This window comes from Acetobacter nitrogenifigens DSM 23921 = NBRC 105050, from assembly GCF_000429165.1.
GTDB classification, from domain to species: domain Bacteria; phylum Pseudomonadota; class Alphaproteobacteria; order Acetobacterales; family Acetobacteraceae; genus Acetobacter; species Acetobacter nitrogenifigens.
Window position 1 is genome coordinate 127,965 of the sequence record NZ_KE386853.1, and the last position, 112,548, is coordinate 240,512.

The 112,548-nt window shown below is 62.2% G+C and carries 93 protein-coding genes and 1 other RNA gene (1 of these 94 cut by a window edge); 47 read left to right on the forward strand and 47 right to left on the reverse strand.

The features are described 5' to 3' along the window. Both G442_RS23645 and G442_RS0119585 read left to right on the forward strand, forming a co-directional pair. On the forward strand, positions 1–525 hold the final stretch of the coding sequence (locus tag G442_RS23645; protein WP_146882333.1) for an autotransporter assembly complex protein TamA. Its footprint begins 1,401 nt before the window's first position; the window shows 525 of its 1,926 coding nt (coding positions 1,402–1,926); the start codon falls outside the window, past its left edge; its stop codon occupies positions 523–525. Beyond that, the gene (locus tag G442_RS0119585; protein WP_051292574.1) at positions 525–4,760 is read left to right on the forward strand and encodes a translocation/assembly module TamB domain-containing protein; all 4,236 of its coding nucleotides are present in this window, start codon (positions 525–527) and stop codon (positions 4,758–4,760) included. Before G442_RS23645 ends, G442_RS0119585 begins: the two co-directional genes overlap by 1 nt. 298 nt (positions 4,761–5,058) lie before the next feature. On the opposite strand, the gene G442_RS0119590 is transcribed toward G442_RS0119585, so the two are convergent. The 5 genes from G442_RS0119590 to gpmI form a co-directional block, all read right to left on the reverse strand. Continuing rightward, the gene (locus G442_RS0119590) at positions 5,059–5,583 is read right to left on the reverse strand and encodes an RNA pyrophosphohydrolase (protein WP_026399292.1); all 525 of its coding nucleotides are present in this window, start codon (positions 5,581–5,583) and stop codon (positions 5,059–5,061) included. 5 nt (positions 5,584–5,588) lie between these two features. Beyond that, positions 5,589–6,908: a divergent polysaccharide deacetylase family protein gene (locus G442_RS0119595; RefSeq protein WP_026399293.1), complete on the reverse strand. Its 1,320-nt coding sequence runs from the start codon at positions 6,906–6,908 to the stop codon at positions 5,589–5,591. Between the two features lie 4 nt (positions 6,909–6,912). Further along, positions 6,913–8,376 carry a S41 family peptidase gene (locus tag G442_RS0119600; RefSeq protein WP_026399294.1) on the reverse strand — a complete coding sequence of 488 codons (1,464 nt, stop codon included), beginning with the start codon at positions 8,374–8,376 and terminating at the stop codon, positions 6,913–6,915. A 224-nt stretch (positions 8,377–8,600) separates the two neighbouring features. Then, positions 8,601–10,058, reverse strand: coding sequence for a murein hydrolase activator EnvC family protein (locus G442_RS0119605; protein ID WP_084440753.1), 1,458 nt, complete (start codon positions 10,056–10,058; stop codon positions 8,601–8,603). Between the two features lie 179 nt (positions 10,059–10,237). Further along, positions 10,238–11,791 carry a 2,3-bisphosphoglycerate-independent phosphoglycerate mutase gene (gene gpmI / locus G442_RS0119610; protein WP_026399296.1) on the reverse strand — a complete coding sequence of 518 codons (1,554 nt, stop codon included), beginning with the start codon at positions 11,789–11,791 and terminating at the stop codon, positions 10,238–10,240. 435 nt (positions 11,792–12,226) lie between these two features. Between gpmI and msrB the strand changes: the two genes are divergently transcribed. Both msrB and upp read left to right on the forward strand, forming a co-directional pair. Then, positions 12,227–12,631, forward strand: coding sequence for a peptide-methionine (R)-S-oxide reductase MsrB (msrB, locus tag G442_RS0119620; protein ID WP_026399298.1), 405 nt, complete (start codon positions 12,227–12,229; stop codon positions 12,629–12,631). Between the two features lie 51 nt (positions 12,632–12,682). Beyond that, positions 12,683–13,330: a uracil phosphoribosyltransferase gene (gene upp, locus G442_RS0119625; protein WP_026399299.1), complete on the forward strand. Its 648-nt coding sequence runs from the start codon at positions 12,683–12,685 to the stop codon at positions 13,328–13,330. Positions 13,331–13,363: 33 nt separating this feature from the next. On the opposite strand, the gene G442_RS24175 is transcribed toward upp, so the two are convergent. The 3 genes from G442_RS24175 to G442_RS0119640 form a co-directional block, all read right to left on the reverse strand. Next, positions 13,364–13,774, reverse strand: coding sequence for a flagellar biosynthesis regulator FlaF (locus G442_RS24175; RefSeq protein ID WP_051292576.1), 411 nt, complete (start codon positions 13,772–13,774; stop codon positions 13,364–13,366). A gap of 223 nt (positions 13,775–13,997) precedes the next feature. Further along, on the reverse strand, positions 13,998–15,029 hold the full coding sequence (locus tag G442_RS0119635) for a flagellin (RefSeq protein WP_026399300.1): 1,032 nt from the start codon (positions 15,027–15,029) through the stop codon (positions 13,998–14,000). 85 nt (positions 15,030–15,114) lie between these two features. Next, complete coding sequence (locus tag G442_RS0119640; RefSeq protein WP_026399301.1) at positions 15,115–15,528, reverse strand: flagellar biosynthesis repressor FlbT; 414 nt, start codon at positions 15,526–15,528, stop codon at positions 15,115–15,117. Positions 15,529–15,699: 171 nt separating this feature from the next. Between G442_RS0119640 and G442_RS0119645 the strand changes: the two genes are divergently transcribed. Continuing rightward, complete coding sequence (locus tag G442_RS0119645; RefSeq protein ID WP_026399302.1) at positions 15,700–15,912, forward strand: dodecin; 213 nt, start codon at positions 15,700–15,702, stop codon at positions 15,910–15,912. Between the two features lie 25 nt (positions 15,913–15,937). Here the strand turns inward: G442_RS0119645 and G442_RS0119650 are convergent, their stop codons facing one another. From G442_RS0119650 to carA, 5 genes are all read right to left on the reverse strand, one after another. Then, positions 15,938–17,134 carry a threonine ammonia-lyase gene (locus G442_RS0119650; RefSeq protein WP_026399303.1) on the reverse strand — a complete coding sequence of 399 codons (1,197 nt, stop codon included), beginning with the start codon at positions 17,132–17,134 and terminating at the stop codon, positions 15,938–15,940. Positions 17,135–17,147: 13 nt separating this feature from the next. After that, positions 17,148–17,621 (reverse strand): transcription elongation factor GreA, encoded by a 474-nt coding sequence (gene greA, locus G442_RS0119655; protein ID WP_026399304.1) that lies wholly within the window; start codon positions 17,619–17,621, stop codon positions 17,148–17,150. Positions 17,622–17,744: 123 nt separating this feature from the next. After that, positions 17,745–20,999 carry a carbamoyl-phosphate synthase large subunit gene (carB, locus tag G442_RS0119660; RefSeq protein WP_026399305.1) on the reverse strand — a complete coding sequence of 1,085 codons (3,255 nt, stop codon included), beginning with the start codon at positions 20,997–20,999 and terminating at the stop codon, positions 17,745–17,747. 5 nt (positions 21,000–21,004) lie between these two features. Continuing rightward, positions 21,005–22,210 (reverse strand): ATP-binding protein, encoded by a 1,206-nt coding sequence (locus G442_RS0119665; protein ID WP_026399306.1) that lies wholly within the window; start codon positions 22,208–22,210, stop codon positions 21,005–21,007. A gap of 21 nt (positions 22,211–22,231) precedes the next feature. Then, on the reverse strand, positions 22,232–23,656 hold the full coding sequence (gene carA / locus G442_RS0119670; protein ID WP_026399307.1) for a glutamine-hydrolyzing carbamoyl-phosphate synthase small subunit: 1,425 nt from the start codon (positions 23,654–23,656) through the stop codon (positions 22,232–22,234). Positions 23,657–23,923: 267 nt separating this feature from the next. Between carA and G442_RS0119680 the strand changes: the two genes are divergently transcribed. The 10 genes from G442_RS0119680 (at position 23,924) to G442_RS0119725 (ending at position 35,706) form a co-directional block, all read left to right on the forward strand. Next, positions 23,924–24,394: a GatB/YqeY domain-containing protein gene (locus tag G442_RS0119680; RefSeq protein WP_026399308.1), complete on the forward strand. Its 471-nt coding sequence runs from the start codon at positions 23,924–23,926 to the stop codon at positions 24,392–24,394. A 118-nt stretch (positions 24,395–24,512) separates the two neighbouring features. After that, complete coding sequence (dnaG, locus tag G442_RS0119685) at positions 24,513–26,411, forward strand: DNA primase (RefSeq protein WP_026399309.1); 1,899 nt, start codon at positions 24,513–24,515, stop codon at positions 26,409–26,411. Between the two features lie 189 nt (positions 26,412–26,600). Beyond that, complete coding sequence (gene rpoD, locus G442_RS0119690) at positions 26,601–28,571, forward strand: RNA polymerase sigma factor RpoD (protein WP_026399310.1); 1,971 nt, start codon at positions 26,601–26,603, stop codon at positions 28,569–28,571. Positions 28,572–28,576: 5 nt separating this feature from the next. After that, entirely contained in the window at positions 28,577–29,134 is a 558-nt protein-coding gene (locus tag G442_RS0119695) for a GNAT family N-acetyltransferase (protein ID WP_035376960.1), read from the forward strand. Between the two features lie 145 nt (positions 29,135–29,279). Next, positions 29,280–30,677, forward strand: a complete 1,398-nt coding sequence (locus tag G442_RS23655) for a DUF2142 domain-containing protein (RefSeq protein WP_246789559.1) — start codon at positions 29,280–29,282, stop codon at positions 30,675–30,677. Between the two features lie 243 nt (positions 30,678–30,920). After that, positions 30,921–31,400: a 30S ribosomal protein S6 gene (gene rpsF / locus G442_RS0119705; RefSeq protein ID WP_026399312.1), complete on the forward strand. Its 480-nt coding sequence runs from the start codon at positions 30,921–30,923 to the stop codon at positions 31,398–31,400. Positions 31,401–31,405: 5 nt separating this feature from the next. Continuing rightward, the gene (gene rpsR, locus G442_RS0119710) at positions 31,406–31,681 is read left to right on the forward strand and encodes a 30S ribosomal protein S18 (protein ID WP_026399313.1); all 276 of its coding nucleotides are present in this window, start codon (positions 31,406–31,408) and stop codon (positions 31,679–31,681) included. Between the two features lie 11 nt (positions 31,682–31,692). After that, the gene (rplI, locus tag G442_RS0119715) at positions 31,693–32,268 is read left to right on the forward strand and encodes a 50S ribosomal protein L9 (protein ID WP_026399314.1); all 576 of its coding nucleotides are present in this window, start codon (positions 31,693–31,695) and stop codon (positions 32,266–32,268) included. Between the two features lie 392 nt (positions 32,269–32,660). Further along, positions 32,661–33,908: a cation:proton antiporter gene (locus G442_RS0119720; RefSeq protein ID WP_026399315.1), complete on the forward strand. Its 1,248-nt coding sequence runs from the start codon at positions 32,661–32,663 to the stop codon at positions 33,906–33,908. Positions 33,909–34,482: 574 nt separating this feature from the next. Further along, the gene (locus G442_RS0119725) at positions 34,483–35,706 is read left to right on the forward strand and encodes an SAM-dependent methyltransferase (RefSeq protein WP_035376961.1); all 1,224 of its coding nucleotides are present in this window, start codon (positions 34,483–34,485) and stop codon (positions 35,704–35,706) included. Between the two features lie 66 nt (positions 35,707–35,772). On the opposite strand, the gene G442_RS0119730 is transcribed toward G442_RS0119725, so the two are convergent. The 4 genes from G442_RS0119730 to G442_RS0119750 form a co-directional block, all read right to left on the reverse strand. Next, entirely contained in the window at positions 35,773–36,459 is a 687-nt protein-coding gene (locus G442_RS0119730) for a YfdX family protein (RefSeq protein ID WP_026399317.1), read from the reverse strand. 432 nt (positions 36,460–36,891) lie between these two features. Next, positions 36,892–38,043 carry a 5-(carboxyamino)imidazole ribonucleotide synthase gene (locus G442_RS0119740; RefSeq protein ID WP_026399318.1) on the reverse strand — a complete coding sequence of 384 codons (1,152 nt, stop codon included), beginning with the start codon at positions 38,041–38,043 and terminating at the stop codon, positions 36,892–36,894. Positions 38,044–38,066: 23 nt separating this feature from the next. After that, positions 38,067–38,618, reverse strand: coding sequence for a 5-(carboxyamino)imidazole ribonucleotide mutase (gene purE, locus G442_RS0119745; RefSeq protein WP_084440754.1), 552 nt, complete (start codon positions 38,616–38,618; stop codon positions 38,067–38,069). A gap of 53 nt (positions 38,619–38,671) precedes the next feature. Then, a complete protein-coding gene (locus tag G442_RS0119750) occupies positions 38,672–38,872 on the reverse strand; it encodes a YdcH family protein (protein WP_026399320.1) in 201 nt (66 codons plus the stop codon). A 270-nt stretch (positions 38,873–39,142) separates the two neighbouring features. Here G442_RS0119750 and G442_RS24760 point away from each other — a divergent pair, with 270 nt between their 5' ends. Beyond that, positions 39,143–39,313 (forward strand): YdcH family protein, encoded by a 171-nt coding sequence (locus tag G442_RS24760; RefSeq protein ID WP_084440755.1) that lies wholly within the window; start codon positions 39,143–39,145, stop codon positions 39,311–39,313. Positions 39,314–39,369: 56 nt separating this feature from the next. Here the strand turns inward: G442_RS24760 and G442_RS0119760 are convergent, their stop codons facing one another. The 4 genes from G442_RS0119760 to G442_RS0119775 all read right to left on the reverse strand — a co-directional run bounded on the left by G442_RS0119760 (position 39,370) and on the right by G442_RS0119775 (position 44,770). Then, on the reverse strand, positions 39,370–39,945 hold the full coding sequence (locus G442_RS0119760) for a DUF1013 domain-containing protein (RefSeq protein ID WP_026399321.1): 576 nt from the start codon (positions 39,943–39,945) through the stop codon (positions 39,370–39,372). Between the two features lie 199 nt (positions 39,946–40,144). Then, positions 40,145–41,167: a ribonucleotide-diphosphate reductase subunit beta gene (locus G442_RS0119765; RefSeq protein WP_026399322.1), complete on the reverse strand. Its 1,023-nt coding sequence runs from the start codon at positions 41,165–41,167 to the stop codon at positions 40,145–40,147. A 208-nt stretch (positions 41,168–41,375) separates the two neighbouring features. Then, complete coding sequence (locus G442_RS0119770; RefSeq protein ID WP_246789560.1) at positions 41,376–43,271, reverse strand: ribonucleoside-diphosphate reductase subunit alpha; 1,896 nt, start codon at positions 43,269–43,271, stop codon at positions 41,376–41,378. A 479-nt stretch (positions 43,272–43,750) separates the two neighbouring features. Beyond that, positions 43,751–44,770 carry a Gfo/Idh/MocA family protein gene (locus G442_RS0119775; RefSeq protein WP_035376993.1) on the reverse strand — a complete coding sequence of 340 codons (1,020 nt, stop codon included), beginning with the start codon at positions 44,768–44,770 and terminating at the stop codon, positions 43,751–43,753. 243 nt (positions 44,771–45,013) lie between these two features. Here G442_RS0119775 and G442_RS0119780 point away from each other — a divergent pair, with 243 nt between their 5' ends. The 3 genes from G442_RS0119780 to secF all read left to right on the forward strand — a co-directional run bounded on the left by G442_RS0119780 (position 45,014) and on the right by secF (position 48,827). Continuing rightward, on the forward strand, positions 45,014–46,168 hold the full coding sequence (locus tag G442_RS0119780) for a PA0069 family radical SAM protein (RefSeq protein ID WP_084440756.1): 1,155 nt from the start codon (positions 45,014–45,016) through the stop codon (positions 46,166–46,168). A 155-nt stretch (positions 46,169–46,323) separates the two neighbouring features. Continuing rightward, a complete protein-coding gene (gene secD, locus G442_RS0119790; protein WP_026399326.1) occupies positions 46,324–47,880 on the forward strand; it encodes a protein translocase subunit SecD in 1,557 nt (518 codons plus the stop codon). A gap of 14 nt (positions 47,881–47,894) precedes the next feature. Beyond that, positions 47,895–48,827: a protein translocase subunit SecF gene (gene secF / locus G442_RS0119795; RefSeq protein WP_026399327.1), complete on the forward strand. Its 933-nt coding sequence runs from the start codon at positions 47,895–47,897 to the stop codon at positions 48,825–48,827. Between the two features lie 441 nt (positions 48,828–49,268). Here secF and G442_RS23660 read toward each other — a convergent pair whose 3' ends face one another. Both G442_RS23660 and mscL read right to left on the reverse strand, forming a co-directional pair. Then, positions 49,269–49,607 (reverse strand): hypothetical protein, encoded by a 339-nt coding sequence (locus G442_RS23660; protein ID WP_051292578.1) that lies wholly within the window; start codon positions 49,605–49,607, stop codon positions 49,269–49,271. A 137-nt stretch (positions 49,608–49,744) separates the two neighbouring features. Continuing rightward, entirely contained in the window at positions 49,745–50,206 is a 462-nt protein-coding gene (gene mscL / locus G442_RS0119805; RefSeq protein WP_026399328.1) for a large-conductance mechanosensitive channel protein MscL, read from the reverse strand. A gap of 328 nt (positions 50,207–50,534) precedes the next feature. On the opposite strand from mscL, the gene rpmE reads away from it, so the two are divergent. Further along, positions 50,535–50,762, forward strand: a complete 228-nt coding sequence (gene rpmE, locus G442_RS0119810) for a 50S ribosomal protein L31 (protein WP_026399329.1) — start codon at positions 50,535–50,537, stop codon at positions 50,760–50,762. A gap of 200 nt (positions 50,763–50,962) precedes the next feature. Here rpmE and G442_RS0119815 read toward each other — a convergent pair whose 3' ends face one another. The 5 genes from G442_RS0119815 to G442_RS26020 all read right to left on the reverse strand — a co-directional run bounded on the left by G442_RS0119815 (position 50,963) and on the right by G442_RS26020 (position 61,071). Continuing rightward, a complete protein-coding gene (locus G442_RS0119815) occupies positions 50,963–52,513 on the reverse strand; it encodes an efflux transporter outer membrane subunit (RefSeq protein WP_026399330.1) in 1,551 nt (516 codons plus the stop codon). A gap of 5 nt (positions 52,514–52,518) precedes the next feature. Then, on the reverse strand, positions 52,519–55,860 hold the full coding sequence (locus G442_RS0119820; RefSeq protein ID WP_026399331.1) for an efflux RND transporter permease subunit: 3,342 nt from the start codon (positions 55,858–55,860) through the stop codon (positions 52,519–52,521). Positions 55,861–55,950: 90 nt separating this feature from the next. After that, positions 55,951–59,151, reverse strand: a complete 3,201-nt coding sequence (locus tag G442_RS23665) for an efflux RND transporter permease subunit (protein WP_051292579.1) — start codon at positions 59,149–59,151, stop codon at positions 55,951–55,953. Positions 59,152–59,160: 9 nt separating this feature from the next. Beyond that, on the reverse strand, positions 59,161–60,414 hold the full coding sequence (locus G442_RS0119835) for an MdtA/MuxA family multidrug efflux RND transporter periplasmic adaptor subunit (RefSeq protein ID WP_026399332.1): 1,254 nt from the start codon (positions 60,412–60,414) through the stop codon (positions 59,161–59,163). Between the two features lie 396 nt (positions 60,415–60,810). After that, a complete protein-coding gene (locus G442_RS26020) occupies positions 60,811–61,071 on the reverse strand; it encodes a hypothetical protein (RefSeq protein WP_026399333.1) in 261 nt (86 codons plus the stop codon). A 55-nt stretch (positions 61,072–61,126) separates the two neighbouring features. Between G442_RS26020 and G442_RS0119845 the strand changes: the two genes are divergently transcribed. Beyond that, on the forward strand, positions 61,127–61,711 hold the full coding sequence (locus G442_RS0119845; protein ID WP_026399334.1) for an ankyrin repeat domain-containing protein: 585 nt from the start codon (positions 61,127–61,129) through the stop codon (positions 61,709–61,711). Positions 61,712–61,831: 120 nt separating this feature from the next. On the opposite strand, the gene G442_RS23670 is transcribed toward G442_RS0119845, so the two are convergent. From G442_RS23670 to G442_RS0119860, 3 genes are all read right to left on the reverse strand, one after another. Continuing rightward, complete coding sequence (locus G442_RS23670; protein WP_084440757.1) at positions 61,832–63,010, reverse strand: site-specific DNA-methyltransferase; 1,179 nt, start codon at positions 63,008–63,010, stop codon at positions 61,832–61,834. Further along, positions 63,007–63,681: a ribonuclease HII gene (locus G442_RS23675; protein ID WP_051292580.1), complete on the reverse strand. Its 675-nt coding sequence runs from the start codon at positions 63,679–63,681 to the stop codon at positions 63,007–63,009. Before G442_RS23675 ends, G442_RS23670 begins: the two co-directional genes overlap by 4 nt. Positions 63,682–63,977: 296 nt before the next feature. Next, complete coding sequence (locus G442_RS0119860; RefSeq protein WP_026399335.1) at positions 63,978–64,286, reverse strand: CsbD family protein; 309 nt, start codon at positions 64,284–64,286, stop codon at positions 63,978–63,980. Between the two features lie 301 nt (positions 64,287–64,587). Here G442_RS0119860 and G442_RS23680 point away from each other — a divergent pair, with 301 nt between their 5' ends. Further along, positions 64,588–66,021: an MFS transporter gene (locus tag G442_RS23680; protein ID WP_051292602.1), complete on the forward strand. Its 1,434-nt coding sequence runs from the start codon at positions 64,588–64,590 to the stop codon at positions 66,019–66,021. 406 nt (positions 66,022–66,427) lie between these two features. Here G442_RS23680 and G442_RS0119870 read toward each other — a convergent pair whose 3' ends face one another. Genes G442_RS0119870 through G442_RS0119885 form a run of 4 tightly spaced genes read right to left on the reverse strand, consistent with a single transcriptional unit; the run spans position 66,428 to position 73,834 of the window. Then, positions 66,428–68,605: a hypothetical protein gene (locus G442_RS0119870; RefSeq protein WP_026399336.1), complete on the reverse strand. Its 2,178-nt coding sequence runs from the start codon at positions 68,603–68,605 to the stop codon at positions 66,428–66,430. A gap of 24 nt (positions 68,606–68,629) precedes the next feature. Further along, complete coding sequence (locus tag G442_RS0119875; protein WP_026399337.1) at positions 68,630–71,746, reverse strand: DUF4159 domain-containing protein; 3,117 nt, start codon at positions 71,744–71,746, stop codon at positions 68,630–68,632. Position 71,747: 1 nt separating this feature from the next. Then, positions 71,748–72,791, reverse strand: coding sequence for a DUF58 domain-containing protein (locus tag G442_RS23685; protein ID WP_246789561.1), 1,044 nt, complete (start codon positions 72,789–72,791; stop codon positions 71,748–71,750). 2 nt (positions 72,792–72,793) lie between these two features. Then, positions 72,794–73,834 (reverse strand): AAA family ATPase, encoded by a 1,041-nt coding sequence (locus tag G442_RS0119885; protein WP_084440758.1) that lies wholly within the window; start codon positions 73,832–73,834, stop codon positions 72,794–72,796. 204 nt (positions 73,835–74,038) lie between these two features. On the opposite strand from G442_RS0119885, the gene G442_RS23690 reads away from it, so the two are divergent. The 3 genes from G442_RS23690 to G442_RS0119900 all read left to right on the forward strand — a co-directional run bounded on the left by G442_RS23690 (position 74,039) and on the right by G442_RS0119900 (position 78,020). Next, positions 74,039–74,623 carry a DUF1285 domain-containing protein gene (locus G442_RS23690; protein ID WP_051292604.1) on the forward strand — a complete coding sequence of 195 codons (585 nt, stop codon included), beginning with the start codon at positions 74,039–74,041 and terminating at the stop codon, positions 74,621–74,623. Between the two features lie 83 nt (positions 74,624–74,706). Next, complete coding sequence (locus G442_RS0119895) at positions 74,707–76,182, forward strand: CCA tRNA nucleotidyltransferase (RefSeq protein ID WP_084440768.1); 1,476 nt, start codon at positions 74,707–74,709, stop codon at positions 76,180–76,182. Positions 76,183–76,229: 47 nt separating this feature from the next. After that, positions 76,230–78,020 (forward strand): ABC transporter ATP-binding protein, encoded by a 1,791-nt coding sequence (locus G442_RS0119900; RefSeq protein ID WP_051292582.1) that lies wholly within the window; start codon positions 76,230–76,232, stop codon positions 78,018–78,020. Between the two features lie 109 nt (positions 78,021–78,129). Here G442_RS0119900 and G442_RS0119905 read toward each other — a convergent pair whose 3' ends face one another. Then, complete coding sequence (locus G442_RS0119905; RefSeq protein WP_026399341.1) at positions 78,130–79,098, reverse strand: carbon-nitrogen hydrolase family protein; 969 nt, start codon at positions 79,096–79,098, stop codon at positions 78,130–78,132. A 92-nt stretch (positions 79,099–79,190) separates the two neighbouring features. Here G442_RS0119905 and G442_RS23695 point away from each other — a divergent pair, with 92 nt between their 5' ends. Beyond that, on the forward strand, positions 79,191–80,198 hold the full coding sequence (locus tag G442_RS23695; RefSeq protein ID WP_084440759.1) for a LysR family transcriptional regulator: 1,008 nt from the start codon (positions 79,191–79,193) through the stop codon (positions 80,196–80,198). A gap of 171 nt (positions 80,199–80,369) precedes the next feature. Here G442_RS23695 and clpA read toward each other — a convergent pair whose 3' ends face one another. Further along, on the reverse strand, positions 80,370–82,709 hold the full coding sequence (clpA, locus tag G442_RS0119915) for an ATP-dependent Clp protease ATP-binding subunit ClpA (protein WP_026399342.1): 2,340 nt from the start codon (positions 82,707–82,709) through the stop codon (positions 80,370–80,372). 218 nt (positions 82,710–82,927) lie between these two features. Next, a complete protein-coding gene (clpS, locus tag G442_RS0119920) occupies positions 82,928–83,332 on the reverse strand; it encodes an ATP-dependent Clp protease adapter ClpS (protein ID WP_084440760.1) in 405 nt (134 codons plus the stop codon). 242 nt (positions 83,333–83,574) lie between these two features. On the opposite strand from clpS, the gene G442_RS23700 reads away from it, so the two are divergent. The 9 genes from G442_RS23700 (at position 83,575) to folB (ending at position 92,295) form a co-directional block, all read left to right on the forward strand. After that, a complete protein-coding gene (locus G442_RS23700) occupies positions 83,575–84,783 on the forward strand; it encodes a D-alanyl-D-alanine carboxypeptidase family protein (protein ID WP_084440769.1) in 1,209 nt (402 codons plus the stop codon). A gap of 119 nt (positions 84,784–84,902) precedes the next feature. Next, positions 84,903–85,706, forward strand: coding sequence for a type I methionyl aminopeptidase (map, locus tag G442_RS0119930; protein ID WP_026399344.1), 804 nt, complete (start codon positions 84,903–84,905; stop codon positions 85,704–85,706). A 143-nt stretch (positions 85,707–85,849) separates the two neighbouring features. Continuing rightward, entirely contained in the window at positions 85,850–87,649 is a 1,800-nt protein-coding gene (gene ggt / locus G442_RS0119935; protein WP_371863405.1) for a gamma-glutamyltransferase, read from the forward strand. A gap of 51 nt (positions 87,650–87,700) precedes the next feature. After that, an RNA gene (gene ffs / locus G442_RS24765) (signal recognition particle sRNA small type) lies at positions 87,701–87,798 on the forward strand. 91 nt (positions 87,799–87,889) lie between these two features. Next, on the forward strand, positions 87,890–90,019 hold the full coding sequence (locus G442_RS23705) for a DNA polymerase III subunit gamma/tau (protein WP_084440761.1): 2,130 nt from the start codon (positions 87,890–87,892) through the stop codon (positions 90,017–90,019). 49 nt (positions 90,020–90,068) lie between these two features. Then, positions 90,069–90,392 carry a YbaB/EbfC family nucleoid-associated protein gene (locus G442_RS0119945; RefSeq protein ID WP_026399346.1) on the forward strand — a complete coding sequence of 108 codons (324 nt, stop codon included), beginning with the start codon at positions 90,069–90,071 and terminating at the stop codon, positions 90,390–90,392. An 18-nt stretch (positions 90,393–90,410) separates the two neighbouring features. Continuing rightward, positions 90,411–91,022, forward strand: a complete 612-nt coding sequence (gene recR / locus G442_RS0119950) for a recombination mediator RecR (protein WP_035376962.1) — start codon at positions 90,411–90,413, stop codon at positions 91,020–91,022. A 36-nt stretch (positions 91,023–91,058) separates the two neighbouring features. After that, a complete protein-coding gene (locus G442_RS0119955) occupies positions 91,059–91,877 on the forward strand; it encodes an SDR family oxidoreductase (protein WP_084440762.1) in 819 nt (272 codons plus the stop codon). Between the two features lie 10 nt (positions 91,878–91,887). Further along, positions 91,888–92,295 (forward strand): dihydroneopterin aldolase, encoded by a 408-nt coding sequence (folB, locus tag G442_RS0119960; RefSeq protein WP_026399349.1) that lies wholly within the window; start codon positions 91,888–91,890, stop codon positions 92,293–92,295. A 4-nt stretch (positions 92,296–92,299) separates the two neighbouring features. Here folB and G442_RS23710 read toward each other — a convergent pair whose 3' ends face one another. Then, positions 92,300–94,072 carry a putative bifunctional diguanylate cyclase/phosphodiesterase gene (locus G442_RS23710; RefSeq protein WP_051292583.1) on the reverse strand — a complete coding sequence of 591 codons (1,773 nt, stop codon included), beginning with the start codon at positions 94,070–94,072 and terminating at the stop codon, positions 92,300–92,302. A gap of 659 nt (positions 94,073–94,731) precedes the next feature. Beyond that, positions 94,732–95,064 (reverse strand): TIGR02300 family protein, encoded by a 333-nt coding sequence (locus tag G442_RS0119970; protein ID WP_026399350.1) that lies wholly within the window; start codon positions 95,062–95,064, stop codon positions 94,732–94,734. Positions 95,065–95,378: 314 nt separating this feature from the next. On the opposite strand from G442_RS0119970, the gene cmk reads away from it, so the two are divergent. Beyond that, entirely contained in the window at positions 95,379–96,032 is a 654-nt protein-coding gene (gene cmk, locus G442_RS0119975; protein WP_026399351.1) for a (d)CMP kinase, read from the forward strand. Positions 96,033–96,041: 9 nt separating this feature from the next. Here the strand turns inward: cmk and G442_RS0119980 are convergent, their stop codons facing one another. Next, positions 96,042–96,848, reverse strand: coding sequence for a transglutaminase-like domain-containing protein (locus tag G442_RS0119980; protein ID WP_026399352.1), 807 nt, complete (start codon positions 96,846–96,848; stop codon positions 96,042–96,044). 173 nt (positions 96,849–97,021) lie between these two features. Between G442_RS0119980 and G442_RS0119985 the strand changes: the two genes are divergently transcribed. The 5 genes from G442_RS0119985 (at position 97,022) to G442_RS24180 (ending at position 100,815) form a co-directional block, all read left to right on the forward strand. Next, positions 97,022–97,873, forward strand: a complete 852-nt coding sequence (locus G442_RS0119985) for an N-formylglutamate amidohydrolase (RefSeq protein WP_084440763.1) — start codon at positions 97,022–97,024, stop codon at positions 97,871–97,873. Next, positions 97,873–98,766 (forward strand): shikimate dehydrogenase, encoded by an 894-nt coding sequence (locus G442_RS0119990; protein WP_146882336.1) that lies wholly within the window; start codon positions 97,873–97,875, stop codon positions 98,764–98,766. The genes G442_RS0119985 and G442_RS0119990 overlap by 1 nt, the downstream gene beginning before the upstream one ends. A 36-nt stretch (positions 98,767–98,802) precedes the next feature. Continuing rightward, on the forward strand, positions 98,803–99,411 hold the full coding sequence (gene coaE / locus G442_RS0119995; RefSeq protein WP_026399355.1) for a dephospho-CoA kinase: 609 nt from the start codon (positions 98,803–98,805) through the stop codon (positions 99,409–99,411). Then, complete coding sequence (gene dnaQ, locus G442_RS0120000; RefSeq protein ID WP_026399356.1) at positions 99,408–100,082, forward strand: DNA polymerase III subunit epsilon; 675 nt, start codon at positions 99,408–99,410, stop codon at positions 100,080–100,082. The genes coaE and dnaQ overlap by 4 nt, the downstream gene beginning before the upstream one ends. Positions 100,083–100,239: 157 nt before the next feature. After that, entirely contained in the window at positions 100,240–100,815 is a 576-nt protein-coding gene (locus G442_RS24180) for a chalcone isomerase family protein (RefSeq protein WP_146882324.1), read from the forward strand. Positions 100,816–100,900: 85 nt separating this feature from the next. On the opposite strand, the gene G442_RS0120015 is transcribed toward G442_RS24180, so the two are convergent. Then, the gene (locus G442_RS0120015; protein ID WP_035377008.1) at positions 100,901–102,499 is read right to left on the reverse strand and encodes a sensor histidine kinase; all 1,599 of its coding nucleotides are present in this window, start codon (positions 102,497–102,499) and stop codon (positions 100,901–100,903) included. 88 nt (positions 102,500–102,587) lie between these two features. Continuing rightward, complete coding sequence (locus tag G442_RS0120020) at positions 102,588–103,304, reverse strand: response regulator (RefSeq protein WP_026399359.1); 717 nt, start codon at positions 103,302–103,304, stop codon at positions 102,588–102,590. A 220-nt stretch (positions 103,305–103,524) separates the two neighbouring features. On the opposite strand from G442_RS0120020, the gene G442_RS24185 reads away from it, so the two are divergent. From G442_RS24185 to G442_RS24770, 3 genes are all read left to right on the forward strand, one after another. Next, complete coding sequence (locus G442_RS24185; RefSeq protein WP_051292584.1) at positions 103,525–104,610, forward strand: PRC-barrel domain-containing protein; 1,086 nt, start codon at positions 103,525–103,527, stop codon at positions 104,608–104,610. A gap of 87 nt (positions 104,611–104,697) precedes the next feature. Then, positions 104,698–105,993 (forward strand): MFS transporter, encoded by a 1,296-nt coding sequence (locus G442_RS0120030; RefSeq protein ID WP_246789563.1) that lies wholly within the window; start codon positions 104,698–104,700, stop codon positions 105,991–105,993. Positions 105,994–106,380: 387 nt separating this feature from the next. Then, complete coding sequence (locus G442_RS24770; RefSeq protein ID WP_084440765.1) at positions 106,381–106,536, forward strand: DUF3309 family protein; 156 nt, start codon at positions 106,381–106,383, stop codon at positions 106,534–106,536. 87 nt (positions 106,537–106,623) lie between these two features. On the opposite strand, the gene G442_RS0120040 is transcribed toward G442_RS24770, so the two are convergent. Further along, the gene (locus tag G442_RS0120040; protein ID WP_026399361.1) at positions 106,624–107,664 is read right to left on the reverse strand and encodes a cysteine synthase A; all 1,041 of its coding nucleotides are present in this window, start codon (positions 107,662–107,664) and stop codon (positions 106,624–106,626) included. A 219-nt stretch (positions 107,665–107,883) separates the two neighbouring features. Between G442_RS0120040 and G442_RS0120045 the strand changes: the two genes are divergently transcribed. Next, a complete protein-coding gene (locus G442_RS0120045) occupies positions 107,884–108,291 on the forward strand; it encodes a rhodanese-like domain-containing protein (protein ID WP_026399362.1) in 408 nt (135 codons plus the stop codon). A gap of 501 nt (positions 108,292–108,792) precedes the next feature. Here G442_RS0120045 and G442_RS0120055 read toward each other — a convergent pair. From G442_RS0120055 to G442_RS26700, 3 genes are all read right to left on the reverse strand, one after another. Next, positions 108,793–109,692, reverse strand: coding sequence for a DUF2272 domain-containing protein (locus G442_RS0120055; RefSeq protein WP_026399363.1), 900 nt, complete (start codon positions 109,690–109,692; stop codon positions 108,793–108,795). 199 nt (positions 109,693–109,891) lie between these two features. Then, positions 109,892–110,995, reverse strand: coding sequence for an S-methyl-5-thioribose-1-phosphate isomerase (mtnA, locus tag G442_RS0120060; RefSeq protein WP_026399364.1), 1,104 nt, complete (start codon positions 110,993–110,995; stop codon positions 109,892–109,894). A 487-nt stretch (positions 110,996–111,482) separates the two neighbouring features. Beyond that, positions 111,483–111,686 carry a hypothetical protein gene (locus G442_RS26700; protein WP_154660432.1) on the reverse strand — a complete coding sequence of 68 codons (204 nt, stop codon included), beginning with the start codon at positions 111,684–111,686 and terminating at the stop codon, positions 111,483–111,485. A gap of 40 nt (positions 111,687–111,726) precedes the next feature. Here G442_RS26700 and G442_RS26705 point away from each other — a divergent pair, with 40 nt between their 5' ends. After that, positions 111,727–112,074, forward strand: coding sequence for a hypothetical protein (locus G442_RS26705; RefSeq protein WP_154660433.1), 348 nt, complete (start codon positions 111,727–111,729; stop codon positions 112,072–112,074). Positions 112,075–112,252: 178 nt separating this feature from the next. After that, on the forward strand, positions 112,253–112,548 hold a 296-nt coding region (locus G442_RS0120075), incomplete at its 3' end, for a transposase (protein ID WP_026398936.1).

The window sequence follows — 112,548 nt, forward strand, 5'->3', positions numbered from 1 at the left end:
CCGTCGGCTTCGGTCATCAACCACACATCGTTCTTCGCGTTGCTGCAGGCGAACGCCTCCACCTATTTCGATCTCGCCCGTTTCGGACTGAGCAAGGAGGGGCGCAGCGTCTTCGCCTTTCGGGCCATCGTCGGCAGCGTTCAGGGCGCGTCGACTTACGATATTCCGCCCGACCAACGCCTGTATGGCGGCGGCAGCGCCACGATCCGTGGCTTTCGATATCAGGGCGTCGGTCCCCAGTTTGCAGGCACCAAATACGCCATCGGCGGCACATCCCTCGATGCCGGAACGGTCGAATTCCGGCAACGCATCCTGAGCAGCTTCGGCGCGGCCGCGTTCGTCGACGCCGGGCAGGTCGGGTCGGGCAGTTCGCCCTTCACCGGCACGCTGCGCGTCGGGGCAGGCGGCGGCGTTCGTTATTATACCCCCATAGGACCAATCCGTCTGGATATCGCCGTGCCGCTCAACCGGCCGCCGCGGGGCGATAAATGGGAATTGTACATCGGTCTCGGGGAGACGTTCTGATGGTTGACGCCCCCCGCGAATCTCTTCGCCCCCAGGACGAGTCGCCCGAAACGCCCCCGCAGCGCTCGCTGACGCGGCGCATCCTGCGCGGCGCCGGTTTCACCGTTGCTGGCCTGTTCGGCTTCGTCGTGCTGACGCTCGTGGTTGCGCTGGTCGGCGCGAATGTCGATCCCGGACGGAGGTTCATAGAGCGGCAGGCTCTTTCGCTAACGGGCGGCATGGTGAAAATCACCGGCCTGTCAGGGCGTTTTCCGGACGCTCTGCATATCCAGAAGATAGAGTTGCACGACGCGAAAGGCGCCTGGCTGACGCTCGACAATCTTGTCCTCGACTGGTCGCCTCTCGCGCTGGTCGGGCGCAGCACGCATGTTGAAAAGCTCGCCTTTGATCGTCTGGCGATCCCGCGTCTGCCTGCGACGGAGGCTTCCAGCACGACGCAGGTGACGAAGTCTTCGCCCACGCACACGGGACTTTCCATCAGGCTGGATCAGGTCGACGGACGCAGGATCGAGGTCGGCGCGCCGGTCGCGGGCGTCGCGGCGGCGCTGTCGCTGTCCGGTCACGCGCGTATCGGCGACCTCGACGGTCTTTTGAACGGTGTGTCGTTCGCGAAACTGCCCCCCGCAGATGTCGCTATTGACGTGAATCGCCTCGACGCTGCGGGGCGCCTTACGGTGGCGGCGCGAACAGAAGCGGCGCATCTGGCGATCAGGTTGTCGGCGCAGGACGGCAAGGACGGGTTCGTCGCCAGCATGGCGAAAATGCCGGAATTGACCCCGCTCGCCATGAACATGACGCTCTCCGGTCCGACAGATCATGCTGCGCTTGACGTGCATGCGACGGCGGGGGCCGTGACGGCGTCCGTGACCGGGGCGCTGAACCTGCTGAAGAACGTCGCAGATATCAACGCCAGCGTAAGAGCCCCGGCGATGACGCCGATGACTGGCGTCAGCTGGAATTCGGTTGCGCTCGACGCGAAACTGAACGGCGCGATGAGTGCGCCGTCGGGTAACGCCACGCTCGCCATAGACAGTCTCGTTGCGGGATCGGCTCAGGTCGGCTCTCTTGCAGCGCAGTTCGACGGGCTTGGAACAGGGCAATCGCCCGATGTGCTTCATCTGCACGCCACGGCGAACGGTCTGCGTATTCCCGGCGGCAATCCGACCCTTCTGGCGGCGGCGCCGGTCCAGATCGATGCGACGTTCGCGCCCGGTCAGACGACGAAACCCGCGACGCTGGACGTATCTCATCCTCTTCTGCATGTGACCGCGCAGGCCGATACAGCGCCTGCGGTTAAGGGGCGTGCGACGGCGGACCTGCCGGATCTCGCGCCGCTGGCGGCGATGGGCGGGCAGAAGCTCGGAGGTCATGCGGCTTTCGATGCGACGTTCGCCTTGCCGCCGTCTGCGTCGTCCAGCAGTCCGGACGCCGTAACGACGCTCGCCCTGAACGGCACGCTGGCTGCGAAAAGCGGCCTGCCGCAGGCGGTCGCGCTTATCGGCGACGTCGGCAAGCTTTCCGCCCGCGTGACGATGCACCCTGAGGGCGCAGGCAAGGTCGTGCATATCGACACGCTGACGCTCGACGGACGCGCTTTGCACCTTTCCGCCAGCGGCGACGCCACGCAGAAGGACGCCGCGACGACGGTCGAAGTCAAAGCTGCGCTGGCCCTGCCGGACCTTTCTGCGGCTGCGCCCAGTCTGCGCGGTTCGGCCAAACTCGATCTCGCGGCGAATGGTCCCACGAACGATCTTGCGGCCACGGCGCATCTGGCCACGGATTTCGGCACTGCGACGATGCCCAAAGGTCCTCTGACGTTAGACGCGACGCTCGCGCATTTGCCGGGCGCTCCGAGCGGCCACGTTACGGCCGACGGAACGCTCGACAAGGCGCCTCTCGCGCTCGATCTGGCTCTGGCGCAGGACCAGGCGGGCACGCGCCATGTATCTCTGAACAAGTTCGACTGGAACAGCGCGCATGGCGAAGGCGCTCTTGACCTGCCCGCCGGCCGCAAGATTCCGCTGGGGACGATCAATCTGCGCGTGGCGCGTCTCGCCGATCTGCGCAATCTGATCGGGCAGCCGATTGCGGGCGCGCTTTCGGCTTCTGTCCACACGACGGAGGCCACGGCGAGCGCGCCAGTGCAGGCGGCGATCAAGATCGATGGTAATGCAGCGCTTGCGCCATACAGCGTGGGTAAACTGTCGCTTTCGGGTGTCGTCACGGATCCAGAAAACGCGCCGTCCGCCAATTTGACGCTCGCGCTGGACAAGGTTGCGGCGCCGTCGGTGGCCGGGTCTTTGAACGCGACGGTCAAGGGGCCGCAGACAGCGCTCGCCACGACCGCGCAGGCGCGTTTCAGCGAGCTTTACGGTGCCCCCGGTCAGCTTGATCTCTCTGCGTTGGTCGATGTTCCGGGGAAACAGGTGCGGATCGACCGCCTTGCTGCGACGGCGAAAGGTGAGGCGTTGAAGCTTCTGGCGCCCGCAAAGGTCAGCTACGGCGAAAAGATGGGCGTCGATCATCTGCGCCTGACTCTCGCGCCGCCGGGCGTTGCGCCTGCGACGATCGACGTTGCCGGAACGATGAAACCCGCGCTCGCCGTGACGGCTTCCGTGCGTAATCTCACGCCCGCGCTTGCTCGTCCGTTCGCGCCGACGCTGCACGCGGCAGGAAGCATCTCGGCGGACGCAGCGCTCAGCGGCGCGCTCGCCGCGCCGCGCGGTAAGGTTACGGTGCAAGCGCGCGATTTGCGTATGCTGGACGGAGACGCGGCGTCGCTTCCGCCTGCCCATATCGACGCATCGGCCAATCTTGGGGGCGCCAACGCCGCCATCGACGCGCGGATTGGGGCAGGGCCGAAGCTCGATCTGTCTGCGTCCGGCACTGTTCCGCTTTCGGCGACTGGTCCGCTCAACGTGCGAAGTACAGGCGCGCTCGATCTCTCGCTGGCGAACGCAGTGTTGGGGGCGAGTGGACGCCAGGCGCTCGGCGAATTGCGCTTCGCGTTGAACGTAGCCGGCACGGCGGCCAAACCTGACGCGAGTGGAACGGTCACGCTTCACGGCGGAGACGTGCAGGATTTTGCTCAGGGCGTGCATATCCAGAACATAGAGGCGTCGATCGCGGCCCAGCACGATACGATTGCGATCCAGTCCTTCACGGCGAAGGCGGGCGCCGGAACGATCGCGTTGGCCGGAACTGTCGGCGCGTTCGCGCCGGGCATGCCGGTGAACCTGCATTTCACGGCGAACAAGGCGCAGCCTGTCGCGAGCGATCTTCTGACGGCCATCATCAATTCGGACATCGTGGTGAAGGGGCAGGCGGATACGCGGATCGACGTCGCTGGATCGATCGATTTGCCCAACGTGGAGATCAATATCCCGAATTCGATGCCCGGCTCCGTCGCCACGCTCAACGTCGTGCGGCCCGGAGACAAGCCGCCAGCACCCGAAACAACGTCCACCGGCTCCCGGGTCATTGCTCTGGACATAGCGGTCAAATCGCCGGGATCGTTCTTCGTTCGCGGTCACGGTCTCGATGCAGAAATGGCGGGCAAGCTGCATGTGGGCGGCGTCGCCTCAGCTCCACAGATCAGCGGCGGATTCGACATGCGTCGCGGGATTTTCGATCTGGCTGGCATCTCGCTGAATTTCACGCGCGGGAAGGTGGCCTTCAATGGTAGCGGCGTTAACCACAAGCTCGACCCGACGCTGGATTTCGAGGCGCAACGCAACGTCAACGGCCAGACGGCGATGCTCAAGGTGGGCGGGTACGCCAGCGATCCGAAGATCAGCTTCGACTCCATCCCGTCTCTGCCGCAGGATCAGGTGCTGGCCATGCTTCTTTTCGGCACCGACGCGCATTCGCTGTCGAGCACGCAGATGGCGGAAATTGGCGTCGCGCTGGCGACGTTGACCGGCGGGTCGGCGTTCGATCCTCTGGGCGCCGCGCGTAAATCGCTCGGGCTGGATCGTCTCGCGATTGGCGGTGGTTCAGGCGTGGGCAATGGCGGAACCAGTATCGAAGCCGGAAAATACGTCATGAAGGGCGTTTATGTCGGCGCGAAACAGGCGACTTCTGGCTCCGGTTCGCAGGCCCAGGTTCAGGTCGATCTGACGAAGCAACTGAAGCTGAATACGACGGTTGGCACAGGGGGCACCGTAACGGGGTTCACGACGCCGGAGAACGATCCGGGGAGCAGCGTCGGATTGCTCTGGCAATATCGCTATTGAAATCTGATCGATCTCAGTGACCGGTAGGCGAGAGGGGGGAGACGAGTTGGCGGTAGAGTGGTCCACCGTCTCCCTCGCCTGAAGCATTCTGGTCGATCAGGTGGGGCTATCCGCTTGTCTAAGGGGGGCGCCGGAGCGGAAATTCTCCAAATTAATCGGCATCGTGGGGTGAGGCGCCATAAACTGCGTCAGGGCCTCAGGACGCCTGCGTCGGTTTGCTACCCACAATTAAGAAAATGCAGTCCTGTTGCCTGGGCAGATCATCGTGATGCGTCAGCTTTGGGCGTCTTTGCTGCGGTCAGGCTGGCGTGGCGAAGCGGGCGAACTCAAGCACGAGACGTTCGTAAACGGGTTTCTTGAAACCAACGTTCAATAGCGGCAGTGACGAAAATTCGACCCATTTCCAGGCGTCGAATTCGATATGCTCATCCAGATCCAGTCGAATTTCACTTTCGGGGCCCGTGAAACGCAGTGCGAACCACTTTTGGCTCTGTCCTCGGTAACGGCCGCCGAGCGCCTTGCCGATCAATTCCGGCGGCAGATCGTAACTGAGCCAGTCTTCGCAGACGCCGAGCATCTGAAGCGAAGACATGCCGGTCTCTTCGTGCATTTCGCGCAAGATCGCCGTCTCGGGGTCTTCGTGGTCGTCAATGCCGCCTTGCGGACATTGCCACACGCCGTCGTCAGGGCCGCCGCCTGCCCCCGGCATGTCCGTGCGGCGTGCGATGAACGCCTGCCCAACTGCGTTGAACACGACTCCGCCTACATTTCGACGGTAGGGGAGGTCAGCAGATTGAGACGCTGGTGAAAGATCGTGTCCCATCGTCCCTAGAATCCCGAAGTGGCGGGTGCGGGAGCATTTGCTGTCGGCTCAGGTGGTTTTGCTGGCGTCGCCACGCCATCAGCTGCGGGAGGAGGAAGCGGCGTGGCGCTGACGCTGGGCGAAACCGGAACAGCCGGGGTGGATGTTGGCGGCAGCGGTGAAGCATTGACGCTGGGTGACACTGCGACAGTCGGCGCGGGCGGAGATGCGAGGGCGGGATCTGCCGACGCATCGCTTCTGTTTGCGGGAGAGCTGGCGGCGGAGGCGGGTTTGTCCGACAGCGAACTGACCGGGACAAGTGTGACGCCTTTCGCAGCGAGCCCTTTCGCCCAGGCGGCTATGCGTTGCACCAGAACCGGCCGGATCGGGCCGGCGACGCCCGTGGCCTCGCCCTTGGCTTTCGCTATCTGGAGCAGCCACGCGAGCTGGCTGTCGACGCCGTCCGCGTCAGCTGCCGTATCGAAGGTAAACGACGCGTCGCCGCCGATCACGGGTCCATAGCGCGGAGCGCCCGGTGTCGCGTTGAAATAGAGCAGGCCCCGTTGGTCCAGTTCCTTCGCCACCATTCGGAAATCCGGTGACTGCGCGTATGCGCCTCCGTCCTGACCGGAAAAGGCGTTCGTCACACCGACATAACCGTCGAACCGAGAGAGCGACCAGTACAAGTCGTTCTGGTCGGCCTGCCCGGTGTGATCATAACCGAGGCTATGTGGCCCTTCGTCGTCAAGCGGCGCGGAGGCGGGCTCCATGGGAAGCGCCAGAAACAGCTCGTGCCCGGTCTTGCGTGATTCGTCGAGCAAGGCGGGAGCTGCGGCCGCAGACGCGGGGACTGCGAACGAAACGCCCGAAGGCAAGTCGTCGAGGGCCGTCTCGCTCATGTCCTGTGACATGCCGAAACCGGAGAGAAGCAGGGCGACGCGAACATTGCCTTGCGGAACCATGGGCAAGGCGGCCGCATAGGCTTCACGCGGCGTTTCGCCGTTGGGGCCGCGTTGGGGAAGGTGGTGGTCCGGGTCCCCGGCCATTGGCGCCAACAGCGCGGGGATCGGTTCGGCGATGGGTCTGACACCCGCCGTCTGGATCGCTCCGGTGGCGTGGGGCGACGACGATGTCGCTCGTTCGACATGCTTCCGCGGCTTCGTCTCTTCAGGGAGATAGCTTGCGGGCATGAAGCGCAACGTGGCCGCCGCGATAAGCAGCAGCACACCAACGCCGCCCCAGAACCTGACGAACAGGCGACCGGACGGAGGCAGGCGCCTCCAGAGCGAAGGAGGCGCCCGCTCCCCGCTCAAAATGGCAGAGAACTCGTCGTCGGGGGACGTCATGCTGTCAGTGATGGGGAGCCTCGTTCTTTGCGGCGGTCGTCTGCTCGGGAGGCAGCGACGCGACAGGATCAGGAGCAGCTACGCCAGCCATGCTGCGCACGACGCGAAGCCCTTCCTGCAACTGGAAATCCGTCGTGGGCTTGGTCACGTCGAATGTCGGCCAGTTCGCCGGAGGCTGGTTTGGTATCTTCGCTGCGATGGCCGGAATATCGTCGCGCGCAGGCGGCTTCGTCTGGTTGCCCCCTTCGTTCTTGATAATATGCGCCAAGTCGGCTTCACGGATGCTGAATCCGGGGTCCTCGCGGGTTTCCTTGACGACGATGTCGGGAACAATGCCCAGCCCCTGGATCGAGCGGCCGGATGGCGTGTAATATCGGGCAGTCGTCAGGCGCACGGCGCCGTTGCCCGGTATCGGCATGACGGTCTGGACTGAGCCTTTGCCGAAGGTCTTGGTTCCAAGAAGGATAGCCCGGCGGTGATCCTGCAGCGCCCCGGACACGATTTCGCTGGCCGACGCCGAGCCCCCGTTGGTCAACACGACGACGGGAAGTCCGTCCGTCATGTCGGAGCCTTTGGCGTCCCAGCGTTGGCTGTCCTTGGGACGGCGGGCGCGGGTGGAGACGATTTCGCCACTCTTGATAAACGAGGATGAGACGTCGATCGCCTGATTGAGCAGGCCGCCCGGATCGTTACGCAGATCAATCACCAGACCGTTGAGTTTGCCGCCAGCCTGCTTCACCAGCTTGTCGTAAGCCTTGTGCAGTTCGTCCGTCGTTTCCTCGTCGAACTGCGCGATGCGGATATAGCCCGTTTTGTCGTACAGCGCCGACTTGACGACCTGAATATGGATGATCTCTCGCGTCAGCGTCAGCACGATCGGCTTGGGCGTCTTTTCGCGGATCAGCGTCAGCGTGATTTTGGTGTCCGGCTTGCCGCGCATCTTCTCGACGGCTTCATTCAGGGGGCTGCCGTCGATGTTGTGGCCGTCGATCGCCACAATGAAGTCGCCAGGCTTCACGCCCGCGCGCCACGCAGGCGTGCCGTCAATCGGGGAGACGACGCGGATATGGCCGTCTTCTCCCTGCACCTCCAGACCGAGGCCTCCGAACTTGCCGGTGGTCTGAACCTGCATGTCGGCGTACTGCTTTTCGGTCATGTAGGAGCTGTGCGGATCAAGGCCGCTCAGCATGCCGTTCAGCGAGTTCGTGATCAGGTCGCGGTCGGACACAGGTTCGACGTAGTTGGCGCGAACAAGGTCGAAGATGCTGCCGAACAGGGTCAGGAGCTTGTAGGTCTCGGCGTGGTTGCCGGTCTTGTCGGCCCCGCCCTTGTCAACGGAGGCCTCCTGCGCGAAGGCGGCGCCGGTCAGTGACGCTGCGCCTGAACAGGCGAGGCGGGTAAGTTCCGGCCCCGCCGTTATGCCTGCGATAAAAGCGGCGCCGAACAGTAAGCCGGTGCGGAACGTCATACGCTATCGTCTCCTGCGCCACCCGCTGGCCGGTGATGGCGACTCCCAGTAATCTTCGCGACGCGAATCGCCCGGACGCGCCGGATCATCCACGATAAGCCTTACCTATCGGCTAAACCCGGTTTTAGACGCTAAAAAGGCGACGTCGCAAACCCGGCGCCAATTCTGATCCCTGACTGGCAGGGGCGCCAAACGTTTCCTCGTCTGACGCATGTCCGGCCATACTAGAGAAACGGTGCGGGATCGACGGCCGACTGCCCTTTCCGAAGCTGCACAAGCAGGCTCGATCCCGATCCGGACATGGAGCCGATGGCGGCGCCTTTCACCAGAGTCTGACCTGGTGCAGCATCCAGAGTCCCAAGACCCGCCAGAACGAAACGATAGCCCCGCCCGCAGTTGAGAATCAGCATCTGCCCATAACTGCGGAATGGCGACGCGAATTCGACCGTTCCCGCGCAGGGAGAGCGGACGCTGGCGCCGGGGGATGTGCGGAAGGTCATCCCCGAAGCCGGACCGGATTCCGTTTGCTGCCCCCATGCCGTGACGAGCGTGCCCGCCACGACGCCGCCTCCGCCGCGTGCGTGGCCGGAAACTGGTCCTGCGCTGGAGGCTGTCGGGCCAGCCCCGTCGCCGTCGGCCAACCGCTTCGCGCGATTGCGTGCTTCGGCTGCTGCGGCAAGGCGGTGGGCGCGTTCGGCGGCTTCGGCTTCACGTTGGAGTTGCGCCATCGCGGCGGCTTCCGCCGCGACGATATGGGCTATCGCGTCCTGTAATGAAGAAGCGCGGGCTGCTTCCGTTGCGACGCGAGCAGACGACTGACGCGCCGTCGCGTTGGAGCGAATCTGCGCGTCGCGCGCGGCGCGAGTCTGCGCCGCGAGCGCGCTCTGCTGCTGGCTCTGGCTCTGTTCCAGCGCGTTTGCCTCCGCCAGACGGGAAGACAGGATCTTGTCGAGTTCCACCAACTCCGCATTACGTTTCTGCAACGTCTCCGCATGGCTTTCCAGTGACGTTGAAAGGCCGCGAATGATGAGCAGGCCGGTCACGGCGTCGGACGGGGACAATGGATTGGCCAGCAAGGTGTCGGCGGGATAGAGACGTAGCCTGTTGGCGAGCGGCAGCACGGGGGCTACGGCTCGCGCGTCTTCGGACAATGCGTCACGCAGATGCTGTTGCTCCTGCTGGAGGGCGACGATCTGATCGCGGACGGATTGCACCTTCGCATCCGTTTCCTGAAGCCGTGCGGCTGCCGCGACGGTCGCGGCGGACAGGGCCGTGGCTTTGGCCTTGTCGCGCGCCGCCTGTTCGGCGGCGGCCGTGCTGGTCTGCCGCGCTGCAGCCAGACGTGTCGCCTGCTCGTCTCGCTGCTTTTTCAACGCAGCTTCCTGCGCGCGTGCGGCTTCCAGCGCCGCGCGCGAGGAGTGTGCGCTGGAGGCTCGCGGGTTCGCGGGCGCGGTCTTGCTTGCGCCGGAGGTTCTGTGTTGGGCGGCATGATGGTGCGCCGCAGCCGACGATGCGACGGGAGAGGCGGCCAGAGAGACTGCCACGGCGGGTGCCAGCAGCCGGACTGCGGATGAACGACTGGCGATCATCGGTAAGGAAAAGGCTCCCCGACATGCCGGGGGCTGCGTCGGCGCTGCGCTGAACCAGCTTGCTGAAGACATGATGAAAACAGGCCGCCGCATTTTCAAGGGCGCCGCCACGTCATCCGCCGCAGTTCGTCGGGCGCCCGCCGTGGGCTGTTCCAACGAAAAATGCGATCAGGCAGAGGCACGCTTTTATTGGCTGACACACTTGAAACGACGGCCAGTTACGCGCCGCGTTGCTTCGTTTTTCCACCATGCGCCAGTCCGGATCGTCAACCTCACGCTGAAGCGGTTTCGATCAACGACTGCCCCGTCATCGCTTCGGGCTGGGCGACCTTCATCAGCGCGAGCAGCGTTGGCGCGAGATCGGCGAGCCTGCCGGGTCGCAAGGTGACGCCGGGCACGCCCGCGAGCACGCAGGGCACCTGATTGAGAGTATGCGCTGTGTGCGGGCCGCCGGTCTCCGGGTCACGCATAAGTTCGCAGTTACCGTGATCCGCCGTCACCAGCAGGGCGCCGCCCTGACGCGCAATTGCGTCGGCGATTTTGCCAAGGCCGGTGTCCACCGTCTCGACGGCCTTGATCGCGGCTTTCAGCACGCCGGTATGGCCGACCATGTCCGGGTTGGCGAAATTAAGCACGATCAGGTCGTATTTTCCGCTGTCGATCGCCTCAACTGCACGATCGGTCAACTCGGGCGCCGACATCTCCGGTTGCAGATCGTAGGTGGCGACTTTCGGCGACGGCACCATGATCCGGTCTTCGCCGTCGAACTGCGCTTCCCGGCCGCCATTCAGGAAGTAGGTGACGTGCGGATATTTCTCGGTCTCGGCCATGCGTAGCTGCGTCTTTCCCGCCGCTGACACGACTTCTCCGAGAAGCTGCGTCAGGCTCTGCGGCGGAAAGAGAACGGTCGTCAATTTGGCCAGATCGTCGCTGTAACGCGTCATGGCGACCGCCGCCGCGAAGCGCCGCACGGCCTTGCGCTCGAAGTCCGTGAAGTCCGGGTCCAGCAGGGCGTTCAGCAGTTCGCGGATGCGATCGGCGCGGAAGTTGAAGGAGAGAATTCCGTCGCCGTCCTTCATGCCTGCGTAATCGCCCAACACGGTCGGTTCGACGAATTCGTCCGTGACTTCCGCCTTGTAGGAAGCGTCCAGCACCGCCCCGGCGGACTCCGCTCTCGGACCGGAGGCTGACGTCAGAACGTCATAGACGCGCGATACCCGTTCCCAGCGATTGTCGCGATCCATGGCGTAGTAACGGCCGGAAATGGAGGCGACGGCGACGCCATCGGGCATATCCGCGAGCAGTTTCGCTACGTAATCCTTTCCCGATTGAGGCGCAGTGTCGCGCCCGTCGGTGAAGATATGGAACGCCACGGGCACGCCGGCGGCCGCGACGATGCGCGCGAGCCCGACTGCGTGATCCTGATGCGCATGGACGCCGCCAGGGGAGACCAGCCCGAGCAGGTGGCAGGTTCCGCCGTTCTTTCGAAGCGTATCGATGAATGCGGTCAGCACCGGGCTGGCGGCGAGGCTGCCGTCGCGGAGGGCACGGCTGATTCGGGGGAGTTCCTGCATCACGACGCGACCGGCCCCGATGTTCAGGTGCCCGACCTCGGAGTTGCCCATCTGGCCATCAGGAAGGCCGACGTCTTCGCCGCTTGTGTCGAGGAAGGTGTGTGGGCCTTCCGCCCAGAGCCTGTCGAAAGTCGGCGTCGAGGCCTGCCGCACGGCATTATAGGCGTCATCTTCGCGCCATCCGAAGCCGTCGAGGATGACCAGCATCGCCGGGCGGCGGGGGGAGGCGAGCGGTGTGCTTGAATCCGACATGGATGTCTCTGCATCGGCTGTTTGTTTATGCCATGATGGCACTCCGCCGCCGCCCTTCCAAGGCGTTCGCATCAGCGCGGGCAGTTTCGCGATAAAATGGCGGCTCGTTTTTCTCGGCAGTTTTAGGGTTGATCCGAGGCAGCATGCGGTTAACGGGAGTTGGGACGTTTTGGCGGCAGTGGGGGACCTCGTTCGTCATGACCGTTTTTTCATCTGCGGCATCTTTGTCCGCGGTGCGTCGGGTGACCATTTCTTACGACGCAGGCGCGGCGGCGGATCGACGCTCCCGACCTGCGTGAGCGGGTATGCGCCGTGTCCATGTGAAAGCTTGTTTGACGCGATAGCCCGCTCACGGACTATAAGCCCCCAACAAAGCCCCGAAACGCGCTATTGTCGTTGCGCTTCAGGAGCGAAACGACAGAAAGGTTCAGAACGATGTCCGACGATCCTCAACCCGTGTCCCTCTGCGGCGTGCTCAGCGAAGAGCAACTGCGCATTCTTCGGCAGCACGGGACCGAGCGCCCTGGCTCCAGCGAACTCAATCATGAGAAGCGCGAAGGCGTTTATCGCTGCGCCGCATGCGGGACTCCGCTGTTTTCGTCTGAGACGAAATACGAGAGCGGCAGCGGTTGGCCGTCTTTCTTCGCGCCGGTCGCGGGCGCGGTAGAAACCGAGACCGACGAAAGCCTTGGCATGGTGCGAACCGAAGTTCATTGCGCGAAATGCAAGGGACATCTTGGACACGTGTTCCCCGATGGACCGCCGCCCAGTGGCCTGCGCTACTGCATGAACGGCATCGTTCTTGATTTTCAGCCCGGCTCTTCGTCCGAACCCGCCTGAACGACCAGAAACGCCAAGCCTTTTCACCCATCACGGAGCAAGCCCGTCGTAATGTCCGAAGCCACGCACCCCGCAAACGTCGTGATCGTCGATCACCCGCTGGTCCAACACAAACTGTCACGCCTGCGCGACGCCGCGACGTCCACTGCGGGATTTCGGAGGCTGGCGCGCGAGATCAGTCTTCTGCTCGCCTACGAAGCGACGCGGGATCTGAAGCTTGAAGACGTCGAGATCGAAACGCCGCTTGAGCGAATCACCGGCAAGCATCTGTCCGGTAAAAAACTCTGCTTCGTTTCGATCCTCCGGGCCGGAAACGGCATACTGGATGGGATGCTCGACCTCGTGCCGTCTGCGCGCGTCGGGCACATTGGTCTTTTCCGTGATCCGGCGACGCTTCGACCAGTGGAATACTACTGTAAGTTGCCGGACGACATCGAGGCGCGTGATTGCATTGTCGTCGACCCGATGCTGGCCACCGGGCATAGCGCCGTCGCCGCCATAGATAGCCTCAAGCGCGCAGGCGCAGGCACCATCATTTTCGTGTGCCTGCTCGCGGCGCCTGAAGGCGTCGCCTGTCTGGCGGCGGCGCATCCGGACGTGAAGATCATCACCTGCGCTGTCGATCGCGAACTCGACGATCACGGTTATATCAGGCCCGGTCTTGGTGACGCGGGCGACAGGCTGTTCGGAACAAAGTAATCGATCGCAAGATCTGATCACACTGCGTTTTGATCAGACGGAAAGAAGCTTCCTGCCTGCGTCGTCGCCAGAACGCACATCGGTTGATGTAGCTTCTGGCGTAGATGGGGAACGGAGCCCTTCGAGGATATCTTCGTTGACGTCGACAAGGGGTTTCAATGTCACGCCATGCATCATGGCGTTGATGCTGTAACGGGTCGCCCAAAGCGCCAGTTTGCTCAGATTGGCGCGAAGCCTCTGAGGAAAGTCGTTGTTGTCTGTTCCGGTTTCGCGAAGAATTGCGGACCAGAGCTTTTGGTTCAGGTTCAGCGCGTGCAGGCGTGATTTCTGGTCGTGCGCCGCGCGCAGATGGCGGATGGCCTGTTCGAAAGCCAGAATCTCAATGTCTCGAGGAGACATTGTAGACGCTGTATTCTGGTTGTAACGCCGTATGCCGTAATTCATCGGGCGGTCCTTGCTTCGTGATGACGACTGGTGAAGTCAACCGAAGCTTCTCAGGAATTTACTTAAGACCAGTGAATGATTTTTCGGCAACTGGTTTTCTGATTGGTTGATTTTTTATGTGATTCTTTATTGGAAATTAAATATTTATTGAAATATAAAATGGTTTTAAAGTTTTTTCAAGAAGTCGCTGGGCGAAGTTAAAATTTCGCCCAGCGATACTCTTTTAGCGGAACAGGGTCAGAATGTTCTGCGAGGAGGACTTCGCCAGCGACAGAGAGGAAATAGCCAGTTCCTGCTTGGTCTGGAGCGAGGTCAACTTGGCGCTTTCCGCAGCCATATCCGCGTCAGTCAGTGCGCCTACTGTGGACGTCAGAGAGTCGGACAGGTTCGACGAATAGGTCGTCATGCCTGTAATCGTCTGCGTGTTTGTGCCCAGTGTGGACGCAACGTTTGTCATTGCGGTGATAGCGTTTTGAACGACCGACACCATATCGGAGATCGCATTCGCGCTATAAGCGGTTCCGGCAGAATCCGTGCTCTGTTCGGTCAAAACGCCCGCCGTCGTCACGAATACGTTCTGTCCGGCCGTCGTGACAGACGCATCGCCCGCAGCCATTCCGGATGAGAGACCAAGCGCGTCGGTGAGGGTGTTTGTGTCGGCTGGCTTCGCGAAGTTGGTCCCAACAGCAACGACCGTTCCGGAGATATCCGTAGAGGTCAGGGCGTTTGTGATCGTCGACGTGGAGCCCTGCAGGCCAGTGACGTAGGTAAGGGTCCCTGCAGTCACGGCGCCGGTGGCTGCCGCGCCCTGGTTCGCGGTGTTCGCGTCGGTTGCGCTGGTCAGCAGGTTGACGCCGTTGACCGTCGCGTTACGGGCGAGCGTGTTGATCTGGTCCAGATAGCCGTTGATTTCCTGAGCGGTCTGGGCCAGCGCCGTCGTATCGCCCTGGTTCGAACCAAGCGACGTCACCGCAGTCTGCAGAAGTTGCAGGGTGCTGATGATCTGGCTGGTTGCCGATGAGGTCGTGCTGACAGTTTGCGCGGCAGTGGAGAGGCCGTCGTTAACCGCGGACAGACCGGAGATGTTCCCGCTGATCTGCTGCGAAATGGCGTAGGTGGCAGGGCCGTCGGACGCGGTCGAGACCTTCAGGCCGGTCGACACTTCGTTCTGGGCTTCGTTCAGGGCGTCGGTCGTGGCGTTGAGGGACTCAAGGGCCACCATGGCGCCGACATTGGTGTTGATTGAAAGCGACATCAGATTTTCTCCGTTGGAACTGCATTTTTTGCAGCAACGACATCTGACCTCAGAAAACCTAAGGTGGAGTTAACAGGATGAATAATTAGACGCCTAAATCTTTTTTGGCCGCACCCAATACTGCGTCTTCATGCCTAATGATCCGTCGCGCCAGTTTCAAGGCCGTATACAGGTCTTCCTGCTCTGCTGACGCCAAAGCGGATGAAAGCAGTTCCCGCGCCGTTTCCGACGTCGTCTCTTTCGAAAAAATTTCTATATAATAGCGAGCTTCCGAAAGCGCCGAGGTGCGCTCCTCCGACGTTCCGACATAAGCTGTCTGAAGCGCGTAGTAGATTCTGCGCGCGGGCGTGTTGGCCTGCTCTGGTGGAAGAAGCTGGCGGCCAAAGAGAAACCGCGCCTGATTGGTCAGCCGAATCTGGGCGGAGGTCAGAAAATGTATGCCGGCGCCGTTGATGATCATCCGATCATTCGCATCCAGCCTTATCCCAAGCCCCGCCACCCGTCGCCTCCATTTTGCGTGTTTCGCATTCATGGGCGTAGTCGGGAGATATGTAATTTCGGTTAATTTCTATCTGCTTATGCGATTTCGGAAAGTTTGCGGTGATCCTTTTCCATGCGGACGCGTTATTCGCATCATGGGCCTGATCAACGCATGACAGGAGAAGCCGGGATGTCAGATCACGTTTATAGCGTCGTAGAGGTCGTCGGGTCGTCCGGAAAGTCGGTCGAAGCGGCAATTGAGAACGCCGTTTCGACGCTGGCCCAGGGTGAAAAGCACCTTCGCTGGTTCGAGGTGACCAGCACGCGGGGCCATATCGAGCATGGAAAAGTCAGCCATTATCAGGTCACCCTGAAAATCGGGCTTACGTTGGACGACAAATAAGCGTCGTCGAATCAGGCAGGCGGGATCAGACCCGCCTGACGATATAGGATGCGGCGAGCGCGGTGGTGATGTCCTGCGCGTGCTGCGGGTCGCGCGCCTCGATCATGACTTCCAGTTCGGCTGCCTGCACAGACGGCGCCGCGAAGAGTCGCTGGTGCGAGACTTCGAGGATATTGCCGCCTGCTTCGCCAATCGTTTTGGAAATATCCGCGAGCACGCCAGGACGATCCGGGATTTCCATAGCCAGACGGAGCAACCGTCCGTCGCGCAGCATCGCCCGAAGCAGGGTGTTGGCGAGGATGCGGCTATCGATGTTGCCGCCGGTTATGGGAATGGCGACTCGTTTTCCGGCAAACAGATCGGGCCGTTTTATGACCGCAGCGAGCGCCGCTGCGCCAGCTCCCTCGCTCACCTGTTTCGTGGCTTCGGCGAGCATGGTGATCGCGTCTTCCACATCGCGTTCGCTGACGACGACGATGTCGGAGACATACTCCTTGATGACATCATACGGGCGCCTGCCGATTTTCAGCACGGCGATGCCTTCGGCGATCGTGGCGCCGCCCGGGGGCGTGATCTCGGCTCCGGGAAACGCGGAGAGAGAGGAGTAGCTCTCAACCTGCACGCCGACCATTTTCATGTTTGGGCGCAAGGCGCGGGCCGCGACTGCCGATCCGGAAAGCAGCCCGCCGCCGCCGATCGGCATCACCAGCGCGTCGAGTTCGCCCGCATCCTGACAGAGTTCGAGCGCGAAGGTGCCTTGCCCGGCCATGACGGCGTCATCGTCGTAGGGATGTACGAAGACGCGGCCTTCACGCTCTTGCAGGTCGTTCGCGAACAGCGTCGCTTCCGCGAAATTGTCGCCCTCCAGAATGACCCGTGCGCCCCAGCTTGTGGTGCGCGTGACTTTTCCGGCGGGGGTGAAGCGGGGCATCACGATGACGGCGTCGATGCCCAGCAGGCTCGCGTGACGTGCGACGCCCTGCGCGTGGTTGCCCGCCGACACGGTGATCACGCCGCGCGCGCGTTCCTCGGGCGTCAGCAGGGCCAGCTTGTTGGCCGCTCCGCGCTCCTTGAACGATCCGACCGCCTGCAGGTTGTCCAGCTTCAACGTAATCTCGGCCCCCGCCGCGCGGGACAGGGTGTGAGAGGGCACGGTCGGCGTGCGCAGCACGCGCCCTTCTATCCGCGCGGCGGCGGCCAGAACGTCGTCGAAGGTGATCACGGGTCGGGTACCGTTAAGCGTAGATGACGGAGAGGATTTCGTAAGTCCGGTCGCCGCCAGGGGCCGGAACCGATACGGTGTCTCCAATGGACTTGCCGATCAGGGACTTGGCGAGCGGGGAAGATACGGACAGCAGACCCTGTTTGATGTCGGCCTCGTGGACGCCGACGATCTGGTACGACGCTTCCTTGTCGGTCTCTTCGTCGACAAGCTTCACGCGTGCGCCGAATTTTACCTGATCGCCCGACAGGGTGGACGGGTCTATGACCTCAGCCGTCGAGATGATCTCCTCCAGCTCGAGCACCCGGCCTTCGACGAAGGACTGCCGTTCGCGCGCGGCGTGGTATTCCGCGTTTTCGGACAGATCGCCATGCTCGCGCGCTTCGGCGATGGCGCGGATGATAGCCGGACGCTCTTCGGATTTGAGACGACGCAACTCGTCTTCAAGTCGTTGCAGACCGGTTGCGGTCATCGGAACTTTCTGCAAGGCGCCTAATCCTCAGGTAACGGAACGAAAAAGCGCCGGAAAGCTCACTGGGAGCCCTCCGGTGGTCGGAACTCGTCTGGGAAATCCGGGCCGCAATCGCTCGCGACGCAGCCCGCTGTAAAATCAGAACGATCCACGAAAATAGGACTGAAGCGGCGCGACTTCAAGCGGCCCTTCCAGCATTGCGCTGATTGCATAGGTCGCGGCCCGTGCGCCCGCCATCGTGGTGTAGTGCGGAATGCCCATGGTCAGGGCCGAGCGACGGATATCGTAGCTGTCCTTAACCGCCTGCGCGCCCTGTGCGGTGTTGATCACCATCTGGACCTCGCCGGAGCGGATGGCGTCCACGCAGTGCGGGCGACCTTCCAGCACCTTGTTGACGATGGCGACCTCGATCCCGGCCTCGCGCAGCCTCGCGGCAGTGCCGCGGGTGCCGAGGATCGAGAAGCCCATCTGGATCAGGCGACGGCCCAGAGGCGCGAGCTGCGCCTTGTCGCCGTCGCGCACGGACAGGAACACCGTCCCGGACAGGGGCAGCTTCACGCCGGCGCCGAGCTGGGACTTTGCGAACGCGCGTTCGAAGGATGTGTCGAGGCCGATGACCTCGCCGGTCGAACGCATCTCCGGGCCGAGGATCGTATCCACGCCCTGGAAGCGGTGGAACGGGAACACGGCCTCCTTGACGGCGACGTGCGGCACGACGGCCAGATCGTCCAGCTTGAACTCGCTCAGCTTCGAACCAGCCATGACCCGTGCGCCGATCTTCGCCACCGGGACGCCGGTCGCTTTCGCGACGAACGGCGCGGTGCGGGAGGCGCGGGGATTCACCTCCAGAACGAAGATTTCCTGATCCTTGATGGCGTACTGGACGTTCATCAGGCCGACGATGCCAAGCTCGCGGGCCATCGCCTCGGTCTGCGCCTTCAGTTCCGTGACGATGGCGGGAGAGAGCGTGTAGGGCGGCAGGGCGCAGGCGCTGTCGCCGGAATGGATACCTGCTTCCTCGATATGCTCCATGACGCCCGCGACATAGACGTCCGAACCATCGGCGATGCAGTCCACGTCCGCCTCGATTGCGTCGTTCAGGTAATGATCGATCAGCACCGGGCCGGACGACACTTCTGGCCCGGCCAGCAGCAGAACCGTCTTCATGTAACGCTGCAGTCCGGCGCGGTCGTAGACGATCTCCATTGCACGGCCGCCCAGCACGTAGGATGGGCGAACCACCACCGGGTAGCCGACGCGCTCGGCCACGTCCTCGGCCTCGGCAGGGTTGCGGGCGATGCCGTTTTCCGGCTGGCGCAGGCCGAGCTTGCGCAACATCGCCTGGAACCGCTCGCGATCCTCGGCGCGGTCGATGGCGTCGGCGGGGGTGCCGAGCAGAGGAATGCCCGCCTGTTCCAGAGCGTGCGACAGCTTCAGCGGCGTCTGGCCGCCATACTGCACGATGCAGCCCAGAACCTCGCCACGTTCCTGCTCCTTCCGGATCAGGGCGATCACGTCTTCGGCGGTCAGCGGCTCGAAATAAAGACGGTCGGAGGTGTCGTAGTCGGTCGACACCGTCTCCGGGTTACAGTTGACCATGACGGTCTCAAGCCCGGCCTCGCGCAGGGCGTAGGCGGCATGGACGCAGCAGTAGTCGAACTCGATGCCCTGACCGATCCGGTTCGGGCCGCCACCGAGGATGATGACTTTCTTGCGGTCCGTCGGGTGCGATTCACAGACTGGCGCGCCGAAGCCGCCCTCATAGGTCGAATACATATAGGGCGTCGCGGAAGCGAACTCGCCCGCGCACGTGTCGATGCGCTTGTAGACCGGCAGGACGCCTGCGGCCTGACGCAGTGTCGTAATTTCGGACGCCTTTGCGCCGGACAGACGCGCCAGTTGCACGTCGGAGAAGCCCATCGCCTTGAGCGTGCGTAGACCGCGCGCGTCTTTCGGCAGGCCATGATCGAGCACGCGCTTCTCAGCCTGCACGATCTGCTCCAGTTCGCGCAGGAACCATGGCTCGAAGCGGCAGGCTTCGGCGATTTCCTCGACGGAAAGACCGGCGCGCAGCGCCTGCGCCGCCATCAGGATGCGCTCCGGGCGCGGCTGGGACAGTTCGGCGCGGAACGCGTCCACGCCGCCGTCGCCGGGCGCTTCGACGGGGTCAAGCCCGGTCAGGCCGGTCTCCATCGAGCGCAGGCCCTTCTGCAGGGCTTCGGGGAAGGAGCGGCCGATGGCCATCGCCTCGCCCACCGACTTCATGGACGTCGACAGCAGGGCAGGCGTGCCGGGGAATTTCTCGAAGGTGAAGCGGGGAATCTTCACCACGACGTAGTCGATGGTCGGCTCGAACGACGCAGGGGTCGTGGCGGTGATGTCGTTGGTGAGTTCGTCGAGCGTGTAGCCGACCGCGAGTTTCGCCGCGATCTTGGCGATCGGAAAGCCGGTCGCCTTGGACGCCAGAGCGGAGGAGCGCGAGACGCGGGGGTTCATCTCGATCACCACCATGCGTCCGTCGACCGGGTTGATGCCGAACTGCACGTTCGACCCGCCAGTTTCGACGCCGATGGCGCGCAGGCACGCGATCGAGGCGTCGCGCATCCGCTGGTATTCCTTGTCGGTCAGCGTCAGCGCGGGCGCCACGGTGATGGAATCGCCGGTGTGGACGCCCATCGGGTCGATGTTCTCGATCGAGCAGACGATGATGCAGTTGTCGGCCTTGTCGCGGACGACCTCCATCTCGAACTCTTTCCAGCCGAGAACGGACTCCTCGACCAGAATTTCGGTCGTGGGGGACGCATCGAGGCCGGAGGTGACGATCTGGTCGAATTCCTCCTTGTTGTAGGCGATGCCGCCGCCCGAACCGCCCATGGTGAAGGAGGGGCGGATGACGGTGGGAAGGCCGATTTCCTTCAGGGCTTCGCGCGCTTCTTCAAGCGTATGGGCGATCAGGCTCTTCGGGCTTTCGATGCCGATGGCGTCCATCGCCTCGCGGAACTTCTGACGGTCTTCGGCGCGGTCGATCACGTCCGCCTTCGCGCCGATCAATTCCACGCCGTGCTTGACCAAAAACCCGGAGGCGTCGAGCGCCATGGCGGCGTTCAGCGCGGTCTGTCCGCCCATGGTCGGCAGGATGGCGTCCGGCTTTTCCTTCAGGATGATCCGCTCAAGGAACTCCGGCGTGATCGGCTCGACATAGGTCGCGTCCGCAAGGCCGGGATCGGTCATGATCGTGGCCGGGTTGGAGTTCAGCAGGATGACGCGATAGCCCTCCTCCTTCAGCGCCTTGCAGGCCTGCGCGCCGGAGTAATCAAACTCGCACGCCTGACCGATGACGATAGGGCCTGCGCCGATGATGAGGATGGAGCGGAGGTCGGTCCGTTTGGGCATGGGCGTCAGTCCTCTGAATAGGCCGGGTCGGAACCCATGGCGCGGATGCGAAGGAGATAGTTCTCGAAGAGGGGAACGGTGAAGGCGACCTCGCCATGGGCGGGGCTGTAGATCATGCCCTTGCCGATCAGCGCGGTGCGCAGAGGGGCGAGGGCGGCGGTCCGGGCGGCCATCCGTTCGGCGATTTCGCCCGAGCGGTGGGCTCCGGGGCCGAGTTCGGCCATCGCCTGACAATACTCCCGCTCGCGCGGGGTCAGGCGTTCGTAGCGCATGCGGAAAAAACCCGCGTCGAGCGAGGTCAGCGACACTTCCGTCGCCACGGCGATGTCGCCGGGCAGGATCGTGTCGCCATGCGCCACGTTCCAGGCGTGGTAGGCCCATTCCTGGATGAAATAGGGGTAGCCCTGGGTGATGCGGATCACCTCGTCTACGGCTGCTTGCGTGAAATCCACACCCTCTCGCTCGGCGGGTGGACGCAGGGCCTCGGCGGTCTCGTCCGGGGACAGGGGGCCGAGAACGGGAAATTCGAACAACCGCTCGGCATAAGAACGGGAGCGGCCGGTCATCGCCACGACGTGCGGCAGCCCCGCGCCGAGCAGCACGACAGGCAGTCCCTCACGCATCACGCGGTGCATCGCCATGATCAGCGCGCCCATGTCGAGCTCGCTGAGGCCCTGTATCTCGTCCACGAACAGGGCGACGCCTGTCTGGCGCGACCGCGCGGCGAGACCCAGCGCGGAGATCATGTCCGGAAGATCGGTCTCAAGATCGCCGCTGTCGGCGGTGCCGCGTTCGGGTTCGACGTCCAGTTCGATGGAGAAGCCCATCGGATGGTGAATCCGCAGACCCGCCGCGAAGCTTTTGAGAACGCGCAGGCCCCGCTTGACCTGTTCGGTGACGGCGCCCAGCCGATCCAGTTCCAGCATCATCCGGCGGACATGCGGAGCCAGAAGCTGGCCCAGCGGCTTGTCCTCGCTCGCTTCGATGAAGCAGGTCAGATACCCGGCGCTTTCGGCGAGTTGCTGCGCACGGCCAAGAACGACGGTTTTGCCCACGCCGCGCAACCCGGTGGCGATGAAGCCGCGCGCGCTCTTCCCGACAAGGGCGCGCTGCAAAGCGATCCCGGCCTGCGTGAACAGCTCGTGCCGTCCGGCAAGTTCAGGCGGAGACGCGCCGGCGCCCGGCACGTAAGGGTTGCGGACTGGGTCCATAGCGTTTGTGGCGGGGCCTGCTTACGCCGCGTTCTTCGCCGCGTGCGCGTCGATCATCGCGACGAAACGCTCGAACAGGTAGAAGCTGTCCGACGGGCCGGGCGAGGCTTCCGGGTGGTATTGCACCGAGAACGCGGGAAGCGTCTCGGAGGCGATGCCTTCGTTGGAGCGGTCGAAAAGGCTGACATGCGTCACGCGCACGTCGTTCGGCAGCGATTTTTCATCCACCGCGAAGCCATGATTCTGGCTGGTGATCTCCACGCGCCCGGTGGACAGGTCCTTCACCGGCTGGTTTGCGCCGCGATGTCCCTGCGCCAGTTTGTAGGTCTTCGCGCCGAGCGACAGCGCCAGAAGCTGGTGGCCGAGGCAGATCCCGAACACCGGCACGCCCGCATCCAGTACGCCGCGTATCGCAGGGACTGCGTATTCCGCAGTCGCCGCCGGGTCTCCGGGGCCATTGGACAGGAAGACGCCTTCGGGCTTGAGCGCCAGAATTTCTTCGGCGGAGGTTGTCGCGGGAACGACGGTGACGTCGCACCCGACGGTCGCGAGGCAACGCAGGATGTTGCGTTTGGCGCCGTAATCGACGGCGACGACGCGGCGCAGGCGCTCCGGCAGGGGCTTCGTTGTGGCGGGCCATTCCCACACGCCCTGATCCCATGCGTAGGGTTTGTCGCAGGTGACGGCCTTTGCGAGGTCCATACCCTCCAGCCCCGGCCACGCAGCAGCTTCACGTTGGAGCGCGTCTACGTCGAGTTTGCCGTCGACGGCGTGCATCAGCACGGCGGTCTGCGGGCCGCCGTCGCGGATGCGCAGCGTGATCGCGCGGGTGTCGATGTTGCAGATGCCGGGAACGCCGCGCGCCTTGAGCCACGCGTCGAGATCCTCGGTCGCGCGCCAGCTCGCCGGTTCGGTGAGGTCCTGCTTCACCACCAGTCCGCGCGCCGAAACCTTCGCGGCCTCGTCATCCAGCGCGTTGACGCCCACATTGCCGATATGGGGGAAGGTGAAGGTAATGATCTGTCCGGCGAAGGACGGGTCCGTCAGGGTTTCCTGGTAGCCGGTCATGCTGGTCGAGAAGCACAGTTCGCCCACGGCGGCGGCAGGCGTCGACGCGCCAAAGGCGGCGCCCCAGAACACCGATCCGTCGGCGAGGACGAGGGCGGCGGTCGCGCCTGCGGGCGCGGTGACGGCTGTGCTGGCGATAGGCTGCATGTCGGGGGTGCGTCCCTGGGCGTGAGTGACGGAGGAAGGCGTGTCGGCGAGGTCGGGTTGCAGGTCTTCGAGCGCGACGCCTGCGGCCCGAGCCACGGTCGGCCAGTGTTTCGGCGGAATGGCGCGCGCCTGTCGCCATTTACGCACGGCCTCCGTGCCCACGCCGGTCAGTTCAGCCGTTTTTTCCGGCCCGCCAAGGCGTTCGATGATGCTATCTACTGAAAGCCGCATGTTCGCGTGTCCCTCTGCCGCTCTGCCTCCTATCAGGCTGGGATAGCGTTGGGAAGAAAATTCCCACATGCTCGTCACTCGGCGGTGTGGGAAAAAAATTCTTCCAGGCGGCGCCTGATGGGTGCGCCAGCGGCCGGTATCGGCCGAATTGTCGGTGCGAACCATGTTGGGGGAACGGCCTCGCTGGACATTCTTCTGTGGCCCGGAGACGTCCTGTCGGGCATGACGTGCGGATTGTGACCATTTTGCCGATCTGGAGTTGACCTGATGACTGAATCCCTACCGCTTCGCGCCCGGCTGACCGCTGACGTCAAGGAAGCGATGAAGGCCGGGGAGAAGGAGCGCCTCGCGACCCTTCGGCTGATCGGCGCACGCCTGAAAGACGCCGACATCGCAGCGCGTCCTGAGGGCAATGGCGACATCAGCGACGACAAGATCGTCGCTCTTCTGCGTGGCATGGTGAAATCTCGCGACGAGTCGGCCGCAATGTATCGCGACGGCGGGCGTCCGGAACTGGCTGCCAAGGAAGAGGGCGAGATCGCGGTGATTCGTGGTTACCTTCCGCCGGAAATGGACGATGCCGCGCTAACGGCGGCAATCGCAGAAGCGGTCAATGCGACCGGGGCCACGACCATGAAGGACATGGGGAAGGTCATGGGCGCGCTGAAGGCGAAATTCGGCGCCAATCTCGACCTCGGTCGGGCCAACGCCGTGGTCAAGTCGACGCTGGGCGGCTGAAGGCGCGCATGTCGGGACCAGCGATCACAGGCGTGGGTTCTGCAGGCCTCTTCGGGGGCTGCTATGCTGCGCGTGCGAGCGCCAATGACGGGTCGCCTCGGGTATGTGACGTGACGCCGTGAGTCTCGACCCCGCCTTTCTCGACGAACTGCGCGCCCGGACGCCGATCGCAGCCCTGATCGGGCGGCGGGTGAAGCTCGCGCGCTCAGGTCGCAACTGGAAGGGGTGTTGCCCTTTCCACGGCGAGAAGACGCCGTCCTTCTACGTTTATGACGATCATTTCCACTGCTTCGGGTGCGGCGCGCATGGCGACGCCATTTCGTTCGTCATGCAGATGGAGGGAAAATCTTTCCCGGAAGCGGTCGAGAGTCTGGCGGGCGAGGCGGCGCTGGAGGTGCCGAAGGCCAGTCCTCGCGCCCGTGAGGAAGCCGCGCGCGCGCGTTCATTGGGCGATGTGCTTGAAGCGACGCAGCGGATCTGGAGCCGCGATCTGTACGAACCGACCGGGCGGGCCGGGCTCGACTACCTGCGTGGCCGTGGCCTGACTGCCGAGACCATCGCCGCTTTTGGGTTGGGTTGGGCGACGGATCGACGCGGGGCGCTGGTCGACGCGTTGCGGCCGCTCGGGATCACCTCGGATGCGATGGCCGAGGCCGGGTTGATGCGCCTGGACGAGGACGGACGCCCGAAGGGCGAGTTGTTCTGGGGGCGCGTCACGTTTCCGATCCGCGACCGGCGGGGAGACCTTGTCTCGTTCGGAGGGCGGATACTCGGCGACGGTCAGCCGAAATACCTCAACGGCCCGGAGACGGCGCTGTTCTCCAAGCGTCGCCTGCTCTTCGGTCTCGATCGCGCCCGCGCAGCGATCCGCGCGCCGCGTCCGAAAGGCGCTGCCTCGGTCGAGGCGGTGGTCGTTGAGGGTTACATGGACGTGATCGCCTTGCATCAGGCGGGCTTTACCGGCGCGGTGGCCCCGCTCGGCACGGCGCTGACGTCGGAGCAGCTTGAAGTGCTCTGGCAGGTCGCTCCTGCGCCCATTCTATGTTTCGACGGCGACGCCGCGGGGCGGCGGGCGGCCATCCGCGCGGCCGAAACAGCGATGCCCCTGTTGAGCGCCGAGCGTGGACTCCGCTTCTGCGTCCTGCCGGACGGGGAGGATCCGGACAGCCTGATCCGCAATCGCGGCAGGGAGGCGGTCGTGGCGATGTTTGCCGGAGCCAGTCCGCTGTCGGAGATGCTGTTCGAGCTTCTGGCCGAAGGCACGCCCGCCAACGCCACGCCGGAGCAGCGCGCTGCGCTGCGCGCGCGGCTGATCGAGACCGCCGCGAAGATCCCGGACAAGGGGCTGGCGTCGGAATACCGGGCCACATTGCTGGATCGGTTTTTCGCCACGTATCGGGGGCGGCGTGGCGGCGCGGGGCTTTCCGGCAATCGGCGCAAGGGCGATCGCGGCGGTTCATGGAATGGCCGCGACCCTGGCCTCGTCGATATTCCTCCGCCGCCAGCCGGGGCGGGAGGCCCGAGCGGCGTTGATGCGCGGTTGGGGATGCTTGCGGTCATAGCAATGCGTCATCCCGAATTGATCTCGGGCGTGGAGGACGCGTGGTGCAGGCTGGATCTGCCGCCGGATCAGGCTGAGTTGCGTGAGGCGCTGCTCGACTATGCGTCGTCCGGCGATCTCTCGGGGCAGGGAGGCGTCGGCGATGGCGCGCTGGAAGAGCGGGTTTTGAGCGCTCTGGCGTCGCGTGGCCTGCGTGAGCGGGCGGAAGCGTTGATTCGTAATTCCTGTCTGCCGCGTCCCGGCGCGACCTTTGGGGATGGGCTGACCGATGTGGCGCCGGAGGTGCGTTGGTGGCACTTTTACGCCAGCGTCAATCGTCAGCGCTTTGAGGCGGAGATCGCACAGGATACGCAGAGCTGGATTGACGGCGGCCTCGACCCGATCGTTTGGGACAGGCTCAAGTCGAGGCTCGAGGCGCAGGCCTCCCTTCGCGTGCTGGAAGACGGTTCGTTCTGAAGCGCTGGCGCCAAGTGAACTGAACGTTTCGGCCAGTGGTGCGTAATTGTCTGACAGCGGTGATCCGCGCGCCGGAGGCCTTGACTTCCGCCCGTGGATCGACCACCTCCACGCTGCCTCTTTATTATTGATTGTTCAGCCATCCTGCTCCGGAGCGCGACCGGGGCGGATGAAGGAGAGAACTCAGGAATGGCCACGAAGACTGCGTCCGCCGCCACTACGACATCCGGGGAGCAGGATGGCGACAATTCGCTTCTCGACACGCAGTCCGGCGCCGTCAAGAGACTGATCGCGAAGGGCCGCGAGCGCGGTTACATCACTTTTGACGAGCTGAACGCCGTTCTGCCGCAGGATCAGATGTCTTCCGAGCAGATCGAGGACGTCATGGCCGTGCTGTCGGAAATGGGCATCCAGGTCGTCGAGAACGAGGACAACGAGGAAGCCGAACAATCGGACGAGGCCAAGGAAGAGGCGGAGTCCGAAGCTGAGGCGGAGTCCGAGAGCGAGGAAAGCCCGTCCGGCAACGTAAACGCGGAGAACCTCGGGCGCACCGACGATCCGGTGCGTATGTATCTGCGCGAGATGGGCTCCGTGGAGTTGCTTTCGCGTGAGGGCGAAATCGCCATCGCGAAGCGCATCGAGGCTGGTCGCGACGAGATGATCGGCGGTCTCTGCGAGAGCCCGCTGACATTCCGCGCCATCATCTCCTGGCATGAGCGTCTCAAGGTCGGCGACATGCTTCTGCGCGATATCGTCGATCTGGAAGCGATGCAGGCCGGGGCCAACGGTCCCGAAGGCGTCCCCGGAGAAGAAGGAGCGGGTGAAGAAGAAGAGGTCGAGGAGACCGAAGAGGCTGAAGACGTCGACAATGCCGAAGGCGAAGGCAGCGGCCTGTCGTTGTCTGCGCTTGAAGAGAAGCTGAAGCCCGAAATTCTTCTTCAGTTCGATGAGATCGAGCCGCTTTATCTCAAGCTGCAGAAAATGCAGGACAAGCGACTTGAGGCGCTTGTCACCGGCGGAGAGAGTTCGGAGAAATCGGAGCAGGCCTATCTGGAGCTTCGCGCAGAACTGGTGGCGAAGGTTGAGCAGGTACATCTGCACAACAATCGGATCGAAGAGCTTGTGCTTCAGCTCAAGGAGCTGTTCCGCAGCCTCAACGTTCTGGAAGGGCGCATGCTGCGTCTTGCCGAGAGCTGCAAAGTGTCGCGCGACGACTTCCTGCTGAAATATCGCTCGCATGAGATCGATCCGAACTGGATGGAGATGATCGCGACGCTGCCTGCGAAGAGCTGGAAAAACCTGGTCCTGAAGCACAGCGAGACCCTTGCCGACCTTCGGTCGCAGGTCGCGGAACTGGCGCAGGATACCGGTCTGTCGGTCAGCGAATTTCGCCGCGTTTACGCCACGGTCGCTCGTGGCGAGCGTGATTCCGCGCGCGCCAAGAAAGAGATGATCGAGGCCAACCTGCGCCTCGTGATCTCGATTGCGAAAAAATACACCAACCGTGGCCTGCAATTCCTCGACCTGATTCAGGAAGGCAATATCGGCCTGATGAAGGCGGTGGATAAATTCGAATATCGCCGCGGCTATAAGTTCTCGACCTATGCGACCTGGTGGATCAGGCAGGCGATTACCCGCTCTATCGCCGATCAGGCGCGTACGATCCGTATTCCGGTGCACATGATCGAAACGATCAACAAGCTGGTGCGGACGTCTCGTCAGATGCTGCACGAGATCGGGCGCGAACCGGCTCCGGAAGAGCTTGCCGAGAAGCTCGGCATGCCGCTGGAGAAGGTCCGCAAGGTGCTGAAGATCGCCAAGGAGCCGATTTCTCTCGAAACGCCGATCGGCGACGAGGAAGACAGTCACCTTGGCGATTTCATCGAGGACAAGACGGCGGTCATTCCGCTCGACGCCGCGATCCAGACCAACCTGCGCGAAGCCACGACCCGTGTGCTGGCGTCGCTGACGCCGCGCGAGGAGCGTGTCCTGCGTATGCGTTTCGGCATCGGCATGAACACCGACCACACGCTTGAGGAAGTCGGACAGCAGTTCAACGTCACCCGCGAACGTATCCGTCAGATCGAGGCGAAGGCGCTTCGCAAGCTCAAGCACCCGAGCCGCAGCCGCAAGCTTCGGTCGTTCCTCGACGACAACTGATCGCGATGGAGCCCACCACGCGGGCGGTTGTTGACGTCACCTTCATGGAGATGTCGAGACCGCCGGAGGGGCCTGCTCGGCCGTTGCCGCCAGGATGGTCGATTGATCGCGACGTGCGCCCTTCAGTCGCGTTCTACCGTGAACTCTATGACCGCGTCGGCCGGGACTATTGCTGGTGGATGCGGCAGGTCATGCCGGACGCGGAACTTGCGGATGTTCTGGCCGAGCCGGGGCGCAGCGTCTCAGTTCTGCTGGAAAATAGCCGCGTGCGTGGCTTCTTCGAATTGGAAGTGCCGCAGGAAGGCCTCGTCAATCTCGGTTATTTCGGTCTTTATCCCGAAGCCGTGGGGAAGGGCGTGGGAACGGCGTTCCTGCGTGCGGCCGTAGACGCGGCATGGGCTTTGAAGCCGCGGTCCGTGCGGGTAAATACCTGTTCAGCCGACCATCCGCGGGCCCTGCCTGCATATCGGAAGGCAGGCTTCCATGTGCATTACGTGGTGCGCGAAGTCTGGGATATTCCTGACAGGTTGGGCTTGCAGGTGCCGGAGGCATTGCGAGGCTAGAGCCTAAAATGAGGTCGTGCTGCTCCACAACATACCGTCAACTACCACCAGCAATTCTGTGTTTGCGTATTCTGGCGGCGATGGTCGGGGCCGGTGAGAGAGGAATGCGAGTTTGACTATGTGGCGCCAGGTGTATGGCATCGTAATGAATGCATGGTCTCGAAACTCCGGATCCGCCGTTCTTTCCCTGATTTTTGCGCCTTTCGTTTTATTCTCCATCCTGGCGAGCGTTTTTTTGACGCCGCCCTTCCAGGTCCCGGATGAGCCCGCACATTTCCAACGCGCGATCCAGGTGTCGCAGGGCGGTGTGCGGGGGGTGATGTTCGGCGTGCAGGCCGGGGGATTTCTCCCCGGAAACTTGCAGAAAGTTCTTCATGTTTTCGACGATATTCCTTTCCGCCCCGAAAATAAGGCGACGCCTGCGCGCATCGACGCCCTGGCTTCAGTGGGTTGGGATAAATTTTTTGCATTTCAGGGCTTTCCCAACACCGTAACTTACGGCCCGATCGCCTACGCTCCTGGCGCGGTGGGGGTGGTCGTCGGGCGCATGCTGCGCATGTCGATCATTCAAACCTCATACATATCGAGACTGGCGAACGGACTTGTTTTTCTTGTTCTGGCGAGCTCCGCGGTGGCGTTGTGTCGACGTGGAGGGTTGTTTCTGGCCGTAGTCCTGTCTTTGCCGATGACAGTGTTCCTTGCTGGGTCGCTATCTGAAGACGGGGTCGTGATCGGGGTGAGCGCGCTGGTTGCGTCACTGTTGACGCGGCATCAGCGGTCCGTCGCATGGAGCTGGAAAATATGGGCCTTTCTGGGCGCAGGCTTCGGAATTGTGGCCATGGCCAAGCCGCCATTGCTCGCGCTTTCGTTAATCTCAATTTTTTTAGTAGATCGTCGCGAGCTTCGGGCCGCCATTCTGTGTCCGATTGTCGCCGCGGCGTTGACGTTCGCTTGGCTGATCTGGGGCGTTTCGCCGGTCAAGGTGCAACTGCTGGCGGGAAGCGAATTCTCTGACGCGGGGCAAGTTCGCTACGTCGTGACGCATCCGCTTGCGTTCGTGTTTTTGCTTGCTAACACCATACAGGCATACGGAGACGCTTATCGGTCTCAGTTCATCGGCGTTCTCGGTTGGCTGGACGCACCGTTTCCGTCATGGTTCTACCGGGCCGCGAAAAATATCCTGCTGGTCAGCTTTTTGTTTGCCTTCCTTGTGCCTCGGGGTAACGCGTCTCCAAAAGAATTCTTTTGTGGGGCAGCCCGGCGAACGGGCGTGGCTGCGTCGGTTCTGTTATCGGCTATCGGGATTTTCTTCTCCCTTTATGTCGTCTGGACGAAGGTTGGGGCGCCAGTCGCCGAAGGTGTTCAGGGGCGATATTTCCTTCCGGGCGCATGCTTTCTGGTGCTACTTGCACCACGCTGGAAGCCATTTCGGGTTTCAACTACTGATGCCGCCATAGCTGGCGTCGCGACTTTGGGTTTCGCTGTCTGGCTGACGTGTGTGTTCGGGGCGTTCACGCACCTGCTCGCAGTGAGATTCTGGTAGAAAGCCGGTCGTTGCTACTACGGCGCACCATAAATGTGAGGTCAGGGCTCTGACCTGAAGTAGGAAACACGTGTGGAGCAACGACAAGATGCTTGCTTTCGCTTCCCATCCGTGCTTGATGCGCCATCTTCCCTGCCGGGCGCGTGGCGTCGCCCCGGCTATACCCGTTGCGCGAGTGCGTCTCGCGCGCCATTGGCGGAACGGTCCGTCGGTGTCGGGTTGAAGCAATCCGGAGGGACGTTCATGCCATTGTATGAGACCGTGCTCATCGCACGTAACGATATCAACCAGCAGCAGGTCGAAGCGGTTGCGGAAGGGATCAAGGCGATCCTCGAAGCCGACGGCGGTTCGATCAAGAAGCAGGAATACTGGGGCCTGCGCTCGCTGGCTTACCGCATCAAGAAGAACCGCAAGGGGCACTACATGCTTCTCGGTCTTGACGCGAAGCCGGACGTTCTGCGCGAAGTCGAGCGTCAGCTCAGCCTTAACGAAGACATCCTGCGCGTGCTGACCCTGCGCGTCGAAGAAATCGACGAAGCTCCGTCCCCCGTTCTGTCGCGCAAGGGCGAAGAGCGCGGCGAGCGTGGCGGCGGCGGTTTCCGCGGTCCGAAGCCTTCGGGCCGGTTCGAGAGCGGCCGCACGCGTCGTTCCTTCGATGACCGTGAAGAATACCGCGCCCGTGACGAGCGCGCCGAATCTTCCACCGACAGCGCAGCGGAGTAATTCGGATGTCCGAGACCAGCGAAGTCAATCCCGCCGGCCGCCGCACCGCCGTAGGCGCGCGTCGTCCGTTCCACCGTCGCCGCAAGGCGTGCCCGTTCTCCGGCGCCAACGCGCCGAAGATCGACTACAAGGACGTTCGTCTGCTCAGCCGCTTCCTCTCGGAGCGCGGCAAGATCGTCCCGAGCCGCATCACGGCGGTGTCCGCGAAGAAGCAGCGTGAGCTGGCCCAGGCCATCAAGCGCGCCCGCTTCCTCGCCCTGCTGCCCTACATTGTGGGCTGAGGAGACGGAACATGGCTGCAACTGAAGTCATCCTGCTCCAGCGGGTCGAGCACCTCGGCCAGATGGGCGAACTTGTGAAGGTGAAGCCGGGCTATGCTCGTAACTTCCTCCTTCCGCAGGGCAAGGCGATCCGTGCGAACGCCGCCAACAAGGAGCGTTTCGAGCGTGAGCGCGCTCAGCTCGAAGCGCAGAACATCAAGCGCCGCGAAGAGGCCGAGCGTCTCTCCGAGCGTATGGAAGGTCTGACGGTCGTTCTGATCCGTCAGGCTGGCGATGGCGGCAACCTCTACGGTTCCGTGTCGACGCGCGACATCGCGCTCGCCACGACCGAAGCTGGCCTGACCATCAACCGTAACCAGGTGCACCTGCCTCACCCGATCAAGACCCTGGGTCTGTACGACGTTCGCGTCGCGCTGCACCCGGAAGTCGCGATCCATGTCCGCGTCAACGTCGCCCGCTCCGTTGAGGAAGCCGAGCGTCAGGCGCGTGGCGAGGTCATCGGTACGGAAGAGGAAGACGAAGTCGAGCAGGACGCCTCCGAGGAAGCCGCAGTTGAAGCGACGACCGAGGAAGAGACCGCCGCCTGATTTTTCAGACGATCGAGTTTTCTGGAGAGGCCCGGACGAGCAATCGTCCGGGCTTTTTCTTTGGCGGACGCATGGTCCGCACAAACGGAGCGTCAGGCGTTTCTTTGTCCGCTGAAAGCGCAGCTAGCTCTTGTCCTGTTCGCCAGCTAACGCAGTGAATGCAGGCCTTTGTGCGGAGGCGAGGAGTTCGACAAGGACCTCGCGCCGTGGAGTGATGTTGCTGCGAATTGCGTCGATTGCGGTTCGGCGCAACCGCCGTCGGTTATTATTCACGCACGGGTTCCGGCGGCGTGACGACCAATAAGAGCGCGGACGTGCCGTATAATGGAAGCGCGGGCTGTCGAGACGGTTTGTCTTGACGCACGACCGTGAAGACTGCAGCCGTGGCAGTCATGGATATGTTCAGCATGATCGCCTTGCTGCTGGCGCTCGCCGCAGCCTTCAGCATCGCGAACCACCACACTTTGCGCGTGCCCGTCACGATCGGCGTCCTGATATTCTCCCTGCTGACGTCGCTGATCGTCATGGCGTTGAATCCGCTGATCCCGGCCTATGACCTGCAGGCGCTGCCGCGATCGGTGCTGGGCGCGATAGATTTGCCCGAAACTTTTCTGAACGGCGTCCTGTCGCTCCTGCTTTTCGCCGGCGCCATGCAGGTGAATCTTACGCATCTTCGGGCGCGTCTGGCCTCGGCGACGGCGCTTGCCATCGTGGCGACCGTTCTGGCGGTCGCCTTTCTGGCGGTCGCCTCGTGGCTGGTGTTTAGCCTGCTTGGACATGCGTCGCCCTTCATATGGTGCGTCGTGCTTGGGGCCATCATCGCGCCGACAGACCCGGTGTCGGTCGTGGGAATGCTCAAGCGTCTGGGGCTGCCTGACACCGTGCAGGCGCTTTTCGCAGGTGAGAGTCTGTTCAACGACGGCGTTGGCGTTGTGATCTTCGGTTTGACGATCGAAGTGGCGACTGGCGGTCGTCAGGATGTTTCGGCGCTCGAATTTTTGTCGAGTTTTTGCAGGGAGGCTTTGGGGGGCGGGGTGCTGGGCGCCCTGACCGGCTGGATCGCGCTTCGTATCCTGCGCGGGCAGCGTGATTCGCATATCGATCTTCTGACCTCGCTGGCGCTCGCCATGGGAACGTTCAGCATCGCCAGCAAACTTGGCGTTTCGGGGCCGATCGCCGTCGTGGTCGCCGGATTGTGCTTCGGGACGAGCTACAGCCGCTCGGTCTTCGACGAACTGTCGCGTAAGGAACTCGACAGCGCATGGACCTTGCTCGATGAAGTGTTGAACGTGCTGCTGTTCATGCTGATCGGGTTCGAAATACTGGAAATTACGCCGCGTTACTTTTCGCTGGCCGCGACGTTTCTGATTATTCCCTTGTCTCTCGGGGCGCGTGCGTTGAGCGTTCTGCTGTCCACCTTGCCTGCTCATTTGCGCCACTGGGATCACGGCCGTACGTTTGGCGTGCTCACATGGGGCGGCATTCGAGGCGGAATATCGGTGTCGTTGGCGTTGGGATTGCCGCCGGGAGAGATGCGGGATCTGCTACTTCCTGTTTGTTATGGTGTCGTCGTCTTCAGTATCGTGGTTCAGGGGCTGACGATGGAGCGAGTAGTAAACAGACTTTACAGGCATCGTTAGGCGTCGGCTCGTTCACTTCGAAGCAAAGCCCAGCCCCTGAGATCCAGGCGCCGTGTTTCTTCTTCCGGCTGGTGTAGCCTCGCGTTCAGGCGATCTGTCATTGCGCCTGCCGATAAACCCGTTTCGTAGGGCATGCTTCTCTCGCTCGATCAGGCGCGGGGTGAGAAAGCCGCCGTATTCCGCCAGATGCTCGTCGATTTGCGCAGAGCTTGAAAATCAGCAGCAGTATTCGCAATCAGCCTGAATGTGGTGGAACCCTTTGCCGGGGTATTCGGTGAATTTCGTCACGGCTTCGTGTGACCGTGTGTAGTTCTGGTTTGTTGCGTCTCGTCAAACGAATTTGGGACGGGATGGTGGCAGTCGCGGAGAGGCTGACGCCCGGATTTTCAGTTAATTTCTATGAATCTACCGCTGCGGATGGCTGCAGTATTATGGGGCGCCGAAGTGAATCTCGGTGAATTCCCCAATGCGCCTGGAAAACTGCGCCCCTTTACGTCATTTCGCTTCGACGTAACGATGGATTAGGGTCCTTTGTCTGGACAGAAGCCAGAGATTCTCAAGGAGACTGGGTGAGATGCGAATCCTCGATCTGATGCTGAGACGATTTATTGATGTCGGATCGCTGGAAGTCACCTACCCGGACGGGCTGCGCAAGACGTATGGGAGTGCTGGTGAGGGGCCGCATGCGGCCATGACGATCCACACCTCGGACGCCGAGCGGCGCCTCGTGTTGAATCCGGGATTGGCGTTTGGCGAAGCCTACATGGACGGCGCGATCAGCCCGGACGGATGTGACATTTACGCGCTGCTGCATGTCCTTATGGAGAATGCGATGGCTCCCTCGTCTGGCGGATCGCTGATCGGGGAGCGGGTGGCGTCTTCCGTGCGCTATCTGCGGCGGGGTTGGATACAGTTCAATCCGGAGAAACGATCGCGCAGTAACGTCGCTCATCATTATGATCTCGACGGGCGGCTATACCAATTGTTCCTCGACAGGGACCGGCAATACTCCTGCGCGTATTTTCAGACCGGGCACGAGACCCTCGACGAGGCGCAGGAGACCAAGAAGCGTCATATCGCCGCCAAGCTGAAGCTGGATCGCCCCGGTTTGACGGTGCTGGACATCGGATGCGGGTGGGGAGGCATGGCGCTCACCCTCGCGCGCGATTATGGAGCGAATGTCGTCGGGATCACGCTGTCCACGGAGCAGTTGCAGACTGCCCGCGCGCGGGCGGCAGAGGCGGGGCTGTCCGACAGGGTCCGTTTCGAACTGCTGGATTATCGGCTCTTGCGTACGCGTTATGACCGCATCGTCTCCGTCGGCATGTTCGAACATGTAGGTGTTGGCCATTATCGCACCTTCTTCAAGAAGGTGAGGGATAGTCTTAAGGACGACGGCGTCGCCGTAATCCACTCGATTGGTCGTAACGACAGTCCGGGCACCACAAATCCCTGGATCGACAAATATATATTTCCGGGCGGCTACTCCCCGGCGTTGAGCGAGACCCTCGCCGCGATCGAGACGACTGGCCTGTGGGTCACGGATTGCGAGATCCTGAGGCTGCACTACGCGAAAACCATAGAAATCTGGAGGGAGCGTTTCAATGCGCGCCGCGTTGACGCGGCCGCTCTCTATGACGAACGCTTCTGTCGGATGTTCGAATTCTATCTGGCCGGAGCGGAGCTTTCGTTCCGCGTACAGGGGCATATGAATTTTCAGCTGCAGCTTACGCGCGCTATCGATGCGACGCCGCTTACCCGCGATTACATGTTCGAGGCTGAAAAACGCTCTTCCTGAAGACGCCGTCGTCTGACGCGCATCTGGTTCGGGCGACGTCAGAGCGACGCCGCCCGTGTGTAACGTTTATTTCGGCGTTTTAGCGCTGGCCTTCGGAGCAGGCAGCGCAGTCGCAGCGAAGTCTTCGGTAACGAAAACCAGACCGTTCAGAGCGTCGTCCAGCGCGGCGAGGGCGTCTTTCGCCTGACGTCCCTCGGTGAAGACTGTCGCGCGGTTCACGGCGCCCTGCGTCGCTGCCAGCGGAGCGAGTGCGACGATGAACGTGGCGTCCTCGCCAACGACCTGCATCGTCTGGGCGGCCTGCTCCGTTTCACCAGCCTTCAACTGAGCGTTGGCGCTGGCGACGCTGGCTTTCTTCTCGGGAGCCAGCGTGTCGCTCACGATGAACTCTCCGCCGACTGGCACCCAGTCAGCCGGAGTGGCGGACGGCGTGTGGCCTGCGGTGGGCGCATGCTGCGGCGCGGTGTGCAGGGCGCTTTCAGCCGCGTTGAATTTTACGCCCGCCTTGTCTGCGGCCTCCAGACGCTTGCTGGCGTCGTACAGTGCGGGAATTGCGGCGTCCGTGTTGCCGGCGGCGAGCAGATCGTGGGCTTTGAAAATATCGCCGAGGGCTTTCTGCCCGTCCATCGAGAGGTGACGGAACGCGCGTCCGGCCTTGTACTGCTCCCAATGCGTGCGGATGGAGTCTGCATGAGCGAAGGCAGGGGTGAGCGCGAGGCCCGTGGCGAGCGCAAGTGAAGGAACAAATCGCATGTCTGTATCTTCCTTTTTCGTATTCAAAGGCTGCGAGCGCACCGGTCCGGGTACATGATTTCCGACTCGCAGGGGTGCGCGTAATGACGACGCGGACAATAAATTTAACGATTACGATCAGATCGAAAGACAAACCATCGAAGCGTTCGAATCGATAAATTCGTATTTGACGTAGTAATATTGCGGTGCAGCGTCAATGTGCGTTCGCATATATAAATTTGTTTGTAATTATTGATTTTTTCTGTGGATACTATGTCGCAATCAATATTGAATTTTGGAAAATTAACTATTCTCGACCAATGGAGGCGATATCTCCGGATGGCTCGAAATATCGGGGGTGGGCGTTGAGCGCAACGTATCGGGACTGTGGGCCCGACCGACGTGATCGAGCCTGTATGCCTGCTTGTTTTCGTGTGAGGCGGCTTAGGTTGTTCAGTCCTTGCCGTCATCCTGCACGGCAAGGAAATCCAGCCTTGCCTGAACGCCGAATTCGCCCGGCATGCCGCCGCGCGGGAAGAGCATGTTGACATGCCCCATCTTCCGTCCCTCTCGCGCCTCGTCCTTGCCGTACAGGTGAGGGATGAAGCCCGGCGTCCCCAGGATGCGGGGCCATAGCGCCATATCAGTCGGACCGATAAGATTTTTCATCACGGCGTCCGAATGGCGCGTGGGCTCAAGGAGAGGCAAGCCGGTTACCGCGCGCACATGCATCGCGAACTGGTCGATCACGCAGGCGTCCATGGTCCAGTGACCAGAATTATGCGGTCGGGGGGCTATCTCGTTGACCAGAAGACCGCCATTCGCCGCGACGAACATCTCGACGCCCATGATCCCGACCAGATCGAGCGAGGTGGCGATACGTTCGGCGATATCGCGCGCCTTCGCCGCCGTCTCGTCCGTAATTCGCGCGGGCGCGAGGCTGAGATCGAGGATGCCGTTACGATGCCGGTTTTCCGTCGGATCGAAGCACCGGACGGTCCCGTCCACACCACGGGCGACCATCACGCTGATTTCCATTGCGAAGTCGACCATGCCCTCGGCCACCAGGGGCTTCGGCTCCAGCGCGTCAAAAGCGGCCTGAAGTTCGTCGGGACTGGCGATGCGCTTCTGGCCCTTGCCGTCGTAACCGAGCCGGGTGGTCTTGAGGATGAACGGATAACCCAGTTCGTCCGCCGCCGCCCGCAGGTTTTCACTGTCGGTTACGAGCCGCCACGGCGCAACCGCCACACCTGCGTCGCCGAGGAAGGTCTTCTCCCGTTCGCGATCCTGGCTGACGCGCAGGATCAATCCGGACGGACGCACTGGCCTGATGGCCGAGAGAAGGTCCAGCCCGTCGGCGCTGACGTTCTCGAACTCGAAAGTGATGACGTCGACGGCTTCCGCAAACTGCCGCAGGGCTGTCGGATCGTCATAAGCGCCGATGGTGGCGTCATGGGCGACCTGCACGGCCGGGTCGTCGGGATCGCTGGCCAGCACGCGGGTTCTGAAGCCCAGACGCGCGGCGGCCATCGCCGACATGCGGCCGAGCTGGCCGCCGCCTACGATGCCGATGACGGAATTGGGGGGGAGGGAAGGCGTGGTCATGGCGTCGTGCACGAAGTCAGTCGTCACCGCTCGGGCTCGTCACGAACGGACGCGGTCTGCAAGGCGCGCCAGGTTTCGAGCCGCGCGGCCAGAATCTCATCCCCGATGGCGAGGATTGAGGTGGCCAGAAGAGCGGCGTTGATCGCGCCCGCCTTGCCGATGGCAAGCGTTCCGACCGGCACGCCGCCGGGCATCTGCACGATGGAGAGCAGGCTGTCCATGCCCTTCAGCGCATGGGATTCCACAGGCACGCCAAGCACGGGCAGCCGCGTCCAGGCGGCGCACATGCCGGGCAGATGAGCGGCGCCGCCAGCACCGGCAATGATCACGGAAAGCCCCCGTTCGACAGCCGTGCGCGCGTAATCGGCAAGGCGGTCGGGCGTGCGATGCGCCGAGACGATCTTCGTTTCGTAAGCCACGCCAAGCGCTTCCAGCGTGTCGATGGCGTGACGCATGGTCTCCCAGTCAGACTGACTTCCCATGATGACGCCAACCTGCGGCGCGCCCGCCACGGCCGTCTCGGAAGGAGTATTCTCGGCGCTTATGGCGTCGGGCAGGTTGGGCTCGTCAGTCATGGTCGTCTCTGTAAAATCCCGGCCGGGTTACGAGCGTGGGCTCGTCCTTGTGCTCAGGCGATGTTGTCTGGGATGAGCCTGCTCTCGATCCACGAGATTTCATCTTTGAGCAGGAGCTTGCGTTTCTTCAGGCGCTGGAGATGAAGCTGATCGGTCGGTTCGGAGACGAGACGCTCGATGACAGTGTCAAGATCACGATGTTCGCTGCGTAATTCGTGAAGTTTTCGCAGCATGCTGTCCCGGTCACGCAGCATGGTTCCACCGGACGTCAGAAGATGTTTCCGTCAAGATCATCGTCCTCCCTCCGTCAGTGGCGGCGGCCTTCCGCCGCCCTGACGGCGAGGAACAGGTTACGGCGCCGCCTGCCGACACGCCAGTCCGCAGGTGATCTTGTTGTCTGGACACCGTCGGCGAAGATCTGAAGATCGAGTCGGGGCAGGGCGCATATGACGAAATTTTCATGAAAAAAACGACCGATGCGGCGCTAGTGTAGCCTTTAGGCAACAATCTTCAGGAGGATGACCATGAGCAATCAATCGCGTATCGAAAGTCTGCGTCGCCGTCACTCCAGCCTTGACGACAAAATCACTGACGAGGTCCATCGTCCGCTGCCCGACCAGCGCATCCTGATGTGTCTGAAGCTTCAGAAGTTGCGCGTCAAAGAGGAAATGGATCGCCTTCGGACGCACGCCTGAAGAGATCCGTCTTCCGCCGGGCCGCCGCTGAGTGCGGCGCGCCCGGTTTTTGTTTCTTACTCTTCGTCGCCAATCAGCATGGGAGGGGGCACAGTCCGGCCCTCACGCTCCAGACGCTCGTTGCTGGCGGTGACCGCCGCATTGAGGTCCGTCTGGCTGCACAAACCGAGCGTAACGGGGTCGCGCGGCTTGATGTTCTGGCTGTTCCAATGCTGGCGGTCACGCACCTTGGCGATGGTGTCCTTGGTGGTGCCCAGCAGCTTGACGATCTGAACGTCCTGCAACTGCGGAAAATTGCGCAGGATGAACGCAATGCCGTCCGGGCGGTCGTTCCGCTTGGCGACCGGGGTGTAACGCGCGCCCTTGGAGCGCCGCTTGACCTGATTGCCGGTGGTCAGGATTTTCAGGCGGGCGTTCGTATCGGCCTCGCAGCGTGCGATCTCTTCTTTCGTCACCTGATGGTTGGCCACCGGGTCATAACCGACGATGCCCTGAGCGACTTCGCCATCAGCGATCGCCTGCACCTCAAGGGGGTGCATGCCGCAGAATTCAGCGACCTGAGTAAAGGTCAAAGCGGTTTTTTCGATCAGCCAGACGGCTGTCGCTTTGGGCATCAAGGGAAGCGTCGTCATCGATCGATCCTGCTGCTGCGTGGTCTTTCGGCGCTCACGCAGGCACCGGTATCGGTCATTAGGGCTGGGGCTTGAGGCCCTGGCCCTGCGTGCCTGCCGGCGCGCGTATCCGGACAGGGTAATGGCCGCGACGGGCCGTCGGGTCAAGCCAGAATTGCCTTGGCCCGACGGTGCGCGTTCGCTGGCGGAGGTCGGAGCCTCAGTTGAAGACGCTGTCTTCGAACGCTTCTTCCCATGTGCCGCTGGTGGAGGCGCGGCTGTATTCGGTGGAGCGATTTTCGAAGAAATTGGCGTGTTCGACGGCGTTGAGCATGTCGTCGACCCAGGGCAGCGGGTTGCGTTGCGCATCGCCGTAAAGCGGGTCCAGACCAATCTGGCCGAGGCGGCGGTCGGCGATAAAGCGGATGTAGGCTTTCACCTGATCGGCGTCGAGGCCCTCAACCGGGCCAGCCTCGAACGCCAGATCAATGAATGCGTCCTCATGCTCGACGATCGTCTGGCAGATTTCATTGATCTCGGACTTGAGGCGATCCGTCCAGATTTCGGGGTTTTCGTGCACGAAGGTGCGGAACAGCCGCGCCATGGACAGGCAGTGCAGGGTCTCGTCACGCACGGACCACGACACGATCTGGCCCATGCCCTTCAGCTTGTTGAAGCGCGGGAAGTTCAGCAAAATCGCGAATGACGCGAACAGTTGCAGCCCTTCGGTGAACGCGCCGAAAGCGGCGAGGGTCTTGGCGATCTCATGCTTGCTCTCGACGGTGAACGTCTGCATGTAATCGTATTTGTCCTTCATCTCCTTGTACTTAAGGAACATGGAATACTCGCTCTCGGGCATTCCGATGGTGTCCAGGAGATGGCTGTAGGCGGCTATGTGAATCGTCTCGATGTTCGAGAACGCCGAAAGCATCATCAGCACTTCAGTCGGTTTGAAGACCTGACTGTACTGCTTCATGTAGCAGTTGTTCACCTCGACGTCCGACTGGGTGAAAAAACGGAAAATCTGGGTCACCAGATGCCGTTCGCCGTCGTTGAGCACCTTGTGCCAGTCCTTGACGTCGTCGGCCAGCGGCACTTCCTCCGGCAGCCAGTGAACGCGCTGCTGCGTGAGCCACGCGTCATACGCCCAAGGGTAGCGAAACGGCTTGTAGACGGGGTTCGCGGTGAGCAGGTCCAGACGCTGCTCTACCGGGCTGGTCGTTGTGGTCGGCGTGGTGCTCATCGTTGACGCTCCTGTAGCGGACACGGGCGTCCGCGATGCATGGGGCCGCAGGCTGCGCGGCGTCGAAATACGTCCCGACGAGGAAGGCGTCGGGGGCTTGCAGAGGCCGGACCGGGCAAGGCGCGCCCACGTTGTCGCTTGCGGCGGCGCGCTACGATGCACGTGTGACGCGGGGCCGCGCCGCAATCGTCCTGTGTGGGTCGCCGCCTTACTGGCAGGCGAGGCATTCCTCGTATTTGGTCGCTTCCGCCGGAGCCGTCTGCGCGGCGGCGGAACCGGGCATTTCCGATTTCTCCAGCACGTTGCTGACGGTGTCGGCGCGCTGGATCGACAGCGAACGGCAGTAATAGAGGGATTTCACGCCCTTCTTCCACGCCATGAAATGGATCTGGTGCAGGTCGCGCTTGTGGACGTCGGCCGGCAGGAACAGGTTGATCGACTGCGCCTGACAGATATACGCCGTACGGTCGGCGGCGTGCTCCACGATCCAGCGCTGATCCAGTTCGAAGGCTGTCTTGTATACGGCCTTTTCCTGATCCGACAGGAAGTCGAGGTGCTGGACGCTGCCTTTGGACAGGGTGATCGACGACCAGACGTCGTCCGTGTCCTGTCCTTTTTCGATCAGCAACTGGCGCAGATGCCGGTTGCGGACCGTGAACGAGCCGGAGAGCGTCTTCTGCAGGAAGACGTTGGCGGAGATCGGCTCGATGCCGGGGCTGGCGTTGCCCGCGATGATCGAGATCGACGCGGTCGGGGCGATGGCGATCTTGTTGGAGAAACGCTCCATCATCCCGTATTCGGCGGCGTCCGGACAGGCGCCGCGCGTTTCGGCCAGCGTTCGGGAGGCTTTATCAGCCTGCTCCTTAATATGCTTGAAAATCCGCTTGTTCCAGACCTTCGCTATGACGCTTTCGAAGGGAATGTTGTTCGCCTGCAGGAAGGAATGGAAGCCCATGACGCCCAGACCGACCGACCGCTCCTGTGACGCCGCATAGACGGCGCGAGCCATCTCGGGCGGGGCGCGGTCAATGAAGTCCTGCAACACGTTGTCGAGGAACAGCATGACGTCCGTGATGAACTCAGGGTTGTCGCGCCATTCTTCCCAGGTTTCCAGATTCAGGGATGAGAGGCAGCACACCGCCGTCCGCTCTTTCCCGTGCTGGTCGACGCCTGTGGGCAGCGTGATCTCGGAGCAGAGATTGGACGTTTTTACTTCCAGCCCTGCGAGCTTGTGATGCTCCGGGCGCGCGTTGTTTACGTGATCGGAATAGACGATGTACGGCTCGCCCTGCTCCATGCGGGCGGTCAGGATGCGGATCCACAGCGAACGCGCGGACACCTTGCGGATCACCGAGTGATCTTTCGGCGACAGCAGAGCCCATTCTGCGTCGGCCTCTACGGCGCGCATGAACTCGTCAGGCACCAGCACGCCGTGGTGCAGGTTCAGCGCCTTGCGGTTCGGGTCACCGCCGGTCGGGCGGCGCATCTCGACGAATTCCTCGATCTCGGGATGCCAGACCGGGAGATAAACGGCAGCGGAGCCGCGACGCAGCGAACCCTGGCTGATGGCCAGCGTCAGGCTGTCCATCACGCGAATGAAGGGAATAACGCCCGACGTCTTGCCGTTGCGACCGACATTCTCGCCGATGGAACGGAGATTACCCCAGTAGGAGCCGATGCCGCCGCCCTTGGAGGCGAGCCAGACGTTTTCGTTCCAGAGTCCCACGATGCCTTCAAGGCTGTCGTTCGCTTCGTTCAGGAAGCAGGAAATCGGCAGGCCGCGCGTCGTGCCGCCGTTGGACAGCACGGGCGTCGCGGGCATGAACCAGTGGCGGGAGATGTAGTCATAGATGCGCTGCGCGTGTCCCGCGTCGGCTCCGTAGTAAGAGGCCACGCGGCCGAACAGGTCCTGATACCCTTCACCGGGGAGGAGGTAGCGGTTATCCAGAGTCGCCTTGCCGAAATCCGTCAGCAGCGAATCGCGTGAGCGGTCGACGACGACGCGGTGGTGTCCCGGAAGCTGCACGACATCTTCAAGCATGTTGGGCTCGAACAGGCTCGCAGCGGCCTCGTCGCCGCCATGCGCGCTCACCGATTCGACCATGCGTTCAGATATCTCCGTCAGACTCATCCCGGCCACTCCACACCATTGAATTTCTGGACTGCGCGGGATGGTGAGAGCGTCACCGGCCCGAAAGCTCGAACACTATATGCGGGAGCCTCCCGCTCAGCCAACACAAGATATAGGGTCGAAATCGCAAAAAATTCCTTGACGACAGGCGTCCGGGATTCGTGAGCTGAAAAAATGAAAATCTTTATTTTTCAGGGCTTTGGATGGTTTTTGTGATGTGCGACGCGAGTCTGCTCATCGAATCGGCTGTTAACGCTCGCGGCCCATCCTGACCGCCCCGGCGCCGACGCAGGATCCTATGTCGTTGACTTCGCGTCGATCTTTGGCGCCATGGGGACGTATCCGCTCATATTTGTCACACAGGCGAGATATTCGTTTTTCGTTCTGATTACGGTTTTATCCGCCCCGCCGATTCCACCTGTTCCGGACCAAAGGCGCGCCAGAACGTACGATCAACCGCCGGGGCGACCGATCAGGCCGGATATTTCCATGCGACGCCGCGACTCGGAAATTCCGTCTGTGACGGCGAGCGCTGCTTCAAGCGCTCGTCGCCCGGCCTGTGCATCCACGCGAACAGGCGCGCCATCCAGGCAGGAGGCGACGAACGCGGCGTGTTCCGCTTCCAGAGAATCGTGATCGCGCCATGAGGCTGAATCGCGGCGGAAGCCCCCCGTGCCCGGAAGCGGGAGGCCGCGCTCCCTTCCGATCATCGTGAGCTCGCGTTTTCCGAAATCGACCGAAAGATACCCCTCTTCGGAAAACAGCCGCATCTTGCGCTCCGTTTTCAGGGATATGCGGCTGGCCGTAATCGTCGCGACGCACCCGTTGGCGAAGCGCACCCGGGCGTTGGCGATGTCCTCGAGATCCGAGCTGACGGCGGCGCCGAGCGCTTCGACCTGTGCGATCGGGCTGTCTACGATGGCCAGCACCAGATCAAGGTCGTGGATCATCAGGTCCAGAATGACCGAGACATCGGTGCCGCGTGGCTTGAAAGGCGCAATGCGCGTGGCTTCGATATAAAGCGGTCGAGCGATGCGTTGTACGATTGCGTCGTGCTCAGCAGAGTAGCGGAGCAGATGTCCGACCTGAAGGACCCGCTCGGTCGTCTGCGCCAATGTTGCGAGTTCATCGGCTTCCTGCAGCGTCGCCGCGATGGGTTTTTCGACCAGAACGTGTTTGCCCGCTCGCAGGGCCTGAGCGGTCAGGGCGAAGTGCATCTCCGCGGGCGCGGCCACGATGACGGCGTCGACGTCCTGTAAAAGAGCGTCGAGATCGTCATAGGCCCGCGTCCGGCCTTCCGTGGCGACAACGCGGGCGCGCTCCTGATCCGGGTCGAACACGCCAACAAGCGTCTCACGCGGGGCCGCGTGGGATTTCAAGACATGGAAGCGTCCGAAATGACCGCAGCCGACGACACCAACACGTAACGTTCCGGCGCTCTGTCCGGTCGTTCCACCTGCCATATCGCCCATCTCCGCGTGCCGATCATCGGAGCGCCGTGCGCTGTCGATGACGTTGTTTGTATCCGTCGGTCCGCGCTTTCCCGAAGCGGCGCACGACCGGGCGGCGATGTCCGTCATCGCCGAGTTCCGGTTAGCAGTGGAGACGCGCGTGCGCCAGAGCATCCTTGCGAGCATAAATGTTCATGATATGTTCCTATTTTGAAGGCACCCCCACGGCGCGACCAACGCCTTGGCGGGAAGGCGGGATATTGCATGAACGGACCGAGAAATCAGCCGATCGGAGCGGGGCGACGCGCAGAGGACAATGCGCCCGCGTTGCGGGAAGATTCGACGCGGGCCGAAGAGATCGTGAAAGGTCGTGGCGCGACGTTTAGTCCCGCGCCTCGCTACGACGCCCTGAGCGCGAATCCGATCGATGACGGCTGGGACAGCCCGGACTATGCGCCGTCTCCGGTTACGGAACTGACCGTCGAGCATCCGCGCAAGATCATCACCTACAATGAAAGCCCGGACGTGCCGTTTGACCGTTCGATCAACCCCTATCGAGGGTGCGAGCACGGTTGCGTCTATTGTTTCGCGCGTCCAACTCACGCGTGGCTGGGGCTTTCACCGGGGCTGGATTTTGAAACCCGCCTGCATTTCAAGCCATCCGCCGCAGATCTTCTTCGTCGGGAGTTGTCTGCGCCGGGATATGTGCCGAAGCCGATGGGCTTGGGGACCAACACCGATCCGTGGCAGCCGGTGGAGCGCCGCCTCTCGATCAGCAGCGCCATTCTGGCGGTGTTGTCCGAGTGCGGGCATCCAGCCACCATAGTTACAAAATCTGCTGGAATTTTGCGGGATTTGTCAGTTCTGTCCGATATGGCGCAACGCAATCTTGTACGCGTGCATATCTCGCTCACGACGCTGAATACAGAACTGTCCCGCCGTATGGAGCCGCGCGCGAGTTCTCCGGCGAAGAGGTTGGCCGCGATAGAGGCCTTGTCGAAAGCGGGGATTCCGGTCGCAACATTAATCGCCCCCATTATTCCCGGTCTCAATGACGCCGAGCTTGAGGCGTTAATGCATGCAGCGGCTTCCGCAGGCGCGCTTGACGCGGGCTTTGTGCTGCTGCGGCTGCCCATGGAGGTGGCGCCAATCTTCGAAAGCTGGCTCAGGCGGCATTATCCTAACCGTGCGGAGAAGGTGCTGAAACTGGTTCGGGAGACGCGCGGCGGCAGGCTGTATGATTCTCGTTACGGAAAGCGCATGGTGGGAGAGGGCGTTTACGCCAGCCTTCTCTCGCGACGGCATGCTCTGGCGCGAAAGCGTCTGGGCTTCGGGCGGATGCCGCCGCTCGATTGCTCGGCTTTCGTGCCGCCCGCCAGGCCGCAGGTCCGGGAAACGGGACAGATGTCACTGTTCTGATACGCTATGACGCAGATCGTCCTGTCCCCGGTTGCATCGCGCGCGTTTGACCGGCATCTTCCCGCCGCCGCTGGAGCGGCCCCGCAGGGGGCGCTTCGGGATCAGGGTCCGCGACTGTTCGCGTCGGCCCGACGGAGAACGGTTCTGCAGGTATGATGTATTACAGTCGGCTCAGGATGCTTTCGGTTGTCGGGGTCTGCCTCCTCGGCCTCGTGCTCTGCGCCCCAAATTTCATGCAACGTCCGCTTCCGTCGATGCCGTGGCGCCAGATTCATCTCGGGCTGGATCTGCGCGGCGGCTCATACCTGCTGATGCAGGTCGATCTGAAGTCTCTGGCCAAAGACCGGCTGCAGTCGCTTTCCGACGGCGTGCGTCAGGCGCTTCTGGCCGGTGGGCTGGGCTATCGCGACATTCGGGTGGATGCGCAGAAGCAGCAGATCACCTTCACCCCGCGCGATCCCTCGGAGCGCGACCGCGACGTGAAAACGCTCGACGCGATGCCGCGCGTGGTTCCGAATGAATTCAGCGTCGCCAGCCAGCCGGACGGGTCCGTAGCGCTCACCTTGTCGCCCGATGCGATGAAGCTGCGTGCGCAGGACGCCGTCACTCAATCCATCGAGATTGTTCGCCGTCGTATCGACGCAACGGGTGCGATCGATCCGGAGATCACGCGCCAGGGCGAGGACCGTATCGTTGTGGAGCTTCCCGGGGTCAGCGATCCTGAGCGCGTCAAGGCGCTGTTGGGAACCACGGCGCGCATGACCTTCCGATTGGTGGATGAGAGCGCTGGCGCCGGCCAGATCGCTCCGGCTGGGGCGACCATGCTGCCGGATATGGACGCGGGCGGGCAGATGCTGGCCGTCCGGGATCATATCGAGGTCGACGGCGCGGATCTGACCAATGCAGGCGCGACGACGGATCAGCAGACAGGCGGCTGGGCCGTCAGCTTCTCGCTGGACTCAGTTGGAACGCGTGCGTTCGCGAACGTGACGCAGGCCAATGTCGGCCGCCGTTTCGCGATCGTGCTCGACGACAAGGTGATCGAGGCGCCGGTCATTCACACTGCGATCACGGGTGGCAATGGCCTGATTACTGGCAATTTCGATGCCGCCAAGGCGACCGACCTTGCGCTTCTGCTGAAAGCGGGCGCGCTGCCGGTTCCCCTGACGGTGATGGAGGAGCGTTCGATCGGTCCTTCGCTCGGCGCTGATTCGATCCGCGCTGGCGCGATCAGTCTGGGCGTCGGGTTCTTCTTCGTGATCGCCTTCATGGCGCTGTTCTACGGGCGGTTCGGTTGGTACGCGAATGTCGCGTTGCTGGCCAACCTCGTGCTGATGGCCGCTATCCTGTCGCTGTTCGAGGCGACGCTGACGCTGCCGGGCATGGCGGGAATGCTGCTCACGCTCGGTATGGCGGTCGACGCCAATATCCTGATCATCGAACGCATCCGGGAGGAAATCGGCCGCGGCCGCTCGGCTCTGGCTGCGATGCAGGCGGGGTTCGAGCGCGCGACCTCCACCATCGTCGACAGTAACGCCACGGCGCTGCTGGCCCACGTCATGCTGTTCGTGTTCGGAACGGGGCCAGTGCGCGGCTTCGCGCTGACGATCACGATCGGCATCGTGACCACATTGTTCACGACACTCATGCTGTCGCGGCTCCTGATGGTGCGCTGGTACGCGCTCCGCCGTCCCACCACCCTGCCGGTCTGAGCGGAAAGCGCGCCATGTTCGAACGTCCCCTGCTGCGCTTCGTCCGCAGCGACACCAAAATCAACTTCATGCGCGGCCGCTTCGCCGGGTTGGCGACGTCGGCAGTGTTGTCGCTGATTTCGCTCGCGCTGTTTTTCCATCCCGGCCTTACCCTCGGACTCGATTTCAAAGGCGGAATCGTGGTCGAGGCAAAGACCAACGGTCCGGCCGACTTCGCGAAGATAAGGGCGGCTCTGGCGGCCCATAACGTTTCGACCGGCGGTGTGCAGGCGTTCGGTGGTCCGGACGATGTGCTGATCCGTCTGGAAGCGGACAAGAACACCGATACGAACGCCGTCGTGGATCAGGTGCGTCACGCCGTGGCGGAGGCGCAGCCGGGTGCGACCGTCGTGCGCGCGGACGCTGTGGGCGCGTCCGTGTCGGCGGAGCTGTTTCGCAACGGCATGCTGGCTCTGGGGCTCAGTCTGTTGATGATCCTGGGCTATATCTGGTTCCGCTTCGAGTGGGAGTTCGCGTTGAGCGCCGTCGTCACGCTGGTGCTCGATCTGACGAAGACGGTCGGGTTCCTCGTGCTGACGCATTTCGAGTTCGATCTCGTCATGGTCGCGGCGATCCTGACGATCCTCGGCTACTCCACCAACGACAAGGTGGTGGTCTATGATCGGGTGCGTGAAAATCTCCGCAAATATCGAACTATGCCACTGCGCGAACTGATCGATCTGTCGATCAACGAGACGCTGAACCGTACTCTGGGAACGTCCTCGACCGTGTTCCTCGCGGCGCTTCCGCTGGCGTTGTTCGGCGGTGCGACGCTGTCCGGCTTCGCCTGGGTCATGCTGTTCGGAATTGTGGTCGGAACCTCGTCCTCGATCTTTATCGCCGCGCCGTTGCTGCTTCTGTTGGGCGAGAAGCGTCTGCGCAAGGACGTTAGACCGCCGTCTGCGTGAACCGCCGCGCGGGTTTTTCGGTCAGGTGCTTCCGCTCGCCTGTGGGTGAGAGGCAATTTCGCCCATCTCCCTCGATCAGGGAGAGTGGGGGGAGCATGTAAAGACGCTCGCCGGGGTAGGGCGCCGAGCCTGAGATATGAGCAAGTGACGCGTCAAGTCTGACCTGGCCGCCATACGTCCACTGCTGCTGAGGAAAATGGCGCCTGTCTTTGGCTGGCTGGCAGGCGGCAGCCGACGTACAAGAGTCTTTTCAGGCAGTCATCAATTCATGTGATCGCGAGCGAAAGAAAAAGCCCTGTCCCCTTTCAGGGAAGGGGGCTGTAGTCTCGGAGTGGTGCGTCCCGACGTGGCGCCGCAAGCTTTTCAGTATTGCTGCACTGCAGTACGCGAGCGTCTTCCCGAGATCATTCTCGCACCCGGAATGACGCGCTGCGGAACGGTTCAATGCGAGGCAGGGAGATCTTTGGGCTCAACGCGGGCGAGAAGCACCTGAATATCTTCTCTTGCGGCTTTCAGGTGTGATGCGTCCGGTCGTCCTGTTGCCGAGACGACGGCGAGCAGGGCGGAGCGATCTTCCATCACGACTGCAGGCAACTGGTCGGCTGGAATCGCGCCGGACATCACGCCGCCGCGGACCATGCCGTGGACGATCAGGTACGTGTAGATCAGGCTGTGGGGATTTGGCGCCAGAGAGAGCGTCGGTTGCGTCGCCTGACATCCGCCGAGTGAAGCGAGGCTTGCGGCGGCGAAGGAAACCCGAAGGAAGCGAGAGAACGTCATAAGGCGACGATACGCGATCCATCGCTTATGGGCGAGACGGCGCTTTGAGAGAAAAATCTGCTGCAGGCAAAGGAACCGCCTGTGGATGTGTGACGGGAGCGGCGTCTGGCCGCTCCCTCCCGTGACGCCCCGGCGTTTCAGGCGCGCGGCTGTTTCGCGAGCAGGTCGCGGATATCTTCAAGCAGAACCTCGCTCTTGGTCGGGGCGGGAGGCGCAGCGGGAGCCTCATCCTCGCGAACGTGCATCTTGGTCAGGATACGCACGAGCCAGAAAATAACCAGCGCGACGATCAGGAACTGGATGACCGCGTTGGCGAACAGGCCGTAGTTGAGGGTGACGGCGCCTGCTTTCTGGGCTTCCGCCAGGGTCGGCTCGACCGGTCCCTTGATGGTCCAGAAGAGGTTGCTGAAATCGATGCCGCCGATAGCCAGGCCGATGACCGGGTTGAAGATATCTTTGACGAGGCTGTTGACGATCGCGGTGAACGCGGCGCCGATGATCACACCGACCGCCAGATCGACGACATTGCCGCGCATGATGAAGGCCTTGAATTCGCCTAACCAGCCGGGGGTGTGCACTCGCAGTTTCGATTCAGCCATAATATCCTCAGGTTATGTTTAGCGCGGGGGGCTATCGATTACTGGTTTGTGATCCCGCCTTGCGCCACCTCTACAAGACAAGGCCGGTCTGTGGAAGAACAAGTTGCGTCTATCCACGTCTGTAACAGCATTGAAATCGCACGATTAAAGGGCGATTCCGGCAATACGGATGAACGCCCGACAATAACGTTGCGATGACGGCTTCGTTTCATGGGCAATTCGTCTTTTTATCGGCCATGAGCAGGCGTTGCCCGGCAGGGCAGGATGGTTTATAGCGCGTGTTCTTGGCCCCGGTCGGCATCGGGGCATTTTTTTCAGGAATGAAACGATGAAACCCGGAATTCACCCCGACTACCACGAAGTCAACATCATCATGACCGATGGCACGGAGTACAAGACTCACTCTTGCATGGGCAAGGCTGGCGACACGCTCCGCCTCGACATCGACCCGAAGTCCCATCCGGCGTGGACCGGCGTGCAGCGTATGATGGACACAGGCGGTCAGGTCGCGAAGTTCAACAAGCGCTTTGCTGGCATCGGCACGCGCTCCAAGTAAGCGCAGCGACCAGCTTGCTCCACGTCTTCGGGATGTGGATTGGAACCCGCCTCCATGGAGGCGGGTTTTTTTATTTCTTTCGGCCAACGACCCCAAGCCTGGTGCGTTTCACAGGCTCATGTGGAAAATCGCCAAATTAACCCGATATTTTTATAAAGTATCTTAAAGGGGCGGGGTGGCTGGTTGGCGCGAACGCCGCGTTAGTTTTTGTCTTTCTGGATGAAAGACGGCAGGAGGGGGTTGTCGGTCTGCATCGAGCCCTTGCTCGGCAGCGAAGCCGCGTCCCAACCGCCGCCCAGATCTCCGATCAGATTGACCGAATCGACGATACGGCTTTGCTGGATGGAAAGAGCCGTTTCAGCGTTGGAGAGCGCAGTGACTTCCGACGTCACCACGGTCGTGTAGATTTCCGTTCCCGCCAGATACTGGTTCATCGAGACAGTGACGGCCTTGTTCGCAGCCTCCAGCGCGATCTGCTGCTGTTTTGCCTGATCGGCCAGAATGCGCAGGTTCGACAACTGGTCTTCCACGCCCTGCAGGGCGGTCAGGACGGTCTGACGGTATGTCGCCGTATACAGGTCGTAATTGGCGTTGGCTTCGTGAACGGCGGCTGTGCGCGAGCCGCCTTCGAACAAGGTTTCCGAGGCGGATGCGCCAAGCGCCCAGATCCTATTGGCGACCTGCACCAGTGCGCCCACCGGATCGCCGCTGTAGGAGTAGGAGGCGCTCAGTGTGATGGTTGGGAAGAACGCGGCGATCGCGGCGCCGATCTGCGCGTTATATTCCTCCATCCGTCGTTCCGCCGCCGCGACGTCAGGACGGCGCTGCAGCAGGACGGAGGGCACGCTGACCGGTATTGCGGGAATGTCGCGGGGCAGGGCGCCGACGGGGATGCTGAGGTTGGCGGGCGCTTCTCCGGCGTAGACCGCAATGGCGTGCTCATACTGGGCGCGCGTGACGCCCGTCTGAATCTCGTTGGCCCGCGTTTGCTCGAGCTGGGTTTTGGCCTGAAGTAGCGAGGTCGGATCGACCGTGCCCGCGTCGAACTGATTCTGCGTAATCTGAAGAGAGCGTTCGTAAAACAGCACGTTTCGGTGCAGCAGGTCACGCAGACTGTCCTGATAACGCAGGTTGAAATAAGCGACGGCGAGATCGATCTGGTATTCGAGCTTTGCGTTCGCCAGATCCGCGGCCGAGGCCTGCGCCTCCGTCACCTGAGCCTGAATTTGCCGTCTGATCTTTCCCCATACGTCCAGATCCCAACTGGCCGTTGGTCCAAAAGCATAGGTGTTTCTCGTCGAGCCGGAGCTGTATTGCGTGCCGGTGCTGGATGTGGCGGTGCCGCCCTGACTATTCCGGTTGAAGCTGACCGATGTGCTGAGCGTCGGGTAAAGCTGAGCGCGTATGGCGTTGATTGCCGCCCGGGCTTCCCGATAGCGCGCCTCGTATTCGGCGACGTTCTGGTTGTTGATGGAGACCCGCTCTTCGAGGCTGTTCAGGAGCGGGTCACGGTAAACCTCCCACCACTTCCCCTTGGGCGCGCTGGCCAGAGACGGCGTGGCGTATGTCCATCCGGAAGCGGGACGAAGCTCCTTGAACTGGGGAGAGATGATTGCCGCCGGACGCTTGTAGTTTGGTCCCACCATGCAGCCGCCCAACGTCAGCGGGGCCAGCAGAACGGCCGGAAGGCCTCGCTTGCCGCAGCGGCGGAGCAGGGCGGCGGGGCGGGGAGATGGGCGTGGAGTCTTCATCCGCGTCAGGCGTCCTGAGGCTTGGTGTGAAATGGAGGAGTCTTGCGGGGCTGACGCCTGAAACGCAGCGCCAGCCGGTCCAGCGTCAGATAGATGACCGGCGTCGTGTAGAGCGTCAGCGCCTGACTGACCAGCAGCCCGCCGACAATGGCGATGCCGAGTGGACGGCGCATTTCCGAGCCGTAGCCGTTACCGAACACAAGAGGCAACGCGCCGAGCGCGGCGGCGAGCGACGTCATCATGATTGGTCGGAAACGAAGGATGCAGGCCGTGTGAATCGCCTCGTAAGGGGAGCAACCGGTTTCGCGCTCGGCGTTGATGGCGAAATCGACCAGCATGATTGCGTTTTTCTTCACGATGCCGATCAGCAGAATTACGCCGATCATGGCGATCAGAGAAAAATCCTCGCCGAAAACCTGCAGGGCAAGCAGGGCGCCGACGCCTGCGGAGGGCAGGGTGGAGAGGATCGTGATCGGATGAATGTAGCTCTCATACAGCACGCCGAGCACGACATAGACGGCGGCCAGAGATGCGGCGATCAGGATCGGTTCGTTGTTGACCGATTTCTGAAACTGCGCCGCGTTTCCAGCGAAACTTCCGTGAACTGAGGAGGGGGCGTGCAGGGAGACCATCTCGCTGTCGATGATCTGCACGGCCTTGCTGAGAGCTACGCCTTTGGCGAGGTTGAAGGAAATGGTGGTGGCGACGGATTGCCCGTCATGATTGACTGACAGGGCGGTGGTCGCCGGATAGATATTCGTGATGAAGGTCAGCGGAATCATGGATTCCGAACTGGTGGAGACGGCGGACCCGGTCGACGTGCCGCTGCCGCCGGAAATGCTGTTCTGGATCTGGTTCGCGAAATTCTTGGCGCTCACGCTTGCCGCAGTGCTGGTGGAAGTGCTCGAGGAGCTTGTCGAGGTGCGCACGCGGATCGTATTCGACGCCGTGCCTCCGCCTGCAGTGCCGCCGGAGGCGCTGACCCACATCTGGTGGATCGTGTTCGGATCCTGCCAGAACGATGGCGCAGCTTCCATTACGACGCGATACTGGTTGAGCCGGTTGTAGATGATCGACGCAGCGCGCTGCCCGAAAGCGTCGTAGAGCGTGTTAGAGATCAATTGAGGCGTGATCTGCATACGTGACGATGTGTCACGGTCGATTTGCGTGACGACCGCCGATCCACCCTGCTGGATATCGGATGAGAGATCGAGAATTTCCGGGTGGCGGCGCAGACGCGCGATCAGCTTGGGCGTTATGGAGTAGAGTTCCGTCGCGGAATCTCCTTCAAGAGTGTACTGATAGGCGGCGTTGCTCTGACGCGCGCCCATCCTGATTCCTCCAGGCTCCATCAGGAAGAAACGTGCGCCGACAAGGTTGCTCACTCTGTCGTCGATCCGCTGGATCAGGCTTTCGACGGGCCCACGTTGGCTCTTGTCGGTCAGTTGCAAAAAGAGATTTGCTTGATTGGATGAACCTCGTCCACCGAGAAATCCGGCGATGCTTTGGACATCTTTTTCCTTCATTGCCGCAGTTTCCGCGATGTCGATTTTTTCCTTCATGGCGGAGAAGGAGATGGACTGATCGCCCATCAGATGCCCCATGAGCATCCCGGTGTCTTCAGTCGGGAAGAAACCTTTCGGCATGCTGACGAACAGTGCGCCCATGAGCACGATGGTGAGGGGCAGAGAGAGCATCACAAGGCGCGTGTGTCGCAACGCCACTTCCAGCGTCCGGGCGTAGCCCGACGCCATCGCCGTTACGCCTCTCTCGGAGAAATCGCCCAGCCATCGCCCGATGCGGCTTATCGTCGAAACATTGCGGGGCGCAGCATGGACGGAAGCATCAGTCGGGACCGTGCCGTGCGCATGTGGCTTGAGCAGGCGGGAGGCCATCATCGGCGTAAGGGAGAGAGACAGCAGCATTGAGACGACGATCGTGATCGAGATCGTCATCGCCAGTTCGTGGAACAGGCGCCCCGCGACCCCACCCAACATCAGGATCGGCAGGAATACGGCGATCAGAGAGACGGATATGGAGATCACCGTGAATGCGACTTCCTCAGCTCCCTGCTGCGCGGCTGCGCGCGGGGACATGCCGCTTTCGATATGCCGAGCGATATTCTCCAGAACGACGATGGCGTCGTCCACCACGAAACCGGTCGAAACGGTCAGCGCCATCAACGACATATTGTCGAGCGAAAAACCCAGCAACCGCATGACGGCGAATGTCGCGATAATCGACGTCGGGACGACGATGGCCGGGATAAGGGTCATGCGCACCGAGCGCAGGAAGACGAACGTCACGAGGATGACCAGCACGACGCCGATAACCAGCGTCATCTGCGTGTCAGCCAACGCCGCGCGAATGGTCAACGACCGGTCAAGACCGATATGCAACGCGACATCAGGAGGGAGAGCTTCCTGCAGCATCGGAAGCATGGTCTTGATCTGATCGATCGTGTGAATGACGTTGGCGCCGGCCTGCGGGAAGACCACGCCGATCACGGCCGGTTGGCGGTTGAAGAAGCCGGCGTTACGCAGATCTTCCACGCCGTCATGCACGTCGGCGACGTCGGACAGGCGAACAGCCCGACCATTGCGGTAGGCGACGACAAGATCACGATAGGCCTGAGCGTCCCGTGCCTGATCGTTGGTGTCCAGAGTGAAGCGCAAGCCGTTCTGGTCGATGATTCCCTTGGGACTGTGAGCGTTGGCGGAGGCAAGCGCAGCGCGGACGTCCTCGAAGCCGATGCCATATTGGAACAGCGCCAGCGGGTTCATCTCCACCCGCACGGCAGGCAGTGCGCTGCCGCCGATCTCGACTTCTCCGACGCCCTTCACTTGCGACAGGTGCTGTTGCAACACATTGCTGGCGATGTCGTACAGCACCGCCTGCGTGCGCGTCGGCGAAGTCAGGGCCAGAATCAGGATCGGCGCGCCGTTGGGGTTCGCCTTGAAGTAGCTCGGGTTTTGCCTGAGCGACGTTGGAAGATCTGCGTGCGCCGCTTGCAGTGCGGCCTCGACGTCTCGCGCCGCGCCGTCGATGTCGCGGGAAAGCGCGAACTGCAATGTGATTCTGACCTGATTTTGCGTCGATTGCGACGTCATTTCGGTCAGGTCGGCGATCTGCCCCAGATGCCGCTCAAGAGGCGCGGCGACACTGCTGGCGACTTCTTCAGGCGAACCGCCCGGCTGACGCGCCTGAACCTGAATAACGGGAAAATCGACGTTCGGCAGGTCCGAAACGGGCAGGGCGAGATAGCCGATCACGCCAGCGATGATCAGCGCCACGGTCATCAGCGTCGTAGCGACCGGCCGTTCGATGAAGATGCGACAGGGACTCATGCCTGGGGACATTCCGATTGCGCAGACAGAACCAGCTCAAGGCGCACGGTCATGAGCAGGTGGGACGCCGTGTCGACGTTCATGACCGTCTCAGCCTCTGCCCGGATTGGGCGTTGGTTCGTGCGGCGGCGTGATTCCGCCGGACGCGTCACGCTCACGCCAGTTGCGCCACCGCAGCGCCAGATTATCCAGAGCCAGATAGATGACGGGCGTGGTGAACAGCGTCAGCAACTGCGACAGCGCGAGACCGCCTATGATCGCAAGACCGAGCGGCCGTCGCAATTCGGAGCCTGTGCCTGTGGAGACAACCATTGGCAGCGCGCCGAGCATGGCGGCGAGCGTCGTCATCAGGATTGGCCGGAACCGCAGCGTCGCAGCCTGACGGATCGATTGCAGCGGCGGAAGGCCTTCGACGCGTTCGGCTTCCAGAGCGAAGTCGATCATCATGATCGCGTTTTTCTTCACGATGCCAATCAGCAGCACGATGCCGATAATGCCCATCACGTCGAGACCGGCTCCGGCGAGATCGAGCGTCAGGAGCGCTCCGATCGCGGCGGAGGGCAGCGTCGAGAGAATGGTGACCGGATGAACGAAGCTTTCGTACAGGATGCCGAGCACGATGTAGACCGCCACCAGTGCGGCCGCGACAAGGAACATCTCGTTGCCGAGCGATCCCTGGAACGCGGCGGCGGTGCCCTGGAAGGACGTCTGGAAGGACGCGGGCAGGGCGAGTTGATGTTCAACACGCTCGATAGCCGCTGTCGCCTGACCCAACGCGTAACCAGGGGCGACGTTGAAGGAGACGGTCGTCGCCGGAAACTGGCCAAAATGGGTGATCAGCAACGGCGCCGTATCGTGTGTGACCTTGGTGACAGCGGCCAGCGGCACCAGCCCTGACGTGGGGGAGCGGGTCGGGCCAGAGGTGCTTTCTCCCGAATTGCTGGAAATTCCGGGCAGGTAGATTTGATTCAGTGAGTTCAGATCTTTCTGAAACTTCGGGTCTGCCTCAAGGATCACGCGGTACTGGTTCGATTGCGTGTAGATCGTCGAAATCTGACGTTGCCCAAAGGAATCGTAGAGCACGTTGTCGACGGTCTGCGGCGTGATCGAGAAGCGTGCGCCGGTCGCGCGGTCGAGCGTGACCCGGGCGACAAGACCTTCCGCCTGCAGATCGGACGTCACGTCGGAAAGAGAGGGCTCTTTCTGCAGCGCGGCTACCAGCTTGGGCACCCAGGTCTTGAACTGGTCATAGTCCGGGTTTTCAAGCAGGAACTGGTATTGCGTTGCGGCCACGGTGGTGTCGAGCGACAGATCCTGCACCGGCTGCAGGTAGAGCTTGATGCCTGCGATTGACGCGGTTTCCTGCGAGAGTCGCGCCGCGATCTCCTGCGCGTTCGCGCTGCGGTCGTCGTGCGGGCGCAGGTTGATCAGGAAACGTCCCTGATTCAACGTCGAGTTCTGGCCATCGACGCCGACGAAAGAGGACAGGGAAACGACGTCTTCGTCCTTCAGGATGGCGCGCGCCAGTTCCTGCTGGTGCTCCTTCATAGCATCGAAGGAGGTCGACTGCGCGGCGACGGAGATGCCCTGGATCACGCCGGTGTCCTGAACAGGGAAGAACCCCTTCGGAATCTCCCACGCCAGAAAGCCCGTGAGCACAAGTGTAAGACCGAACACTACGAGAGTCGCCGCCTGATGGGCCAGAACGAAGTCAAGACCACGGTCGTATGTTGCGATCAACCGGTTGGTCGCTATCTCGACGCGAGCGGACCAGCGCTGGAAGCGCGTATGCGCTTCCGCTTCGTTGTGCGGGCGTTCGCTGAGCATGCGCGCGCACATCATTGGCACGAGCGTCAGCGACACCACGGCGGAGAGCACGATGGTGATGGCCAGCGTCAGTGCGAATTCGTGGAACAGGCGACCGACGACGTCGCCCATGAAGAGCAGCGGGATCAGCACCGCGATCAACGAGATCGTCAGCGAGATAATGGTGAAGCCGATTTCGCCCGCGCCCTTGAGGGAGGCGGTCATGCGGTCTTCGCCCATCTCGATGTATCGGGCGATGTTCTCGATCATGACGATGGCGTCGTCGACCACGAAGCCGGTCGCGATGGTCAGTGACATCAGCGAGAGATTGTCGAGCGAGAAGCCCAACAGGTCCATCACCGCGAAAGTGCCGACGATCGAGAGGGGGACGGACAGGCTTGGGATGATCGTCGCGGGAATGTTGCGCAGGAAGACGAAGATCACCGCCACGACCAGAACCAGCGCCATGAACAGTTCGAACTCGACGTCGGCGACGGAGGCGCGGATGGTGGTCGTCCGGTCTGTCAGAAGTACGATGTCGATGCCGGGCGGCAGAGACAGCCGGAGGCGGGGCAGTTCCGCCTTGATGTTGTCGACGACGGAAATGACGTTCGCGCCAGGTTGACGCTGCACGTTGAGCACAAGGCCGGGTGTTGTGTTCGCCCATGCTGCAAGCTGCGTGTTCTCTGCGCCAATGACGACCGTGGCGACGTCCTTCATCCGGATCGGGCCGTTGTTTTGATACGCGATGACCTGATTCATCAGCTGGTCGATGCTGGCGATCTGGCCATCGACGCGCAGCGTCGAAGCCCGCTGTGCCCCGTCGAAGGTGCCAGTCGGCGAGTTGACGTTCACGTTGCCGATGGTCGTGCGCAGGGTGTCCAGATCGACGCCAAAGGAAGTCAGTTTGGGAATGTTGACCCTGACGCGATAGGCCTTGCGGTTTCCACCCGAGAGCGTGACGAGGCCGACGCCGGAAATCTGACTGATTTTCTGCTCAAGACGTGTGTCGACGTAGTTCTCGACCTCCGGCAGGGGAATCGTTTTCGACGTGATCCCCAGCGTGATGACGGGCGTGTCAGCCGGATTTACCTTCGCATAGATCGGCGGAGCCGGAAGGTCGGTGGGAAGCAGGGAGTTGGCCTGATTGATTCCGGCCTGCACTTCCTGTTCGGCTACGTCCATCGACATGGTGAGCCCGAAGCGGAGCGTGATCACCGACGCACCGCCGGATGAGCGCGACGTCATCTGGTCGAGGCCGGGCATCTGCCCGAACTGCGTTTCCAGAGGCGCCGTCACTGAGGTCGCCATCACGTCCGGCCCGGCGCCCGGATAGAAGGTCTGCACGGTGATGGTCGGGTATTCGACCTGCGGCAGCGCAGACACTGGCAGGAAGTGATAGCCCAGCAACCCCGCCATCAGGATGGCTAGCATCAGCAGCGTCGTCGCGACCGGCCGCTCGATGAAGATACGTGAAGGGTTCACGGGCGACCGTCAGTTAGAGTGGTGTCTGTGGTGGGTCGTGGCGGGCGCGTTGTCGTTCGCCCCGGATGGATGATCCGCGGGAATGGTCACTTTCGCGCCTGACCGCAGGTGATCGGTGCCGTCCGTCACAACCCTGTCTCCGGCGTTCAGTCCGGAGGCGACGACAGTGCGCGAGCCGTCGGAAATGCCTGGCTTGACGTTTCTGACCTCAACTGTGTCATCGGCTTTCACGACATAGACGAACTGCCCGTTCGGACCGGTCTGCAGGGCGTTGGTCGGGACGATGATTGCGTCCTGAAGCGTGTTGACCAGCAGGCGAGCGTTCACGAACTGATTGGGGAACAGGTGTTCGTCGTCGTTCGTGAAGATGGCGCGCAGACGCACTGTGCCTGTGGATGTGTCGATTTCGCTGTCCAGCGCGCTGACCGTGCCGGACGCGATTTTCTCGGTGTTCGAGCTGTTCCAGGCGTCGACAGGCAGCGATCCGATTGCGTGCAGGCGATCCATGACCTGCGGCAACTGGTCCTGTGGCAGCGTGAAGATCACGGAAATCGGCTGCATCTGTGTGAGCACGACCAGGCCGCCGGATTGTCCTGCGGTGACATAGTTGCCTTTGTCGACCACGCGAATGCCGACGCGACCGTCAACGGGCGCGATGATGTGGCAATAGACGAGTTGCAGTTTCTCGTTATCAACCAGAGCCTGATCCGTCTTTACGGTGCCTTCGTACTGTTCGACCGTGAATTCCTGGTCCCGCGCGGTCATCGCCGCGACGCTGTCCTGCTTGATCAGCTTCTGATAGCGGGCGTTGTCCACGCGCGCCTTGTCGAGCAGCGCCTGATCCTGAGCGAGCTGCCCTTCGTACTGCGCGAGCAGAACTTCATACGGGCGGGTGTCGATCACTTCGAGAAGGTCGCCTTTTTTGACGTGCTGTCCCTCGGTGAATTTGACGTCCATCAGATAGCCGTCGACGCGCGGCATCACGGTGACGTTGGTGATGGGCACCACGGTCCCCAGTTCCGTGAGGACCACAGGCATGGATCCGGTCGTGACCGTCTCCACAGCCACCGGCTGCGATTCATCAGAGGCTGCGCCGGGTGGCCCGCCGCCTGAACGACCGTTCTTGTGGCGCAGAAGAGCGAATGCGACCACCGCGACAAGTGCGACCCCGATGAGAACGCCTATCCATCGCCGACGTCGGCGAGGGGCTGTCGCTGCGGGTGAGGTGGAAGTTGGGCGGCCGCCCGAAATGTGTTGATCCATGTATTATGCCGTTTTCCGTCCACCAAAATCTGCCATGCGACGCCCCAGAACCGGATGCTCCCTCGGTGTCCGCAGGAGATCGGTGACCACACGCCCTCCCGCAGGTGGGGCGTCGGGGGCATGTGCATTTCGGTGTTCGTAATAGCAGTAAATCGGGGCGTCCGCATCGTCGCCGCTGGCGCGCTTCCGACGCATGAGAATACGCGGTCGGAACAATTGGATCGCAGGGAGAGTGTTTTTAATTATTTGATATTAAAGTGTTTTTTTTTCAGGTTTGCGGGTCGGTTTCTAAAATTGGCCTAATTTAATGAAATAATGTTTATATTTCGAAACGGCACGATGGGTAACGCAGATGTTCGGCATGTCGTGAACGGCGCTTCGCCAGAAACATCAGGGCTAATTTTCCCACTCAGGAATATGTTTGGGGCAAAGAATCTGCAAGACATCTTTTGTCATGATTTCGTGTCCACCATCGATCGGAGCGAGGGTGACGACCTGCGTCAGCGTCAATACGTCGTCCGCGCCTGAACGACCTGAGGGCGGGTTGCTATTTTTCAGTTGCAAAGAGGGCGGAAAACGCCGGAAAAGATGCGGTCCGGTCCATGATGTGACCTCTTTTTCGTCAGGTGTTCCTATGCGTGTTTTGAGCGGCGTCAACCAGAGCGAAGCGCCTAGCAGGCAGCGCTCTTCGGCGCGCGTTTTTGGAGCGCTTTTGATCGTTGGTCTCGGCGCCCTCGTGGCGCCTTTGCACAGCGCTCATGCGCAGGACGCAGATCAGGCTGAGGCTGAAGCTGATGCTGAAGACGCGGCCAAGCGTGCGGAGTCCAAGCGGGCAGCCAAGATGGCGGCGCCGCCCGCGGCCCTGCCGGGCGCTGAATCGAACGAAGGCGAAGCCGGGCATTCGAATATGGATATCGAGCCGACTGCCGCTCTCTTTGAGTCCATCGATCGTGGCAGCCTCAGCGCCGCCAAGGAGGCGTTGGGGCGCGGCGCCGACATGAACGGAAAGAACGTGTTGGGTCAGACCCCGCTCGATATGGCGATTGATCTGAACCGCAACGACATCATGTTTTTCCTGCTGTCCATGCGGGGGCTTGATACGTCTCAGCCGACTACGACGACGACCGTCGATAGCAGCTCGGTCAAAATTGCTGGTGGTTCCGGCAGTCTGACAATCGGCGGCAAGGCGTCGCGCGGAAATAAAGCCGGGGCGATGGCGGTGGCGGACCGACGCTATGACGCATCCGGTGGCGCAGCTCGTCCTGCTGAGGGCTTTCTCGGATTCGGCGGAAGCTGATCAGCCCTGCCTCCGAGAAGGAGTGAAGAGCCAGGCGGCCGGTTCTAAGCCGTATTTTTGTATTGTGGGGCTTCGGGAGGCGCCCGACGGTTGTTGAAACGAACCATCGGGTGGCTGTGTTCAGCCTGCAATCGCTGAACGCTCGTTCGGCAGGTCACTGATGTCGGTCATTTCCTGACCTTCAGGCTGTGCTGCAGCCACGTTCTCTGTCGACTCCTGCGCTTGGCTCTCGGCGCGAAGGGCGTCGAGCGGGACAAGCTCGCCGTCCCGGTCAACGTGCCAGAACGTCCAGCCATTGCACGACGGCGCGTTGGTCAGCATCGCGCCGAGTTTGTGGATCGAGCCGCGCTTTGCGCCGCAGATCAGTGTGCCGTCGGGCGATACCGTTGCGAACAGGCGGCGGCTCTTGTCGCAGACGATGGAGCCGGGGGCGATGAAGTTCCTTTCGACGAGGCTACCGAACGGGACGCGTGGGGCTTCGCGCTTCATTGGCGTCGTCGCCACAGCGTCGTGCGGCAGAGGGGTCTCACGTCGGACGCGCCCGATTGCGGCTTCCGCGTAATCAGGATGACGTTCGATGCCGATGAAACGGCGTCTCAGGCGTTTCGCCATCGCCGCGGTGGTGCCTGTTCCGGCGAAAGGGTCCAGCACGACGTCATCGGCTGCGGTCGAAGACACCAGAACGCGGTGCAGCAGGCTTTCCGGCTTTTGGGTCGGATGCAGCTTCAGGCCGTGCCCGTTGCGCAGGCGCTCGCCGCCGGTGCAGAGGGGCAGGTACCAATCGGACCGCATCTGCACGTCGTCGTTCAGGGCCTTCATTGCCTGATAGTTGAAGCGGTAGCGGCTGTCCTGTCCGCGCGCAGCCCATATCATCGTCTCGTGCGCGTTGGTGAAGCGGCGTCCCCGAAAGTTCGGCATCGGGTTCGATTTTCTCCAAACGATATCGTTGAGAATCCAGAATCCGAGATCCTGCAGGATCGCGCCGATGCGGAAGATGTTGTGATAGGATCCGATGACCCAGATCGTGCCGTCCTTGCGGAGAAGGCGGCGGGCCTCGCTCAGCCAGTCGCGTGTGAAGCGGTCATAGGCGGCAAGGTCCGAGAATTTGTCCCAGTCGTCGTCCACGCCGTCGACGACCGTGTCGTCCGGGCGGCGCAGTTCTCCGCGAAGCTGCAGATTATACGGGGGGTCGGCGAAAATGCAGTCAACGCTGCCGCTCGGCAGCATGCGCATGACTTCCACGCATTCGCCCCGAAGAATTTGATCCAGAGGCAGTTCCATAGCTGTAGCGCCGCTCATCGGGCCTCTCCTTCGGCGAACGCCGCGTGATGTGTCTGTCCATTGCGGCTTGCCGCCGCGCCAAATAGTTCGAGTTGTCGTCTTACTGTGCCGAAACTGCGCCGGTGATGCGGCGTGCAGCCATGCGCGCCGATGGCGGCGCGGTGCTCTGCGGTGCCGTATCCCGCGTTGCGCGCCCAGCCATATCCGGGCCAGCGATCATCAAGGCGCGCCATGATGCGGTCGCGCGTGACCTTCGCGACGATGGAGGCTGCGGCGATCGAGAGGGACACGCGGTCTCCTCCAACGATCGTGCGGGCTGGCACGCCAAGATCGGGAAGGCGGTTGCCGTCGACCAGCGCCATGTCGGGCGGGGAGGGAAGGCGCTCAACTGCGCGCTTCATGGCGAGTTGCGCCGCACGCAGGATGTTGAGCGTCCCGATTTCGCCGACTGACGCCGCGCCCACTCCGATCTCGACGCCGGGAGCCTCATGGATGCGGTGCGCAAGATGCTCGCGTTTGCGGGCGTCGAGGGCTTTTGAATCGTCGATGGCGTCCAGAAGGTCCTCGGGTACGCCGGATGCGAACACCACAGCAGCTGCGACAACCGGGCCAGCGAGGGGGCCGCACCCCACTTCGTCAATACCGGCCACACGTCCCCGATGCTCCGATTCGTACGCGAAATCCGGCATGAGGATCCTTCCTTGAAAATCGACGACTCGGTTATTTTTACCGAGTCGTTCGAATCATGACTCGGATGAAAGGAAAACCATTTTTATGGGGGGGCGCGCAAGAGTCGGTGCGAGAAAAATCTCGAATCGGGTTTCGGCGGAAGTTGCACGCCGCGGAAACGGCCGGTTTTGGAGTCGGTCTCGGCGGACGATTCGCTGAAGTCAAAAGGGGGAGGGCTGGGATTCGCGCGCTCGAAGAGCGTCGGGTGAGGAAAGAAAAAAGGCGCCGGACGTTTCCGTCCGGCGCCCTTTCAGGATCAGGCTTTCTTTTTGCCCCGTGGCAGAAGTATCCAGCCCAGAAGCAGGCCTGAGACCCAGGCGACGCCGATCGAGAGCAAAGGCTTGTCACGGACAAAGGTCACCGCCTTTTCGACGGCGCTTTCTCCGCCGTCGTAAAGATCGGCGAATTCTTCACGCGCCAGGCCTGCGAGCTGATCGACCTTGCCTTCGGCCTGTAGTCCAATGTCGCCAGTCAAGCCGCCAACAGCGTCTTTGACGTGCCCTTTGGCGTTATCGATCTTGCCATGAAGCTTCTCGACTTTGGTGTTGATCTTGTCGTCGGCCATCAGTTCGTCCTCTCTCTGTCTGCTGGTCCCAGGCTTACGGGCGTGGGGCGGCCCCTAATCGTACACATTCCGGCCCGGCGGTGCGATAAATTGGCGTAAGGATTTCTTTTCGGAGCGCCAGATCCGCCCCGCCGTAACGTCAACGCGCTCGTTCGCCGGCCGTTGCGCCTGTCTGTCGCTACAAATTTGGAATGCGCCAAAGCAGCCGGTCGCCGGAATCAACGTATCCGTGATCGGAAACGGGCACAGTAATGTGGGCGTGTGGTTGCATCGCGAACGGAAAAGCAGTTTTTCGATGCTTATGCCCGTGCTGCGCCAATCCAGGATCATAGCGCTTACTGTCTCTAGCCTCCTGCTGATGGAGCAGATTGACGGAACGATTCTGGCGACGGCGCTGCCTTCCATCGCGCAGTCGCTGGGCGTCGATCCGGTGTCAGCTTCCGTCGCCCTGACGTCCTACATCGTCGGGCTGGCGATTTTTATCCCCGTCTCAGGCGCATTGGCTGACAGGCTGGGCAGCCGGACGGTTCTTCTCGCTGCCGTATCGTTCTTCATCGTCTGTTCGATGATCTGCGGTCAGGCCGACAGCCTGCCAGTGCTCGCGGCCGGACGAATGGCGCAGGGCATAGGCGGGGCGCTGATGGTTCCGGTGGGGCGTCTGGTGCTGCTGCGAAGCGTGGCCAAGGCGGAGCTTCTGGGCACGATGATGTGGATGATGTTGCCAGCCACGTTGGGGCCGATGCTCGGGCCGGTCGCGGGCGGCTTCATCACGACGGCGTTGTCGTGGCGGTGGACGTTCTACATCAATGTGCCCGTGGGCCTGCTCGGTCTTTTTCTGACATGGCGCTATATTCCACAAATTCGTGAAAAGCGGAGCGCGCCGTTCGATGCGAAGGGCGCGGTGCTCGCCGGCGGAGGTCTGGCTTTGCTCTCCATGGGAGCGGAGATGATCAGCCATAACGCCCGGCCTTATTCCCTTTCGATGGCGCTGTTGGCTGCTGGTGCGGGTCTGTTCTTCGGGTATTTCCGGCATATGCGTGGCATCGAAAATCCGGTGCTCGACTTCAGGCTTATGGATGTGCCGACCTTCAGGCAATCTGTGCTCGGCGGCGCGTTTTCCCGTATCGCCGTCGGTGCGCTTCCTTTCCTGCTGCCGTCTCTTCTGCAGTTGGGGTTCGGCCTCAACGCGGCGCAGAGCGGGCTTGTGACCTTCGCGGCGCCGATAGGAGCCCTTGGATCGCGCCTGTTTGCGACGCGGATGTTTCGACGTTTCGGCTTTAGAAATGTCATGATGGCGACGGGGTTTTCGGCTTTCGTAACTTTTGCGACCATCTCGGCCTTTCGTCCCGGCTGGCCGGTTGAGCTGTTGACAGTTGTTCTTGCGTTTTCCGGCGCCATTCAGGCCCTGCAGTTTTCCGCCTACAATTCTATTGCCTATGCCGACCTTCCGGAAAACAGAATGAGTGCGGCTACGAGTTTCTACTCCACCTTTCAGCAGGTGATGCTTTCGGCCGGAATATGCTTCGCGGCGTTGGCGGTGACGGTGTCGCGTGCGATTTTCGGACATGCTCAGGTGACAGTCGCCGATTTCGACGCCGGTTTCCTTGTGACAGGGGTGATTTCGTTGTTGGCGGTTCCCATGGCGGCAATGCTGGCGCCGGATGCCGGGGTAAGCGTCAGCGGGCACGCGCGGTTTCAGAAGGTGGAGCAGGCGCCGGAGAAAAAGGTGGCGTAGCCTGGAGAAACCTGGCTTGTCCGGTGTCCGTGGCAGGGGGCAGGGCGGGCTACACGGTATGCGTCGGCGAAATCTGCGGAGTGGGCGTGACTTCAAAAGCGCCGGTGTCGATTTTCTTAAAAACTCGCTGGATATCCTGATGTGGATTTGATCACCGTCCGGGTTACAGGCTGAACGTTTTCGGAAAAGTAGCGCCTACTCGCGACGGCCGTTCGTTGAGAGCCGGTCGCGGAGTGCGGAAGTCTGGTTTGCTTGCCGTCTTCCGCACGATCGTCGTGGTGCGTTCTGGCTTGAAATTGCCCCGTCCGGACGTCTGAAAGCATGCGCCGCGTGGCGTCTGAGGTAACCTGTGCTCTCTTTCCAGCCAACGGAGCTCTGGTTACGTCTGGATCGGAGGGGTAGGTGGTTAGCCTCGTCCTTCCCGCCACCAGCCGAAGCCAAGGGCCGCCAGCGCCAAAACCAGCGCCAATGCGCCGGGGAATATGGGCGTGGACGTTGCGCCTGTCGCCACGCTCGCGCGGCGAAGGGGGAAGTCCATACTGGTTTGTGCGCTAGCGCTGCTTGAGGCGCCGCCGCCACTGACATGCAGGGCCGGAACCGCCAGATGGCTAGGGTCGTCGCCCAGCCACGCCACCCGGCCGCCAGTGCGTTGCGCCATTGGCCCCATATGCGCGGCGGTCAGGCGCAGGTCTGCGAATTCGGCCGGGTCGGCCTGACGAGGGGCGGCGTAGGCGCGCCGCTCTCCATCGTCCGCTTGCCACACGCCGGGCTGGGATGCAGGAATCCGGGCCGTGAAGACACCAGGTCCCGCCGAGCGGAGCGTGGCCGCGCTGCTTGTTCCGTCGGGGGCCGTGATCGTCACGCCGGCGGGCGGATTGGCGGCCTCAGTGTGGCGTGTGACCGTAAGAGCGCCATCGGCGATGCGCGCCTCAAGCCGTTCTTCCTCAAGATCAGGTTCTTTCATCAGCCAGTGGGAGATGCGCCGAAGCAGCTCGGCCTGCGGACCGCCGCCATATTCGCCGCGCGACCACAGCCAGATCTGATCGGAAAGCAGCAGGGCAACCCGCCCCCTGTCCACGTGATCGAGAATGAGCAGAGGCGCGCCGTCGGGGCCGCTCATCAACGCTTCGCCGTGCGAGGAATCCGGTTTCAGGGCGCGATACCATGGTCCCCATTGCCCCGAGAGGTCCCCGGCCGGTGTTGGGGACGCCGTTGCGCTCTGCGGCGGGGCTCCCGGAAGCTCCGCCGTCACGGGATGACGTCGACCGTCTTCGGTCAGTTGCGGCCTGAATCGTTGCACGGTCACGCCCGAGGGCGTCTCGCCGGGCGCGCTGAGAGGAACATGGGCGGGCAGGATATCGCCGACGGCCGTGTCCTGTAGCGAGCCGGGCCCCACGAACTCCGGACCGGCGGTCAGAAGCAGGCCGCCGCCGTTACGTACGTAACGCGCGATGTTGCGCAGGTAGACCGGCGGCAGGATGGCGCGATTTTCGAACCCGTCGAGAATGATCAGATCGAACTGTTCGATCTTGTCCTGAAACAGCTCCTGTACCGGAAACGCGATCAGCGCGAGATCGGACAAAGGCGTGCCGTCGTCCTTGTCGGGCGGGCGCAGGATGGTGAAGTGAACCAGATCGACCGACGGATCTGCTTTGAGCAGGCGGCGCCAGACCCGCTCGCCCTGATTGGGCGTGCCGGAGACCAGGAGCACTTTCAGGCGATCGCGCACGCCGTTGATTCGCACCACGTCCTGATTGTTGAGTGTCGAGACCTCGCCAGGTAGTTCGGAGACGGACAGGGCGACCAGCGTTTCGCCGGGGTGGGTGACGGGGAGCTGGATGTCCTGTGGCTTTCCGACGGTGACCGGCGCTTCCAGCTTGTCGGCGCCGTCTTCGCGCACTGTGACGATCGCCTGAGCGCCGGCGCGCGCGCCGGGACCGGCGTCGTCCACCTGCACTCGCAGCGTGGCCGGCTGCCCTACAATCGCATACGGCGGCGCCTGCAGAACGCGCAGCCGTCGATCCGTCTCCTCACCCCGTCCGGTCATCAGGACATGCAGGGGCAGGGTGGCGATTTTGCCTGCAGAGTCACGCGGTGAGAGACGCTCCGGAATTCTCTCCGGCGTGTCGAGTGTCTGCCCATCGGTAATTACGACTGCGCCTGCGAACTGCTCAGGGGGTATGTCCGCCGCCGCCTGAGCCAGCGCGTCGAACAGATGGGTGCCGTTCGCGCGTTCATCCCGAACAGTGACCGTGCGAAGGGTGAGGCCCTGCGGGACATTTGCGCCCAGCGCCTGTGCGGCGGCGCGCGCAATGGCCGCGCGATCGCGGATCGCCATCGAGCCGGTCTGGTCGACAAGAACCAACGCAGTTTGCGGAAGGTCGCGGTGTGTTTCATGCAACGCACGGGGGCCACTCAACCACAGCAACCCGATTGCGGCGACCAGAGCCCGCAGGAACGCGCCCCGCATTCCGGACGCGAGGCCGCTCAGCAGAACGAGCGCCGCCGCGATCGCCAGTGCGATCAACGCCCATACGGGGATCAGGGGCGCGAAGCCGATGGTTGTGGAGAGCGCGCTGGTCATGGGGCGATTCCGGTCATGGCGTGCTCACTGCCCCAGGCGCTTGAGGATAGCCGGCACATGGACTTGATCCGCCTTGTAGTTTCCAGTCAGCGCATAAATGACGGCGTTGACGCCGAAGCGGTAAGCCGTGCGACGTTGCTCGTCACCGCCAGGTATCGCGGCGAAAGGCGCGTTTCCATCGGCGTCCAGCGCCCATACATGCGCCCAGTCAGCCGCGCCGATGATGACGGGGCTGACGTCGTCATTCTCGGCCTCTCCCTCACGCGCGACCCAGACAGGCTGACCCGCGTATCTGCCGGGGAAGTCATGCAGCAGGTAGAACGTGTGCGCCAGCACGTGATGATCGTCCAGCTTCGTGAGCGGTGGAATTGGCAGACCGGCGGTGACGCGCCGTAACGCCGCCGCAGCCCCCGGCGCCTCTCCCGCAAAAGACGCCTCGTCATCGCCCGACGCGCTCTGTCGGGGGGCGGACGCCGGATCGACGCCTTGTGTGTCGATCACGATAATGCCGCCATGCGCCATGAAGGAGGTCAGGGCGGCAGTCATTGCGGGCGTCGTTTGGGCGTTGGCTGTAACCGGCCAGTAGAGCAGAGGATAATAGGACAGGTCGTCGGTTCCGGGGCGAACTCCGTCCGGGTGGCCGAGGACGGCGGAGGTGCGGGCGTTGACATAGGTCGAGAGTCCCTGAAGCCCTTCCTGCGACACCGTATCCACCTCGCTGTCCCCGGTCAGGACGTAGGCGAGGCGGGTTTCAAGGGCGGCCTGCGGAACTGGGACGTTCGCTACGCCCGGCGCCGTGGCGGGAACTGAGGAAATCGGCCTGGGGGATGTGGGGTTCGTGACTGGCGAGTCCGAAGACAAGGGAGCCGAAGATGGCGGCTCTGGCGATTGGGCGAAGGAGGCAGATTCGCCGGTGACGGAAAGAGCGCCCAGTCCGCCAACGATAAGAATCGAACAGCGAAGGACCTGACTTCCTGACGAACGTCGCCCTCGCGTGAGAGCGCGCACTCTCAGCAGGGCGCCGCCGCGCAGGGCGAGAGTCCACACTGCGTCGACACATAACAGCGCCAGGGCCAGTGCGATCAGCGTGGGGCCGTATGCGTGATCGGGTCTGTGTCCTGTGGGGTCAGTGAGCGCACCTGTCGGCGTCAGTGGATCGAGGCGACGTATTGTGTCGCCGACGTTCAGCGCACGACGGTCGGCGCGCGCGCCATATAGACCCGGCGGATGTTCCGGCGAGACCGTCTCTGTGCCGAAACGATTGGCCGCCAGCCCGCGCGCGAAGGGCGGCGGCGGCCCGAGCGCGCCGTCGCCGTCGAGGGTGAGAACCGGCGACAACATGGCGTCGTCTGAAGGAGCGTCCACGCCGTTAGCGTGTTCGATCAAACGTTCAAGCATGGAGACGAACAGGCCGGATAACGGAAGATTGGACCAGTCGGCGGTCGCTGTGACGTGAAACAGGATCACGTCGCCCTTGCCAAGCGCCGCGTGTGTGACAAGCGGCGTTCCGTCAGCGAGCCGCGCCCAGCTGTGATCGCCAAGGTCTGACGCAGGGCGCGCCAGCACCTGTCGTGAAACCGAGACGTCAGTCGAGACAGGAAGGCCGTGAAAGGGCGACGTGCTGGCGAACGGCGCAAGCGGCTGCGGCTTGCCCCACGACATCGCGCCGCCAAGTTGCCGCGCGTTCGCCATCAGGGGAACGGGGAGCAGCGACTCCGAGATGGTCTCAGCGGGCGCATTGGGCGGCTCTTCGGCGCTGTCCGCAGCTGGAGTGTCGTCTCCGCCGCCGGTCAGGGTTCGACCCGCGAAGCGAATCAGGACGCCGCCGCCGCGTACCCAGTCGGCCACGCGCTTGCGGGTGGCTGAGTCCGCCAGCGCTCCGTCCGGTGCGATCATCACTGAGAGAGGTTGCGACAGCAGGGAGGAGACGCTTCCTTCCCTGATGTCCGCGTTTGGGGCCAGGGCGCGTCGCAGGTAGAACAGGGGACCAACCAGCGGCGTGTCGCTGACGCCGACGGAGATGATTCCGACCGGGCGCACGCGGTCGCCTTCGTCCAGCAGCAACGCCGCAGCGGCTGAGGGGACGCCGTCGACAGTCACCATGTCGATCCGGTTGCGCATCGCGGCGGGCAGGGCGAGGGGAACTGGAACTTCGCGTGCGAAAGCGGGCGCGGTGACTTCGCTCAGGCCTATGGTGCCTCCGTCCTGCGCGTGCGCGCGAATGCGCAGCAATCGGGGAGCGTTGTCCGGAACAATGACCACAGTTGCTACGACGTTCGCTTCGCCGGATGGATTGGTTTCGCCGGTCTTGTTAGCAGGGACGCTTTCCGGAGCGGGCTGATTTTCAGAGGAAACGCCGCCGCGTCGTGGGACCAGCACGACGGGAGAACCATCCTTGATCCGTATCTCCTGCACTGACGCGAGGTTGCGCAACGCTTCGGCAAACGCCTGATCCGCGTGAGCGGCGCTCTCTTTCGCGCCTTTGCTGTCCGCCTGGGCGGGAGGGACGACCACCGGCGTGGCCACCCCGTCGCTGATATAAACGATCCCACCGACCGATATGCCTGCGTCACGCAGATTGCGCAGGGCCAGCGCGGCGGCTGCGCGGTCGATCGGCCATGGCGCGGGTCGGGCGGCTTCCAGCAATGCGGCCGCGCGCGCGGCGCTTGCAGGGGAAAGGGAGGCGGGCTGTGCGCCAACTTTTGAGGCGCCGGACGCAGAGTGCGCCGCCGCCAGAATGTCGCGGTCCGCAGTGCGCAGCAGAATTACGGGACGCCCGCCGTGCGCGGCGGCGCTTAGAACCATACGGGCCGCAGTGACGCGTTCGGGCCAGCTGGAGGCGGACATCACTCCGTCGTCGATAGCGAGCAGCAGCGCGCCGGAGCCAGGCAGCGGCATCGGATTTCCGGGCCGCACGGGGTCCGCGAACCCGAGGATCAGAAGCGTCGCAGCGGCGATGCGAAGAGCGAGCAGCCACACGGGCGGCGTCGCTGCGTCGTTTCGCTCCTGCCGGAGGCGCAGCAGCAGCCTGACGGGCGGGAAGACAATGCGCCGAGGCGCCGGAGGGCGGGCGCGAAGCAGCCACCATATGGCGGGCAGCAACGCGAGCGCGGCCAGCAGGGCGGGCGCCGTGAACACCATCTCAGGCGCCTCTGCGCATCGAATCGCCGCGCAAGGCGATGGCTTCGCTCAGGGCGAGAAGGGCCGGAGCTGGCGCCTGATCCGTGACGTGGGAGAGCAGGGTGTGACCTGTGGCTGTGGCCAGAGTGCGAAGTTCCTCTCGCCATTCCGCAAAAACGGCGCGGTAGTCGCGTTGCAGCGTTTCGACGTGCGGCAGTATGAGATCCGGCTCCGCCTCCGCCCCAGAAAATCGAACGCGGCCGCTATAGGGAAACGTGGTTTCGGCGGGATCGACGATATGGAGCAGAAAAGATCGCACTGGCGTGGCGGCGAGATTGCGCAGCAGTGATCCGATTTCATCCTCGAGGCACAGGAAATCGCTGGCGATGACGAGGCGTGCGTGTTGCGGCAGCGCCGCCGCCAGAGGCAGGGTGGCGCTGCCCGGAGTCTCGTTCTGGGCAGCCTGCTCCGCCATGAGCGCCTGCGCCAGCTTTGTGGCGATTCGCGACGCGCCGGCCGGAAGCGGCGCAACGCCGCGCGGGGTCAGCAGGCGCACACGCTCCCCGCCATTGTGGAGCAATGTCGCAAGTGCGAGCAGCATCAGGATCGCGCGGTCGCGTTTAAGTGGCGGCGTGTCGCCGTTCTGCGACGACGACCAGAGCATCGATGGGGACAGGTCGCACCAGAGATAGACGGTTTGCGCGATCTCGGCTTCGGTTTCACGCACGTAAGCGCGGTGGCTGCGCGCCGACTGACGCCAGTCGATGCGTGTGACAGGCTCTCCGGGCAGGGAAGGCCTGTATTGCCAGAAAGTCTCGCCCATGCCGGCGCGTCGCCGCCCATGCTGCCCGAGGGAGACGGTGTTCGCGATCTTCTCGGCCTCTGCGACCAGGGCGGGGAGACGCGCGGCGAGGGCCGCCGCTTCCGCCGCCATGGACAGGACAGGCGCGGCGGGGCGGCGTTCGGGCGCCCCGCCGCCGCTCCCGGTGACGCGGGGTCGGAAGAACGACCCAAGGCTGGAGAGAAAACCCTCCCGAGCAGCCTCGATCTTCGTATTCGCAGGCAAAGTCAGCCCAGACGGCGGACGAGATCGTCGATCACGTCTTCGATGCGGGTCGCGTTGGCGCGGGCGGAAAAGCTCAGAGCCATGCGATGGGCCAGCACGGGTTTGGCCAGAGCCGCGACGTCATCAAGATTGGGCGAAAGGCGCCCGTCCAGCAGTGCGCGTGCGCGGGTAGCAAGCATCAGCGTCTGGGCGGCGCGCGGTCCGGGGCCCCATGCGATGGCGTCGCGCACTGCGGCGACGTCAGAGGTTTCGGGTCGCGCGGAACGGACCAGATTGAGGATTGCGTCCACGATTCGGTCGCCGATCGGCAGGCTGCGCACCGTCTCCTGCGCGGCGATGAGGTCGGTCGTGGAGAGCGCGGGACGCGCCTGCTGCTGCTGAAGGCCGGTAGTCGCGAGGAGCATCGCCCGTTCGTCCGCGGCGTCCGGGAAGCCGAGCTGGATCTGCAGCATGAAGCGGTCGAGCTGCGCTTCCGGCAGCGGATAGGTTCCTTCCTGATCGATCGGGTTCTGGGTGGCGAGGACATGGAAGGGCTTGGGCAACGGATAATCAGTGCCGGCGATCGACACCCGGTGTTCCTGCATCGCCTGCAGCAACGCCGATTGCGTGCGCGGGCTGGCGCGGTTGATTTCGTCGGCCATCAGCAACTGGGAAAAAACCGGGCCGGGAACGAAGCGGAAGCTGCGATGTCCGGCGGCGTCCTCGTCGAGGATTTCGCTCCCTGTGATGTCGGACGGCATCAGATCAGGGGTGAACTGCACGCGGCGCGCGTCCAGCCCCAGCACGACGCCCAGAGTCGTCACCAGCAGCGTCTTGCCGAGTCCCGGCGCCCCGACCAGCAGCGCATGGCCGCCAGCGAGAATGCTGATCATGGCCTGCTCGATTACGGCGCCCTGGCCGAACACGACGCGGCTGATTTCACCGCGCGCAGCCTGCAACTGCGCCGTTACGGCGTCTGCGCGTTTTGCGGCGTCTCCGGACGGGTCGTCTGCGGAGCCGGATGCGTGCGGGGCCGGGTGAATCGAGAAGGTGTCTGACGTCATAGTTTTCAGTCTGTGCGCGTCCGGGTCTTACATCAAGCCGGGGGGCGACCCTATATGTGGTTGGCCCGCAGGCAAACAGAAGCAGGTTAATCGAACGTGACCCGTGACTCTTTTTCGAAAGACCAACGATGCGCCGATACGCTGGCGGGTCGCCTCAACACGGCTGAGGCGTCTCATTACGCGACGACGACGGCTCCGACGCCGTTGGACGGGTCGCCTTCAGGCGGGGAGCCGCCACGGCGAAAGCCGCAGCAGTGCGGCGCTTTGCCGTTTCTGATCCGGCGCGATGGCGCCTGGCTCTACAGGGGCTCGCCTATTCGTCGCAAGCCGATGGTCTGCTTATTCTCCTCCGCGCTACGGCGCGCCGTGGACGGCGTTTTTTGGCTCTCCACGCCAGTCGAGGAAGGGACGATCGAGGTCGAGGACGCGCCGTTTGTCGCCGTGGAGCTGGAGTGGTGCGGATGTGGGCGCGAACAGGTTTTGTGTTTTCGCACCAATGTTGACGAAGTCGTCACTGCGGGACCGGAGCATCCGCTGCGGGCGCAATGGAATGCTCCTTTGGACGCCTGCGACAGTCAGACGCCGCCTTATCTGACAGTCAGGAAGGGCGAGGGCGCGCTGCCGATTGAGGCCCGAATTTCGCGCCCTGTGTGGTACGAACTTGCAGCGTTGGCCGTGCCGGGCTGCCATTGCGGGCAATCCTGCCTGGGCGTCTGGAGCCAGGGCGTGTTTTTTCCGCTGGCGCGCGCTCCGCGCGGATGCCCTGACGCTCTGATGGATTGCGAATAGCCGCCGCGAGGCTACGAGAATGAAACGCGGCATCCGGCGTAAACGTTCGCGTACCGCGTGCTTCCGTATAAAATCACTGGATGATGTCGCTTCCCTCAAACCCCGGTCAGCTAGCGCTCGAGCGTTTGCCCGCTTACACGGAGCTCCGCCGCTTGTGGGCTGTTCTGCCGCGAGCGCGGCTCGTCGGCGGGGCCGTACGTGACCTGGCGCTTGGGGTTGACGCCGCCGACGTCGATCTCGCTACGCCCGAGCCGCCGGATGTGGTGATGAATATCCTCGCCGACGCGGGAATTCGGACCGTGCCGACCGGATTGTCTCACGGCACGGTCACAGCCGTTCTCAATGGACGCGGCCTCGAAATAACCACGCTGCGTCGTGATGAGGAAACGGATGGGCGTCACGCCGTCGTATCCTGGACAACGGACTGGCGTGAGGACGCCGCGCGCCGGGATTTCACAATCAACGCCCTGTCCTGCGACAGCGATGGCGTCGTCCACGATTATTTCGGCGGGTTGACCGATCTTGCCGCCGGGCGGGTGCGTTTCGTGGGCGATCCGGGAGAGCGGATACACGAAGACGCGTTGCGGGTTCTACGGTTTTTCCGTTTTCAGGGAAGGTTCGGAGTCGGTCAGGCCGATCCGGAGGCGCTTTTTGCGATCCGTGCGATGGCTGGTCGCGTCCGGCGGCTCTCCGTTGAGCGAGTCTGGTCAGAGTTTCGGCGTATTCTGCGCGGGCCGCGGGCTGACGACATGGTGATGCTGATGGCCGAAACGGGCGTGCTGCAGGACGTGCTGCCCGAACTGCTCGCGCGTGGAGGTGTGGCTGAAGTGCAGGCGGCGGCCGAAAGGTTGGCGCGACTGGTCGATTCCGGCGCTCCGCGCGAGGAATATGTGGGGCTGGCGGCGTTGCTTTGGGCGCCGCCTTCCGAAGGCGCGGCGGCGGATGGAGAACTCGCAGAAAGCTCTGCCAGCCGGCTGCGGCTTTCTCGTGCGGATCAGGAACGCGTGCGTGCGATTCTTCAGGCTCCTCCGATGACGCCGTCTCAATCGGACGCGGAACTGCGTCGGGCGGCAGCGGATACCTCAGTGGCGGTGCTGGTCGACCGAGCGTGGCTGGATCAGGCGTTGACGGCGGAGCCGCTGCGACGTGGAGACGCATCGGAGGGCTCGTCGTCAAGGGATTGCCAGCCAAAGGCAAAAGACGGGCTGCTGGACGTTTCTCCCGACGATGCGGCTCTGCCGGGTGATGCGGTCTTGCGGGGAGAATGGTCCACCGGAGCGCCTTCAAAGATAAGGGCGCAATCGGGAGAGAGGGAGACGACAGGAGGCCCGGACGCCAACGCGTGGACGACGCTACGGGGCCGCCTTTCGCGCTTGCGGGCGCCTGAATTTCCTCTTGCCGGCCGAGATATCGTGGCGCTCGGCGTGGCGCCAGGAGCGGAGGTCGGACGTATTCTGGCGGAGACCGGACAGTGGTGGCGTATGGGGGGGTGCCTCGCCGATCGGGGGGAATGTCTGGCGTGGGCGAGCCGACTGATCGAGCGGGCGAGGACGCCTTAGGCGACGGTCGCCTTTCCCACGTCCGTCGGCGCTGATAGACAGCAGCGATGAATGTTGTGTCCCCGATAGCCGTGAAGCCCTCGCGGAAAGGAAAAACCGTGCTGCCGGACGACAGCGTGGGCCTGCTGCGCCGGTTATGGCGGGAAGAAGTGCGTCTGCATCGCGGACGGATCGTCTCGGTTATCGTCCTGACCATTCTGACCGCCGTCCTGACCGCGCTCTATCCATTGGTGATCCAGCGCGCGCTCGACATGTTCTCGTCGCACGACGAGCGGATCCTGTATCAGGTGCCGCTGCTCGTCGTGGCGATCACCATCGCCAAGGCGGCGTCGCAGTATGGGCAGACACTGGCGACGCAGGGTCTGGTGCTGGTGGTTATCCGCGGCCTGCAGGGCGTGATGTTTCAGCATCTGAGCGTGACTGACGTTGCGCGCATCGAGCGAGAGGCCCCCGCCGCGATCGCGGCCCGCTTCACGACGGACGCTGTCTCGATTCGTGAGGCGATGGTGCGGGCGGTGAACTCGCTGGGCGATGCGGTGACGGTCATCGGGTTGATCGTCGCGATGTTCTATATGGATTGGGAGTTGAGCCTGATCGCGGGTCTTCTATATCCGATCGCGGCCGTGCCGATCCAGAAGCTGGGCAAGCGGGTCCGCCGCGCATCGGGGAATGTGCAGGAGCAGATCGGGGAGACGGCGGCGCTTCTGACCGAGACTTTTTCGCAGGCGCGCACTGTCCGGGTTTATGGTCTGGAAAAACGTGAGGCCGAGCGCGCGGATATCTCTTTCGACCGGCTCCATGAGGCTTTCGTAAAGATTACCAGTGGTCGCGCGCGCGTCGATCCGTTGCTCGAGGCGCTTGGCGGCTCCGCCGTCGCTGCGGTACTGGGTTTCGCCGGGTGGCGCGCGGCGATGGGCGGAGCGACGCTGGGCGATTTCTCCGGCTTTGTCGCCGCATTGTTGCTGGCGTCGCGTCCGCTGCGCGCGCTGGGCGCGCTGAACGCAGCGTTGCAGGAGGGATTGGCCGGGCTGTCCCGCATTTTCTCGGTAATCGACGAGGAAGCGGCCGTTACGGAGCGTCCGGGCGCGAAACCGTTGCCGCCGGGTCATGGGCATCTGACGTTCGACAATGTCGCCTTCCATTACCCCGACGGCAGGGTAGGACTGGAAAGCCTGTCGTTCGACGTCAAACCGGGATTGACCATTGCGTTGGTCGGACCTTCGGGCGCCGGGAAGTCCACGGCGCTGTCCCTGATTCCACGTCTGCACGACGTGACAGACGGCGCGATCAGGCTCGATGGCGTTGATCTGCGAGACCTGAAGCTCGACGCTCTGCGTAAAGCTATTGCGTATGTCAGTCAGGATACATTGCTGTTCGATGTGTCGGTGCGCGACAACATTCTGGTTGGCCGTCCTGACGCCTCTGAGGCTGAACTGCGTGAAGCCACGCGTCTGGCTGCCGCCGAGCAATTTATTCTCGATCTTCCTCAAGGTTTCGACACGCGCGTCGGCCCCAGCGGTGGGCGTCTGTCCGGCGGACAGAGGCAGAGGATCGCGCTTGCCCGAGCCCTGCTGCGTGATCCGCGCCTGCTGCTGCTGGACGAAGCCACGAGCGCGCTGGACAGCGAAAATGAATCCACTGTGCAGGCCGCATTGGGGCAGGTGAGGGCCGGACGTACGACGATCATCGTCGCGCACAGGCTTTCGACAGTGCGATCCGCTGATCTGGTCGTGGTGCTGGATGAGGGCAGGGTGGCGGAGAGCGGCTCTCACGCCGAGCTTATCGCCGCCGATGGGCTGTATGCCCGACTGGTCAGGAGCCAGGGGCTGGAAGGGTAACGGCTCGGTTCTGACATTGGCGTTTGAGGGTTTGAGCGGTGTCGTTTCTATGGCGGCAGGATAAACGCGAGTTATAGTCTCGCGCTTGCCCCGCCGCGGTGTCGGTTATCTATAAGCTCTCGACATCCGGCATAGGCAGGGACGGCGCTGGATCGGAAAATGATACGGGACTCTGCACGCAATTATTGACGCGCAGGTTGAAGATATCGGGGCGTGAGTAATGCCCCGCGACATCGAGGTCGTATTTGCCTCTGATCACGTCGTCCAGATCGATATCGGCCGTAATGATCGCTTCGCGATCGTAGACGGGTCCCGCGACGATCTCTCCCAGCGGGTTGACGATGATGCTCCCGCCACGGATCAGGACAGTTTTAGGGTCATTTCCCTGATGGCAGTCATATGCCTCCGGCGCGTCGGCGCGGGTGAGATACTGACAGGCGCTCAGAACAAAAGTCCGTCCCTCGTAGGCGATATGGCGCATTGAAGCCTGCCAGATTTCGCGTTCGTCCACTGTGGGAGCGCACCACAGGTTAACGCCGCGCGCATACATGCTCTGACGCAGGTCCGGCATGTAGTTCTCCCAGCAGATGGCGGCCCCGATGTGGCCGACTTCAGTTTCAAATACGGGGATGGTGGATCCGTCCCCATGTCCCCACACCAGCCTTTCCGTACCTGTGGGCATTAACTTCCGATGTTTGCCCATCAGGGATCCGTCCGGCCCAAAGAAAAGTGCAGTGCAATAAAGCGTTGCGCCCTCACGTTCTATGACGCCGACGACAAGATGCGCCTTCATCTTTGCGGCGAAAGAGCCGATGCGCGCTGTCTCCGGTCCAGGAACTGCGATCGCAGATTTCCAATACCGCAGGTAATCGTCACGCCCTTCTGGAAAGCGGCTGCCGAGAATGGCGCCAAACGTGAGTCCTTTGGGATAACCGCCGATATAGGCCTCCGGGAAGACGGCAAGTTCAACGCCTTCGGCTGCGGCGGCGTGGCAATGCGCTTCCATGCGGTCGAGGGTTCGGGGTGTGTCGAAAAGGCTCGTTCCCGCCTGAATGACGGCGACGCGGCGCTGGCTCATGTCCTGATCTCTCGTGTGGGTATCGGGTGGCGGCGAGAGTGGACTTTCCGCCAATATTGAACAAACTGGATTTTTCGATAGTTAGAATCATCATGGTCGATAGTAGTCGTTTTGATTTCAATCTGATCACGACCTTTCTGGCGTTGTGGGAAGAGCGCAGCGTCTCGAAAGCGGCGCTGCGGCTGTCCCTAAGCCAATCTGCAGTCAGTGCGTCGCTGGCGCGTCTGCGGGAAGCGACGGGCGATCCTCTGTTCGTCCGTGCGCGCGGTGAGATGCAGCCAACCGTACGGGCTGTAGCCATGGCCGAACCATTGCAGAATGGAGCGACGCTGATTCATGAGGCGTTTTCATCGCAGACGGTTTTCGACCCGGCGACAAGTCATCAGCACTTCTTCCTGGGTATGTCGGATGATTTCCAAATTGCGGCGGGTCCATCGCTCGCAAGGCGATTAAGTGTGGCGGCGCCACATGTCTCGATCACCTTCAGGCAAGCCAACAGGCATCGGGTCGAGGCGCTTTTTGAAGCGGGCGAAATCGATTTCGCTGTCGTGGCCCAGCCGAGAGCATATGCTGGTCTGGAGCAACAGGATATCGGACAATCGGGTTACGCGTGCCTTCTCGATCCGGTCGCCTGTGGCGTTAAACTTCCACTCTCGCTGGAGGATTATCTGGCGTTACCGCATATTCTCGTCTCCTTTTCAGGGCGAGAAGGTATTGTCGATCAGGTGCTGAAAACGATGGGTTTGGCGCGGCATGTCCAATCGGCGCTGACGCATTTCTCCGCTTTGCCGTCATTCCTTGCTGGCGCACGGGCTGTCGCCACGTTGCCTGTACATGCTGCGCAGGCGCTGGTCGCTGTTTCTGGTCTTGTTGTCTGCCCGGCGCCCATAAATATCGGGACGTATTCGGTGTCTTTGCTCTGGCAGCGTGCTGCGGACAATCCGTGGATGCGCGATAGCATCTGTGACGCATTTCAAGAGGTGTTACGCGACCTGGAGGCGGAGGCGTCTGGGCGAACTGAGTTGATGGCTGGCAACCGCGCAAAATACACAACGGGCTGTCGTTTTCAGGGGACGCCGGTTCTATCTGAGAAAAGCTGAGACGTAGAGCGGGTCGGAATCGGCCAACGTGCCGCTGTGATCTGTCCCTGAAGGAAGAAATTCGTCGACAGGAAGAACACGCGACCTCGCAACTATGGTGGCTAAGGTTCGCGCGGGCCAAGATCGTTTTTCCCAAAAAGAAACCGCCCCGGGTGGGGCGGTTTCCTTAATTCAGGTGACGTTTTCCGACTCTTTCTCGTTTCCGCCTTCGTCGTTCTCGGAGGCGCTCCCTCCGGTCTCGACAATCTCGAAGTCGAGAGCGCCGTCCTTGAGCGAAATCTTGACGGCGCCGCCCTTGACCAGACGACCGAAGAGCAGTTCTTCCGCCAGCGGTTTCTTGATCGACTCCTGAATGACGCGACCGAGTGGGCGTGCGCCATAGAGGCGGTCATAACCGCGCTCCGCGAGCCATTCCTTGGCGGCCGAGGAGATTTCGATCGTGACGTTGCGGTCGGCGAGTTGCGCCTCAAGCTGCAAGATGAACTTCTCAACGACGCGACCGACTGTTTCCGGCATCAGGTTCGCGAACGGGATGATCGCGTCCAGCCTGTTGCGGAACTCCGGCGTGAAGATGCGTTTGATCGCCTCTTCGTCCTCTCCTTCGCGTGTGTCGCGACCAAAACCGATGGCCTCCTTGCTGAGATCGGCGGCCCCCGCGTTGGTCGTCATGATGAGGATGACGTTTCGGAAGTCGACGGTCTTGCCGTTGTGGTCGGTCAGTTGGCCGTGGTCCATGACCTGCAGCAGCACGTTGTAAAGATCCTGATGGGCTTTCTCGATTTCGTCGAGAAGCAGGACCGCGTGCGGATGCTGGTCAATGGCGTCGGTCAGCAGGCCGCCCTGATCGAAGCCGACATACCCCGGAGGCGCGCCAAGCAGGCGTGAGATGGAGTGACGCTCCATATACTCCGACATATCGAAGCGGATCAGTTCGATGCCCAGCGTGGAAGCGAGCTGACGCGCAACCTCTGTCTTGCCGACACCGGTGGGGCCAGAGAACAGGTAGTTGCCGATCGGCTTCTCGGGTTCGCGCAGGCCCGCGCGGGACAGCTTGATCGCGGCCGAAAGAGCCTCGATCGCCTTGTCCTGACCGAACACCATGTTCTTCAGGTCGCGCTCCAGCGTGCGGAGCACTTCCTTGTCGTCGGCCGAGACGCTCTTGGGCGGAATGCGCGCGATTTTCGCGATGATGTCCTCGACGTCGCGCAGCGTCACGGTCTTGCGGCGCTTGTTCTCGGGCAGCAGCATCCGCGACGCGCCGACCTCGTCGATCACGTCGATCGCCTTGTCCGGCAGCTTGCGGTCGTGGATGTACTTCGCCGCAAGCTCGACGGCGCCGCGAATGGCGTCGTCGGTGTAGCGCACCTTGTGGTGCTTTTCGTAATTGCCCTTCAGGCCGCGCAGGATTTTCACAGCGTCGTCAACGCTGGGCTCCGCCACGTCGATCTTCTGGAACCGCCGCACCAGAGCGCGGTCTTTTTCGAAGTGCTGGCGGAATTCCTTATACGTCGTCGAGCCGATGCAACGTAAAGTGCCGGCTGCCAGAGCGGGTTTCAGCAGGTTGGAGGCGTCCATCGCGCCGCCAGAGGTCGCGCCGGCGCCGATCACCGTGTGGATCTCGTCGATGAACAGGATGCCGCCCGGATTCTGGTCCAGTTCGGTGACGACGGCCTTCAGCCGTTCCTCGAAATCTCCGCGATAGCGGGTGCCTGCCAGCAACGCGCCCATGTCGAGCGAGTAGATGGTGGAGGCCAGAAGAACTTCCGGCACTTCGCCTTCGACGATGCGCTTGGCGAGGCCTTCAGCGATGGCGGTCTTGCCGACGCCGGGATCGCCCACGTAGAGCGGGTTGTTTTTGGTACGGCGGCACAGAATCTGGATCGTGCGCTCGATTTCCGTGTCGCGCCCGATCAGCGGGTCGATTTTCCCTGCCGTCGCTTTCTTGTTCAGGTCGACGCAATAAGTCGAGAGAGCGTCAGCGCTTTTGGCTGCGCCTTTTCCGCGCTCCTCACGCTCGCCTTCCTCTTTCTCGGAGGGCGTGTTCGCGCCGGACACCGTTCGCCGCGTGGAACGATCGGGCGCCTTGGCGATGCCGTGCGAGATGAAGTTGACGGCGTCGAGCCGAGTCATGTCCTGAAGCTGCAGGAAGTAGACGGCGTGGCTCTCGCGCTCTGCGAAGAGGGCGACGAGCACATTGGCGCCTGTCACCTCGTCACGCCCTGTGGACTGCACATGGATGGCGGCGCGCTGGATCACGCGCTGGAATGCGGCCGTCGGCTTGGGTTCGGTCGGGCGTTCGGACGCGAGGCCCGCGAGGTCCTTGTCGAGGAATTCCGTCAGGTCCGCCCGTAACTTGTCGAGGTCGACGCCGCAGGCCCGAAACACGGTGACCGCGTCGGCGTCGTCGATCAGCGCGATAAGCAGATGCTCCAGCGTCGCGTACTCATGTCGCCGTTCTCCGGCGAGGGTGAGGGCGCGGTGCAACGTCTGCTCAAGATTGCGTGACAACATGATTGAGACGCTCCTTTCCGGAATAGGCGTGTCCGGTCACGCTACGAGGCAAACCCGTCGTCTGACATATTTGGATGCTTCGAAAAGAAATGCGAGTCAGAAGATGCGCGGGCGAATCAAGTTTCCATTCCACACGGCGTCGGAGGCGGACGAAGATGCCCGCCGCCAGGCGTGTGGAAGTCGTAATATGGGATGATGGGAGGTCGCGCGCCGGACGTCTATTCTTTTTCGATGGTGCACTGCAGCGGGTGCTGATTCTGTCGTGCAAGGTCCATCACCTGCGTGACCTTGCTTTCGGCCACCTCGTAAGTGAAGACGCCGCAGACGCCTACGCCGCGCTTGTGAACCTGAAGCATGATGCTCGTCGCTTCATCCCGTGTTTTCTGGAAGAAACGCTCCAGAACATGGACGACGAACTCCATCGGCGTGTAGTCGTCGTTCAGCATCAGCACCTTGTACATCGCGGGCTTTTGCGTGCGGGGGCGGGCCTTGATGAGAACGCCGGTGTTGGGCGTGTTGTCTCTTTCGTCTTCCGAAAGCCGCACGCGACTTTTCCCGCCATGTGAGACGGCGGTGTCCGACGGCGTGGGGAGGATTGCGAAAGCGGCGTTCAAGCTGGGCATGGCCCTAATTATAACGCTTTTCCGGTGCGGTATGAATAGCTGCGGAGCGGGCGTAGTTCTGGTCGTGGTTCCGTGCATGGTTTTGTTCTTGTAATGTTCCTGTTTGGGGGGCGGGATACTTTCCTGAAGGCATTACAAATCACACTATTTTCATCTTCTTAGTAAATTTTCCCTAGACGATTGTTTGGACGTTGTTAGTGTCACAATTCGGAGCGGGTTTGATGGACTGGGGCGCTTGCGGGATGGCTGACTTGCAGAAAAAGAGCGTCATATGGTCGCATCACGACGATGGCGGTGCAGACAATGCCGTTTCGACGCCCCGTGTGAAGAATAAAATTCGTATCCGCGTCGGGCGCGTTTTTTCCGGGCGGGTTCTCGGCGTGAGCCTCGCCGCACTTGCGTTTGGGGCGTCGGTCAAGCCGGCGGCGGCGCAGTATGTCGGCCATATGAGCGTCTTCGTCGCGGATGCAAGGACCGGCGCAGTCCTTGCTCAGGACAACCCGGACCTTCAGCGCTATCCGGCCAGCCTCACCAAGTTGATGACGCTGTATATGACCTTCAAGGCGCTGCGTTCTGGGACGATCTCGATGGATCAGGCCGTGCCGATTTCGATCCACGCCGCGACCCGTGAGCCGTCGAAGCTCGGTTTGACGCCGGGAGCCTATTTGACGGTAGAGCAGGGCGTTCTCGGTCTTGTCACGAAGTCCGCCAACGATGCGGCTTGCGCTCTGGGCGAGTTGATCGGCGGCGGGGACGAAGAGCGGTTTGCGGAGATGATGACGGCGCAGGCCCATGCGCTGGGCATGACGCGCACGACTTTTCGCAATGCATCGGGTCTTCCTGATCCTGAACAGGTTACGACGGCGCGCGATCTTGGGATCCTCGCCGAGCGTCTGATCGCCGATTTCCCCGAGGACTATCACTACTTCTCCGTACCGACGTTCTATTATCGTGGGCGTGAAATTCCGAACCACAACCCGATGCTCCGGTTTTATCCGGGCGCTGACGGCATGAAGACCGGATACACTGCGCAGGCGGGTCTAAATCTTGTGACCTCTGCGATCCGTAATGACGTCCGTCTGGTGGGCGTCGTTATGGGCGCTTCGTCCAGTGCCGAGCGCAGTCGCACCATGGCAGCGTCGCTTGACCAGGGGTTCGGCGCCGAAGGCGTGCCTGCCGTCGAATATACGACGCCGGTCCCTCGTCCTCTTATTCTTGCCCGTTCTGCGGCTGGCCGCCGTCGTGCGATGCTTATGCTGGCCGCTGCCTCTCGTGGTTCACGCGGAACGCCATTGCAGGTCGCCGAAGCTCCTGCGGCGTCGGGAAAGCACAAGCATTCGCGCCTCGCCTCCGTACGTCTTGTGTCGGCCCATGCTCCGAAGACGGCCGCGAAGCACTCTCATGCGACGCATGCCGCGCCAACAGGAAAGCATTCCCGTTCGCGCACCTGACGCGATCCGAGGGTTTTCCTATATTCACACCGTCTGTATGACAGAAGTAGCCTGAGGCTTCAGCGGGTCGGCGTTCGACCTCGCCGCCGGCGGCTCTGTTAAGGTGATGAGGGGATCCCATGGAAGGAGACACCGGCGCTCGGGGTATCGTTCTGCACGATGAGTCCGATTTCGTGGGGCTTCGCGCCGCTGGCCGTCTGGCGGCCGAGACGCTGGACATGATTACGGAACATGTGCGGCCGGGAGTGACGACGGGCGACCTGGATGTGCTCATCCATGAATTTACGCTCGCACGCGGAGCTACGCCCGCGCCGCTCAATTATCGGGGCTATCCCAAGTCCTCATGTATTTCGATCAATCATGTCGTCTGCCACGGCATTCCGGGACGTCGCGCCCTTCAGGATGGCGATATTCTGAACATCGACGTGACGTCGATTCTGGACGGGTGGTACGGCGACAGCAGCCGTATGTACGTGGTGGGCAATCCCTCGGTGAAAGCGCGTAAACTGATCGACGTCACGTATGACTGTCTGATGCTGGGTATCGACGTCGTGAAGCCGGGCGCCACGCTTGGCGACATTGGACACGCTATCCAGCAATATGCGGAAAAGCAGCGGTTCTCTGTGGTGCGCGATTTCTGTGGTCACGGAATCGGGCGCACTTTCCACTCGGCGCCGAACGTTCTGCACTACGGCTCTCCCGGCGAAGGCCTGACGTTGAAAGAGGGGATGGTCTTTACCATCGAGCCGATGATCAACGCGGGTAAGGCCGAGGTGAAAATTCTCGAAGACGGATGGACAGCGGTGACGCGCGATCGGTCGCTGTCCGCGCAGTTCGAGCACATGATCGGTGTCACGGCGACCGGGTGCGAAATATTTACCCTCTCGCCAGCGGGCTACACGCGGCCGCTCTACGGCGCGTGACCGGTTTTTCCGGTCGCATCGGATCGCGTTTCGCTTCTTCGCAGGCCCTGGAAAACAAAAAGACGAAAGGAGGCGTTGTGCCTCATAACCCCGCCATCTCTGGCCGCCGCTCCATCGCGCGCCAAGCGTTCCTCCTCGCTGCCGTGTTCGCCGTCAGCACACTCGCCCCGGCGTCGGTTTTCGCGCAGACGGCGTCGAAGGGTGCGACCGATGCTGGCGTGCCGGATCCGTTGGCTTTTGGTCAGGATGCGCTCGGATTGACGCCGGTGGCTCCGGTCTACGGCAAAAAGGGCATGGTGGTCTCAGCGCAGCGGCTGGCGTCCGAAGTTGGCGCGCACATTCTTGCCGAGGGAGGTAACGCCGCCGACGCCGCTGTGGCGGTCGGTTATGCGTTGGCGGTCGTCTATCCGGCTGCGGGCAATATTGGCGGCGGTGGTTTCATGGTGCTGCACCCCGCGAAGGGCGAGGCCGTGTTCATCGATTTTCGTGAACATGCGCCTCTGAAGGCGACGCCGACGATGTACCAGGATGCAAGCGGAGCCGTGGTGCCTGGCCTGTCCGTGCGTGGCTGGAAGTCGATTGGCGTGCCCGGAACAGTCGCCGGACTGGAGCTTGTGCGCCAGCGCTGGGGGCACATGTCGCGTGAGAAGTTGATGGCTCCGGCGATCAAACTGGCGCGTCTCGGGTTTGTTCTCGCTGACGGCGATGTGCAGCTTCTGCACACCAGCACCGACGTGTTTCGTGCCGACCCTGCCGCCAGGAATATTTTCCTGCGCCCGGACGGTTCCCCGATGCAGGTGGGCGATCGGCTGGTCCAGATTGAGCTGGCTGATACGCTGGAGACTATTGCGAAAGGGGGGGCGGACGCTTTCTACAAAGGGTCCATCGCGCGAAAGGTCGTTGACGCGAGCAACGCCAATGGCGGTATTTTTCAGATGGAAGATTTCGCGAAATATGCGCCGCGGGTGATGCCGACGCTGACCTGCAGCTATCGTGGTTACACGATCGAGACGACGCCCCCTCCAAGCGGTGGAGGCGTTGCGCTGTGCGAAATGCTGAACATTCTGTCTGGTTACGACATGCATGCGCTCGGCCTGCATACCGCGCCTGCGGTTCAGCATGAGATCGAGGCGATGCGGCACACCTATTCTGACAGGCGCGACCTGGGCGACCCGGCGTTCGTGCAGAACCCGGTGGCTCACCTTATTGATCCTGCCTACGCAGTCGCTGTGCGGCAGGCGATGCCGACAGATGTGGCGATTGATTCCAATACCCTGATCGGCGGTGAGGCGGCGCCGGGTTCGACAGCGGCTCCGCCCGCCGCAGGCGCTGCGGAGAAGCACGAGACGACGCAGTTTTCTGTGATGGATTCGTCCGGCTTCGCCGTGTCCACGACCTACACGCTGAACGGCTGGTTCGGTTCAGGCGTGATCGCGGGAAACACCGGGTTTTTCCTGAACGACGAAATGGATGATTTCACGGCCAAGCCGGGCTCGCCCAACATGTTCGGCATCGTCGGCGGCGTTGCGAATCAGGTGGAGCCCGGCAAGACGCCCCTGTCTTCAATGGCGCCGACGATCCTGACGCGCGACGGCAAGCCTGTGATGGTGATTGGAAGCCCCGGCGGTTCGCGGATTCCGACGATCATCCTTTCCGTGATTCTCGGCGCTGTCGATTATGGTCTCGACATCCAGCAGGCCATCGACCTGCCGCGCATCCATGAGCAGTGGCTGCCGCAGGCGGTGGAGATCGAGAAGGGCGCACTCTCCGATTCCGTGAAAGAGACGCTCTCCAGAGAAGGTTACGTGTTTCACGAGCACGCCGCATGGGGCGTGCCGGAAGGGATTATCGCAGGCGGCCCGACCCTGTCTGGCCCTCGCAAATCCGGTTTCTTCGGCGCACCTGATCGCCGTCATCCCGGTGGGGCGGCAGTCGGCGAATAGGGTGTAATTAGGGGTGGTCGAGTCCGAAACTGCGTGATAGAGACCGTCCCCGGAAGGTCGGCGGCGGACGGGCGCCTTGCCAACCCGGTCAGATCCGGAAGGAAGCAGCCGCAGTGAGTTTCGCCCGGGTCGTCGTTCGGCCTTCCACCGCATCTTCCTCGACATGCTGGCCTGATCCGACGATGTGTCGCCCCGTCGGGGCGTTATCGTGGTCTCTTACGGTTTTCAGGGCCTAACGCCATGTCAGATACCGAAAACGAAGACGACGGCCTGCCCCTTCCCATGGAGGGTGGCGCGGGCCTGTTCGGCGAACCGAATCCCGCCGCGCCGGCCGTAGCTGTCGAACCGCCCGCCGCGGCGTCGGTCGTTGGCGCAAGCCAGCGCACGGCCTCGGCCGAGGCGCCTCGCTCAGGCGTGTCCTATCGCGTTCTTGCCCGTAAATACCGTCCGACGACGTTCGACGATCTGATCGGGCAGGAAGCGATGGTGCGCACCTTGCGCAACGCCTTCGCCGTTGGTCGCGTCGCCCATGCCTTCATGTTCAATGGCGTGCGCGGCGTGGGCAAGACGACGACGGCGCGAATCGTCGCGCGCGCTCTGAACTGCGTCGGGCCGGACGGCAATGGCGGCCCGACGGCTGATCCCTGCGGCGTCTGCCCGAACTGCATCGCGATCCTTGGCGACAGGCACCCCGACGTTCTCGAGATGGACGCGGCGTCCCGCACCGGCGTTGACGATGTGCGAGAGATTATCGAGGCGACGCGCTTCCGTCCGATTCAGGGACGGATGAAGGTCTTCATCATCGACGAGGTTCACATGCTCTCGCGCAACGCGTTCAACGCGTTGCTGAAGACGCTTGAGGAGCCGCCGTCGCAGGTGACGTTCATCTTCGCGACGACAGAGTTGAGGAAAGTGCCGGTGACGGTGCTTTCACGCTGCCAGCGTTTCGATCTGCGTCGTGTGTCGCACGCGGCGCTGAGCGAGTTTTTCGGGACCGTCGCGACCCGGGAAGGCGTGCGGGTCGAACCGGAGGCGCTGGCCTTGATCGCGCGCGCGGCGGATGGGTCGGTGCGAGACGGGTTGTCTCTGCTGGATCAGGCAATCGCCCAGGGTGCGATCTACGACGGAGGCGCCGACGCGCCGATACCAGCCTCTCTGGTCAGCGACATGCTTGGGCTGGCCGATCGGGGGCTTGTCTTCGATCTGTTTGAGGCGGTGATGAAGGGCCGCATCGAGGCTGTGCTTGCGCTGGCGGATGCCGCGTACAGCCGGGGCGGCGATCTGGGCGCACTGCTCGGGGATCTCGCCGAACTCACGCACATGGTGACGCGTCTGAAAACCGCGCCCGCACTGCGCGATTCGGGGGAGTTGCCGGAAGCGGAGCGGGTGCGGGGCACCGCGTTCGCCGATTCGCTGTCGATGGGCGACCTGTCGCGCGCTTGGCAGATCCTGCTCAAGGGATTGGGGGAGGTCGAGACCGCGTCGCTGCGCCGGGAGGCGGCGGAGATGGTTCTGGTCCGTCTGTGTTACGCGGCGAGCGCGCCTTTGCCAGGCGATTTGCTGAAGCGTCTTGAGGCGGCGGTCGGTCCCGCGGGGCAGGGAGCGCAGCCCGGCGGCAGTTCCTCCGGCGGTGGGTCTTCAGGCGGGACGCAGGCTTTCGGCTCGGCGATAGCCGTTGGTCAGCAGTTCGACCCGACGTCCGCGCCGACGGCGCTGGCGTCGTCAGGCGCCGTCGAGCGAAGCGTCGTTCGTCTGGTGGCCAGCGAAGGAATGCTTCAGCCTGCCGAGGCCGTGTCGACCGCCGCAGAACCTGAGGTTGTGGAAAGGTCTGCTCCGAGGACATGGCGTGAGCTTGTCGCCTATGTGCGTGATGACGCGACGGAGGCCGTGCTGCATGGGCATCTGTTGCATTCGGCGCATTTGGTGAATTTTGCGCCGCCGCTGGTCGAATTTCGCGTCGATCATCGCGGTCCCAGGGATTTGACTCAGCAACTTCAGAAATTTCTGCGTTCCCGGCTTGGACCGCATTGGATGGTACGCCGTTCGGAGGCGGAGGGCGAACCGACGCTGGAAGAGCAAAGCGCGCGCATCATTCAGTTCCAGCGAAAGGACGCCAAGGCGCACCCGCTCGTGCGTGCGATTCTCGACGCGTTTCCGGACGCCGAACTCGGGGAGTTGAAAGATTCGTCGCTCGACGAGTATTACGGCCTGCCTCCCGAGGACGACATTCCTGATGCGGGTTTGCTGGGCGGCGACCAGTTGGAATATCCTTGGGAAGCCGGTTATTCGGGCGACGCGGCCGATAACTGGATTGATGCGGTCGCTGACGCCGGGCTGGACATGACGCTCGGCGAAGCCGACGACCGGTAGTGAATCTGGCGCCGCGCGCCGCCGCCATGACGTGTAAGGATCGATCGACGTGAAAAATCTCGCCAGCCTCATGAAGCAGGCCTCTGAAATGCAGGCGAAGATGGAAGCCATGCAGGCGACCCTCGAGAAAACGGTCATCGAGGGTAGCGCGGGCGCGGGCATGGTGTCCGTCACGCTCAGCGGCAAGGGCGACATGCGCGCCATCCGCATCGACCCGAAGCTCGCCGATCCGAACGAGATGGAGATGCTTCAGGACCTGATCCTAGCGGCCTGCGCCGACGCGCGGGTGAAGCTGGACGCCAAGGCTTCCGAGGAAATGCAGAAGGCGACCGGCGGGCTGAACCTGCCGCCGGGACTGAAGCTGCCGTTCTAAGCCGACAAGGCGTTCCGCATGGCCGGGGGCGTATTGGCGAATGGGGAGATCGGGCGTCTGATCGGGCTGGTGTCGCGCCTGCCCGGCCTGGGGCCACGTTCCGCGCGACGGATCGTGCTGGCGCTGTTGCGCGATCCCAAAGGGCGAATGGTCCCCTTGGCCCGCGCCATGCAGGAGGCCGCGGCTTCAGTGCGGACATGCAGTCGCTGTGGAAACCTTGACGGTAAAGATCCCTGTCACATCTGCATGGACCCGTCGCGGCAACAGGATGTCGTCTGCGTGGTCGAGAGTGTGGCCGATCTGTGGGCGCTTGAGCGGGCGGGCACCTATCACGGCGTTTACATGGTTCTGGGCGGGGTGCTGTCGGCTCTTTCCGGTGTCGGCCCGGATGATCTCAATCTGCGACCGCTGTTGACGCGCCTTGATGAGGGATCTGTGCGGGAGGTCATCCTCGCGCTGAGCGCGACGGTAGATGGCGCGACGACCATGCACTGGCTGCAGGAACGGTTGGGTGGGTATGGCGTCAGCATCACGCGTGTTGCGCAGGGCGTGCCCGTCGGTGGTGCGCTGGAGGTATTGGACGACGGCACTTTGGCGGCGGCGTTGAGCGCGCGGCGTCCCGTCGTCTGATCTGCGCCTCGTTCACTAAACCAGGGAAGCAGCTCGATGAGCAGCACTATGAGCGGTGGTCCCACGGGGGCGCTGATTTCCGAGACCATTCCACGCGCCGCTCTGGTGACGGGCGGAGCGCGGCGTCTTGGCCGCACTATCGTTCTTGCTCTTGCGGAGGCGGGTTTTTCCGTTGCGATCCATCATCGCGGCGACCAGAAAGACGCGGCGAAGACCTTGCGCGATATAGAGGCGCTCGGCGTCAGGGGCTGTCTGCTGCAAGCCGATCTTGCTCGTGAGGATGAGGTGACGTCGCTGATGTCGCGCGCTGCGGCGGAGTTGGGGCCGCTGGGCGTGTTGGTGAACAACGCATCGACGTTCGATCGGGACGAATGGGACACCGCGACGCGAGAGAGTTGGGACGCGCATATAGAGCCCAATCTGCGTGCGCCATTCGTGCTTACGCAGGCCTTCGCGGCTGCGATGCCTGACGATATGTCGGGCATGGTTCTGAACATGCTGGACGAACGCGTCTGGTCGCTGACGCCGCATTTCGTCACTTATACCGTTTCGAAATCCGCGTTGTGGACATTGACGCAAACGATGGCTCTGGCGCTGGCGCCGAAGGGCATCCGTGTGAACGCCATCGGGCCTGGGCCGGCGTTGCCGAGCCCCCGGCAGACTGAAGCCGAGTTTCGGCGGCAGTGCGCGTCGACGCCGTTGCGGCGCGGCACGTCGCCCGAGGAAGTCGCACGCGCGGCGCTGTCGTTGCTGGCCCTGCCGTCCGTCACGGGGCAGATGCTGGCGCTTGATGGCGGTCAACACATGCAGTGGCATCCGGCGCCGACCAATCCTGCAGACGCCGTGACGGAGTAGGACACGCGACATGACGACGACTCTTGCGCCGTGGCCTGCGGAACTCGGGCTCCGGCGTCTGTTTCTCAAGGATATGATCGTTGATGCGCATATCGGCGTTTTTCCCCATGAAGAAGGGGTGTCGCAAAAAGTGCGCATCAACGTGTCGTTCGGCGTGGACGATCGGCGCGATCTCGTGGAAGGAGCCGACGATCTGAGCCGTACGGTTTCCTATGAGCACGTCGTGTTGCTGGTGCGGCGTATCGTGGCGGAAGGACATATCCGCCTTGTGGAGACGCTTGCCGAACGGATCGCGGCCGGTGTGATGCAGGAAAAACGTGTGCGGGTCGTGCGGGTCAAGATCGAGAAACTGGAGGTGTTTGCCGAACTGGACTCGGTTGGAGTCGAGATCGAACGCTGGTCTGGAACTGCGGCCTGAGCATTCAGCAGGGCGGGATGCGAAGCGCTGTTGCGGCGGGTTCGGGGGGGGAGAAATAGTACCCTTGGCCTATCCTGCATCCCATGGCGGTGAGCATGTCGCTCTGTTCCTTGGTTTCTACGCCTTCGGCGACGATGGTCAGTGACAGACGTTCTCCCAGAGAAACGATCGTGTCCACAATAGCGTGACTTGATGCGTCCAGCGTTATGTTTTTTACGAAGGCATGATCTATCTTCAGCCCGTCGAACGGGTATTCCAGAAGTCTTGAAAAGGACGAGTATCCTTTGCCGAAATCGTCCAGGGTGATCGAGACGCCTCGGTCTTTCAGCAGCCTGAGGGCGCGCAAGGCGTAGGCGGGACCTGGTTCGATCAGGCCTTGTTCGGTGACTTCCACGGCGATCGCGCCCGGAGGAAGATCGAATTCATCCAGTTGCGCCAGAAATGTTTCGGCGAAGTCGTCCCGCATGAATTCCACGGGCGAAGCGTTGATGGAGATGGGGGGAAGGGATCCGCCCCTTGCCAGGCATTGCTTGGCATCCCGAAAGACCCATTTGCGCATCAGGAAAGCAAGCCTGGTGGCGAGGTGATAATCGTGAAATGCGTCGGCGATCGCGCCGGGAGCTTTCAGGGCGCCGCCAACCCTGTCCGACCAGCGCAACAGGACCTCGTAGCTGACGGTCTTGCCTGTCAGGAGATCGACCTGACGCTGATAGGCGGGTTGAACCGTATCCTGGTCGACAATATCTCTCGCTACACGCAGGCCGTGAAAGACGCGATCCACCGTCTGCGTCATAGGCTGACGAAACAACCTGAAACCGCCGCGGCCATGGGATTTTATTTCCTGCAAAGCCAGGCTGGCGTTTTTTAAAAGAGTCGCGGCCTTTTTGTCTTGCTGGCGGTCGGCCTCGCCCCGCGACAGCGCGCCGCCGATGCTGATGCTGATTTTTATGACGTGCTCATTCTGGAGAAACGGATGCGCCGCCACAGTCGACAATTTGTCGGCAAGCGTCTTCAGACTGGCTTCATCCGTGGCTATGTCGGTGGCGATAGCGAATTCATCTCCGCCTATGCGTGCGACGATTCCGGAGCCCTGCAATTCGGATTTCAGACGATCAGAGAACTCACAAAGAAGGAGGTCGCTAGCTTCATGACCGAACAGGTGATTGATCTGCTTGAAATAATCGAGATCGATGACAAGCAGGCCGATCTGGTCGTCGGGATGGCGTCGTTTTGTCAGCATGCGCTGAAGCGTGCGCAAAAAGTTTTTGCGATTGGGAAGGCCTGTCAGTGCGTCGTGAGCAGCGCTGATTTTTAGCTTCTTTTCGATCTCTCGTTGGGCGGTGACATTGCGGGATACGCACAGGATAGCATTCACGCTGCCGTCAAGGCTGATGACGGGGGTAAGAACGTTCTCCCAGTGCTCTGCGCCGCGTCCGGGAAGAACGCTCTTGCCTGCAAAGCGCGCCCGTTTGCCAGCCGTGGCTGCCTGTAACGCCCGGCGTCCCCGTGAGCGCACCTCTTTGGGCAGCAGGTTGAGCCATTGCAGGCCAACGAAACTCTCTCCCTTTTCCAGGCCGAAGGCTCGTTGGCTGGAAAGATTGAGATGACGCAGGGTGCCGTCGCATTCGATGATCTTGATACAGTCGACGCTCGCGTCCAGCACATGATGCAGGGCCTCTGAGTGGCCTTCGAACACGTTCCCGACGGCCGTCAACGCAGGGGGATGGGCAGTCAGATCACACGGAAGCTCGACAGCCTTATCAAGCCATTGGGTCATGATTCTGCATTTTCCGGTGATTGGGGGGCGCTGACGGCGAAAGTCGGGCGTGAGGGAGGGGATCGAATACGGGCGTCCGCGTCTGCGCGCTCGCTGCGTCTTCGGTTGGTCGCTATGTCGGGCTGGAGACCCGTTCGAGCCGCCGGTGCACTTAGTATCTTGTGGCGTTCAGGATGTCATACGCTTGATTATGGAACCGATTGAGAACCACCATCAAATTCTGTTGTTTTTTATATTGCTTAGAAGATGCGTGGCGAAGAATTATACATCTTCTCGTGCAACCGGACGATAGCTTTCGCGTCACGTCAAGTGAAAACAGCTTAGACGCACTCAATATGGCGATAATTCGGCGCAGTCATTGCAGGGCGGTGGTTTTTTCACGCCCTTGCCGAGGTCTGAGTGGATTTCCGCGAAAGCCCCTGCATACCTAGAGAGCATAAGCTGCTGTCAACGGCGTTATTGCGGGATGAATCATAGCGTTGCCGCAATACGCTGCGGTGCGCTGATTTACGAAACGCCGCCGTTTTTTGCGAAAGAGGAACACGGCACACAAAAAAGCGCCGTCCGGCGAGGGATGGCGCGGAGATACGTGACCGTATGAACAAGGTGCTGCGTCCAACTGACGGTTGGATCGCAGCATCGCCTACCGGATGCGGTTCTTACGAGTCGTGTTCGTCTTGTTCCGGATTGACGTCGATATCGTTGCCGATGTCGTCGGCGTCGTCATCGAGATCTTCGCTATCTTCGATCACGCCGTCGTCTTCCGCGTCGTCATCGGTGTCGAGATCGATATCGTCGCCGGCCTCGTCATCTTTTGCGATCGGCTTCACCGGCGCGCTGGGGACGCCGTCATTGGCGCGCCGCAGGCGCGGCGCTTCGAACGGCTGTTCCGCGCCGCATTTCGGGCAGACTGCGGGGCTCGCATTAAGGTCGTAGAAACGCGTGCCGCAGGACACGCAAACGCGTTTTGTTCCGAGTTCGGGCTGAGCCATCGTGAGCCTGTGGATCCTACTGTGGTGTGGATACTGAGCGAAGCACCCGCCCTTACGTTTATGTCGATGAGGGGGGTATCGATCCGACTTAGGGCGCTGGCAAATGCCAGCTTGCGGGCTCCATGTCAAATAAACCGTGCCTTGGGGCGGGCTGATTTCCTGAACTTTTGCCTGAGGGAGAACTGTGCGGGGAGCAATGCGCACCCGGTGGCCGCACGGAACACGTTATCGCATGGACTTGGCCAGCGTCGGCAATTAGAGACCGGCAAGGCGACATTGTGCCGTCATCGAATCGGTTGAGGAGACAGAAAACCATGGTGAGACAGCCGTTCGTCGTCGCCGTCGATGGGCCTGCCGCCGCCGGGAAAGGCACGCTGGCCAAAAGATTGGCGGATGAAATCGGTCTCCCGTATCTCGATACAGGCTTGCTGTATCGCGCCGTGGCGCGGCGGATGCTCGACGCGTCTGAGGACCCGGCGCATACGTCCGGTCTTGAGCAGGCGGAGGGACTGTCGCCCGAGGACCTGCTGAGGGGCGACCTGAGAGTCCCGGAGGTTGACCGTGCGGCCAGTCTTGTGGCGCGCCAGCCGGAGGTGCGGCATGCGCTGGTGGGCGTCCAGCGCCGTTTCGCCGACGAACGTGGCGCAGTGCTTGATGGCCGCGACATCGGCACGGTCATCTTTCCCGACGCGTTGGTGAAGTTGTACGTGACGGCCTCGCCTGCGGCGCGCGCGTTGCGCCGCTACCTGCAGACCGGCGGCGATACGACGCGCCCAGGATGGGAGGAGGAACTCCGCGAGATCGAGACGTCAATTCGCGCGCGCGACGAGGCTGACTCTGCGCGCGAGGCGGCGCCCCTGCGTATGGCGGAGGACGCTGTAATGATCGTCACCGATGATATGGATGCGAACGCTGTTCTTGCGGAGGCCATACGGATCGTCAGGGAGCGTCTGGCCGCAGCGGATTGAACGCGGCGGTTAAAATTCCTCGTAAGTCGTGACGGAAAAATTCCGCAGTATATGCGGTCCGAACGACGTGGAGATCGCGACGTCGGATGCGTCGCGACCGCGCGCAATGACGATACGTCCGATGCGTGGCTCGTTGTGGCGGGCGTCAAACGTGTACCAGCCCCCGTCCAGCCAGACTTCAAACCACGCGGAAAAATCCATCGGATCTGGAAGCTGCGGCACGCCGATGTCCCCGAGATATCCGGTGCAGTAGCGCGCTGGGATGTTCATGCACCGGCATAAAGTCACAGCAAGATGCGCGAAATCCCTGCAGACACCGACGCGCTCATTCCACGCGTCGTAGGCGGAGCGCGTGTTGCGAGCCAGTCCGTAATTGAACTTGAGGTGGTTGTGCACATAGTCGACGATCGCCTGCACACGAGCCCCGCCCATGGGCGTGTGACCGAACAGGGACCATGCCAGCCCGGACATAAGATCGGTTTCGCAATAGCGGCTGCCAAGCAGAAAGACGAGCACATCGGGCGGCAGATCCTGCACCGGCGTCTGCCACGCGTCGACCGCCTGTCTCTCATGGCGTCCGCTGTCTGAGACGGTGAATTCAGCCCACGTGCGCATGACGCCTGCGGGCGCCAGAAGCCGCGTGCAGCGGTTGCCAAAACCATCGACATACCGTTGCGCTGGAACCTGTGGTTCGAAGTAAGCTCGCTGCGGCGTGACCAGGTCGGTTTCGCGCTCAGGGCGAATGTCGAGCATCAGGACGACGGGCGTGGGCGCAGGGAATTCAATCGAAATATCGTAACCGGCGCGAATCCGCATGTGGGCCTGCCTCTTTCTGGTGACGCAGGCCGACGGGTTCGCGGGCTGCGGCGCGTAACGCGTCGGACGCCGTGCGGTCCGTTTCGAATCGCCAGTTTCGCGCTATGGTATGGTCATAACACTATCGGACACAATTGGTTCGATTCCAGATTGGTTTGGATGACTGGCAAGAGATGACGCGTCTTTATAACCCCCTGACGGCGCCTGACGCACCAGATGCGGATGACCACGCGCCCAATTCGGGCGGATTGCTGGGCGAGAAAGACCCTGCGCCTGTAGCCGTTCATGGGGGGGCGGACGCGCGGTCGCCATTCCTGTTGGTCAGCGATCACGCCGGGCAGGCAATTCCGGGCGATCTGGCTGACCTTGGGGTGACGGAGGCGGATCGTCGACGTCACATCGGCTGGGATATCGGCATCGACGGGGTGGGGCGGAAGCTGGCGCGGATTTTGGGCTCGTTCCTGATCGAGCAGGTCTATTCGCGCCTTGTGATCGACTGCAACCGTGCGCCCGGTCACCCGACGGCCATCGTTTCGATCAGCGACGGCACTGAGGTGCCCGCCAATATCGGGCTGTCGACAGCAGACGCATCGCTGCGTACGGCGGAGATATTCGACCCCTATCATGCCCGGATCGGGGAGGAGCTGGACAGGCGCAGTGCGATGGGGCTCGAGACCTTTCTGATCGCGCTGCATAGCTTCACGCCGAAAATGGGCGGTGTGGAGCGCCCCTGGCAGGCTGGCGTGCTGCACAATCATGATCCCCGTTTTGGTCGCATAGTGCTCGACGCGTTGCGGGCTGACGGGCTGACGGTCGGCGATAATGAGCCTTATGTTTTGACTGACACCAGCGACTATACGGTGCCGATGCACGGGGAGAAGCGCGGCGTTCCGCATATCGAACTGGAAATTCGTCAGGACCTGATCGAAAGCGAAGCCGGGCAGGGAGAGTGGGCGGAACGGCTCGCGCGTATCCTGCCGGCCGCGCGAGCCCGTTATCGCGCGCTATACGGAGCCCACGCGTGATCGGACGCATTACCGGCGCGGCCAGACTGGCGGGTGTGATCGGGCGTCCGGTCAGTCACTCGCTCTCGCCAATCCTGCATAACTACTGGCTGGCGCGCCTCGGGGTAGACGGCGCTTATGTGCCGTTGCCTGTCGCATCCGGTCGCTTTGTAGACGCCGTGCGCGGCTTGCAGGCGGCTGGATTCCGGGGCGCCAACGTCACCATTCCCTACAAGGAAGAGGCGTACGCTCTGGCGGATAGTCTAGATCCGCTCGCGCGGGTTGCGGGGTCGGTGAATACGCTGATTTTCCGTGACGATGGCGGCGTGCATGGCGCATCGACCGACGGTTTCGGGTTTCTGGCGTCCCTTGAAGACGCTGGCGTCGATGTAAAAACTCTGCCTGGAAAAGGCCCGGCGCTGCTGTTGGGCGCGGGTGGCGCCGCGCGCTCTGTCGCCCTGGCGTTGCTGGAGCGTGGGGTTGCGGTGTGTGTGTCAAACCGGACGGACGAACGGGCGCGGGCTCTGGTCGAGGAACTTGGCGCGGCGTGGAGCGAGCACGTTGGCGCGGCGTGCCCTGAACTGTCCGTGATACCATGGGATGCGTGGCAGTCTGAGTTGAACGGCTTTTCGCTTCTTGTGAACTCGACGTCTCTGGGCATGCATGGGGGGCCGGACGAAGCGTTCGCGCCTGATCTCGGGGCTGCGGGCGACGATCTGGCCGTATCGGACATCGTCTATGTCCCGCTTGAAACCGGACTGCTGCGTGCGGCGCGGGCAAGAGGTCTTCGCACAGTGGGCGGCCTCGGCATGTTGTTGCATCAGGCGCGGCCCGGCTTTCGCGCGTGGTTCGGCGCGGAGGCGACGGTCGACGCCGCCACGGTGGCCCATGTCATGGCCGCGTTGAAGCGTTGAAGCGACGCGACCAGACGACCGGGTGAGGAAGCGTTCATGAAGATCATCGGCCTGACCGGCGGAATGGGCATGGGGAAAACCACGGTCGCCGGGATGTTTCGTAGAGCCGGGTTCCCCGTGTTCGATTCGGACCAGGAAGTGCATCGTCTGCAGGGACCCGGCGGGCGGGCTGTCGGCGCCATAGCGCGGCTGGTCCCCGATGCGCTTCGCCCCGGAGCGCCGGGCGGAAAGGGAGACTCCATCGATCGGTCGGCGCTCAGGCGGGCGGTCATCGGGGATGGCTCCCTGATCGCGAAGCTGGAGGCGATCCTTCACCCCATGGTTTTCGCCTCCAGAAAAAAATTCCTCGCGGCGTGCAGGCGGGCGCGCTTTCCGTGGGTCGTGGTCGATGTGCCGCTGTTGTTCGAGACGGGCGCTGATCGCGCCTGTGACGTGACGGTCGTGGTGTCGGCCCCCCGCACGACGCAGATCCGCCGGATTGCGCGCAGGCGCGGCATGAGCCTTGCGGATGCTGAGCGTCTGATCGCCCGCCAGATGCCGGATCGCGAGAAACGGCGTCGGGCCGACAGGGTGATACGAAGCGGCCTTTCAAAGACGGACACGGCGCTGCAGGTAAGGCGTCTGGTCAGGGAGTTGCGTGGATGAAGCGGGCTGTTCTCTTCGATACTGAAACCACGGGTCTGGAGCCCCTGAAGGGCGACCGCGTGATCGAAATCGCGGCCTTGGAGCTGGTGGGCGATCTGCCGACAGGGCGCCAGTTCCACGTGCTTATCGATCCGGAACGGGATGTCCCGGCCGAGGCGACGCGCGTTCACGGATTTTCACGCGCAGATCTGGATGGAAAGCCTAAATTCGCGGAAGTGTTTGAGGAATTTCTCGAATTTATCGCTGACGACGACCTGATCGCGCATAATGCGCGCTTCGACTTCGGCTTCCTCAACGCGGAGCTGGCCCGTGTCGATCGCCCGCCGCTTGCGGAGACGCGGATGATCGATACGCTCGATCTCGCACGCGAGCGCTTCCCTGGCATGCCCAACAGCCTCGACGCGTTGTGCCGTCGCTATAACATCGACCTTTCAGCCCGAACCACCCATAACGCGCTGCTCGACTGCCAGCTGCTGGCTGACGTTTACGTCGAGCTTATGGGAGGACGGCAGCACGGGCTCGGCCTTGGCGTGGAGAGCGGCGAAGCGCCATCTGCGCGCTACGTAGGCCCCGAGTCGCGGCGGCCGGTCTTGATTCGGCCAGACGCGGAGGTTCTGGCTGCACATGACGCTTTCGTTATCTCCATGCCTGAACCGGTATGGAAGACGTAGCGGCGCCCATGAATTCTGTACTGCGATAATCGGGGACGTAAGGCCGATGTATGCGCGTCGCGCTGAACTCGCGGCGCTTTTTTTTCATTCGGTCGCCAATCGCCGCGCCGTGCGTTTATGCATTTAGGCAAGAAAAACAGAAGAGAGAGGCGTGTTCATGCTGCGAGCGATGTTGGCGGGGGTGTGTCTGGCGGGCGCGATCATGGCTTCGACGCCTGCACGTGCGGACGTGAAAGCAGGCGGGGTCACCTTCCCGGATACGTTTAACGTTTACGGCAAGACGCTGCACCTGAATGGCGTTGGTGTGCGTGTATTTTATCATTTGGTCGACGGTTATGCGACGGCGCTTTACCTGCCGGAGGTCGCTCGCACTACCGAAGCCATCGAGAGCGCGCCCAATCCGAAGGTGATCTATTCCGTCTTTCTGCACGGAGCGTCGGCCGAACGCATGCGATCCGAATATGACACGATTCACACAGCTTTTTGCGCTAAAGAGACGTGCCATCCAGAGCAGGAAGAAAGCTACAAGAAGTTTCTCGGTTACCTGACGGCTGCGGACTCTCACGCAACGCAGACGATCGTCATCGACGACACCGGCGTCCTGCTGCTTCGCAATAATGTGCGGATCGGAAACGTGAACGACCCGCTATTTGGCCAGGCGCTGATCAAGTCGCTGGTCGGGCCGGCCTCGCCGACCGAAAGCTATCGCAACGCGATTATCGGCGGGGGCTGAACCTCCGCGCGTATGTGTTGCAGCTACGGTCCGGCGACCCTGCGTCTCTCTGTCGGGTTGTCGATTGGGCGAGCGGACGCAGGCGTCAGGCTGCGAGGGTGACTATGGCGGCGAGGCCGTGCGGCGAGCGGTTGCGCAAGACAATGTCGCCGCCTTGGCCGCGTATGATGGTCCGGGCGATTGACAGTCCCAGTCCCGTTCCGCCCGTTTCGCGATTGCGGCTTTCCTCTGCGCGGACGAAGGGTTCGAACATGCGTTCAAGCTCGCATTCCGGCAGCCCCGGCCCGTCGTCTTCGATCCTGACGACGATTTCTCCGTCCGGCTTCTTGCCCAGCGTCACACGGGCGCCGCCGCCATAAGCGATCGCATTGCCGATCAGGTTCGTCAGCGCCCGCTTTAACGAGAGCGGTCTGGCTCTGATGATGACCGGCGGCGGATCGCCGAGAAGCTCTATCTTGTCGGCGATGTCGGGGCGCGCCTCGGTAAAGTCGTCGACTATGGTTTGGGCCAGAGCGGTCAGATCGAGCGATGACACCGGTTCTCGGCTTGCGCTGTCGCGACCGAAGGCGAGCGTCGCTTCGACCATGGCGGAAAGCTCGTTCAGGTCGGCGAGAAATTTCTGACGCATCTCATCGTCGTCGATGAATTCCGCTCTCAGTTTCAGGCGAGTGATTGGCGTGCGCAGATCGTGTCCGATCGCGGTGAGCAGAAGCGTTCTGTCAGAGACGAAACGCCGGATACGCGCGGCCATGGCGTTGAAGGCGGCCGCAGCGCGGGCAATTTCCAGCGGGCCGTTTTCTGGCAATGGGGGCCCGCTGTCGTCTGGCGCCAGAGCCTCCGCCGCAGCAGCCAGGGTGCCTACCGGCGCGATCAACCGCCGTACGCCCCATACGATCAGCAACCCGCCGGCTGCAGTCATAAGGCCAAAGGCAAGAGGGAACAGGGGCGAGCTGAAAGGGGTCGCGACAGGAATGCGGAACCGGGCAATCAGCCACCGTGTGTCGTCGGGAAGCTGGAACGCCAATCCCCGTGCGCGCCCGGAGGGACTGTTCAACGCCATGATGTGTTGTGGCCGCCAGCGCAGGGGGATGCCGAGCGCGCGTCGGGGCGCCGGGCGAGACGGATCGATATCGGGGTGAATGCCGCCGAGATCGCTGAACGGTGAGCCTTCGCCCTGAGGCATGTGGGGCGGCGGTCCGTTGCGGGAAAACGTCCCCCCGTTGGCGTCGTCTGGTCCGTGGAAGGGATGAAAGCCCGGGTCCATCTCCATGGGCGGCGGAGGCCGTGTGGGGTCGTCGCCCGGTCGTCCGTCCGGAGTTCGGCGGGGCCCCAGCGGTTCCTCGCCGAGCATGAAAAGTACGCCCTGCGACTCACGGGTCGTGATCTCGCGGGACATATCGGCGTCCGGCTGGTTGGCGAGACGTATCTGGAGCATGTCGGAAGCCAGATGCTCGACGACTGCGCTACGGTCTTCGGGCTCGGCTTCGGCCACGGTTCTGTAGACCATAACGGTCCGTGCGATCGCCTGATGCTCGGCCAGACGTTCGTCGAATGCGATGCGGTCCAGCGTCTCGATCGTCAGTCCGACGATCTCGATGACCGCGAGACCGACGATGAGCAGCAGGCTGGTCCGCGCGGCGAGGGACGACGGCACGAAGGGCAACTTGAACGATTTCAGGGTCATGCCGGTCTGTGATCCGGACGCAGGGCGCACCGCGGAAGCGGCTGGCCCCGCGTCGTTCGAGGCGGGAGCGACGTCTGGTGGCTGAGTTTCAGATGCGTTCGACGTCTGTCGCGAGAACGTAACCGCCGCCACGAACCGTCTTGATCAGCTGCGCGTTCCGGCCATCGTCCTCAAGCTTGCGACGCAGGCGGCTGACGGCGACGTCGATGGCGCGGTCGAACGGGCCGGCCTGACGACCGCGCAACAGGTCGAGCAACATATCACGGGTCAACACGCGGTTGGCGCGTTCAAGCAGCGCCAGCAACAGATCGTATTCACCGCCAGTGAGCGGCACTTCCGCGCCGTCGGGGTTCAGCAGGCGGCGGCGGGGGATTTCGAGGGTCCATCCGGCGAAATTGATCTGCCGCACCTCGCCTGAACCCTGCTCCTGCGTTTCCGAGGCGCGCCGCAGCACGGCGCGAATCCGCGCGAGCAGTTCGCGCGGGTTGAAGGGCTTGGGCACGTAATCGTCGGCGCCGAGTTCCAGGCCGATGATCCGATCCGTCTCGTCGCCCATCGCGGTCAGCATGATGATGGGAACGTTCGCCTGCGAACGGAGCCACCGTGCGATATCCAGACCGGACTCGCCTGGAAGCATCAGGTCGAGCACCACCATCTGGTAATGCCCGCTGTTCCATGCCCTGCGGGCTTCACGGCCATCGCGGGCGGCTGTGACCCGCATCTGATTGCGTTCGAGGAATCTCGACAGCAAATCACGAATTTCACGATCATCATCTACGACAAGGATATGTGGCGACTGTTCCATGCCGCAAGTATAGGCGAAGTTATCGAGTAAAGGCAGATGGTGTTTCACTATGTTGCACTTATACATCCAGATACATCAAACTTGTGAACTTGGTCGTTTCTCCGACTCTGGCGCCTGTTCTGGCAAAGCGCCTGTGCGACAGAAAACGTCGTTCGACGTGACAGAACGGGGTCGTTCATGCTGTTGACTGGGTATGAGAAGCGCATCGCGGGAGAGACGCGTGAAATATAACGCCGGGCGCATGTCCGATACTTTGACGGCGGTCGCGCGCGCCGCGCTTCTCGGGAGCGCATTGGGGTTGGCGCAACTCGTCGCCTGCGGCGTCGCACGCGCGGACGAGCGTCCAGCGTCGCAAACGCAGGCCAGCGGAATGGGAGCGGCGAACGAAGCTGGCGAACCGAGCGCAACGGCGCATGAGGCTTCGTCTGGATCCGGATCGCCTGCTCAAGCGTCTCTGGCCAAAGCGACGCCCGTGTCGACAGCGCCTGCTCAGGTCCCTGTAACCTCGACCGCCGCACTTTCTCCTGCAGGTGGAGCCCCTTCTGCGGTTGCGGCGCAACCTGCGCGGGACATCGCTAATGGCGATGATCCGGAGCAGCATCGCGATACCCCGCCTCAGACGACTGTGGCGGCTTCCAATGGCGATGCTGGAAGTCAGGCCCCTGCTGTTGAGCTTGCCCAACTCCGACTGGGCAGGTTGATCGACAGGGAGTTGCGGGGCGCTGATCACAGTCAACTCGGCCGGATTGTCGACGTTCTTGTGGGAACGGATGGCAAGGTGGCGGCTGTGGTGGCGGATATTGGCGGTTTTATGGGTGTCGGGAACCGGCGCGTTGCGATCGCGTGGTCTCTTCTCGCCCTGGATCATGCGGACCCGAAAGGCGCCGTCGTCGCAATGGCCTCCTCCTCGGCGATCAGGTCCGCGCCGGAGTTCAATCCTGACGCTGAACAGGTCGCAGTTGTGAACGGCCCGCGCGTCACGCCAGCGCAAGACTCGGCGGCGGCTGCTGAGAGCCATGCTGGAGATGCGAAAAAGGCTGCTGCTGATCGTCAGGGGCCGGTTGTCGATGTATCGCTGGCGCCTGTGGCGCCTGCGGCGTCTGTCCCGACGGGTTCCACGCCAGCGACGGGTGCGGACGCCGTTCCGGGTGCGGCCTCCGCCGTTCAGCCGGGCCAGCCTTCAACAGGAACGCCAGCAACCTCGCCCAGCGGCGACGCTTCTGGAACTGGCGGGTCGTCGCCTCCGGAGGGGGCGCGGGACAACGCGACGAGACATGGCGGGTCCCCGCACGCGAACGCGAAGTAGGTTCTGCGTGTGCGATAAGGACCGGAACGCCGCCAGGATCATCTGCATGACGTCTGTCTTCTTCTGGAGTCAGGAGAGGCGCGCCTCGTGCTGAAGCGACTGCCTCTCAACAGCGCCTGGGGGTTGGACGGCGTCAGTTTTTTCGTCGCCAATCTTCAGGCGGCGTTCGGGCCTTTCGTCTCGGTGTATCTGACGGGCGAGCACTGGACGCAGGGCGAAATCGGGGTTGCGCTCAGTATTGGCACGATCACCGCAATGGTCAGTCAGGTGCCTGCGGGCGCGCTGGTGGATTCGCTCGTCAACAAGCAGCGTGTGGCGACGTGGTCTATCGCCGCCATCATCGCTTCGTGTCTGATTATGGCTCTGGCGCCGTTACGGCTCCCGGTCGCGGTCGCGGAAGTTCTGCATGGGCTGGCCAGTTGTACGCTGAACCCGGCGATCAGCGCGATCACGCTTGGCGTCGTAGCCACATATATCGCGAAAAACCCCGACAAGGCGATGGGAGCTCTTGGAGCGCGGTTCGGTCGCAACGCCAGCTTCGCTGCTGTCGGCAACGCCCTGTCCGCTGGTCTGATGGGGGCGGCCGGTTATTTCGTGTCGGCGCGGGCGACGTTCTTTCTGGGCGCCGCGATGGCTGCTCCGGGCATTCTGGCGCTCCGCATGATCGAGCAACCCCGGATCGCACCGTCTGAGAACGTTGCGGCGCTCGCGGAAGGCGAGCCGCCGCAACGCGCCCGTGGCGCGTCGTTGATGAAGTTGCTGCGCGAGCCGGGTTTGTTCGCTTTCGCGCTCTGTGTCGTTTTCTTCCATCTGTCCAGTGCGGCCATGCTGTCGCTGGCGGCGGGACAGGTGACGCAGCAGGCTGGGCGTTCTGCGGAACTCGTGATCGCAGCGTGTATTCTGGCGCCGCAGTTGCTGGGTGCGGCGCTGTCGCCATGGATCGGCCGCTGGGCTGAAACTATTGGCAGACGTCCGATCATGGTCGTCACTTTTGCCGCGTTGCCCCTGCGCGGCGCGCTATTGAGCATCACCACAAATCCCTGGGCAGTCGTGCCCATCCAGATGCTTGACGGTATCAGCTCGGCCGCGTTCGGGGTGATGTTGCCGCTGGTCGCCGCCGATCTGACACGCAGGAGCGGCCACTTTAACCTGTGTATGGGATTGCTTGGGTTGGCCATGGGGCTGGGGGCGAGCTTCAGCACGACTCTTGCCGGGCTGGTCGCTGATCGGTCTTTGCCGGAAGCCTTTCTTCTGCTGGCCGGGGCAGGCGCTGTCTGTGTGCTGCTTGCGGCCCTGCTGATGGGCGAGACGAAGTTAAAGACTTCGGCGGTGGACGCCGAAGTATCCGATCAACCCGATGGACGGGCTTCAGAACCACTCTGAAATCGACGCCTTCTGGTCGGCTCTCATGTGTGTGGCGCTGCCTGTCCGGGCGATTTGCAAAACGACAGGCATTTCAGAAAAAGCACGACGAGCGCTACACCGGGTAAGTGACCCGACTTTGCGTAGGCAGATTATGAACGGACTGCGCACGGTGCGGAAATTGCGCATCGTGATTCGGAAAAGCCGTTTTTTAATCATAAAATATATGATTCTTATTGATATGATCCTGCTTGCGGATTGTTTCCATTTGGCGCGGCCGGGGAGTGAGGGAGCACGAGAATTGCGTCTTCAAAGCCATGCAACCCCGCTGTCTTTATAGCGTTTGCGCTTCATCGGAGAGCGATTGCGCTCGCTTTCCGTCACTCAAATCCCAATGGGATACCCGTAATGCTAGGCACCATACTTATTATCGTGATCCTGCTCGTGCTGGTGGGCGCGCTTCCGTCGTGGCCGTACAGTTCGGGCTGGGGATACTATCCTTCAGGAACTCTCGGTACGATTCTGATCATTGTGGTCATTCTGATTTTGCTCGGGCGATTGTAACTGCCCGGGTTGCCCGGGACGCAGGTTTGTTGGCGACTACAGCTACATACAAACCTGCATGACCGGTGCAGTGTTTTTCGAGGGCGGTTATTTATCCAGCCAGTAGGGAACCGGCAGGTTCTTTCCGCGCAGGAAGGTCGGGTTGAAGAGCTTCGATTGATATCTCGCGCCGCCATCGCACAGGATTGTCACGATCCGATGGCCCGGACCGAGCCGTCGCGCCACGCGTATCGCCGCGGCGACGTTGATTCCCGATGAGCCGCCGACAGAAAGCCCTTCGTTGATCAGCAAACTGTAGACCTGTTCCAGCGCTTCCGGGTCGCCGATGCGTTCCGCGTCGTCGATGGGCGCGTTTTCAAGGTTTGCGGTGACCCGGGACTGGCCAATGCCCTCGGTTATGGAAGAGCCGCTAACGGACAGGTCATTTGACTTGATCCAGCCGAACAGGCCCGAACCTTCCGGATCAGCGAGTACGATCTGCGGACGGGAGCTGCCGGAGGCTTTCGCTGCGTCGTCGAGCCCGAGCGCGACCCCGGCCAGGGTGCCCCCGGTTCCGCAGGCGCAGGTGAAGGCGTCCACGCGGCCATCGGTCTGTCTCCATATTTCCTGCGCCGTAGTGTGACGGTGGCCTTCTCGGTTAGCGACGTTGTCGAACTGGTTGGCCCAGAGATACCCGCCTTCTTCGGCGATGCGTCGGGAGACGTGGACGTAATTGCCGGGATCCTTGAACGGTTTGGCGGGAACCAGCCGGAGATCTGCGCCGATCATGCGCAGAAAGTCGATCTTCTCCTGACTCTGGGTCTCGGGCATCACGATGATACTCTTGTAGCCCCGTGCGTTTGCGACGAGCGTCAACCCGATGCCCGTGTTGCCAGCCGTGCCCTCGACGATCACGCCGCCGGGAGGCAGCGCGCCTCGCGCTTCGGCGTCGGTAATGATGGCGAGCGCCGCCCGGTCTTTCACCGACCCACCGGGGTTCATAAACTCGGCCTTGCCAAAGATATCGCAGCCGGTCTCTTCGGAGGCTCGGGTCAGGCGAATCAGGGGCGTGCCGCCAATCGATCCGAGCATGTCCCGTGATGGGGCGACCCAGCCGTAATGCGAGGTCGAGGAGAGATCCGTGGTCATCGGGGGCCGCCTTTCGTCGATTTCTTCCTTTCCGGCTAGCGCGGGCGGCGGCTGCGCGCAATGCGGAACAGGTGCGCTTGCGAGGCAGGCGCCTGTTTCGTGCCGGCATTCGGTGCGATAGGTTGCGTGTTGTCCTGCACGCGCTTACATGCGCGGCGTCTCGTTTCGCGTCGTGTCATGCAACGGGCGTGTTTTGGGGCGAGGAGTTAGGGACGGACCATGATCGACAACATTTCCCCCGAAGCGACGTGGCAAGCCATGCAGGATCAGCCCGAGGCGCAACTCATCGACGTGCGAACCCAGGCCGAGTGGCACTTTGTGGGAGTGCCAAGCGTAGCTGCGCTTGGTCGCCGCTTGTTTGCGATAAGCTGGCAGCTGCCTAATGGACGCCAGAACGAAAACTTTGTCGATGACCTGCGGGATGCGGGGGTTGCTCCGGACGCTCCGCTATATTTTATCTGTCGGTCCGGCGCGCGCAGCTATGCCGCGGCGGCCGCAGCGGCGGCGGCGGGATTTGGGCCGGTGTTCAATGTCGCGGACGGGTTTGAAGGGCCTTTGGATAACGAGCGTCATCGTGGGAGTGTCGCCGGGTGGAAGGCTGCTGGCCTCCCTTGGGAGCAGAACTGAGGTTCACGTCAGGCGCTTTCTGACGAAAACCGAATTTTTTACGACCGCCGCGTGAGGCGGCGGCCAGTTCGTCGCGAATTGAGTGTCCTTGCGAGACGTGTTGTCGAACTCTGGCCTGGCCGTGGGACGTCGCGTTTTTGCATGAAGCGGTGCGGCCCCCATTACGCAGGGCGCGCCCTTTGCCTGCTGATCGCCACTCCATTACGCCTGATTTGCGACGGCGGCCAAATTCCGTCTCATTACGCTTTGTGTAAATGTTGTCATGACCTCGCATGGGGCGTGATCAAAGACGATTCCACCCACTCACAAAGCGCAAGCTTTCGAGATATAAGGCGTCATCTGCATCACGAGTTAGAACATGCTCCGTCCACATGGATTATCATGAGCGGAGGACGCTATAGCGACGAGATTATAGCCTTTTACCCACGTCGACTTCGCTAAAAGGCTCTGGAGCTTTAACTGTAGAATCGGGAAGGTATCGGGAGCGCGGCCCGCGTCGAATTATTGGCCCGCGTCCGGTTCGGCGTCGGCGTCATATCGAACCTGCAGAACCGCGCACCAGTCGTAACGACTGTCGTAACTTTTGCCGCTTGAGTCGGTCAGCGCGCCATTTGCGTCGGTCGGCACGTGCGTGAGGGTGACGGCGTCGTCGATGTTGCCGCCGATGATGCTGATTTCATGCCCGAACGGGGGCGCATTCTGCCCTGTCGCGACAACGATGCCGCAGTGTGCAGGGAAGCCTCTTGGCGTCGGAAGATTGGAGAAACGGACATTCCGGCTGGCGCCACGCCCGACGCAGAGCAGATCTCCCAGCTTGGGGATGTAGTTCCCGGGGTCTTGCGCCTGCAGCCCGCTCGATTGTCCTGAGGCGGCGGCGTTAATGTAGGTTGCGTGGTTCGGGGAGTAGGGAAACCGGTCGTTGGCGCCAGCGATGCGCATGACATAAGAAATGAACGCCGCCGACCAAGCGTAATGACCGTCATGGACGAAGTTGGTGAGCGCCCCGCTGGCGTCGTGCTTGCCTGTCCAGGAGGCTTCAGTCTCGTCGGGATCCTGCCCGATCCACCAATATTCGCCGACACGCTGCCAAAGTCCCGGTGCGCGCTCGGGTTTCAGGCTGGGTTGATCTGGCTCGAGACGTTGCAACGGGTCGTCGTCGTTGACTGGCATACCAAACAGGCGCCATTCGCGAAGAGCAATCGCAGCGACGTCCTGTCTGTTGAATGGCACGAAGTTTCGGGTGGCGAAATCCGGCACGTGGGGATCGATCGCCAATTGTCCTGCGGCGTTTCTATACTGAGCGACCGGTGTAGGGGTGGGGGTGGTGCGGACTGATGACTGGTTGGCGCAGGCGGCCAAGCCGAGCGCCAGGGTCAAGCCGACTGGTCCTGTGAACTTCATCTCGCTTCTTCATCCGCCCGGCTCTCGCCGCACGCTCCCGCGCCAGTTCAGGGCCTCGTCTCTTGAAACGCAACGCCCAACAGTTTGGTTCTACAGGCATGATCCTGGCTTCGAAAGAGCCTGCTCAACGGCCGGCGCGTGGAAACGCGGGCCGTTGCCGGAATGCAACTTGCCAATGATCTCCTGCGGACGCAGGAGATCATTGGCGCTCCTGTTCCGAGAACAGGGAGTTCAGGCCGTCGGCGCTCGCTGCGCATAGGCCGCGTTCGGTGATGAGGCCGGTCACGAGGCGGGCCGGCGTCACGTCGAACGCAGGATTGGCGGCGTTGACGCCGGACGGCGTGACGCGAACTGACTCGATGCGGCCGTCTCCGGTTTGTCCGGTCACTGTGGTCACTTCAGATGCTGCCCGCTCCTCAATGGGAATGTCGCGGACTCCGTCGGCGACGCGCCAGTCGATTGTCGTGGACGGCAGAGCGACCCAGAATGGAACGTTATTATCTTTTGCCGCCAGCGCCTTGAGATATGTGCCGATCTTGTTGGCGACGTCGCCGCGCGAGGTGACGCGGTCGGTGCCGACAATGACAATGTCCACCTGGCCGTGCTGCATGAAATGTCCGCCCGCATTGTCCACGATCACCGTGTGCGGCACGCCATGGCTCGCCAGTTCCCAGGCGGTCAAAGCTGCGCCCTGATTACGCGGACGCGTTTCGTCGACCCAGACGTGCACGTTATAACCCGCGTCGTGCGCCATATATATAGGCGCCAGAGCGGTTCCCCAGTCGACGGTCGCAATCCAGCCCGCATTGCAGTGGGTCAGGATGTTGATCTTCTCGCCTGGCGCTTTCCGTTTTGCGATTTCTTCCAATAGTCCCAGTCCGTGTCGTCCGATGGATTCGTTCTGGGCGACGTCTTCGTCGCAGATGCGTCCGGCCTCCGCATAGGCGGCCGTCAGGCGATCCTCCGGTGAAACAGGTCGGAGTTTCGCAAGCATGCGCTCGATCGCCCAGCGTAGGTTGATGGCTGTGGGCCGCGTTTCCGCAAGCATGGAGGCGTTGCGTTCGAGAGACTCGTTGCTTGCGTCGACGCCGAGCGCAAGCGCAAGCCCGTAGGCGGCGACGGCGCCGATGAGCGGTGCGCCGCGTACCTGCATGGTGACGATGGCGTGGGCGACCGCGTCGACCGTCTCGAGTTTCAGAGTGACTATCGAAAAAGGTAGTTTGGTCTGATCGAAAATACGAACTGAACGTCCGTCTGTGCTGTCGACCCATACGCTTCGATAGGCTGCGCCGTTGATCTTCATGTGCTGGTGTCCTGTTGGAAACGGTTTATTGACGGACGATTTAGCGGATGGCGCGCGAAATCGCCAACGAAGTCTTTTCGATTTCGGGTTGCTTGACCGTTGTGACGCCGTGCGATGGTGTGGACTCGTCCAGGGTGTGGCGTAAATTATTATTCAGCAATGAATGCAACCCTGAAGGGCCGTCAGCGCATCGTTTGTCGAGGCGATATTTTTTCAAAATGTAAATTACTATATTTACAAAGAAGGAAATAAAAATTTTGTATTTTTTAATCAGAGAACGGCAACGTGAATTACGCCGTTAGCGACGAAAAAATTGAGTGCCAAAAGTCGAATATTGATATTGCAAATAAGAATGTAAATCTATATTGAGTGCCGATAGAGGGACGTGGTCTCTGTTTTCTTTCTGGGGCGCCGCTGCCGAATTGCTCTGGCGCGCCGGGCGATGATGGGGGTCGCGTTGGAAATGTATCGCATGGGCGGGTTGGTTTTAAACTTGCGGAACATCATGCGATTTGAAAGGTAACCGGAAGATGGCAAGAAAATCAGCTAAAGATACAGCCCAGGCAGCTTTGGCGCTGTCCAAGCTTGTTTCTGCAAATACCACGGCGAAAAAGGCTGCTCCTGCGGCCAAGACCCGCGCCAAGGTTGCGTCCAGCAAAACAAAGGTCGCCGAACCTGCCCCTGCGGCCAAAACGGCTCGTAAGCCTCGTGTAGTTGCGGAAGTTAAGGCGGTGCCCGCTCCGAAACGTCGCGTTGCAGCCAAGGCGGCGGTTGAAGCGTCTGCTCCCAAGAGGGGGCGTGCTGCTGCTCCTGCCGTTGAGGCGAAGGTGAAGGCAACTCGCGCTAAGCCTGTTGTGGCGGCGTCAAAGGTCAAGGCTAAGCCTGTCGCGAAAGCTCCGAAAGCTCCGGCTAAGGCGGTCTCGAAAGCAGTTGCGGCGAAGCCGTCGGCCCTTGATCGTCTGCGCGTTACGCAAGAGGCGCGTCGCCAGAAGCGTATTACGCGTCTGGCAGCCGAGAAGGCCGCTGCGGCAGAAACGCCGAAACGTGGGGCTCGTGCGAAATTTGCTCGCGCTAAATAAAAACGGATCAAGCAGAGGCTGATTTTCGTAGGCGTGTTTCGCTCGTGAGTTGGTCGATGTGATTCTGATTTTTAGATCCGAACCTGTAAAAGGGTTCGGATTTTTTTTACTTATCAAGCGGCTAGGGCCTGTTAGGTCTTGAAAGACGGAGCGCACTGCATAGCTCTTTGTCATGAGCATGATACAGTCTGTATTTTCCGATGATGCATGGTCGATCTGGGAACCTCTGATCGAGACGGTTCGTCCGAAAGGCAAAACCCCGCCTCGCGATCTGCGACGGACCATGTCAGCGATTTTCTGGCGCCATCAGAACGGCGCGAAATGGCGCTCCATTCCTGCTGAACTCGGCCCCTGGTGGACGGCAGCCCAACTCTTCATCCGCTGGGCAAAGCTCGGCGTCTGGCAGGCTCTGTTTGAACAGGCGAAGGGTCAGGATTCGGCTTTAGGTCTGGTCTTCCTCGACGGCACAAACAT

What these genes read in the sequence shown, in the direction of transcription:
- G442_RS0119585 (WP_051292574.1), top strand. Translation starts at nt 525, where the DNA reads ATGGTTGACGCCCCCCGCGAATCTCTTCGCCCCCAGGACGAGTCGCCC.
- G442_RS0119590 (WP_026399292.1), bottom strand. Translation starts at nt 5,583, where the DNA reads ATGGGACACGATCTTTCACCAGCGTCTCAATCTGCTGACCTCCCCTAC.
- G442_RS0119595 (WP_026399293.1), bottom strand. Translation starts at nt 6,908, where the DNA reads ATGACGTCCCCCGACGACGAGTTCTCTGCCATTTTGAGCGGGGAGCGG.
- G442_RS0119600 (WP_026399294.1), bottom strand. Translation starts at nt 8,376, where the DNA reads ATGACGTTCCGCACCGGCTTACTGTTCGGCGCCGCTTTTATCGCAGGC.
- G442_RS0119605 (WP_084440753.1), bottom strand. Translation starts at nt 10,058, where the DNA reads ATGCGGCGGCCTGTTTTCATCATGTCTTCAGCAAGCTGGTTCAGCGCA.
- gpmI (WP_026399296.1), bottom strand. Translation starts at nt 11,791, where the DNA reads ATGTCGGATTCAAGCACACCGCTCGCCTCCCCCCGCCGCCCGGCGATG.
- msrB (WP_026399298.1), top strand. Translation starts at nt 12,227, where the DNA reads ATGTCCGACGATCCTCAACCCGTGTCCCTCTGCGGCGTGCTCAGCGAA.
- upp (WP_026399299.1), top strand. Translation starts at nt 12,683, where the DNA reads ATGTCCGAAGCCACGCACCCCGCAAACGTCGTGATCGTCGATCACCCG.
- G442_RS24175 (WP_051292576.1), bottom strand. Translation starts at nt 13,774, where the DNA reads ATGAATTACGGCATACGGCGTTACAACCAGAATACAGCGTCTACAATG.
- G442_RS0119635 (WP_026399300.1), bottom strand. Translation starts at nt 15,029, where the DNA reads ATGTCGCTTTCAATCAACACCAATGTCGGCGCCATGGTGGCCCTTGAG.
- G442_RS0119645 (WP_026399302.1), top strand. Translation starts at nt 15,700, where the DNA reads ATGTCAGATCACGTTTATAGCGTCGTAGAGGTCGTCGGGTCGTCCGGA.
- carB (WP_026399305.1), bottom strand. Translation starts at nt 20,999, where the DNA reads ATGCCCAAACGGACCGACCTCCGCTCCATCCTCATCATCGGCGCAGGC.
- G442_RS0119665 (WP_026399306.1), bottom strand. Translation starts at nt 22,210, where the DNA reads ATGGACCCAGTCCGCAACCCTTACGTGCCGGGCGCCGGCGCGTCTCCG.
- carA (WP_026399307.1), bottom strand. Translation starts at nt 23,656, where the DNA reads ATGCGGCTTTCAGTAGATAGCATCATCGAACGCCTTGGCGGGCCGGAA.
- G442_RS0119680 (WP_026399308.1), top strand. Translation starts at nt 23,924, where the DNA reads ATGACTGAATCCCTACCGCTTCGCGCCCGGCTGACCGCTGACGTCAAG.
- rpoD (WP_026399310.1), top strand. Translation starts at nt 26,601, where the DNA reads ATGGCCACGAAGACTGCGTCCGCCGCCACTACGACATCCGGGGAGCAG.
- G442_RS0119695 (WP_035376960.1), top strand. Translation starts at nt 28,577, where the DNA reads ATGGAGCCCACCACGCGGGCGGTTGTTGACGTCACCTTCATGGAGATG.
- G442_RS23655 (WP_246789559.1), top strand. Translation starts at nt 29,280, where the DNA reads ATGAATGCATGGTCTCGAAACTCCGGATCCGCCGTTCTTTCCCTGATT.
- rpsF (WP_026399312.1), top strand. Translation starts at nt 30,921, where the DNA reads ATGCCATTGTATGAGACCGTGCTCATCGCACGTAACGATATCAACCAG.
- rpsR (WP_026399313.1), top strand. Translation starts at nt 31,406, where the DNA reads ATGTCCGAGACCAGCGAAGTCAATCCCGCCGGCCGCCGCACCGCCGTA.
- rplI (WP_026399314.1), top strand. Translation starts at nt 31,693, where the DNA reads ATGGCTGCAACTGAAGTCATCCTGCTCCAGCGGGTCGAGCACCTCGGC.
- G442_RS0119720 (WP_026399315.1), top strand. Translation starts at nt 32,661, where the DNA reads ATGGATATGTTCAGCATGATCGCCTTGCTGCTGGCGCTCGCCGCAGCC.
- G442_RS0119725 (WP_035376961.1), top strand. Translation starts at nt 34,483, where the DNA reads ATGCGAATCCTCGATCTGATGCTGAGACGATTTATTGATGTCGGATCG.
- G442_RS0119730 (WP_026399317.1), bottom strand. Translation starts at nt 36,459, where the DNA reads ATGCGATTTGTTCCTTCACTTGCGCTCGCCACGGGCCTCGCGCTCACC.
- G442_RS0119740 (WP_026399318.1), bottom strand. Translation starts at nt 38,043, where the DNA reads ATGACCACGCCTTCCCTCCCCCCCAATTCCGTCATCGGCATCGTAGGC.
- purE (WP_084440754.1), bottom strand. Translation starts at nt 38,618, where the DNA reads ATGACTGACGAGCCCAACCTGCCCGACGCCATAAGCGCCGAGAATACT.
- G442_RS0119750 (WP_026399320.1), bottom strand. Translation starts at nt 38,872, where the DNA reads ATGCTGCGTGACCGGGACAGCATGCTGCGAAAACTTCACGAATTACGC.
- G442_RS24760 (WP_084440755.1), top strand. Translation starts at nt 39,143, where the DNA reads ATGAGCAATCAATCGCGTATCGAAAGTCTGCGTCGCCGTCACTCCAGC.
- G442_RS0119760 (WP_026399321.1), bottom strand. Translation starts at nt 39,945, where the DNA reads ATGACGACGCTTCCCTTGATGCCCAAAGCGACAGCCGTCTGGCTGATC.
- G442_RS0119765 (WP_026399322.1), bottom strand. Translation starts at nt 41,167, where the DNA reads ATGAGCACCACGCCGACCACAACGACCAGCCCGGTAGAGCAGCGTCTG.
- G442_RS0119770 (WP_246789560.1), bottom strand. Translation starts at nt 43,271, where the DNA reads ATGGTCGAATCGGTGAGCGCGCATGGCGGCGACGAGGCCGCTGCGAGC.
- G442_RS0119775 (WP_035376993.1), bottom strand. Translation starts at nt 44,770, where the DNA reads ATGGGCGATATGGCAGGTGGAACGACCGGACAGAGCGCCGGAACGTTA.
- G442_RS0119780 (WP_084440756.1), top strand. Translation starts at nt 45,014, where the DNA reads ATGAACGGACCGAGAAATCAGCCGATCGGAGCGGGGCGACGCGCAGAG.
- secD (WP_026399326.1), top strand. Translation starts at nt 46,324, where the DNA reads ATGTATTACAGTCGGCTCAGGATGCTTTCGGTTGTCGGGGTCTGCCTC.
- secF (WP_026399327.1), top strand. Translation starts at nt 47,895, where the DNA reads ATGTTCGAACGTCCCCTGCTGCGCTTCGTCCGCAGCGACACCAAAATC.
- G442_RS23660 (WP_051292578.1), bottom strand. Translation starts at nt 49,607, where the DNA reads ATGACGTTCTCTCGCTTCCTTCGGGTTTCCTTCGCCGCCGCAAGCCTC.
- mscL (WP_026399328.1), bottom strand. Translation starts at nt 50,206, where the DNA reads ATGGCTGAATCGAAACTGCGAGTGCACACCCCCGGCTGGTTAGGCGAA.
- rpmE (WP_026399329.1), top strand. Translation starts at nt 50,535, where the DNA reads ATGAAACCCGGAATTCACCCCGACTACCACGAAGTCAACATCATCATG.
- G442_RS0119815 (WP_026399330.1), bottom strand. Translation starts at nt 52,513, where the DNA reads ATGAAGACTCCACGCCCATCTCCCCGCCCCGCCGCCCTGCTCCGCCGC.
- G442_RS0119820 (WP_026399331.1), bottom strand. Translation starts at nt 55,860, where the DNA reads ATGAGTCCCTGTCGCATCTTCATCGAACGGCCGGTCGCTACGACGCTG.
- G442_RS0119835 (WP_026399332.1), bottom strand. Translation starts at nt 60,414, where the DNA reads ATGGATCAACACATTTCGGGCGGCCGCCCAACTTCCACCTCACCCGCA.
- G442_RS23670 (WP_084440757.1), bottom strand. Translation starts at nt 63,010, where the DNA reads ATGAGCGGCGCTACAGCTATGGAACTGCCTCTGGATCAAATTCTTCGG.
- G442_RS23675 (WP_051292580.1), bottom strand. Translation starts at nt 63,681, where the DNA reads ATGCCGGATTTCGCGTACGAATCGGAGCATCGGGGACGTGTGGCCGGT.
- G442_RS0119860 (WP_026399335.1), bottom strand. Translation starts at nt 64,286, where the DNA reads ATGGCCGACGACAAGATCAACACCAAAGTCGAGAAGCTTCATGGCAAG.
- G442_RS23680 (WP_051292602.1), top strand. Translation starts at nt 64,588, where the DNA reads ATGCCCGTGCTGCGCCAATCCAGGATCATAGCGCTTACTGTCTCTAGC.
- G442_RS0119870 (WP_026399336.1), bottom strand. Translation starts at nt 68,605, where the DNA reads ATGACCAGCGCGCTCTCCACAACCATCGGCTTCGCGCCCCTGATCCCC.
- G442_RS0119875 (WP_026399337.1), bottom strand. Translation starts at nt 71,746, where the DNA reads ATGGTGTTCACGGCGCCCGCCCTGCTGGCCGCGCTCGCGTTGCTGCCC.
- G442_RS0119885 (WP_084440758.1), bottom strand. Translation starts at nt 73,834, where the DNA reads ATGACGTCAGACACCTTCTCGATTCACCCGGCCCCGCACGCATCCGGC.
- G442_RS0119895 (WP_084440768.1), top strand. Translation starts at nt 74,707, where the DNA reads ATGTCGCTTCCCTCAAACCCCGGTCAGCTAGCGCTCGAGCGTTTGCCC.
- G442_RS0119900 (WP_051292582.1), top strand. Translation starts at nt 76,230, where the DNA reads ATGAATGTTGTGTCCCCGATAGCCGTGAAGCCCTCGCGGAAAGGAAAA.
- G442_RS0119905 (WP_026399341.1), bottom strand. Translation starts at nt 79,098, where the DNA reads ATGAGCCAGCGCCGCGTCGCCGTCATTCAGGCGGGAACGAGCCTTTTC.
- G442_RS23695 (WP_084440759.1), top strand. Translation starts at nt 79,191, where the DNA reads ATGGTCGATAGTAGTCGTTTTGATTTCAATCTGATCACGACCTTTCTG.
- clpA (WP_026399342.1), bottom strand. Translation starts at nt 82,709, where the DNA reads ATGTTGTCACGCAATCTTGAGCAGACGTTGCACCGCGCCCTCACCCTC.
- clpS (WP_084440760.1), bottom strand. Translation starts at nt 83,332, where the DNA reads ATGCCCAGCTTGAACGCCGCTTTCGCAATCCTCCCCACGCCGTCGGAC.
- G442_RS23700 (WP_084440769.1), top strand. Translation starts at nt 83,575, where the DNA reads ATGGCTGACTTGCAGAAAAAGAGCGTCATATGGTCGCATCACGACGAT.
- map (WP_026399344.1), top strand. Translation starts at nt 84,903, where the DNA reads ATGGAAGGAGACACCGGCGCTCGGGGTATCGTTCTGCACGATGAGTCC.
- G442_RS23705 (WP_084440761.1), top strand. Translation starts at nt 87,890, where the DNA reads ATGTCAGATACCGAAAACGAAGACGACGGCCTGCCCCTTCCCATGGAG.
- recR (WP_035376962.1), top strand. Translation starts at nt 90,411, where the DNA reads ATGGCCGGGGGCGTATTGGCGAATGGGGAGATCGGGCGTCTGATCGGG.
- G442_RS0119955 (WP_084440762.1), top strand. Translation starts at nt 91,059, where the DNA reads ATGAGCAGCACTATGAGCGGTGGTCCCACGGGGGCGCTGATTTCCGAG.
- folB (WP_026399349.1), top strand. Translation starts at nt 91,888, where the DNA reads ATGACGACGACTCTTGCGCCGTGGCCTGCGGAACTCGGGCTCCGGCGT.
- G442_RS23710 (WP_051292583.1), bottom strand. Translation starts at nt 94,072, where the DNA reads ATGACCCAATGGCTTGATAAGGCTGTCGAGCTTCCGTGTGATCTGACT.
- G442_RS0119970 (WP_026399350.1), bottom strand. Translation starts at nt 95,064, where the DNA reads ATGGCTCAGCCCGAACTCGGAACAAAACGCGTTTGCGTGTCCTGCGGC.
- cmk (WP_026399351.1), top strand. Translation starts at nt 95,379, where the DNA reads ATGGTGAGACAGCCGTTCGTCGTCGCCGTCGATGGGCCTGCCGCCGCC.
- G442_RS0119980 (WP_026399352.1), bottom strand. Translation starts at nt 96,848, where the DNA reads ATGCGGATTCGCGCCGGTTACGATATTTCGATTGAATTCCCTGCGCCC.
- G442_RS0119985 (WP_084440763.1), top strand. Translation starts at nt 97,022, where the DNA reads ATGACGCGTCTTTATAACCCCCTGACGGCGCCTGACGCACCAGATGCG.
- coaE (WP_026399355.1), top strand. Translation starts at nt 98,803, where the DNA reads ATGAAGATCATCGGCCTGACCGGCGGAATGGGCATGGGGAAAACCACG.
- dnaQ (WP_026399356.1), top strand. Translation starts at nt 99,408, where the DNA reads ATGAAGCGGGCTGTTCTCTTCGATACTGAAACCACGGGTCTGGAGCCC.
- G442_RS24180 (WP_146882324.1), top strand. Translation starts at nt 100,240, where the DNA reads ATGCTGCGAGCGATGTTGGCGGGGGTGTGTCTGGCGGGCGCGATCATG.
- G442_RS0120015 (WP_035377008.1), bottom strand. Translation starts at nt 102,499, where the DNA reads ATGACCCTGAAATCGTTCAAGTTGCCCTTCGTGCCGTCGTCCCTCGCC.
- G442_RS0120020 (WP_026399359.1), bottom strand. Translation starts at nt 103,304, where the DNA reads ATGGAACAGTCGCCACATATCCTTGTCGTAGATGATGATCGTGAAATT.
- G442_RS24770 (WP_084440765.1), top strand. Translation starts at nt 106,381, where the DNA reads ATGCTAGGCACCATACTTATTATCGTGATCCTGCTCGTGCTGGTGGGC.
- G442_RS0120040 (WP_026399361.1), bottom strand. Translation starts at nt 107,664, where the DNA reads ATGACCACGGATCTCTCCTCGACCTCGCATTACGGCTGGGTCGCCCCA.
- G442_RS0120045 (WP_026399362.1), top strand. Translation starts at nt 107,884, where the DNA reads ATGATCGACAACATTTCCCCCGAAGCGACGTGGCAAGCCATGCAGGAT.
- G442_RS0120055 (WP_026399363.1), bottom strand. Translation starts at nt 109,692, where the DNA reads ATGAAGTTCACAGGACCAGTCGGCTTGACCCTGGCGCTCGGCTTGGCC.
- mtnA (WP_026399364.1), bottom strand. Translation starts at nt 110,995, where the DNA reads ATGAAGATCAACGGCGCAGCCTATCGAAGCGTATGGGTCGACAGCACA.